General features: G+C 57.9%; 109 protein-coding genes, 7 tRNA genes and 1 pseudogene (1 of these 117 only partly in view). 53 read left to right on the top strand and 64 right to left on the bottom strand.

From position 1 onward, the window contains the following. The 10 genes from VF694_RS05710 to dacB form a co-directional block, all read right to left on the bottom strand. On the bottom strand, positions 1–471 hold the 5' portion of the coding sequence (locus VF694_RS05710) for an NAD-dependent epimerase/dehydratase family protein (protein ID WP_003803672.1). It extends 402 nt beyond the left edge of the window; 471 of the gene's 873 nt are visible here — the first part of the coding sequence; it begins with the start codon at positions 469–471; its stop codon lies off the left edge, out of view. 20 nt (positions 472–491) lie between these two features. Beyond that, positions 492–1,457, bottom strand: a complete 966-nt coding sequence (locus VF694_RS05705) for a PDR/VanB family oxidoreductase (RefSeq protein ID WP_003803675.1) — start codon at positions 1,455–1,457, stop codon at positions 492–494. Positions 1,458–1,475: 18 nt separating this feature from the next. After that, positions 1,476–2,699 (bottom strand): aromatic ring-hydroxylating oxygenase subunit alpha, encoded by a 1,224-nt coding sequence (locus VF694_RS05700; protein ID WP_003803678.1) that lies wholly within the window; start codon positions 2,697–2,699, stop codon positions 1,476–1,478. 452 nt (positions 2,700–3,151) lie between these two features. Beyond that, positions 3,152–4,030, bottom strand: coding sequence for a LysR substrate-binding domain-containing protein (locus tag VF694_RS05695; RefSeq protein WP_003803680.1), 879 nt, complete (start codon positions 4,028–4,030; stop codon positions 3,152–3,154). A 159-nt stretch (positions 4,031–4,189) separates the two neighbouring features. After that, positions 4,190–4,579, bottom strand: coding sequence for a hypothetical protein (locus tag VF694_RS05690; RefSeq protein WP_003803681.1), 390 nt, complete (start codon positions 4,577–4,579; stop codon positions 4,190–4,192). Continuing rightward, the gene (locus VF694_RS05685) at positions 4,576–4,965 is read right to left on the bottom strand and encodes a phage holin family protein (protein WP_039943748.1); all 390 of its coding nucleotides are present in this window, start codon (positions 4,963–4,965) and stop codon (positions 4,576–4,578) included. The genes VF694_RS05690 and VF694_RS05685 overlap by 4 nt, the downstream gene beginning before the upstream one ends. A gap of 150 nt (positions 4,966–5,115) precedes the next feature. After that, the gene (locus VF694_RS05680; RefSeq protein ID WP_003803683.1) at positions 5,116–5,433 is read right to left on the bottom strand and encodes a DUF883 family protein; all 318 of its coding nucleotides are present in this window, start codon (positions 5,431–5,433) and stop codon (positions 5,116–5,118) included. Positions 5,434–5,578: 145 nt separating this feature from the next. Continuing rightward, a complete protein-coding gene (locus VF694_RS05675; RefSeq protein ID WP_336579814.1) occupies positions 5,579–6,295 on the bottom strand; it encodes a hypothetical protein in 717 nt (238 codons plus the stop codon). A gap of 102 nt (positions 6,296–6,397) precedes the next feature. Beyond that, complete coding sequence (upp, locus tag VF694_RS05670; protein WP_003803685.1) at positions 6,398–7,048, bottom strand: uracil phosphoribosyltransferase; 651 nt, start codon at positions 7,046–7,048, stop codon at positions 6,398–6,400. Positions 7,049–7,118: 70 nt separating this feature from the next. Further along, positions 7,119–8,567, bottom strand: a complete 1,449-nt coding sequence (dacB, locus tag VF694_RS05665) for a D-alanyl-D-alanine carboxypeptidase/D-alanyl-D-alanine endopeptidase (RefSeq protein WP_003803686.1) — start codon at positions 8,565–8,567, stop codon at positions 7,119–7,121. A 158-nt stretch (positions 8,568–8,725) separates the two neighbouring features. On the opposite strand from dacB, the gene queA reads away from it, so the two are divergent. From queA to secF, 5 genes are all read left to right on the top strand, one after another. Beyond that, the gene (queA, locus tag VF694_RS05660) at positions 8,726–9,790 is read left to right on the top strand and encodes a tRNA preQ1(34) S-adenosylmethionine ribosyltransferase-isomerase QueA (protein WP_440163898.1); all 1,065 of its coding nucleotides are present in this window, start codon (positions 8,726–8,728) and stop codon (positions 9,788–9,790) included. Then, complete coding sequence (gene tgt / locus VF694_RS05655) at positions 9,787–10,923, top strand: tRNA guanosine(34) transglycosylase Tgt (protein ID WP_003803688.1); 1,137 nt, start codon at positions 9,787–9,789, stop codon at positions 10,921–10,923. Before queA ends, tgt begins: the two co-directional genes overlap by 4 nt. Positions 10,924–11,012: 89 nt before the next feature. Then, a complete protein-coding gene (gene yajC / locus VF694_RS05650; protein WP_003803689.1) occupies positions 11,013–11,357 on the top strand; it encodes a preprotein translocase subunit YajC in 345 nt (114 codons plus the stop codon). A 60-nt stretch (positions 11,358–11,417) separates the two neighbouring features. Beyond that, positions 11,418–13,289, top strand: coding sequence for a protein translocase subunit SecD (secD, locus tag VF694_RS05645; RefSeq protein ID WP_003803690.1), 1,872 nt, complete (start codon positions 11,418–11,420; stop codon positions 13,287–13,289). A gap of 52 nt (positions 13,290–13,341) precedes the next feature. Continuing rightward, a complete protein-coding gene (gene secF, locus VF694_RS05640; RefSeq protein ID WP_003803691.1) occupies positions 13,342–14,280 on the top strand; it encodes a protein translocase subunit SecF in 939 nt (312 codons plus the stop codon). 599 nt (positions 14,281–14,879) lie between these two features. Here the strand turns inward: secF and map are convergent. Together map and VF694_RS05630 are read right to left on the bottom strand one after the other, a co-directional pair. Next, on the bottom strand, positions 14,880–15,647 hold the full coding sequence (gene map, locus VF694_RS05635) for a type I methionyl aminopeptidase (protein ID WP_003803693.1): 768 nt from the start codon (positions 15,645–15,647) through the stop codon (positions 14,880–14,882). Further along, complete coding sequence (locus tag VF694_RS05630; protein ID WP_003803695.1) at positions 15,644–15,865, bottom strand: ParD-like family protein; 222 nt, start codon at positions 15,863–15,865, stop codon at positions 15,644–15,646. The genes map and VF694_RS05630 overlap by 4 nt, the downstream gene beginning before the upstream one ends. Before the next feature lie 260 nt (positions 15,866–16,125). On the opposite strand from VF694_RS05630, the gene miaB reads away from it, so the two are divergent. From miaB to lnt, 5 genes are all read left to right on the top strand, one after another. Next, positions 16,126–17,526 (top strand): tRNA (N6-isopentenyl adenosine(37)-C2)-methylthiotransferase MiaB, encoded by a 1,401-nt coding sequence (miaB, locus tag VF694_RS05625; protein ID WP_003803697.1) that lies wholly within the window; start codon positions 16,126–16,128, stop codon positions 17,524–17,526. A gap of 3 nt (positions 17,527–17,529) precedes the next feature. Then, positions 17,530–18,525 (top strand): PhoH family protein, encoded by a 996-nt coding sequence (locus tag VF694_RS05620; RefSeq protein WP_301606753.1) that lies wholly within the window; start codon positions 17,530–17,532, stop codon positions 18,523–18,525. After that, positions 18,518–18,994 (top strand): rRNA maturation RNase YbeY, encoded by a 477-nt coding sequence (gene ybeY / locus VF694_RS05615; RefSeq protein ID WP_440163894.1) that lies wholly within the window; start codon positions 18,518–18,520, stop codon positions 18,992–18,994. The genes VF694_RS05620 and ybeY overlap by 8 nt, the downstream gene beginning before the upstream one ends. A gap of 147 nt (positions 18,995–19,141) precedes the next feature. Beyond that, a complete protein-coding gene (locus VF694_RS05610) occupies positions 19,142–20,023 on the top strand; it encodes an HlyC/CorC family transporter (RefSeq protein ID WP_039943754.1) in 882 nt (293 codons plus the stop codon). Positions 20,024–20,060: 37 nt separating this feature from the next. Beyond that, complete coding sequence (lnt, locus tag VF694_RS05605) at positions 20,061–21,629, top strand: apolipoprotein N-acyltransferase (RefSeq protein WP_440164035.1); 1,569 nt, start codon at positions 20,061–20,063, stop codon at positions 21,627–21,629. Between the two features lie 58 nt (positions 21,630–21,687). On the opposite strand, the gene VF694_RS05600 is transcribed toward lnt, so the two are convergent. Continuing rightward, complete coding sequence (locus tag VF694_RS05600) at positions 21,688–24,510, bottom strand: bifunctional diguanylate cyclase/phosphodiesterase (protein WP_301606748.1); 2,823 nt, start codon at positions 24,508–24,510, stop codon at positions 21,688–21,690. 556 nt (positions 24,511–25,066) lie between these two features. On the opposite strand from VF694_RS05600, the gene VF694_RS05595 reads away from it, so the two are divergent. The 10 genes from VF694_RS05595 (at position 25,067) to VF694_RS05550 (ending at position 31,626) form a co-directional block, all read left to right on the top strand. Further along, positions 25,067–25,142, top strand: a tRNA-Ala gene (locus VF694_RS05595). 26 nt (positions 25,143–25,168) lie between these two features. Next, positions 25,169–25,244: transfer RNA gene (locus VF694_RS05590), tRNA-Glu, on the top strand. A gap of 23 nt (positions 25,245–25,267) precedes the next feature. Continuing rightward, positions 25,268–25,344 (top strand) — tRNA-Asp (locus VF694_RS05585). A 125-nt stretch (positions 25,345–25,469) separates the two neighbouring features. Further along, positions 25,470–25,545 (top strand) — tRNA-Ala (locus VF694_RS05580). Between the two features lie 25 nt (positions 25,546–25,570). Next, positions 25,571–25,646, top strand: a tRNA-Glu gene (locus tag VF694_RS05575). A 23-nt stretch (positions 25,647–25,669) separates the two neighbouring features. Continuing rightward, positions 25,670–25,746: transfer RNA gene (locus tag VF694_RS05570), tRNA-Asp, on the top strand. 390 nt (positions 25,747–26,136) lie between these two features. After that, positions 26,137–26,748 carry a TetR/AcrR family transcriptional regulator gene (locus VF694_RS05565; RefSeq protein ID WP_059318664.1) on the top strand — a complete coding sequence of 204 codons (612 nt, stop codon included), beginning with the start codon at positions 26,137–26,139 and terminating at the stop codon, positions 26,746–26,748. A 52-nt stretch (positions 26,749–26,800) separates the two neighbouring features. Then, a complete protein-coding gene (locus VF694_RS05560) occupies positions 26,801–27,886 on the top strand; it encodes an efflux RND transporter periplasmic adaptor subunit (RefSeq protein ID WP_440163891.1) in 1,086 nt (361 codons plus the stop codon). Continuing rightward, a complete protein-coding gene (locus tag VF694_RS05555) occupies positions 27,883–30,954 on the top strand; it encodes an efflux RND transporter permease subunit (protein ID WP_426345532.1) in 3,072 nt (1,023 codons plus the stop codon). The genes VF694_RS05560 and VF694_RS05555 overlap by 4 nt, the downstream gene beginning before the upstream one ends. A gap of 189 nt (positions 30,955–31,143) precedes the next feature. Continuing rightward, positions 31,144–31,626, top strand: coding sequence for a DUF3293 domain-containing protein (locus VF694_RS05550; RefSeq protein WP_003803714.1), 483 nt, complete (start codon positions 31,144–31,146; stop codon positions 31,624–31,626). Here VF694_RS05550 and VF694_RS05545 read toward each other — a convergent pair. Then, on the bottom strand, positions 31,603–32,025 hold the full coding sequence (locus VF694_RS05545) for an acyl-CoA thioesterase (RefSeq protein WP_003803716.1): 423 nt from the start codon (positions 32,023–32,025) through the stop codon (positions 31,603–31,605). The two genes, VF694_RS05550 and VF694_RS05545, sit on opposite strands and share 24 nt — an antisense overlap. Positions 32,026–32,313: 288 nt before the next feature. Here VF694_RS05545 and bioB point away from each other — a divergent pair, with 288 nt between their 5' ends. From bioB to VF694_RS05530, 3 genes are all read left to right on the top strand, one after another. Beyond that, positions 32,314–33,330 carry a biotin synthase BioB gene (bioB, locus tag VF694_RS05540; RefSeq protein WP_003803719.1) on the top strand — a complete coding sequence of 339 codons (1,017 nt, stop codon included), beginning with the start codon at positions 32,314–32,316 and terminating at the stop codon, positions 33,328–33,330. Position 33,331: 1 nt separating this feature from the next. Next, positions 33,332–34,183: an EamA family transporter gene (locus VF694_RS05535; protein ID WP_003803720.1), complete on the top strand. Its 852-nt coding sequence runs from the start codon at positions 33,332–33,334 to the stop codon at positions 34,181–34,183. Between the two features lie 169 nt (positions 34,184–34,352). Then, positions 34,353–35,369 carry a BMP family protein gene (locus VF694_RS05530; protein WP_131071300.1) on the top strand — a complete coding sequence of 339 codons (1,017 nt, stop codon included), beginning with the start codon at positions 34,353–34,355 and terminating at the stop codon, positions 35,367–35,369. 101 nt (positions 35,370–35,470) lie between these two features. Here VF694_RS05530 and VF694_RS05525 read toward each other — a convergent pair whose 3' ends face one another. From VF694_RS05525 to VF694_RS05505, 5 genes are all read right to left on the bottom strand, one after another. Continuing rightward, the gene (locus tag VF694_RS05525) at positions 35,471–36,970 is read right to left on the bottom strand and encodes an MFS transporter (protein ID WP_003803723.1); all 1,500 of its coding nucleotides are present in this window, start codon (positions 36,968–36,970) and stop codon (positions 35,471–35,473) included. A gap of 165 nt (positions 36,971–37,135) precedes the next feature. Continuing rightward, entirely contained in the window at positions 37,136–37,645 is a 510-nt protein-coding gene (locus VF694_RS05520; protein ID WP_003803725.1) for a peroxiredoxin, read from the bottom strand. A 377-nt stretch (positions 37,646–38,022) separates the two neighbouring features. Further along, on the bottom strand, positions 38,023–39,348 hold the full coding sequence (locus tag VF694_RS05515) for a TRAP transporter large permease (protein ID WP_003803726.1): 1,326 nt from the start codon (positions 39,346–39,348) through the stop codon (positions 38,023–38,025). Then, positions 39,345–39,980 carry a TRAP transporter small permease gene (locus VF694_RS05510; protein ID WP_003803728.1) on the bottom strand — a complete coding sequence of 212 codons (636 nt, stop codon included), beginning with the start codon at positions 39,978–39,980 and terminating at the stop codon, positions 39,345–39,347. The genes VF694_RS05515 and VF694_RS05510 overlap by 4 nt, the downstream gene beginning before the upstream one ends. 118 nt (positions 39,981–40,098) lie before the next feature. Further along, positions 40,099–41,082, bottom strand: a complete 984-nt coding sequence (locus VF694_RS05505) for a TRAP transporter substrate-binding protein (RefSeq protein ID WP_440163888.1) — start codon at positions 41,080–41,082, stop codon at positions 40,099–40,101. Between the two features lie 115 nt (positions 41,083–41,197). On the opposite strand from VF694_RS05505, the gene VF694_RS05500 reads away from it, so the two are divergent. From VF694_RS05500 to VF694_RS05470, 7 genes are all read left to right on the top strand, one after another. Continuing rightward, positions 41,198–43,165, top strand: coding sequence for a PAS domain S-box protein (locus tag VF694_RS05500; protein ID WP_131071299.1), 1,968 nt, complete (start codon positions 41,198–41,200; stop codon positions 43,163–43,165). Further along, the gene (locus VF694_RS05495; RefSeq protein WP_059318658.1) at positions 43,162–43,800 is read left to right on the top strand and encodes a response regulator transcription factor; all 639 of its coding nucleotides are present in this window, start codon (positions 43,162–43,164) and stop codon (positions 43,798–43,800) included. The genes VF694_RS05500 and VF694_RS05495 overlap by 4 nt, the downstream gene beginning before the upstream one ends. 80 nt (positions 43,801–43,880) lie before the next feature. Next, the gene (gene moaC, locus VF694_RS05490; RefSeq protein WP_003803737.1) at positions 43,881–44,384 is read left to right on the top strand and encodes a cyclic pyranopterin monophosphate synthase MoaC; all 504 of its coding nucleotides are present in this window, start codon (positions 43,881–43,883) and stop codon (positions 44,382–44,384) included. Between the two features lie 35 nt (positions 44,385–44,419). Then, positions 44,420–44,704 (top strand): molybdopterin converting factor subunit 1, encoded by a 285-nt coding sequence (gene moaD / locus VF694_RS05485; RefSeq protein ID WP_003803738.1) that lies wholly within the window; start codon positions 44,420–44,422, stop codon positions 44,702–44,704. A gap of 1 nt (position 44,705) precedes the next feature. Further along, positions 44,706–45,185, top strand: coding sequence for a molybdenum cofactor biosynthesis protein MoaE (locus VF694_RS05480; RefSeq protein ID WP_440163886.1), 480 nt, complete (start codon positions 44,706–44,708; stop codon positions 45,183–45,185). Next, the gene (moaB, locus tag VF694_RS05475) at positions 45,178–45,708 is read left to right on the top strand and encodes a molybdenum cofactor biosynthesis protein B (protein ID WP_059318656.1); all 531 of its coding nucleotides are present in this window, start codon (positions 45,178–45,180) and stop codon (positions 45,706–45,708) included. Before VF694_RS05480 ends, moaB begins: the two co-directional genes overlap by 8 nt. A gap of 103 nt (positions 45,709–45,811) precedes the next feature. Beyond that, complete coding sequence (locus tag VF694_RS05470; RefSeq protein ID WP_003803741.1) at positions 45,812–47,017, top strand: molybdopterin molybdotransferase MoeA; 1,206 nt, start codon at positions 45,812–45,814, stop codon at positions 47,015–47,017. Positions 47,018–47,235: 218 nt separating this feature from the next. On the opposite strand, the gene mobA is transcribed toward VF694_RS05470, so the two are convergent. The 3 genes from mobA to VF694_RS05455 all read right to left on the bottom strand — a co-directional run bounded on the left by mobA (position 47,236) and on the right by VF694_RS05455 (position 50,260). After that, on the bottom strand, positions 47,236–47,817 hold the full coding sequence (mobA, locus tag VF694_RS05465) for a molybdenum cofactor guanylyltransferase MobA (RefSeq protein WP_081050097.1): 582 nt from the start codon (positions 47,815–47,817) through the stop codon (positions 47,236–47,238). Between the two features lie 14 nt (positions 47,818–47,831). Next, the gene (gene moaA, locus VF694_RS05460; RefSeq protein WP_440163883.1) at positions 47,832–49,085 is read right to left on the bottom strand and encodes a GTP 3',8-cyclase MoaA; all 1,254 of its coding nucleotides are present in this window, start codon (positions 49,083–49,085) and stop codon (positions 47,832–47,834) included. 68 nt (positions 49,086–49,153) lie between these two features. Then, a complete protein-coding gene (locus VF694_RS05455; protein ID WP_440163881.1) occupies positions 49,154–50,260 on the bottom strand; it encodes a substrate-binding domain-containing protein in 1,107 nt (368 codons plus the stop codon). Between the two features lie 201 nt (positions 50,261–50,461). Here VF694_RS05455 and VF694_RS05450 point away from each other — a divergent pair, with 201 nt between their 5' ends. Genes VF694_RS05450 through VF694_RS05430 form a run of 5 tightly spaced genes read left to right on the top strand, consistent with a single transcriptional unit; the run spans position 50,462 to position 56,617 of the window. Then, a complete protein-coding gene (locus VF694_RS05450; RefSeq protein ID WP_426345530.1) occupies positions 50,462–50,968 on the top strand; it encodes a formate dehydrogenase subunit gamma in 507 nt (168 codons plus the stop codon). Further along, a complete protein-coding gene (locus VF694_RS05445) occupies positions 50,965–52,533 on the top strand; it encodes a formate dehydrogenase beta subunit (RefSeq protein WP_440163879.1) in 1,569 nt (522 codons plus the stop codon). Before VF694_RS05450 ends, VF694_RS05445 begins: the two co-directional genes overlap by 4 nt. 13 nt (positions 52,534–52,546) lie before the next feature. Then, positions 52,547–55,471 (top strand): formate dehydrogenase subunit alpha, encoded by a 2,925-nt coding sequence (gene fdhF, locus VF694_RS05440; RefSeq protein WP_219235659.1) that lies wholly within the window; start codon positions 52,547–52,549, stop codon positions 55,469–55,471. 31 nt (positions 55,472–55,502) lie between these two features. After that, positions 55,503–56,369, top strand: coding sequence for a formate dehydrogenase accessory sulfurtransferase FdhD (gene fdhD / locus VF694_RS05435; protein ID WP_003803754.1), 867 nt, complete (start codon positions 55,503–55,505; stop codon positions 56,367–56,369). Next, positions 56,366–56,617: a formate dehydrogenase subunit delta gene (locus VF694_RS05430; RefSeq protein ID WP_003803755.1), complete on the top strand. Its 252-nt coding sequence runs from the start codon at positions 56,366–56,368 to the stop codon at positions 56,615–56,617. The genes fdhD and VF694_RS05430 overlap by 4 nt, the downstream gene beginning before the upstream one ends. Before the next feature lie 165 nt (positions 56,618–56,782). Here VF694_RS05430 and VF694_RS05425 read toward each other — a convergent pair whose 3' ends face one another. Then, positions 56,783–57,244, bottom strand: coding sequence for a universal stress protein (locus tag VF694_RS05425; protein WP_003803758.1), 462 nt, complete (start codon positions 57,242–57,244; stop codon positions 56,783–56,785). An 87-nt stretch (positions 57,245–57,331) separates the two neighbouring features. Further along, positions 57,332–57,673, bottom strand: a complete 342-nt coding sequence (locus tag VF694_RS05420) for a TIGR01244 family sulfur transferase (RefSeq protein WP_003803759.1) — start codon at positions 57,671–57,673, stop codon at positions 57,332–57,334. A gap of 50 nt (positions 57,674–57,723) precedes the next feature. Between VF694_RS05420 and VF694_RS05415 the strand changes: the two genes are divergently transcribed. Next, positions 57,724–58,320, top strand: a complete 597-nt coding sequence (locus VF694_RS05415) for a GNAT family N-acetyltransferase (RefSeq protein WP_426345529.1) — start codon at positions 57,724–57,726, stop codon at positions 58,318–58,320. Between the two features lie 9 nt (positions 58,321–58,329). Here VF694_RS05415 and VF694_RS05410 read toward each other — a convergent pair whose 3' ends face one another. Continuing rightward, entirely contained in the window at positions 58,330–59,088 is a 759-nt protein-coding gene (locus VF694_RS05410) for a ChbG/HpnK family deacetylase (protein WP_100214885.1), read from the bottom strand. A 66-nt stretch (positions 59,089–59,154) separates the two neighbouring features. Between VF694_RS05410 and VF694_RS05405 the strand changes: the two genes are divergently transcribed. Beyond that, positions 59,155–59,532: a GtrA family protein gene (locus VF694_RS05405; RefSeq protein WP_039943765.1), complete on the top strand. Its 378-nt coding sequence runs from the start codon at positions 59,155–59,157 to the stop codon at positions 59,530–59,532. Here VF694_RS05405 and VF694_RS05400 read toward each other — a convergent pair. Together VF694_RS05400 and VF694_RS05395 are read right to left on the bottom strand one after the other, a co-directional pair. Then, positions 59,471–61,141: an ArnT family glycosyltransferase gene (locus tag VF694_RS05400; RefSeq protein WP_237714450.1), complete on the bottom strand. Its 1,671-nt coding sequence runs from the start codon at positions 61,139–61,141 to the stop codon at positions 59,471–59,473. The two genes, VF694_RS05405 and VF694_RS05400, sit on opposite strands and share 62 nt — an antisense overlap. A 124-nt stretch (positions 61,142–61,265) precedes the next feature. Then, positions 61,266–62,285 (bottom strand): glycosyltransferase family 2 protein, encoded by a 1,020-nt coding sequence (locus VF694_RS05395; RefSeq protein WP_003803766.1) that lies wholly within the window; start codon positions 62,283–62,285, stop codon positions 61,266–61,268. Between the two features lie 344 nt (positions 62,286–62,629). Here VF694_RS05395 and VF694_RS05390 point away from each other — a divergent pair, with 344 nt between their 5' ends. Together VF694_RS05390 and VF694_RS05385 are read left to right on the top strand one after the other, a co-directional pair. Then, positions 62,630–63,034 carry a group III truncated hemoglobin gene (locus tag VF694_RS05390; RefSeq protein WP_003803768.1) on the top strand — a complete coding sequence of 135 codons (405 nt, stop codon included), beginning with the start codon at positions 62,630–62,632 and terminating at the stop codon, positions 63,032–63,034. Positions 63,035–63,036: 2 nt separating this feature from the next. After that, positions 63,037–63,489, top strand: a complete 453-nt coding sequence (locus tag VF694_RS05385; protein WP_219235654.1) for an RrF2 family transcriptional regulator — start codon at positions 63,037–63,039, stop codon at positions 63,487–63,489. A gap of 196 nt (positions 63,490–63,685) precedes the next feature. Here the strand turns inward: VF694_RS05385 and serA are convergent, their stop codons facing one another. The 7 genes from serA to VF694_RS05350 all read right to left on the bottom strand — a co-directional run bounded on the left by serA (position 63,686) and on the right by VF694_RS05350 (position 70,983). Then, a complete protein-coding gene (gene serA, locus VF694_RS05380) occupies positions 63,686–64,894 on the bottom strand; it encodes a phosphoglycerate dehydrogenase (protein ID WP_003803772.1) in 1,209 nt (402 codons plus the stop codon). A 223-nt stretch (positions 64,895–65,117) separates the two neighbouring features. Next, on the bottom strand, positions 65,118–66,119 hold the full coding sequence (locus VF694_RS05375; protein ID WP_003803773.1) for a cytochrome-c peroxidase: 1,002 nt from the start codon (positions 66,117–66,119) through the stop codon (positions 65,118–65,120). 275 nt (positions 66,120–66,394) lie between these two features. After that, positions 66,395–67,099 carry an ABC transporter ATP-binding protein gene (locus VF694_RS05370; RefSeq protein WP_003803774.1) on the bottom strand — a complete coding sequence of 235 codons (705 nt, stop codon included), beginning with the start codon at positions 67,097–67,099 and terminating at the stop codon, positions 66,395–66,397. Then, on the bottom strand, positions 67,092–67,910 hold the full coding sequence (locus VF694_RS05365) for an ABC transporter ATP-binding protein (RefSeq protein WP_003803775.1): 819 nt from the start codon (positions 67,908–67,910) through the stop codon (positions 67,092–67,094). Before VF694_RS05365 ends, VF694_RS05370 begins: the two co-directional genes overlap by 8 nt. Next, positions 67,907–68,869, bottom strand: a complete 963-nt coding sequence (locus VF694_RS05360; RefSeq protein ID WP_003803776.1) for a branched-chain amino acid ABC transporter permease — start codon at positions 68,867–68,869, stop codon at positions 67,907–67,909. The genes VF694_RS05365 and VF694_RS05360 overlap by 4 nt, the downstream gene beginning before the upstream one ends. A gap of 3 nt (positions 68,870–68,872) precedes the next feature. Then, positions 68,873–69,793, bottom strand: coding sequence for a branched-chain amino acid ABC transporter permease (locus VF694_RS05355; protein WP_003803777.1), 921 nt, complete (start codon positions 69,791–69,793; stop codon positions 68,873–68,875). A 20-nt stretch (positions 69,794–69,813) separates the two neighbouring features. Beyond that, complete coding sequence (locus tag VF694_RS05350; RefSeq protein ID WP_440163877.1) at positions 69,814–70,983, bottom strand: ABC transporter substrate-binding protein; 1,170 nt, start codon at positions 70,981–70,983, stop codon at positions 69,814–69,816. Between the two features lie 325 nt (positions 70,984–71,308). On the opposite strand from VF694_RS05350, the gene VF694_RS05345 reads away from it, so the two are divergent. The 4 genes from VF694_RS05345 to VF694_RS05330 all read left to right on the top strand — a co-directional run bounded on the left by VF694_RS05345 (position 71,309) and on the right by VF694_RS05330 (position 74,271). Then, positions 71,309–71,746, top strand: a complete 438-nt coding sequence (locus VF694_RS05345; RefSeq protein ID WP_003803779.1) for an Ivy family c-type lysozyme inhibitor — start codon at positions 71,309–71,311, stop codon at positions 71,744–71,746. A gap of 72 nt (positions 71,747–71,818) precedes the next feature. Then, positions 71,819–72,013: a heavy-metal-associated domain-containing protein gene (locus VF694_RS05340; protein WP_003803780.1), complete on the top strand. Its 195-nt coding sequence runs from the start codon at positions 71,819–71,821 to the stop codon at positions 72,011–72,013. A 219-nt stretch (positions 72,014–72,232) separates the two neighbouring features. Next, positions 72,233–73,297 (top strand): bifunctional DNA-binding transcriptional regulator/O6-methylguanine-DNA methyltransferase Ada, encoded by a 1,065-nt coding sequence (ada, locus tag VF694_RS05335; protein WP_131071290.1) that lies wholly within the window; start codon positions 72,233–72,235, stop codon positions 73,295–73,297. Between the two features lie 224 nt (positions 73,298–73,521). Beyond that, entirely contained in the window at positions 73,522–74,271 is a 750-nt protein-coding gene (locus VF694_RS05330; protein WP_440163876.1) for an SDR family oxidoreductase, read from the top strand. Positions 74,272–74,330: 59 nt separating this feature from the next. Here VF694_RS05330 and VF694_RS05325 read toward each other — a convergent pair whose 3' ends face one another. Genes VF694_RS05325 through ccmA form a run of 10 tightly spaced genes read right to left on the bottom strand, consistent with a single transcriptional unit; the run spans position 74,331 to position 81,549 of the window. Then, positions 74,331–75,068 (bottom strand): cytochrome c biogenesis CcdA family protein, encoded by a 738-nt coding sequence (locus VF694_RS05325; RefSeq protein ID WP_003803783.1) that lies wholly within the window; start codon positions 75,066–75,068, stop codon positions 74,331–74,333. A gap of 1 nt (position 75,069) precedes the next feature. After that, on the bottom strand, positions 75,070–75,945 hold the full coding sequence (gene ccmI / locus VF694_RS05320) for a c-type cytochrome biogenesis protein CcmI (RefSeq protein ID WP_003803784.1): 876 nt from the start codon (positions 75,943–75,945) through the stop codon (positions 75,070–75,072). Then, on the bottom strand, positions 75,942–76,415 hold the full coding sequence (locus VF694_RS05315; RefSeq protein WP_059318647.1) for a cytochrome c-type biogenesis protein: 474 nt from the start codon (positions 76,413–76,415) through the stop codon (positions 75,942–75,944). Before VF694_RS05315 ends, ccmI begins: the two co-directional genes overlap by 4 nt. Beyond that, on the bottom strand, positions 76,412–76,942 hold the full coding sequence (locus tag VF694_RS05310) for a DsbE family thiol:disulfide interchange protein (RefSeq protein WP_003803786.1): 531 nt from the start codon (positions 76,940–76,942) through the stop codon (positions 76,412–76,414). Before VF694_RS05310 ends, VF694_RS05315 begins: the two co-directional genes overlap by 4 nt. Continuing rightward, positions 76,939–78,906 (bottom strand): heme lyase CcmF/NrfE family subunit, encoded by a 1,968-nt coding sequence (locus tag VF694_RS05305; RefSeq protein WP_003803787.1) that lies wholly within the window; start codon positions 78,904–78,906, stop codon positions 76,939–76,941. Before VF694_RS05305 ends, VF694_RS05310 begins: the two co-directional genes overlap by 4 nt. Beyond that, positions 78,903–79,352, bottom strand: coding sequence for a cytochrome c maturation protein CcmE (gene ccmE, locus VF694_RS05300; protein ID WP_003803788.1), 450 nt, complete (start codon positions 79,350–79,352; stop codon positions 78,903–78,905). The genes VF694_RS05305 and ccmE overlap by 4 nt, the downstream gene beginning before the upstream one ends. Further along, on the bottom strand, positions 79,345–79,512 hold the full coding sequence (gene ccmD, locus VF694_RS05295; protein ID WP_230406251.1) for a heme exporter protein CcmD: 168 nt from the start codon (positions 79,510–79,512) through the stop codon (positions 79,345–79,347). Before ccmD ends, ccmE begins: the two co-directional genes overlap by 8 nt. A 17-nt stretch (positions 79,513–79,529) precedes the next feature. After that, on the bottom strand, positions 79,530–80,261 hold the full coding sequence (gene ccmC, locus VF694_RS05290; protein WP_003803793.1) for a heme ABC transporter permease CcmC: 732 nt from the start codon (positions 80,259–80,261) through the stop codon (positions 79,530–79,532). A 5-nt stretch (positions 80,262–80,266) separates the two neighbouring features. Then, a complete protein-coding gene (ccmB, locus tag VF694_RS05285) occupies positions 80,267–80,935 on the bottom strand; it encodes a heme exporter protein CcmB (RefSeq protein ID WP_003803794.1) in 669 nt (222 codons plus the stop codon). Continuing rightward, a complete protein-coding gene (ccmA, locus tag VF694_RS05280; RefSeq protein ID WP_039943770.1) occupies positions 80,929–81,549 on the bottom strand; it encodes a cytochrome c biogenesis heme-transporting ATPase CcmA in 621 nt (206 codons plus the stop codon). The genes ccmB and ccmA overlap by 7 nt, the downstream gene beginning before the upstream one ends. A 214-nt stretch (positions 81,550–81,763) precedes the next feature. Here ccmA and VF694_RS05275 point away from each other — a divergent pair, with 214 nt between their 5' ends. Beyond that, a complete protein-coding gene (locus VF694_RS05275) occupies positions 81,764–82,306 on the top strand; it encodes an ureidoglycolate lyase (protein ID WP_230406250.1) in 543 nt (180 codons plus the stop codon). Between the two features lie 42 nt (positions 82,307–82,348). Here the strand turns inward: VF694_RS05275 and cynR are convergent, their stop codons facing one another. After that, a complete protein-coding gene (gene cynR, locus VF694_RS05270) occupies positions 82,349–83,236 on the bottom strand; it encodes a transcriptional regulator CynR (protein ID WP_003803800.1) in 888 nt (295 codons plus the stop codon). Between the two features lie 108 nt (positions 83,237–83,344). On the opposite strand from cynR, the gene VF694_RS05265 reads away from it, so the two are divergent. Together VF694_RS05265 and VF694_RS05260 are read left to right on the top strand one after the other, a co-directional pair. Further along, a complete protein-coding gene (locus tag VF694_RS05265) occupies positions 83,345–83,995 on the top strand; it encodes a carbonic anhydrase (protein WP_003803801.1) in 651 nt (216 codons plus the stop codon). Positions 83,996–84,265: 270 nt separating this feature from the next. Further along, positions 84,266–85,501: an autotransporter outer membrane beta-barrel domain-containing protein gene (locus tag VF694_RS05260; protein ID WP_440163872.1), complete on the top strand. Its 1,236-nt coding sequence runs from the start codon at positions 84,266–84,268 to the stop codon at positions 85,499–85,501. Between the two features lie 248 nt (positions 85,502–85,749). On the opposite strand, the gene ychF is transcribed toward VF694_RS05260, so the two are convergent. The 9 genes from ychF to VF694_RS05215 all read right to left on the bottom strand — a co-directional run bounded on the left by ychF (position 85,750) and on the right by VF694_RS05215 (position 93,649). Further along, complete coding sequence (ychF, locus tag VF694_RS05255) at positions 85,750–86,841, bottom strand: redox-regulated ATPase YchF (protein ID WP_003803805.1); 1,092 nt, start codon at positions 86,839–86,841, stop codon at positions 85,750–85,752. A gap of 131 nt (positions 86,842–86,972) precedes the next feature. Then, complete coding sequence (locus VF694_RS05250) at positions 86,973–87,794, bottom strand: CPBP family glutamic-type intramembrane protease (protein ID WP_003803808.1); 822 nt, start codon at positions 87,792–87,794, stop codon at positions 86,973–86,975. Between the two features lie 3 nt (positions 87,795–87,797). Next, the gene (gene pth, locus VF694_RS05245; RefSeq protein ID WP_003803810.1) at positions 87,798–88,394 is read right to left on the bottom strand and encodes an aminoacyl-tRNA hydrolase; all 597 of its coding nucleotides are present in this window, start codon (positions 88,392–88,394) and stop codon (positions 87,798–87,800) included. 126 nt (positions 88,395–88,520) lie between these two features. Then, the gene (locus VF694_RS05240; protein ID WP_003803811.1) at positions 88,521–89,117 is read right to left on the bottom strand and encodes a 50S ribosomal protein L25/general stress protein Ctc; all 597 of its coding nucleotides are present in this window, start codon (positions 89,115–89,117) and stop codon (positions 88,521–88,523) included. Between the two features lie 97 nt (positions 89,118–89,214). Then, positions 89,215–90,165 carry a ribose-phosphate pyrophosphokinase gene (locus tag VF694_RS05235; RefSeq protein WP_003803813.1) on the bottom strand — a complete coding sequence of 317 codons (951 nt, stop codon included), beginning with the start codon at positions 90,163–90,165 and terminating at the stop codon, positions 89,215–89,217. Positions 90,166–90,269: 104 nt separating this feature from the next. Continuing rightward, positions 90,270–90,346, bottom strand: a tRNA-Gln gene (locus VF694_RS05230). A 5-nt stretch (positions 90,347–90,351) separates the two neighbouring features. Continuing rightward, positions 90,352–91,290, bottom strand: coding sequence for a 4-(cytidine 5'-diphospho)-2-C-methyl-D-erythritol kinase (gene ispE, locus VF694_RS05225; RefSeq protein ID WP_059318642.1), 939 nt, complete (start codon positions 91,288–91,290; stop codon positions 90,352–90,354). Between the two features lie 20 nt (positions 91,291–91,310). After that, complete coding sequence (locus VF694_RS05220; RefSeq protein ID WP_059318641.1) at positions 91,311–91,901, bottom strand: outer membrane lipoprotein LolB; 591 nt, start codon at positions 91,899–91,901, stop codon at positions 91,311–91,313. A 2-nt stretch (positions 91,902–91,903) separates the two neighbouring features. Beyond that, entirely contained in the window at positions 91,904–93,649 is a 1,746-nt protein-coding gene (locus tag VF694_RS05215) for a tetratricopeptide repeat protein (protein WP_230406242.1), read from the bottom strand. A 122-nt stretch (positions 93,650–93,771) separates the two neighbouring features. Here VF694_RS05215 and mutM point away from each other — a divergent pair, with 122 nt between their 5' ends. The 6 genes from mutM to fahA all read left to right on the top strand — a co-directional run bounded on the left by mutM (position 93,772) and on the right by fahA (position 100,255). Next, positions 93,772–94,599 (top strand): bifunctional DNA-formamidopyrimidine glycosylase/DNA-(apurinic or apyrimidinic site) lyase, encoded by an 828-nt coding sequence (mutM, locus tag VF694_RS05210; RefSeq protein WP_131071284.1) that lies wholly within the window; start codon positions 93,772–93,774, stop codon positions 94,597–94,599. Between the two features lie 163 nt (positions 94,600–94,762). Then, the gene (locus VF694_RS05205) at positions 94,763–95,719 is read left to right on the top strand and encodes an MBL fold metallo-hydrolase (RefSeq protein WP_003803820.1); all 957 of its coding nucleotides are present in this window, start codon (positions 94,763–94,765) and stop codon (positions 95,717–95,719) included. Positions 95,720–95,743: 24 nt separating this feature from the next. After that, positions 95,744–97,417 (top strand): FAD-dependent oxidoreductase, encoded by a 1,674-nt coding sequence (locus VF694_RS05200; protein WP_003803821.1) that lies wholly within the window; start codon positions 95,744–95,746, stop codon positions 97,415–97,417. Then, positions 97,405–97,614, top strand: a complete 210-nt coding sequence (locus VF694_RS05195; RefSeq protein WP_003803823.1) for a DUF2783 domain-containing protein — start codon at positions 97,405–97,407, stop codon at positions 97,612–97,614. Before VF694_RS05200 ends, VF694_RS05195 begins: the two co-directional genes overlap by 13 nt. Before the next feature lie 14 nt (positions 97,615–97,628). Further along, positions 97,629–98,933, top strand: coding sequence for a homogentisate 1,2-dioxygenase (hmgA, locus tag VF694_RS05190; RefSeq protein ID WP_219235600.1), 1,305 nt, complete (start codon positions 97,629–97,631; stop codon positions 98,931–98,933). Continuing rightward, a complete protein-coding gene (fahA, locus tag VF694_RS05185; protein WP_219235598.1) occupies positions 98,930–100,255 on the top strand; it encodes a fumarylacetoacetase in 1,326 nt (441 codons plus the stop codon). The genes hmgA and fahA overlap by 4 nt, the downstream gene beginning before the upstream one ends. A 193-nt stretch (positions 100,256–100,448) precedes the next feature. Here the strand turns inward: fahA and VF694_RS05180 are convergent, their stop codons facing one another. Both VF694_RS05180 and VF694_RS05175 read right to left on the bottom strand, forming a co-directional pair. Further along, complete coding sequence (locus VF694_RS05180; RefSeq protein ID WP_003803841.1) at positions 100,449–101,135, bottom strand: phosphatase PAP2 family protein; 687 nt, start codon at positions 101,133–101,135, stop codon at positions 100,449–100,451. Positions 101,136–101,151: 16 nt separating this feature from the next. Next, positions 101,152–102,567: an FAD-binding oxidoreductase gene (locus VF694_RS05175; RefSeq protein ID WP_003803843.1), complete on the bottom strand. Its 1,416-nt coding sequence runs from the start codon at positions 102,565–102,567 to the stop codon at positions 101,152–101,154. A 128-nt stretch (positions 102,568–102,695) separates the two neighbouring features. On the opposite strand from VF694_RS05175, the gene VF694_RS05170 reads away from it, so the two are divergent. Continuing rightward, complete coding sequence (locus tag VF694_RS05170; RefSeq protein WP_003803844.1) at positions 102,696–104,084, top strand: phosphomannomutase/phosphoglucomutase; 1,389 nt, start codon at positions 102,696–102,698, stop codon at positions 104,082–104,084. A 160-nt stretch (positions 104,085–104,244) separates the two neighbouring features. Here VF694_RS05170 and VF694_RS05165 read toward each other — a convergent pair whose 3' ends face one another. The 8 genes and pseudogenes from VF694_RS05165 to VF694_RS05130 form a co-directional block, all read right to left on the bottom strand. Next, positions 104,245–105,360 carry a glycosyltransferase family 4 protein gene (locus VF694_RS05165; protein ID WP_059318800.1) on the bottom strand — a complete coding sequence of 372 codons (1,116 nt, stop codon included), beginning with the start codon at positions 105,358–105,360 and terminating at the stop codon, positions 104,245–104,247. Positions 105,361–105,567: 207 nt separating this feature from the next. Further along, positions 105,568–106,632: pseudogene (locus VF694_RS05160) on the bottom strand (glycosyltransferase); the annotation flags it as partial. Next, positions 106,629–107,756: a glycosyltransferase family 4 protein gene (locus VF694_RS05155; protein ID WP_059318632.1), complete on the bottom strand. Its 1,128-nt coding sequence runs from the start codon at positions 107,754–107,756 to the stop codon at positions 106,629–106,631. The gene VF694_RS05155 and the pseudogene VF694_RS05160, both read right to left, overlap by 4 nt. A gap of 63 nt (positions 107,757–107,819) precedes the next feature. Further along, positions 107,820–108,929: a glycosyltransferase family 4 protein gene (locus VF694_RS05150; RefSeq protein ID WP_039943882.1), complete on the bottom strand. Its 1,110-nt coding sequence runs from the start codon at positions 108,927–108,929 to the stop codon at positions 107,820–107,822. A gap of 39 nt (positions 108,930–108,968) precedes the next feature. Then, entirely contained in the window at positions 108,969–110,330 is a 1,362-nt protein-coding gene (gene murJ / locus VF694_RS05145; protein ID WP_003803848.1) for a murein biosynthesis integral membrane protein MurJ, read from the bottom strand. Then, positions 110,327–111,352, bottom strand: coding sequence for an SDR family oxidoreductase (locus VF694_RS05140; RefSeq protein ID WP_003803849.1), 1,026 nt, complete (start codon positions 111,350–111,352; stop codon positions 110,327–110,329). Before VF694_RS05140 ends, murJ begins: the two co-directional genes overlap by 4 nt. Before the next feature lie 14 nt (positions 111,353–111,366). Further along, a complete protein-coding gene (gene tviB / locus VF694_RS05135) occupies positions 111,367–112,641 on the bottom strand; it encodes a Vi polysaccharide biosynthesis UDP-N-acetylglucosamine C-6 dehydrogenase TviB (RefSeq protein ID WP_003803850.1) in 1,275 nt (424 codons plus the stop codon). A gap of 55 nt (positions 112,642–112,696) precedes the next feature. After that, entirely contained in the window at positions 112,697–113,821 is a 1,125-nt protein-coding gene (locus tag VF694_RS05130) for an MraY family glycosyltransferase (RefSeq protein ID WP_003803851.1), read from the bottom strand. Positions 113,822–114,008 lie beyond the last annotated feature (187 nt).

Below are 114,008 nucleotides of genomic sequence, written 5' to 3'. Positions count from 1 at the left end.
CGTGGCCTCGCTGAAACTCTTGGCCATCTGCTCCATCATGATTTTGCTGACGCTGTAAGCCTGATAAGGTTTGTTGTCGTGAGCTTCATCCACGGGCAGATACTGGGGCTTCCAGTCCGCCCGCATTTCCGACAGGCCGCAGGCGGAGATGCTGGAACACAGCACCACTTTTTTTACGCCATTTTCCCGACAAGCTTGTAGTACATGCCAAGTGCCTCGTACATTCACATTGATGTACTGCTCCTCGGGCGCTTTCCAGTCAAAATCGATAGCGGCCAAGTGAATAACCGCGTCCGCATCCTTGGTCGCGGCACGAACCGCGTCCAGATCCATCACATCGGTTTGCACAAAGGAAACCTGATGCTGGCTGGGCTTTAAGTCCGCCACGACCACATCCATGGTCTGCATCAATTGCTGTACGACGTACGAGCCCACACGGCCCGAACCGCCTGTAACCACCACTTTCTTCATGGTGTTTCTCCTGTTTATTGTTATAGATCCAATACCAATTCAGCCGACACGGCACGCGAAACACAAATCATCATGGTTTCATTGAGCTGGCGTTCCTGCTCAGACAGCACAAAATCACGATGCTCCGGCAGACCGGCAATCACCCCAGTTTCACAAGTCCCGCAAGTTCCGTTCTGGCATGAGCACTTGACCCGTATGCCTTCCCGTTTCAAGGCCGCCAGAATCGTTTCATCCCCGGCTACCGCAATGCGTTTGCCCGATTTTTGCAACGTCACGGTAAAGCTCTTGCCCTGCAGCATGGCTGGATCGGTCTCCACCGAGAAACGCTCCAGCACCAGTTGCCAGCCACTGTCGGCCTGTTCCTGTTGATAGTTTTCCAAGGCCGTCAGCAACGGCTGCGGACCGCAGGAATAGACGACGGTTTGTGCATCCAGCGCTTTCAATGCTCCTTGCAGATCAAACAGGCCGTCCTGATTGGAGGCATGCGTGGTGATGCGCTGGCCGTCCACCTGCTGCAGTTCTTGCAGAAAAATAAAATCTGCTGCGTTTCTGGCCAGATACAACAGATGCCAGTCCAGGCCAGCGGCTGCAGCCGCCTGAACCATGGGCACAATAGGCGTGATGCCTATGCCACCGGCAATAAAAAAGCACTTCTTGTTGGCAGCAAAGGGGAAGTGGTTTTTCGGCAGACTGACAGCCAGCGCATCCCCTTCTTGCAACACTTCATGGATGTAGGCCGAGCCCCCTCGCCCCGCGTCCTCTTTCAGAACGGCAATCTGCCATTCACGGGTGTTGGCCTGCTGGCCACACAGGGAATACTGACGGTATAGCGGCTCGCTCTGCGAGACCGCCAGCTCCAACTCAATATGGGCCCCCGGCTCCCAGGCGGGAAACTCGGCCCCGTTTTGCAAACCCAGGGTCAGACCGACGACACGGTCCGAGAGCCTGGTTTTCTTCAGCACGCGTGTTTGCAAAGTTTGCTGCATGATGCGGCTCCTGCTCCCTTAGGCGATCGCTCTGATCGGCAACACCCGGCTTTGTTCGTCCGCACGACGCTCTTCGGCGCGGTACAGATCGATCAGCCAGTTCTGCAAACGCTTGATGACCAGCTCTTCGTTGGTCAAACGGCCACGGGACGCAAAGTTGGACTGCATGCCTTGATGCGAACGACGCCAGGCAAACAGATCCTCGATCATGACGGGGTACAGATCGTCGTGTTCCTGATCGAACTTCTCTTTGTGGTCCTCACGCTCCAGCGTGGCTTGCGGGTACATCCAGGACACACCATAGGTGGACTGCTGGGCACTTTTGGGCAACCACATGAAATACTTGACCTTGTCGGGCATGGCCACCAGCAACAGGTTGGGGGCCACCGTCACGTAGGAAAGCTGGGTACGTTCCTGGTCGGTCAAGCCATCCATGGGCGGCTGCAAAATGGAGCCGGTATGGGTGGGTGCAGCATCTCTATGTGTGGAGATGAGGTTGTAGGACACAATGCCATTGGGCACATCATTAAAGACAGCGGTTTCATCCACCCGGTCCGGATTGGTTTCATACATGCCTCCCCAGGACGAGGCGTGCAAAAAGCTGCAGTGATAGCACTCGTCATTGAAGATCTTCCAGTTCCAGTCGAAGCTCTCCATCTTCAAGGGTTCCGAGGACTTCAGTTCGGCCATGCGGTAGTTGGCCAACTGCTTGCCCAGATTACCCAGACGGGTATGCAAAGCGGGCGCGGTGGCGTCATAGTTGATGAAGATGAAGCCTTCCCAGACCTCGGTGCGGATCTTGGGCAGACAGACACTCTTGGGGTCGAAACTGGCGTCAGTATCCGTCAGGCCGGGAGCCGAAACCAGTTCACCTTCCATGTTGTACACCCAGGCATGCAGGGGGCAACTGATGCGACGTACATTCCCCGCCCCTTCCAGCAACAGCATATTGCGGTGGCGACAGACGTTGGACAGGACATTGATCCCGCCTTCACGCGTGCGAATGGCGAACAAGGCATCATTGCCTACATCAAAGGTGAAGAAGTCTCCGGCATTGGGGATGTCGGTTGCACGGCCCACACAGAACCACTGCTTCTTCCACACAGCATTCAGTTCAAACTGAAAAAACGCTTCCGAGGTAAAACACTCGGGAGGCAAGGCAAAAACCTCGTCGGTTTCCTGCTGAAAATAGCTGCGGTCAAATTCTTCAATCGCAATCGGCGAGCGCACAGCATGATTCATCTCGATATCTCCTCTGGTTTGCATGAGCACCATGAATGGCTTTTATTTGGTCAGGCCCATGATGCGACAGGGAGTGGCGCTTGAAAATTGAGTAAATTTGACGGAACGATGAGTTTTTTTTGTTGTTGAAACGAAGGAAGGAGAAACGGAAGGCTGCAATCGTTGCGGATTGAGAACGACCAGTCCGGCCTCAACCCCGATTCAAGGTCTGCGGAACGGCCGCTGGCAAGTCCGCTCCATGCCTGAGGTGAGCAAAATAGCGCGCAATAAAGGGCTCACAAGCCCGATGCGTTGCAAGAACGGCCTCCCAAGCCTCAAGCATTACCTTAGAGACTAGGGACAAAGGGATAGTGACAGTGGCAGTGGCAGTGGCAGTGGCAGTGGCAACCCCAGTAAAACTGAGAAAGTCCCATCACTGAACGCCAGCCGGGGAAACGCTCCGACCCTACCGCCTAGCGGATTGCAATGGACGCCACCCAATCCACAAACTCCTGCTCCTGCCGACTATGATTCGCCTCTTTGGGATAAGCCAGGAAATACGCGTATTCATCCAGACAAACATCGAACAGCTGAACCAGTTCCTTTTTCTCGATCAGTGGCTGCAACAGAGCCGGACAACCCAGCATCACCCCTTGACCGTTCAGAACCGCATTCAGGCGTACATTCGTGTCATCGATATGAAAGCTCTTTTTAGCCGTCAGTTCCTGACCAGCCGCCTTGCGTAACCACTGCTCCCAACAGAGTTGATTCTCTTCGTGAATCAGCACATGCTGGTTGAGATCTGCCGAAGACCTAATCTGGCCATGCGCCTGCAAATACGATGGCGCACACACGGGCGTCAAATTACCGGGGATGATGCGCAAAGTCTGTAAGTGCGGCCAGTCCCCCTGCTTGCCCCAGACAATCGCAAAATTGATGTTGTCTCTGAAGAAATCCGGCGCCTGCAAGCTATGCAGTAAATTAATTTCAATATCCGGGTGCTTCAACCAGAAGTCACACAGCTGCCTGGTAAACCACATGCTGGACACAAAGGGGCGCAAGGACAGATTGATGCGGCTTTTGCCGTGTGGCATACGCAATTCGCGCAAGGCCTGATTGATCTCGTAAAAAGGCCGCTGCAAACGATCAAACAGAAACTGCCCTTGATCCGTCAGCTCCAGGGAACGGTTTTTGCGCAAAAACAGTTTGCAGCCCAGATACTCCTCCAGCACTTTGATCTGATGGCTGACCGCTGAGGGGGAGACCAGCAAATCCTCGGCTGCCTTGGTAAAGTTCAGCCTTTGCGCCGATACCGTAAAAGTTCTTAACGCATTCAGTAATGGCACCTGCATGACGGGCGATGTCTCCTGGGGTGGGTCTAGTTCAATTGGAATTATTGATTATCGGGAGCATAAGCCCTGCTGCCCTCAAAAACCAGTCGGGCAGAATGCAAAGCCAGGATCAGACGCAAAAAAAACCGGCCGGAGCCGGTTTTTCAAAATACGCGCCACTTACTCGTCCACGCGGGGACTGCGTCGCACGGGAACCAGAACATTGCGGGCTTTTTCACGCGCTGATTTGGACGAGTCGTACAACTTCCACGCTCCCAGGGCCAGAGCGCCAATCCGCATCCAGCGCCCACCCAAACTGCTCAGCAATGCCGATGCACCGGAGAGCAAAAACGGATAACGACGCGACAAAGACAACGCATTACTAACCACGCCGCCCATGCTCAGACCAGAAGGTTTGACACTGTTCCACAAATTGCCAGGGCTTAAGTCCTGCCCCAGCGAATGGACCTGGGACGATAAAGTCTGGCGCTCCAGGGAGGCGCGCACTCGCAACAATTCAATACGCACAGCCCGCTCCTGGGCAGACATGCTCTCTTGTTTGATGCTCATTTACCGTCTCCTTCGGTATCCCGCAAGCGCTCAATAAATGCAACATCGCGACGCAACTCGGACAAAGTGGCCGAAAAAGGAATCGGACCGGAGGTCAAACGACGGCGTACCGCCATGAACAGACCCACTCCCAAACCCGCATACAGCACGACCAACACGCCCAGAGCCCAGTAGCGATATTCTGTCGGCCAGAAATACAAAGCCAGCAGCAAGCTGAACACCAGCACTGCCAGCGTTGAGAAGAGCAGCGCGCCGAACACCATGCTAAACAGCGTGATCAGGCTCGCCTTTTGCTGGCCAGCTTCCAGAGCGAACAGCTCCAATCGAGTACTGACGGCCCCTATCAAGGTAGAACCAAGCTGACTGATAGTTTGCCTTAGCGCCATGTTTTATTCCTGCTCTGCGACATCCTGCCATTGCACGCAATGTCAGGAGCCTGATTGCGAAGAGGCTGCCGATCCGAACCGGAAGGTTCGGATCGGCAGGGCTACTTTTTCTGCTGCTGAAACCAGTCAGCAGCGCAGAGCACAGACAGATTAACGACGGCTGATCAGCATGCCGAACATCAGGCCCACAATACCGGCCACGCCGATGGCTTGCCAGGGTTTGTCATGCACATAGTTATCGGTGGCCTTGGCCGCACGAACACTATGCTCAACCACCGCTTCCTGGGCATCATGCAGCGAATCGCGGGTCACACGCAATGAACGCAAAGCTCGCTCACGGAGCTCTCCAGCTTTATCGCCCGTCGCTTCGGCTGCTTCACGCATCAGTTGCTCAGCTTCATCCAAGCTCGCTTTCACTTCCTCGATGAATTTGTCTCCGCTGTTTTCCAGACTTTTCTTGGTAGCCATAAATAACTCCTTGCAGTTGAAAGGGACACGCGACAAATACGTATCGCCAAGTGAATGACGCCATCACAGCGCCGCACAAAATTCTTTAACCCGCTCTATTCAGGATAAAGATACTCCGTAAACCTGCAACGGACGCGTCGCAAGCTTACTTCAAGTGGGTCACGTCTACCGTAGACGGTACACCATTCTGAATGCTTTCCTGCTTCATCACCATTTGCACTTCCGGGCAGTACCAATCGGTAACCTGAGAATTAATACCCGGAATAGGCAGGCTGATGCCGCTGAAACTGGCTTGGGTAGGCTCGATCTCTCGCTGGTAGCGAATCGGCCAGCATTCGTAATTGCCCAAGGCCGTCTGCACCGTCTGCAGGGCGCCCACCGTTTTGGCACCAGTATGGACACGCAGCACATTGGACTGGGCTCGTTTGTCCAGATTGATCTGGAAGTCCTGGCGGGGGAAGGTCTGGCCTTCCTGCAAGCCGCCGTGCTCGTAGGAAAACAGCCCCAGCAAACGCAAGTCAAATGAACCGTGGACCGCTTCCAAGCCACCTCGGCCATCGTCACGCTGAAAGCGGGTACGACCATCACGCACTGTCATGACATAGTCAATATTGGGCTTGCTGGCCGGTAAGCCAGCCAGGGCCACACTAGCCTTGCCCTGTACGCGCGCCTGACACTGGTCGCCCCCCTGCTTTTTCACGTCGGAAAAAGCAAGGTCTGCGCCCATGGCCAGAAAACCCGAACCCGTCAATTGAACCTGGCCGCCATCACGCATGAAAGGGACGTCGCACAGACCGGCCTGAGCCGAACCCAGGCCCGATATCACCAACAGCGGAGCAGCCATCCAAGCTTTCAGTTTCATGCACATCCTGAATTCAGTGAAACGTAGGTTTGACTCTTTATTATGCCTATCCCCTCTAGGGGACGAGCAAGGGATTGTAAAAAAGCGCGACAAGTTCCCGGCCTACACCTCGCCGTCCTGCACTTTTTGACGGGTGCCGAAAATACGGTCCCCCGCATCCCCCAGGCCCGGCACAATATAACCATGCTCGTCCAGGTGCTTGTCAATGGACGCGGTATAGATATGTACGTCAGGGTGGTGTTTTTCAAGAGTGGCAATGCCTTCAGGCGCTGCCACCAGCACCAGGGCGCGAATGTTCTTGCAGCCTGCTTTCTTCAGCAGATCGATGGTGGCAACCATGGAACCTCCGGTTGCCAGCATGGGGTCGATAATCAGGGCCAGGCGCTGATCCAGCTCCCCGACCAGACGTTCCAGATAGGCCTGGGCCTCCAGGGTCTCTTCATTTCGGGCGATGCCGATCACGCTGACCTTGGCACCCGGAATCAGGTTCAACACCCCGTCCAGCATGCCAATACCGGCACGCAAGATGGGAACCACCGTCACTTTCTTGCCTGCCAGCTTTTCCACTTCCACATCCCCACACCAGCCTTCAATCGTGGTGGGCTCCAGGGGCAAATCCTTACAAGCCTCGTAGGTCAGCAAGGAGGCGATTTCCTGGGACATTTCGCGGAAATTTTTCGTGCTCAGATCTGCCTTGCGCATCAGGCCCAGTTTATGGCGGATCAAAGGGTGACGTATTTCGTGTATGGGCATGATTGCTTCATCAAATTAGGAACAAACTACAAACAGGGCCGCTGCACAGCAGCCCGCACTATCGTGATCATTAACGCACTGCCAACCACTTCACCACTGCGTCAAAAAAGGGCCGGGCAGAGGCAGAACGTTCGTCATTGACCATCATGACAACAATATACCGCTTTCCGCTCGCTCCCAGCACGTAACCGGCCAGCGCACGGCTGTCGCGCAAGGTGCCTGTTTTCAGGTGGGCGCGCCCCTGCACCTCGTCGTCCCGCAAGCGTGAACGTACCGTGCCATCCACACCGGAGATGGCGAAAGAGGAAATATATTCAGGCATCCAGTTCGAGCGCCAGGCAACTTTCAACATATCAGCCATGCCGCCGGCGGTCACCCGTCCGTTGCGCGACAGGCCCGAGCCATTGTCCACAACCCAGCCGCTAGTGTTGACGCCCTGGCGTCCCAATATGTTCATGACTGCCCGCTCGCCGCTGGCCACGGTGGCCCCGGGACCGCTCATCTCCGCGCCCACGGTCAGCAAGATGGTGCGGGCCATCACATTATTGCTTTGCTTGTTCACCAGACGGATCAGGTCAGACAGGGACTGCGAATCATGCCAGGTAATGGCCTGGGCACGACCCGGCACCCGGCCAGGCTTGATATCACGCGCCAGGGTGCCGCCCAGATCGCGCCACAGACTGCGAAACAGTTTGTCGAAAAACTCAGTTTGAGAGTGCACCAGACGATACACGCTGAATTCGCCACAAGAGGCGGCCGCCTTACCGCTGACGCGTACCACCATGCCCCCGGCTTCGGGTTGAATCTGGGTGCCGATCACCGGTGAGCCCGGGCACGTTGCGGTCGACCACTCCACTTCACCCTGCACGCGCACACCCGGCAGCGGCGGATCAATAATCGCCACCCATTTGCGCGCCTGCGCATCAGGTTGAAATACCAGCCGGGAGGCTCCCAGCCCGACCATCATGGCATCCGGGCTGGCGTTATAGGGTCGATCACCCGCGTTATCAAAATCCCCCGGATTGATCGTCACATTGCCAAAAATGGAACGATCCACAATCACTTCGGTCAGATTCTTCACCCCACGCAAACGGAGTTCACGCAACATGTCCCATAACTGCGGCACGGTCAGAAACGGATCGCCTCCCGCCTTGATATACAAGGGTCCTTTCAAGGTGCCCTGCTCATCAACCTGCAGGCCGTCCTGGGCCATCAAGGTGGTGCGCCAGGTATATTCCGGCCCCAAGGCGGACAAGCCAGCCCAGGTGCTGACCAGCTTCATGACCGAAGCGGGGTTGCGGGGCTCCTGGGGATTGACGCCAATCAGACGCGGGCCATCTGCCTCGTCCACCACAATCGACAAAGACGATTGGGGAAGGCGGCTGGCACTCCAGACCGACGCCAACTCGGGAGGCAGGGCCTGGGCCAGAGCCAGTGAGGCGCCTTGCACCATCAGCAAGGCTACCAGAGCCATATGCTTGCAACGACTCAAAACAGGCTTTGTCTTCAAAACACCCATGCCCTCGTCTCCAACAGATCAATTCAGGAAAAACCCAAGCATACCGAAAGAAAAACACTGCGGATATGGCCGATTCAGCAATCTGACGGCAAAGCGTTAAAATAGTCGGTTACCCCATCAGGCCCGACCTTGCAGTCCGTGGCCCTTTACGACAAACCATGAGCATCGATCCCTCTTTAACCATCGCCCAGTTCGACTACGAGCTCCCCCCCGAGCTGATCGCTCAAAGCCCTCCGGCCCAGCGCCAAGGCAGCCGTCTGCTGCATCTGGACGGGGCCGGCCAATTGCATGACCGCCAGTTCACCGACCTGCCTGGCCTGCTGCGCAAAGGCGATCTGCTGGTCTTTAATGACACGCGAGTCATCAAGGCGCGCCTGCATGGTCAGAAAAGCAGCGGCGGCAAAGTCGAAGTGCTGATCGAGCGCGTGACCGGCCCTGACACCGCCCTGGCGCATATCCGCGCCAGCAAGTCGCCCAAGCCAGGCACCTTGCTGGAACTGGCCGATGGCAAGGTGCTGGCCGACTGCACAGGCCGCGAGGATGCCCTGTTTGCCCTGCGCTTTCATGAACCCGTGCTGGACATGCTGGAGCAGTACGGGGCCACGCCCCTGCCCCCCTACATCACCCATGCGGCCGATGAGCAGGACGAATCACGCTATCAGACCGTTTATGCCCGACACCCCGGTGCCGTGGCCGCTCCTACGGCAGGCCTGCACTTTACCGACGACATGCTGGCCACCTTGCGTACGCAAGGCGTGGACCAGGCCTTTGTCACCTTGCATGTAGGGGCCGGCACCTTCCAGCCGGTGCGTGTCGACAATATCAGCGAACACGTCATGCACGCCGAGCGCTACCACGTACCCGCCGCCACCCTGGCCAAGATTGAGGCAACCCGGGCTGCGGGTGGCCGCATCATCGCCGTGGGCACCACCAGCGTGCGCTCACTGGAATCGGCCGCCAGCAAAGAGCCCGGCATGAACCAGCGCTGCGCCGATGGCAGTATTGAAGGCGATACACGCCTGTTCATCACTCCCGGCTTCCAATATCAATGGGTTGATGCACTGATCACCAATTTTCATTTGCCCCAGTCCACCTTGCTGATGCTGGTGTCAGCCCTGGCGGGGATCGAACCCATACAACGTGCCTACCAGCACGCCGTCCAATCCCGGTATCGCTTTTTCAGTTATGGCGATGCTATGTTCATTGAGCCCCCTACCCCATGAGTGGACTGAAGTTTGACCTTTTAAGCACCGACGGCGCCGCTCGCCGTGGCCAGATCACCCTGAACCACGGTGTGGTGCAAACCCCCATTTTCATGCCGGTAGGCACTTATGGCAGCGTCAAGGCCATGATGCCGCACGAATTAAAGGACATCGGCTCCCAGATCATCTTGGGCAATACCTTTCATTTGTGGTTGCGTCCCGGTACGGAAGTGATGGACAAATACAAGGGCCTGCATAACTTCATGCAGTGGGACAAGCCCATCCTGACCGACTCGGGCGGTTTTCAGGTATTCAGTCTGAAAGGCATGCGCAAAATTACCGAGGAAGGGGTGAAATTTGCCTCCCCCATCACCGGCGAACGCCTTTTTTTAACGCCTGAAGTGTCCATGCAGATCCAGTATTCCTTGAACTCCGACATTTCCATGGTGTTTGACGAATGCACGCCCTATCTGATTGACGATCGCCCGGCCACTCACACCGAGGCGGCCAAATCCATGCGCATGTCCCTGCGCTGGGCCCGTCGCTCACGCGAGGAATTCAAGCGTCTGAGCAATCCCAATGCCTTATTTGGGATTGTGCAGGGCGGCATGTATGAAGACCTGCGCGACGAATCACTGGCGGGCCTGACGGAAATCGGCTTTGAGGGCTACGCCATTGGTGGTCTGTCGGTCGGCGAACCCAAAGAAGACATGATGCGCATTCTGGCGCACACCACCCCCAAACTGCCCGCCCATGCCCCGCGCTATCTGATGGGTGTGGGCACGCCTGAGGATCTGGTCGAAGGCGTCAGCCAGGGCGTGGACATGTTCGACTGCGTGATGCCTACCCGCAATGCGCGCAATGGCTGGCTGTTCACGCGTTACGGCGATATCAAGATCCGCAACGCCCGCTATCGGGACGATACCCGCCCGCTGGACCCCAGTTGCAGCTGCCATACCTGCCAGCATTTTTCGCGTGGCTACCTGCATCACCTGCAGCGTTCCAATGAGATTACCGGCTCACGCTTGAATACCTTGCACAACCTGCATTTCTATTTGCAGATCATGCAAGAGATGCGCGATGCCATCGAGCAAAAGCGTTTTGCAGCCTGGCGGGAGCAATTTCACCAGGACCGGGCACGCGGCATCGAATAACAGGCTGTTTGTGATCCGGCAATAAAGTGCCGCTACAATACACCGTTAGTTTTTGACAACCCACACAAAAAAATCCTCAGGAGCCCCACATGTCCGCTGTTGACATTCTGACTCTCATCCCCGCCCAGGCAGCTGCCGGCGGCGAAAACGCCCTGATGGGCATGCTGCCCATCATCTTGATGTTTGTTGTGCTGTACTTCCTGATGATTCGTCCTCAGATGAAACGCCAGAAAGAGCACCGCAACCTGGTGTCCAACCTGGCCAAAGGCGACGAAGTCATCACCTCCGGCGGTCTGCTGGGCAAAGTCAGCAAAGTTCACGACAACTACCTGACCGTTGAAGTGGCCAACCTGACCGACAAACCCGTCGAAGTTCTGGTCCAACGCGTGGCCGTTACGACTGTTCTGCCCAAAGGCACCATCAAGTCGCTGTAATGCCTCCGACCCCGGACCTCGGTCCGGGGTTGCCATTTCTGCACCCGTCGTAGATATCCCATGAATCGTTATCCCCTCTGGAAATATGCCATCGTATTGGTCGCGCTGGCGATCGGCCTGATCTATACCTTGCCCAATCTGTTTGGTGAGTCTCCTGCTGTGCAGGTTTCCAGCGCCAAATCCACGGTCCGGCTTGAAACCAGCCTGATCACGCATGTTGAAGCGCTGCTCAAGCAGAACAATATCCCTACGACGGGCTCGTATTTTGAACAGAACGGACCCAGCGCCACAGCGCGTTTCCGTTTTGCGTCTACTGACGTCCAGCTCAAGGCCAAGGACCTGATCGAGCGCGAGCTGAACAAGGACTCTGCCGCGTCTGCTCCCGACTACACCGTCGCCCTGAACCTGGTGTCTGCCTCGCCCGCCTGGCTGACCGCGCTGGGCGCGCACCCCATGCATCTGGGGCTGGACCTGCGTGGCGGCGTACACTTTCTGCTGCAGGTCGATATGCAAGGCGCCCTGACAGCCCGCTACGACTCCATGGTCGCGGACGCCCGCAGTGTGCTGCGTGAAGCCAAGGTACCGGTTGGCACTATTGAGCGTGAAGGCCAGTCCCTGCGCCTGAGCTTTGCTTCGGCTGACGAACGCGACCGCGCCCAGTCTGAGCTTCGTCGTGCCATCCCCGACCTGGCCTTTACCCCTGCGGGCGACAGCGGGCTGACGGCGCGGCTGACCGAGACCGCCACCATTCAAGTCCAGACAAACGCGCTCACACAAAACATCACCACCTTGCACAACCGGATCAACGAGCTGGGCGTGGCTGAACCAGTTATCCAGCAACAAGGTTCCGACCGCATCGTCGTCCAGTTGCCCGGCGTGCAGGATGTGGCCAAGGCCAAGGAAATCCTGGGTCGTACTGCCACGCTGGAATTGCGCATGGTGGAAGACTCCCCCGCTGCCGTTGCTGCCTTGAACTCGGGCACCGTGCCTTTTGGGCTGGAGCGTTATACCGAGCGCGGTGGCGCCCCCTTGCTGCTGCGTCGCCAGGTAATCCTGACAGGCGAAAACCTGCAGGATGCCCAGCCCGGCCGCGACTCGCAGACCCAACAGCCCACTGTCAACCTGACGCTGGACAACAAGGGTTCACGGATCTTTCGCGATATTACCCGCAACAACATCAACAAACGCATGGCCATTGTGCTGTTTGAGAATGGCGTGGGTGAAGTGGTCACTGCCCCGGTTATCCGCAGCGAAATCCCCAACGGTCAGGTTCAGATCAGCGGCAGCATGAATGCCCAGGAAGCCGCTGACATTTCCCTGCTGCTGCGTGCCGGTTCACTGGCCGCGCCCATGAGCATCATCGAAGAGCGCACCATTGGCCCCAGCCTGGGTGCCGACAATATTCGCCAGGGCTTTAACGCCACGCTGTACGGCTTTATTGCGATTGCCATCTTCATCATGCTGTATTACCACCTGATCGGCCTGTTCTCGACCATTGGCCTGACCTTCAACGTGCTCTTGCTGCTGGCCGTGCTGTCCATGCTGCAGGCGACCCTGACCTTGCCGGGTATTGCCGCCATTGCCTTGACGCTGGGCATGGCCATTGACGCCAACGTCCTGATCAACGAGCGTATCCGCGAAGAGCTGCGCAATGGTGCTTCCCCGCAACAGGCCATTCACCTGGGTTTTGATCGTGCCTGGGCCACGATCTTCGACTCCAACCTGACCAGCCTGATTGTGGGTGTCGCTTTGCTGGCCTTCGGTTCCGGCCCCATCCGCGGTTTTGCGGTTGTACACGTGATCGGTATTCTGACCTCCATGTTCTCTTCGGTGGTTGGGGTTCGTGCCCTGGTCAATCTCTGGTATGGCAACCGTCGTCGCCTGCAAGGGATTTCGATCGGCCAGGTCTGGAAGCCACAGGACAAGAAGTAAAGCGCCAGGGCCGGCGCAAGCCGGCCAGGCCCAACTACAGGCATAAAGCATCATGGAATTTTTTCGTATTCACCGCACTATCCCGTTCATGCGCCATGCACTGGTGCTGAACCTGATCAGTTTTCTGACGTTTATCGCAGCGGTTGTTTTTATTATCGTGCGCGGCTTTCACCTGTCCATCGAATTTACCGGTGGGACAGTCATGGAAGTGCATTATCAACAAACCGTACAGGTCGAAGATGTGCGCCGCTCGGTCCAGTCTCTGGGCTACACCGATTTCCAGGTACAGAACTTCGGCACCTCCCAGGACATCATGATCCGCCTGCCCATCCTGGACGGGCAGGATTCCACCCAGCAAAGCGAACAGGTCATCCAGGCACTGAAGCAGCAACACCCGGACGTAGAACTGCGTCGCGTGGAGTTCGTCGGGCCACAGGTGGGACAGGAGTTGCTGCATAACGGCTTGATGGCCCTGGCCTTTGTGGTCGCCGGTATTTTGCTCTATCTGGGTTTCCGCTTTGAATGGAAGCTGGCACTGGCATGTGCCATTGCCAACTTGCACGACGTGGTCATCATCCTCGGCTTTTTCGCTTTCTTTCAATGGGAATTCTCGCTGTCGGTACTGGCCGGTGTGCTGGCGGTGCTGGGTTACTCCGTGAACGAGTCCGTTGTGGTGATGGACCGTATCCGTGAAAACTTCCGCAAGCAGCGCAAGATGTCGGTAGCCGAGATTATCGACCTGTCCATTACCCAGAACATCTCGCGTACCATCATCACCCACGGTTCTACCCAGATGATGGTGCTGTCGATTTTCTTCTTCGGTGGCCCCACACTGCACAACTTCTCGCTGGCGCTAACCATCGGCATCTGGTTTGGTATCTACTCCTCCGTGTTCGTGGCTGCCGCTATTTCCATGTGGCTGGGCGTGAAACGTGAGGATCTGGTCAAGCCGATCAAGAAAGACGAAGGCGGCGAGGTTGTAGAAGGCTAAGTTGCTTCTTTAGTCGCTGTTAAAGAAAAGCCCGACATTAAAACAATGTCGGGCTTTTTTGTTTCTAAGGCTGCTAGATTGCAAGCAATAGGGTGGCAGCAACAAGCCTCTTTTTGTTTTCTTGGGGGACCCGAGCCGGTCGGCGGGGCGAGTCAGGCCGTTCGCCACAGGCAGTGCTCTGATGCGGGATGCAAGGGTCGTGCTGTTTGAGGAGCACGTTTGCGGTTTGTCCGGCGGACAAACTGCGCTCCGAGTTCACGACCCGCCCGCAGCAGAGCACTGACAAGGGGACCCGTGCACCGCACGGGCGAATGGCCCGCCAAGCTGACCGGCTCGGGTCCCCCAAGAAAACAAAGGCCTGCCACCCTATATTGATCTAAAGAGAGACCTCGGCACGACAGCTATACAGCGAGCAATACTGCGATGGCAATATGGCAGAACCTTACTGCTGTAGCGGCTCCAGCGCTGTCTAGAGCGAATCTCATTTCCATAAGGCTGATAGAGCTTATCGCCGCCACTCTCAGCCCACACGCTGCAAGGACCGGATAAGACACAACAATCCGACAGTCGAGGGAACAAAATAAGCGCAGTCTACTTAATTAATGCGGGATGGTTTCATCCGGCCGCAGCGTCAATACACGCACACCACTTTCTGTCACAGCCACCGTGTGCTCAAACTGTGCCGACAGCAAGCCATCACAGGTACGTACGGTCCAGCCATCTTTCCCGGTTTGCACCGCATGACCGCCTTGATTGAGCATAGGTTCAATGGTGAACACCATGCCCTCCTTCAATCGCAAGCCTGTGCGCGGCGTACCCCAGTGCAGGACCTCGGGGGCTTCATGCATTTCTCGCCCGATGCCGTGCCCACAGTAATCGCGCACAACGGAGTAGCCGTTCGTGCGTGCGTATTGCGAGATGGCAAATCCCACGTCACCCAAAGTCGCGCCCGGACGCACGGCTTGTATGCCTTTCCACATCGCCATATAGCAGGCATCGACCAGTTTTTGCGCAGCAGACGTAACCTGCCCCACCGTGTAGGTTTTGCTGGAATCCGCGATAAAGCCATTCTTCTCCAGGGTGATATCGAAGTTCACGATATCTCCCTCTTTCAACACATCCGCCGTGGACGGCATACCGTGACACACGACTTGATTGGGCGATGAGTTCAGAACATAGGCATAACCGTACTGCCCTTTGCTGGCGGGCCGGGCTTGCAGGTCCTGGACGATGTAGCTCTCGACCAGATCATTGACCTGCATGGTGTTCATGCCAATCAGATCCAACTGATCCAGACGCGTGAACACTTGCGCCAGCAAACGACCCGACTCGGCCATCAAGGCAATTTCGCCTGCCGTCTTGATCATGCGGGCTCCGTTTGTTCCAGGGGCACCGCCGGCTCACCCAAACCGACCGCCCTCATCTCTCGGGCAACGATGTCGTTAAAGCTCAAAGTGGGATTCAATTCGCACAGCAAGCCCATGCGTATCCAGAAGGCAGCCTGCGCGTTAATGGAGCGACACGAAACGGTGCTCGCCTTGCGCAACTGATCGTGTAACTCATCATCAATATTGACAATACCCATCACTCAACCTCTATATGAAACACATATGAATCATATATTCATAGAAAACCCTTCGCAAGAGGGCCGAGTTGAACGCGTCAGATACGGCCAGTTCACCCCTGTGGCGGCTTCCCATAAACGCACCTCTGAGGGGCGGCCTGCCCGCAACAAGTTGAACAAGAACAGTCTCTTGTTCGTGCCCCCTGTAAGACGGGGCGTTATAATGCTCGATTCTTCATTCTCAATGGCCCGCGGGATATACACCCGTCACGGCTTCTCTTATGACTGACACCACACACCCTAGCCCCGACACGGCGGACGCTGCCGCCAAACCTGCCCGCAAACTCTTCATTCGCACCTTTGGCTGCCAGATGAACGAGTACGACTCCGAAAAAATGGCTGATATCCTGAATCAGGATCGCCCCGTTGAGTTGACCACCAATCCCGAAGAAGCCGACATCATCCTGTTCAATACCTGTTCGGTACGCGAGAAGGCGCAGGAAAAGGTGTTCTCGGACCTGGGCCGGGTCCAGCACTTGAAGGCGCTGAATCCCGATCTGGTCATTGGCGTGGGTGGCTGTGTGGCCAGCCAGGAAGGTGACACGATTATTCGTCGCGCGCCTTACGTGGATGTGGTGTTTGGCCCCCAGACGCTCCACCGCCTGCCCGAGCTGATCGTCAAGCGGCGCAACAGCGGCCGCTCGCAGGTGGATATCAGCTTTCCGGAAATCGAAAAATTCGACGCCCTGCCCCCCGCACGCGTGGAAGGCTATTCGGCCTTTGTGTCCATCATGGAAGGCTGCAGCAAGTACTGCAGCTTCTGTGTGGTGCCCTACACCCGCGGCCCCGAAGTCTCCCGTCCCTTTGACGACGTGCTGATGGAAGTGGCTGACCTGGCCGACCAGGGTGTGCGTGAAGTGACGCTGCTGGGCCAGAACGTGAACGCCTACCGTGGCCCTACCGACGTGGCGGGCGAAATTGCCGACTTCGCCATGCTGCTGGAATACGTACACGAGATTCCCGGTATCGAGCGCATTCGCTACACCACCTCGCACCCCAAGGAAATGACCTCGCGCCTGATCGCAGCCCATGGCAATCTGCCCAAGCTCGTGCCCTTCCTGCACCTGCCGGTGCAAGCAGGTAGCGACCGTATTCTGGCTGCCATGAAACGCGGCTACACTGCGCTGGAGTTCAAATCCATCGTGCGCCGCCTGCGCGAAGCCCGGCCGGATATCGTCCTTTCCTCGGACTTCATCGTCGGCTTTCCCGGCGAGACAGAAGAGGATTTCCAGAAAACCCTGAAACTGATTCGCGATGTGAATTTCGACCAGTCCTTCTCGTTTGTCTACTCCCGTCGCCCTGGCACGCCTGCCGCCGACCTGGAAGACAACACCAGCAAAGAAGAAAAACTGGACCGTTTGCACCGCCTGCAAGCACTGGTGAACGAACAGGCCCAGGCCATCAGCCAGGCCATGGTCGGCAGCGTGCAGCGCATTCTGGTCGAAGGCACCTCACGCAAAGACGATTCGGAACTGAAAGGCCGTACCGAAAACAACCGCATCATCAACTTCCCGGGTGATCCTCGCCTGATCGGACAAATCGTGGATGTGCATGTCACCCAGGTACTGACCAACACATTGCGCGGAGAAATCGTGACCCATGACCGGGTTGCAGGAGCCTGATCTATGACTAATCAACGCCGCCGCCTGCCCACTGCTGTGCGTCTGGATGGGGACAACACCCATCTGGCCAATCTGTGTGGCCCCTTGGACGAGAACATCAAGCAGATTGCCATTGCCTACGACGTCACGCTGCGTCGGCGTGGCAGCCATGTTTCGATTGAAGGCGCGCGTGCGGAACAGGCCGCCAAGGCCATTGATTGGTTTCATTCGCGCGCAGTGCATCGGGCGCTCAATATCGACGATATCCAACTGGGTCTGGTCGAGCTGGGCGCCAGCCGCAGCCACGAAAAGGAACCTGCGCCAGAGGCTTTGCCCGAGCTGCCTCCTGTGGGTCAGGACGACATTTCCCTGCGCACGGCCAAACGCGACCTGCGGCCACGTACCCCTGGTCAGCGCGAGTACCTGCGCAACATTCTGAACCACGACATCAACTTTGGCATCGGCCCGGCCGGTACCGGCAAAACCTGGCTGGCCGTGGCCTGCGCCATTGATGCACTGGAGCGCGAATCCGTCCATCGTCTGATTCTGACCCGGCCGGCAGTGGAAGCCGGTGAGCGGCTGGGGTTTTTGCCCGGCGATCTGGCCCAAAAGGTGGACCCGTATCTGCGCCCCCTGTACGACGCCCTGTACGACTTGATGGGCGTGGAAAAAGTGCAGCGCCTGTTTGAGAAGCAGACCATCGAGATCGCACCGCTGGCCTACATGCGCGGCCGCACGCTGAACCATGCTTTTGTGATTCTGGACGAAGCCCAGAACACCACGCCGGAACAGATGAAAATGTTCCTGACCCGTATCGGTTTTGGCAGCAAGGCCGTTATTACTGGTGACCCCACCCAGGTGGACTTGCCCAAAGGCCAGCGCAGTGGTTTGACCCATGCCGTCACGGTGCTGGAAAACGTGCAAGGTATTTCCTGCTCGCGCTTTAGCAGCCGTGATGTGGTGCGCCACCCCCTGGTTGCGCGAATTGTGGACGCATACGAACGAGCCGGTGATGCCTGATCTGTGCTTGAGCGTCCAGTACGCTGTTGAATGCCCCGAACTGAGCCGCTCCCGTATCCGCCGCTGGATGCAGCGCACCCTTGAGATGGCGGTCGAACGCATCCACCCCGAGGATCGCTTTACGGGTCTGTCTGCCACCTTGCGCATTGTGGGAGCCCAGGAAGGCCAAAGCCTGAACCTGAGCTACCGAGAGCGCGACTACGCGACCAATGTGCTGACCTTTGAATATGGTCAGGACGAAGACGGCGTGGTCCATGGCGACATTGTGTTGTGTCTGCCCGTTCTGGAACGTGAAGCCCAGGAACAAGACAAACCCTTTTTGCATCATGCCGCTCATCTAGTTGTGCACGGCTGCCTGCATTCGCTGGGTTATGACCACCTCGAAGAAGACGAGGCCCAGGACATGGAAGCACTGGAAACAGCCGTGCTGGCCAGCTTTCGTATACCTGATCCCTATCAGGAACGCTAGCGCGCGCTGTGCCGGCTTCGTGTGGCCGCCGATGACAAAACCGCATCAATACGCGCCGTGCTTCACGCCTTGCGAATGATGACAGGTCCATACCTTGTCATCGTTTTTCGGTTATGCTTAATTTTTCCTTAACTCGTCCTTCGGACAATGTCAGACTCTGCTACCGACCCTGAGCCCCGCCCTTCCAAGGCCAGCTCAAACAATCCTATCTCTCGCTTAAGTGCTTTTTTCAATCGGCGTCACGAGCCCGAAGACCGAGAAGACCTTAAGTCTGTCCTGGTTGCGGCCCACGCTCGCAAAGTCATCGACGACGAATCGCTCTCCATGATCGCTGGAACGCTGGATATGGCCAACAAGACGGTGGCCGATATCATGGTGCCGCGCTCCAAGATCGATATGCTGGACATCGCCAAGCCCTTGACCGAGATGCTGCCCATCATTATTGAAACGGGCCACAGCCGCTTCCCCATCTATGAGACGGAACGCGACAACATCATCGGTATATTGCTGGCTAAAGACTTGCTGCTGTCCATTGCCAACCCCACACTGGATCTGCGGCCGCTGATCCGCCCTGCCGTGTTCATTCCTGAAACCAAACGCCTGAATGTGCTGCTGCATGAGTTCCGTGGCAGCCGCAATCACCTGGCCGTCGTCATTGACGAACATGGCGGCACCGCCGGGCTGGTCACGATGGAAGACGTGCTGGAACAAATTGTCGGCGACATCGAGGACGAATACGATGAAGACGCCGAACAGACCATTTTCCAGGCAGGCCCTGACAGTTGGCGGGTCATGGCCCTGACTGAAATCCCCGATTTCAACGAAGCGTTCCATACCAATCTGCCCAACGACGACTTTGATACCGTGGGTGGCTGGCTGGCATCCGAACTGGGGCACATCCCTCGCCGGGGCGATGTCGCCCAGCTTGACGGCATCAGCATCACCGTCGTGCGTGCCGATGCCAAACGAGCCCTTTGGCTGCACGTTCAGCGAGCCACACCCGCCGAGCCCCATCTTGAACAATCCTGATTCCAAACCTGTCCCCCAGGCGCTGCGCGTCGCGTTAATGCTGGCTCTGGGGGGCTTGCATGCCCTGTCCTTTTCGATAGGCCCGCTGCCCTCCTGGATTCTGCCGTTTTATCAGATCACCCTGCTAGCTATAGCCTGTTCGCAGATCATGGCAGCGCAGTCGTTACGACAAGCTTTCGGACGCAGCTATTGGTTTGGTCTGGGCAACTTTGCCGTCGGCGTGTATTGGCTCTACATCAGCATGCACCAGTATGGCGGGATGCCATCCTGGCTGGCGGCCCTGGGGGTCTTGCTGCTGGCAGCTGCACTGGCCCTTTTCCCCGCCCTGGCTGCGGCCGTGTGGCAAAAGCTGCGTCCCAAACACAATAGTGATGCCTGGCTACCACGACTGCTATTGTCCGCGGGGTTTGCAAGCTGCTGGGCGCTGAGCGAATGGCTGCGGGGCACGCTACTGACCGGCTTCCCCTGGCTGAACATCGGCTACGCCCATGCGGAAGGCATGTTTACCGGCTGGGCTCCACTTGTCGGCGTCTATGGTCTGGCCTGGCTGTCCGCCTTCAGTGCCGCGGTCATCGCCCAGTTTGCCGCCTCCAAAGACAAAAACCAGAGCCCTTCTAGTGCCATTGGTATTGGCATCGCCATGGTTTTCGGCCTGATCGGCATCAGTTTGCCGCATATCGCCTGGGTTAACCCTCAGGGTGATCCGTTCATCGCCCGGCTGGTGCAAGGCAATGTCGACCAGAGCGCCAAGTTTGGCCCCGCGATGGGCGAGGGCATAGAACGCTATTACGACTTGGCCAATCTGGACGCCAAATCCCCCGAGGACGCGCCGCGTCTGATTGTCCTGCCCGAGACCGTCATCCCGGTTTTGCAGAACCGTCTGGAAACCAGCTTCTGGTTGCGCTGGACAGAACTGGCCCAACGTCATCAAGCCAATCTGGTGCTGGGCGTACCCATGGATCGCGGTACGGTCGATGGCAAACTCAGCTATACCAACAGTGCCTTGCTGATCACCCCCCAAACTCAGCCTCAGGACATCATCAACAGCACTGCTGCCTACTACGACAAACACCATCTCGTGCCCTTTGGCGAATTCATCCCCGCCGGCTTTCGGTGGTTCGTGGACATGATGAATATCCCCTTGGGTGACTTTCACCGGGGCGCCCTGCCACAAGCTCCTTTCCAGCTGCCAGAAGGTCGTGTCGCGGCCAATATCTGCTATGAAGACGTTTTTGGTGAAGAGATCATCCAGGCCGTCCAGGGCCGCCCTGGTCAGCAGGGGGCGAGCGTGCTGCTAAATATCAGCAATCTGGGCTGGTTCGGGGACTCCTGGGCCTTGAGCCAGCATTTGCAGATCTCGCGCATGCGAGCCTTGGAAACAGGACGTCCCATGCTGCGCGCGACCAACACCGGCATGACGGCTGCCATTGATCCGTATGGACGGATTCGCGCCGTGCTGCCGCCCTTGACACCGGGCGTACTGGATGTGGAAGTACAGGGCACCACTGGCCTGACACCCTACGTAAAATACGGCAACCTGCCCTTTCTGATCTGGGCCAGCCTCTTGCTGATTATGTTTGCCTGGCGCGCTCGCCGCTCATCCTGAGCATCGGGGGTGCGGCACGCCGACATGTCCAGCGACCGCGTCGCCTGAACAGACCTTCTTACTGCAGCGCCTGGGGACCCACGGGATACAGACCCGCGGCAAATCCCCCTGCATGGTCCCGATTCCAGGTCTTGCACCAATCCACAAACTCGTCTGCCGGGATCGGCGTCGAGCACAAATAGCCCTGCATGTAATCGCAGCCGGCATGGTTGAGCAAGTCCAGCTGCTCGTGGCTGGTCACTCCTTCTGCCACGACGCGCAAACCCAGTTTTTGCGCCATGACGATCATGGCCTGGGTCAGGACCAGATCCTCGCTGCTCAGCGCCAAATTACGGATATAGCACTGATCAATCTTGAGCACATTGATGGAAAAGCGCTTCAAATGGGACAGAGAGGAATAGCCTGTGCCGAAATCATCCAGCGCCACACTCATGCCATATTCACGCAAGGAGCGCAGCTGCTGCAAGGCCTGCCCCTGATCATCGAGCAACAGACGCTCCGTAATTTCCACCACCAGCGCATCGCCCGGAATGCCCTGGGTTTGCAGATACTCCACCCATTCCCGCGCACAAGAACCATTGAGCTTGAACTGCGCGGGTGACACGTTCAGGCTGACCCGGAAACTGGGGTCCAACTCGTGGCGCAGCCTGACCGCCGCCTGGGCAGCCGTCTCGAATACCCATTCTCCGATCAAGACAATCAGCCCGGAGTCCTCGGAAAAAGGAATGAACTCCGAAGGCGGCACCAGACCGAGCTGAGGATGCTCCCAACGAATCAAGGCTTCAGCGCGGGTGACCTGTCCCGTACGCATATCCACAATAGGCTGGTAATAGAGCTGAAACTGCTTTTCGCTCAAGGCCTTTTGCAGATCCTGGGAGAAACGAAGGCGAGCCTCCACCGCTTCGCTCATGGCAGGTAAAAAACGGCAGTATTGGTTGCGACCACACGCTTTGGCCGCATACATGGCCATGTCCGCATTTTTCAAAAGCTGACCGGCATCGTCCCCATCCTCGGGGAACAAGGTGATACCCACGCTGGCAGAGACAGACACTGAGTTCTTGCCCAGCTGGAAAGGCTCCTCAATCGTGTCCAGCAAACAGCGACAGGTACGTTCCACAATCGATGTATCACTGATATCGGACAAAATGACAGTGAACTCGTCGCCACCAATTCGCGCTACCGTATCTGTCACCCGCACACAGCGTTGCAGGCGTTGGGCCACTTCCTGCAAGAGCACGTCTCCTTTCTCATGCCCCAGGGAATCGTTCACATCCTTGAAGAAGTCCAGGTCCATAAAGATCAGGGCGAAGGGCAAACCAGTACGGCGGGATTGCTCGCGAGCCTGTTGCAAACGATCCTGGAACATCTGCCGGTTGGGCAAGCCTGTCAAATGATCGTAATGCGCCTGCCGCCACATCTGGGCCTCACGCTTTTTATGGCTGGTGATGTCCGTAAACAGGCCGATGTGACGATACACCGTGCCGTCGGGGTTCCACGCAGTGCTGATCGTCAGGCGCTCGGCAAAATCCTCCCCGTTCTTGCGACGGTTCCAGATGTCCCCCTGCCAACGCCCCGTTTCTGAAATCTCGCGCCACATCTTGCGATAGAACTCGCGATCTTGACGACCGGAATTCAGAAGCGACAAGCTGCGTCCGCGAACTTCATCGAGCTCATAGCCCGTGATGCGGCTAAAGGCCGGATTGGCATCGACCACGTGGCCAAAGCGGTCGGTAACCACAATGGCTTCGCAGGTGTTCTCATAGACTACCGCCGCCAAGCGACCCGTCACCTCATTACGCACCCGCGTGGTGATGTCCTGCACCACTGCCACCATGGCGGTACGGCCATCCAGCCGAATGGGAATGGCACAGATCTCTACATCAATGGATTTGCCATCATGACGCAATGCCCGTGTTTCATAACGCAAACTGCTGCCGCCTGAACGCGAATCGGGCACCGTATGAGTCAGGGACGGAAATCGTGGAGACAGGAAAATCTGATCCACCGTGAACTCCTGACGCAATTGCGCGCGACTATATCCCAATGTTTCCGCCAACTTTTTATTAACAAAATCAAAGCGGCCGTCGCGGCTCACGTAAATACCCAATAAAGGGTTGTGACTTACGCTGCGGCATATGGCGTTGAGCTGCGATAAATTGCGCTGCTGAATGGAGAGCTGGGCATCCCGCTGTTGAATCTGCAACCCGCAGTCATTCAGAATCTGCGACAAATAGCGCGTTTCATCCGTACCGGAACTGATGCTTTTTGTGCGGTAATGCCCCTGGGTAAAGGCCTTTCCCTGGGCGAGCAGTTGCCTCAAGGGCGTGGCCACCCAGGCGCGCAACATAAAGTAAGAGAGAGACAGCGCCAACGCATCGAGCGCCAGCATGAAAAACACCGTCCAGCGGTGCTGGGAGCGGGTACGTTCACGCAGAACGTCAAAAGCGTCCAGCAATTGCTGCGTGTTATGCCGGAACAGGGAATCTTCGGCATTCAGACTGGCAGCGGGTAAAAGCACCTGCTCCGAGCTGACCGGAAAATCCAGGCGCATCAGCCGCCGCTGCCACTCATTGCTCAACTGCGAGACCAGTCCCAGCAAGGGTTTGTCCAGCGGCACGAGAACCACACCATCGACCATGCCTCCCTCGCGAAGCAACTGCACGACAGACTGAAACTGCTGGTCGAGCTGACGCAAACGGGCCGGGGTGGAGCTGGATGGCGCGGCCAGCGCCACGGAATAACTGATATCCGACAGTTGTCGCAAAAGGCCACTGCTGGCCTGCAAGCGGATATCTGCCTGATTCTGCTTGTAAATGACCGTAACCGTCGCGGAAATCAACAACAGCCAAACCAGCAGCACCCAAATCAGCAAAGCACGCAAACTGATTCGTCTTTGTGCATCCACTGGAACAGGCAGAGGTGATGATATGCACTGCTTTGCTGACATAGCGCCATTAAATAGAAAATGCAGGCTCAGAGATCGGCCTACAAAACGTAATGATTGCAGGTGAAATGTTACTCATCGAAGCATAACATCATTAGATTACCGAGCAGCGCAAATTTCTTATAGAGCCTTCATTTATGCGCCTAAGAGGGGATTTACCCCCCCGCAAAAGGGACAAAAAAACGACGTGAAGTCGAGAAACGATTTACGTCTATTGACTCATATATGAAATGTTATGACACAAAGAAGATACAAAACACCGCTTGAAATAAAAAGATACGGATGGGAGCAAGTCGCACTCGGCCCGGTTTCCCCTGCCTGCCTCTTGTGTCCATCTCACCCCTTCCTACCCGCGTTCGTCTTGCCTCAGCCCCCTGTCTTGAAGTTTTTTTGCTTTATTTTTCTTTTTTCTCTCAAAAGACTTGCACAAAGACAAAAACATCTTCATAATCTCAATTCTTCGTTGGTGGTCAACAAAAAAGAACACCGAAATGGGGGTATAGCTCAGCTGGGAGAGCGCTTGCATGGCATGCAAGAGGTCAGCGGTTCGATCCCGCTTACCTCCACCAAAAAACGAAGATTAGCTGTAAGTCCTGTCCCCTTCGTCTAGAGGCCTAGGACACCACCCTTTCACGGTGGGTACAGGGGTTCGAATCCCCTAGGGGACGCCAAAGCTTTTGCTTGGCACCGCTGCGGAGCGGTAGTTCAGTTGGTTAGAATACCGGCCTGTCACGCCGGGGGTCGCGGGTTCGAGCCCCGTCCGCTCCGCCAAAAGATTTTATGAATCAGTCCCGGACTGGTTCTAGCAGTTTGAAGTGGCAAGCCTCGTCAAGCCTGACACTTATTTCGATACTTTGGTTTTTTGGCACAGTCAAAAAATGAAGTAAAGAAAAATTGGGGGTATAGCTCAGCTGGGAGAGCGCTTGCATGGCATGCAAGAGGTCAGCGGTTCGATCCCGCTTACCTCCACCAAAACGACGGTTTAGTTGTAAGTCCTGTCCCCTTCGTCTAGAGGCCTAGGACACCACCCTTTCACGGTGGGTACAGGGGTTCGAATCCCCTAGGGGACGCCAAAGCTTTTGCTTGGCACCGCTGCGGAGCGGTAGTTCAGTTGGTTAGAATACCGGCCTGTCACGCCGGGGGTCGCGGGTTCGAGCCCCGTCCGCTCCGCCAAAAATTCCAAAAAGCCTGATAGATTTCGATCTGTCAGGCTTTTTTCATTACTGCTGCAAAACCCATGGCAGGCTTTTATAAAGGCCTGCCTTTCCAGGCACGCCGCAACCCAGCGCCCCGAGTCAAACCATGGTCGCGCTCCGCTCCTCCAAGGCCACCCCGTCCATCGGGCTCTCCTACCGGTACCATGCCCCCCCCTGATAGTCCCAGCCCCCTTTCCAGGAAATGAGGCGTAGCCCAGGGCTCGCCAGTTGCAAGCGAGCTGCCTGCGCAGGCCTGTGGCTTGCTAGTGCTCTTGCATTGCTCCCTATTCAAATCAGCAATTGCCTTGCTCCTGCTCTCCAGGGAAGTTAATGTATTGCATTATCGTTACTTCAATATTCAAGAGTCATGCCTGTCAGCACCCTGGGCCAGCGTGGTCCGACCGAACACCATCGCCGCGAACAGATCATCGAGCAGGCCAACAGGCATTTCCGGCTCTATGGTTATCGCAAAACCTCGGTCGCGAGTCTGGCCAAATCAATCGGTGTCTCCAGCGCTTACCTGTATCGCTTCTTCGACTCCAAGCAGGCTATCGGCCAGGCCATTTGCCACTCGGTGCTGCATGGCATGCATCAGCAGCTGCAGCAGATTGTCGACAGTGACCTCCCTCCCATCGAGCGGCTGCGCCACTTTATCGAAACCGCCTGCCAGCTAAGCCTGGAGCTGTTCCTGCAAGAAGGACGCATGCAGGAAGTCGTGATCGAGGCCCTGCAAAACAACTGGCCCACTGTCGATCAGCACAGGCAGGATCTGCTGGCACAAATCACGGCACTGGTACGCGCAGGCCGGGAAAGCGGAGACTTCGAGCGGCGTACCCCGCTGGACGAAGTGGTTCAGGGCATTTTGTTTGCGCTCACAGCCTGTCTGCATCCCGTGCTGCTGGAGATACATCCGGCCGAAAAAACGCGTCAGGGTTTGCTGGTGGTAACCCCCCTGATTTTGCGCAGCCTGATGCCCTGACCTACCTCCCGAGTTACAGTTCAACCAACTATTTACTTACCCGGAGTCCTGCATGGCTCTCTTTCGCTCTCTTAGTCCTGTATTGAGTTTGTCCACCGCCCTGGTTCTCATGGGGTGCAGCCAGCAGACCCAGGAGGCTGACCCGCGCACCCAGGCGCCCTTGGTGATTCAAAGCATGGTTCAAGCCAAGACGGATCAGCAACGGCGCTTTCTGGGACTGGTCAGCGCACGAATCGAAAGCCCACTGGCCTTCCGGGTGGGCGGCAAAATTGACACACGCCATGTCCAAAACGGTGAACATGTGAAAAAGGGGCAGCTCCTCATGACGCTGGACCCCAAGGACCTGCAGTTGGATCACCGCGCCCGTCTGGCCGCCGTACAAGCTGCCCAGGCTCAGGCCGAACAGGCCGAATCGGATTACAAGCGCCTGTCTTTGCTGGTCGACCAGGGGGGCGTCTCTCGTCAGGCCCACGAACAAAGCAGACAGGCGTTGCGCAGCGCTCAGGCCAATCTCAAGTCCGCCCAGGCACAGGCCGAAATCGCACGGAATGCCGATCAGTACAGCGCCCTAAAGGCAGATGCGGATGGCATTATCACTGCGCAGATGGGTGACGTTGGCCAGGTTGTCAGTCCCGGTCAGGCCGTGCTGCGTCTGGCTCTGGACGGCCCGCGAGAGGTGATCGTCAGCCTGCCTGAACAATGGGATATTCCGCTGGGCACCCGCGCCACGATCGAGCTGACCGACTCCCAGCAAAGCCTGCCCGCCCGATTGCGCGAACTGGCCCAGTCCTCGGACCCGGCCACGCGCAGCTATCAGGCCCGCTTCTCCTTTGACGATGAAAACATCAGCGCCCGCCTGGGTTCCAGCGCCATCGTGCACCTGACACCCCCGGAGGCGGATGCCTTGAACCAGGTTCCCCTCACCGCGCTTTACGATCCAGGCAAAGGCCCGGGCGTGTGGGTCATCGACGCTCAGAACACCGTGCATTGGCAGGCAGTGACTATCGCCAAGCTGGCCCAGGAACACGCCTACCTTTCCGATGGGCCCGATGCGGGCACCCCTATCGTGGCGCTGGGCGCCAATCTCTTGCACGAAGGCCAGGAAGTGCGCCCTGAAACACGCGAGGCCAAGCCATGACAGGCCGCTTCAATCTTTCCGCGCTGGCCGTGCGCGAACGGGCCATCACTCTATTTCTGATCATCGCCCTGGCGGCGTCCGGCATCTACTCCTTCGTCAAGCTGGGTCGGGCAGAAGACCCGGCGTTTACCGTCAAAGTTCTTACCGTTACCACCCTGTGGCCCGGTGCCACGGCCCAGGAAATGCAGGATCTGGTGGCCGAGCCCCTGGAAAAACGCATGCAGGAGCTGCGCTGGTTTGACAAAGTGGAGACTGTCACCCGTCCCGGCACTGCCCTGATGGTGGTGACCTTGAAGGACACCATGCCCCCGGCCGATGTCCAGAGCGAGTTCTACCAGTTACGTAAAAAGCTCCAGGATCAGGCGCCCAGTCTGCCCCAGGGCGTACAGGGCCCTTTCGTCAATGACGAGTATTCGGATGTGTCGTTCAGCCTGTTCGCGCTGCAGGCCCCTGGTTTGCCGCCCCGCCTGCTGACCCGGGAGGCGGAGAAGGTACGCAGCCAGTTGCTGCAAGTGCCCGGCGTCAAGAAGGTCAACATCCTGGGGGAGCAAAGCGAACGTATTTTCATCGATCTGGACGAGACCAAGCTGCACAATTTGCAACTCAATCCCCAACAGATCCTGCAGGCCCTGTCGCAGCGCAGCGCCATGACCCCCAGTGGCGCCATCAGTACCGACGGGCCACGGATTCATCTGCGCCTCAGTGCGGGACTGGATAATGTTCAGGCGATCAGCGACACCTATATTTATGTTCAGGGTCACGCGCTGCGTCTGGGCGATATTGCCACCATCAGCCGGGGCTACGAGGACCCGCCCAGCTTCGAGATTCATCATAATGCGCAGTTTGCCATGCTGCTGGATGTGGTCATGCAAGAAGGCTATAACGGCCTGTACCTGGGCAAAGATCTGGAGAAAGCGCGCGAAGAGATTGCTGCCGCCCTGCCTTTGGGATTCTCGCTGGAGACCGTGACCAACCAATCGGTGAATATTGCCTCGGCGGTGGGCGAGTTCATGTTCAAGTTCTTCGCCGCGCTCAGTGTGGTGCTGCTGGTGTGTCTGATCAGCATGGGCTGGCGGGTGGGGATCGTCGTGGCCGCTGCCGTCCCCCTGACACTGGCCATGGTGTTTGTCATCATGATGATGACGGGCAAGGTCTTTGACCGAGTCACACTGGGCGCGCTGATTATCTCGCTGGGCCTGCTGGTGGACGATGCCATTATTGCCATCGAGATCATGATCGTGAAGATGGAAGAAGGCATGGACCGCCTGAAGGCCGCCGCCTACGCCTGGAATCATACGGCAGCCCCGATGCTCTCTGGCACGCTGGTGACCATTATTGGCTTTCTGCCCGTCGGGTTTGCCCGCTCCTCTGCCGGAGAGTATGCAGGCAACATCTTCTGGATTCTGGCAGCCGCCCTGTTGACTTCCTGGGTGGTCGCCGTGGCGTTCACGCCTTATATGGGCGTGAAGCTCTTGCCCGCCATTGCGGCCCGCCCAGGGGGCCATCAAGCCATTTACGACACGCCCAACTATATGCGCCTGCGGCGCATGATCGCCTGGTCCGTACACCATAAGTTTCTGGTGGCCGGTATTGTGGTGGGGGCCTTCATACTGGCGGTGGTGGGCATGGGTTTCGTCAAACAGCAGTTTTTCCCCACGTCCGATCGGCCTGAACTGCTGGTGGAGGTGCAGTTGCCCGAAGGCAGCAGCATCCAGTCCACTCAGGCCGTCACCCGCAAAGTGGAAAGCTGGCTGCGCGAGCAGCCTGAAACACGACTGGCCACCAGCTATGCCGGACAGGGTGCGCCACGCTTTTTTCTGTCCTACAACCCGGAACTGCCGGACCCTTCGTTTGCCCGTCTGGTCGTCCTGACGGCGGATCATCACGACCGCGATGCCTTGCTGCAGCGCTTTCGTCAGGTGGTGGCCGATGGTCTGACTCCCGAGGCACGGGTTCGCGCCACCCAACTGGTATTTGGCCCCTCCACCAAGTATCCGGTCGAGTTTCTGGTTCGGGGCCCCGAACTGGACAGGTTGCGCGACATTTCGGAACAGGCCATGGCCATCATGCGAGCCGACCCGGACATGCGTCAGGTCAACGTGGACTGGGGCGCACGCGTGCCCGTGTTGAAGCTGGATATAGACCCGCAACGCCTGCAAGCCCTGGGCTTGAACCGCCAGCGTCTGGCCGAGCAAATTCAGCTGCAACTCGATGGTACGACAGTGGCGGAATACCGTGAGGACCTGCGCAATGTCCTGGTCATCGCCCGCAGCTCGGCGATCAACCGGCATGACCCCACCCGACTGTCTGGCCTGACCGTCACCAACGACCAAGGCAAGAACCTGCCACTGGAACAGATTGGGAAACTGGAGATCATCCAGGAGGAGCCCAAGTTGGCTCGCCGCAATCGTTTACCCACCATGACCGTGCGCGGTGACATTGCTCCACACGTTCAGCCGGCAGAAGTGGCCAACCGGGTCATGGAGGCATTTGCTCCCCTGCAAGCCTCTCTGCCACCGGGCTATCTGATCGAGATGAGCGGGATTACCGCCGAGGCCAAGAAATCCAACGACGCTCTGTTGCCGGTCTTTCCGGTCATGATTGCGCTGATGCTCCTGGTCATCGTGATCCAGGTGCGTTCGCTCTCGAACATGATCATGGTATTTCTGACTGCCCCCTTGGGACTGATTGGCAGCGTGCCGGCCCTGCTGATCTTTCAGCAGCCCTTTGGCTTCACCGCCATTTTGGGGCTGATTGGTCTGGCCGGCATCCTGATGCGTAACACGCTCATCCTGATCGAGCAGATCAAGACCAATCGCGCCGAAGGGGCCTCCCCCTATGATGCGGTGATTGAAGCTACCGTCCAGCGCGCCCGCCCGGTTATCTTGACGGCGCTGGCCGCCGTGCTGGCGTTTATCCCGCTATCGTTTTCCGTGTTCTGGGGATCCATGGCATTGACGCTGATCGGCGGCACAGCCATCGGCACCATCCTGACCCTTTTATTCTTGCCCAGCCTGTATGCCATCTGGAATCGCATCCAGGACCCACGGGTCGCATCCCTTGCTTGAAGGCTGAAACTGTGTAAATAATGGATGCATGGTCTGAAACAAGCTCCCCGCGCCCGGCAGATTTTTTCTCTGCCGGCTGCCTCCCATTAAAAATGGGCGCCTTTTGCCGGGGGTGGGCTTTAGCACAGAAACCATGCATCCCACTGCCTGTTTTGTGGGTCCAGAGAACAGAACGACGCAAGATAGCTTATGTCTACACAGAAAGACCTGCCCGCCGCCCTGTCTCACGCATTCGAGAAGGCGATCTACCGTGTACATAGCCCGCAGGGCGATATAGATGTGCGTATCGGCCAGTTCAACAGAACCTTAAATCAGTTACTGCAACAGGAAACCAGCCGTGGGGCGGCGATTTTGACCGCCTGCAATCCAGGCGCACAAATTTGCAGCCGTGCTTTTAACGACGCAGTCCAGGAAAGTTTGCTGCGTAGTTTGCAGAAACTGGACTTGCGCTGGTGGCCTGCAGTCAACCTGGACCCCAATGGTAAATGGCCAGATGAACCCAGCCTGCTGGTACTCGATATCAGCCTGCAACAAGCACGCTGGCAAGCGCGCCTGTTCAAGCAATTGGCTTTTGTCTACATCCCGCTCGATGGCAAGCCGGCCTTGCATGATGTGCAACAACGCCTGCCTGCGTCGAATCAGGCCCAGTTAAACAGCACCACCTCCCTCTAGACGCTGACGAAAACCGGGGGCAATGGCCGCCGCTTTGAGTTTTCCCCCGGGCAGAACCTTCGCCCACGCGCGCCACTCATGACCGCTGGCAACCTGTACCCCGTCCATATTGAAGACCTGGTATTCCATCTTGAAACGTCCCTCCTGCCATTGGACGACCCGCACCCCAATACGAATTTCCTGGTCATAAGTCACCGGCGCACGGAAATTGGCGCCCACATCCACCAGTGGTGTCACCGCGTCGTACTCACTTTGCAAAATACGCTGACTCAACCCCACTTGCCGCAGCCAGGCCTGATACGTGCTGTCAAACCAATAAAAATAATTGGGATAAAAAACAATCCCGGCCTCATCGCAGTCACCCCACTCCACGGTGATGCGGCGCTCGAACACATGCATGTTGATCCTTTGACAAATTTTCCCCTTAGTTTAGCGCGGATAAAAACCTCGAACCCTGGGCAATCAGCCTGTCAATCAGCCATTGAAACATTTTGCAAATATTTGGATGGAAACAATTTGCATCAACATAAATAATGAAAATTAGAAGAAATTAAGCGCATTTTCATTCAATTAACATGAAAGCAAGCCAGTCAGCCCGACAATGGCGCGCTATCGACAGGGCGGCAAAGTCGTCTTTCAGTGAGGGAGAACCTAGCATAGCCGCGTCACTGAATAAGGTAGCCTGCCATGTCTGTAAATACCCCCGCCCCCTGGACGATCCGTCGCATCATGGAGCTGTACGAGTTGCCTTTTATGGACCTTGTATTCCAGGCACAGACTGTCCATAGACAACACCACCCTGCCAATCAGATCCAGCTCTCCAGCCTTCTGTCCATCAAGACAGGCGCCTGTCCCGAGGACTGTTCCTATTGTCCACAGTCGTCCAAGTACCAGACCGAGCTGGAACCCGAACCCCTGATGCCTCTGGAGAAGGTGCTGGAAGCCGCGCGTGCGGCCCAGGCACAAGGAGCGCAACGCTTTTGCATGGGCGCTGCCTGGCGCTCCCCCACCGAAAAACAGCTGGATCAAGTCATTGATATGGTCAGCGCTGTCAAAGCCATGGGACTGGAAACCTGTGTCACCCTGGGCATGCTCAAAGAAGGCCAGGCCGAACGCCTTAAAGAGGCCGGACTGGACTACTACAACCACAATCTGGACACCTCGCCGGAATTCTACGGACAGATCATCAGCACACGCACCTACCAAGACCGGCTGGACACCTTGGAACGTGTCCGCGCAGCCGGATTGAACAGTTGTTGCGGCGGAATCATTGGCATGGGCGAGAGCCGGCGCGAGCGTGCCGGTCTGCTTGCTCAACTGGCCAATATGCGCCCCTACCCCGAGTCCGTGCCGATCAATCAACTGGTTAAAGTGCCCGGAACGCCTCTGGATCAGGTCGAGGACCTGGACCCTTTCGAGTTTGTGCGCACCATCGCCATTGCCCGCATCCTGATGCCCACCAGCGCCGTACGCCTGTCTGCCGGCCGCGAAACCATGGACGACAGCACCCAGGCACTGTGCTTTATGGCCGGAGCCAACTCGATTTTCTACGGCGAGCAATTGTTGACTACTGGCAATCCGCAGTTTGTGGCCGATCAGGACCTGTTTGCCCGACTGCAACTGGAAGCTGCCAAAACCACCTTGTCCGAACCACCTCTGTCCCTGGAACAGACCCGACCACGCGCCATGCTCGAGGCTCTCTGACATGCTGACCCTGTTCGCCAGTATTCTGTGCAGTGTTGCCGTTTCCATTTTGCTGAAGATCGCTCGCCAGCGGCAGATCGATGTGGCTCAGGCCATCATGGTCAACTACGGCGTAGCAGTCACCTTAAGCCTGGTACTGTTGCAACCCCATCCGAGCAGCCTGCTCAATCCTGCTACCCCGTGGTGGATTCTGATTGCGCTGGGCGTCCTGCTGCCCAGTGTCTTTCTGTTCATGGCGGCCGCCGTCCGACAGGCTGGCATCGTACTCAGTGACGCCGCCCAGCGACTGTCGCTGTTTCTACCCTTGTTGGCTGCTTTTCTTCTGTTTGGCGAACACATGGGCGGCCAGAAACTGCTGGGTATTGCCCTGGCCCTGACTGCCCTGCTGTGTTTGCTGATACGCCCCCGCTCGTCCAGCAGTCAGGAACCGGGATCCGGGCACCCTGCCCTGATGCTGCTGGCGGTATGGTTAGGGTATGGCGTGATCGACATTCTGTTCAAGCAGCTCTCCAAAGCGGGCGCTGCCTTCTCCAGCAGCCTGGTTGTATCCTTTTCCCTGGCGGGTGTGCTGATGTTGTGCTGGCTGTTGATCAAGCGCTGCCAATGGCACAAAGGTAGCCTGCTGGCCGGACTGGTACTGGGTTCACTGAATTTTGGGAATATTTTCTTTTATATTCGGGCCCATCAGCTCTTTCCCGAGAACCCGACTCTGGTGTTTTCTGCCATGAACATCGGCGTGATTGCGCTGGGAGCCCTCATTGGAGCCGGTTTCTTCAAAGAAAAGCTCAGTGCGCTCAATATCGTGGGTGTTGCCCTGGCCATAGGAGCCATCGTCGCGCTGATTCCCCGTTAAACAGCCCCCTGCCGGGCCAAGCCCATCGGGGCCCGGCAAACCGCACTATAAGAAAAGCCATATGATTGACATTTAAAGCGACGGGGCACGACTGCTTTTCATCTCCTGTAGATTAGAAAAAACAAATTCTACCGACGCTCACGTCGGAGACTACCCAGGAGACATCATCATGACCGGATTAACACGCCGCCAATTACTACTGGCCACCTGCGCTGCAGCGGGCACATTGGCCACGCCTTGGCTCAGCCACCGCGTTCTGGCTGCCAGCAAACCGGTGGTCGCTGCCCTGTTCTGCGGCCACATCGATGACAACGGCTTCATGCAGGCGGGCTACCAAGGCTTTAAAAAAGCCATGGATCAGCTCGCTCTTAGCGGCCATTACAAAGACCAGGTTGCCAATGAAACCCAGGCGCAGATAGCCGCCTTGCGTGAACTGGCCACTCACTACAAACCTGACTTGCTGATCGCTCACGGAGGTCAGAATACCGACGCCGCACTGGCTGTCGCCAAGGAGTTTCCTGATATCCGCCTGGTGATCACCCAAGGAGCGGTTACCGCCAGCAACCTGAGCAGTTACGACGTTCGTCAGGAAGAGTCCGCCTGGCTGGCCGGTGCCTATGCAGCCCTGATGACGAAAACCGGCGTGGTGGCACACCAGTCCGGGATACGGGTGCCACCCGGCTTACGCGCCCGTGCGTCCTATGCGGCTGGCGTCAAGCACGCCAATCCGGAGGTGAAGCTGCTGACAAATTTCTCCGGCAATCAGGATGATATTGAGCTGGCCGCCCGCGTCACCCAGGCTCAGGCCAAAGCCGGAGCAGACATCATCTACACCATGCTGAACAAAGGACGTAGCGGCACAACGCAGGCCTGCCGTGAACTGGGCATCAAGCAAATCGGCAATGTGATTGACTGGGTGGCTCGCGAACCCGATGTGTTTATAGGTTCGGCCTGGGCGGATGTAGGCATTGGCGTTTTTCAAGCATGCAAGGACCTGAGCGAAAACAAGTTCGAGTCCGGCAAAATCTTTAAGGTGGGCTTGCAACAGCCTGATGCGGTACGGCTGATCATGGCTCCCGATACCCCGGATGTCGTGCGCCAGCGTATTGCAGCGCTGCAGCAGGACATTCTGAGCGGCAAGATTGAGGTTGAGGCCGAATTTAACGGGCCTGAATTCCAGATTTAAGATTCAGGCAGGCCTACAAAAACCCAGGCGTGGCCTGGGTTTTTTCATGAATGAATCATGCTTGAAAAGGCTACAACACCATGTCCGATTCTGGCGAGGGCTCAGGAAGCCGGATCTGACGATGTACGCTTGCTCTCTGCGTCTTCGGCGTGTCCCGGGCTTCCCGTATCGATCTGCTTCCCAGAGCCATCCAAGTCTGCGGCACTGCCCACGACGGGATCAACCCCCTTGTCTTTCTCTGTATGTGTCGCCCCTGCAGATTCATCCCCCTCCTTGCGCTCCATGGCCGTGCTTTCCATCGTTGCGGGCACCCGCTCTTGAACGGGCGGCAGATCCTCGAACACCGGGTCGTGCGACACGTCAGAGCTGATATCCACGCGTGGGTCCAGCGCCACGGCGGCTGCCGAGCTTTGCAAACTGTCGGGCATGGGCACAAAAGTGGTGGGAGCATCCTGGCTCAAGTGATCACCCAGTACCTTTTGCGGACGAACCAGCAAGACCAGCGACAAGCCACAGACCGCCACAAAGATGTAATACAGATTGCTGCCGATATAGGTCATCAGGCCACCGGCCAGAAGCGGCCCCACACAGGCCCCCAGCCCATACACCATATAAAGAATGGCACTAAGACCTACGCGCCGCTCCGGATCGACGTTGTCATTGGCAAACGCCGCCCCCAAGGGATACAGGGTAAATTGCAGCACCCCGAACATGGCCGAGAAGATCAGCAAAAACCAAAACGGCACCTCGAACCAGCCCCATAATGGAATGGCCAGGGCCAGCAAACAAATGGCATTGATGCGAATCAGCTTGACGCGGCTCATGCGATCCGCCAGCCAACCTACCGGCCATTGCGCCAGAACGCCCGCGGCCACCGACACCGCCACAAACAAGGCAGCCTGCTCACTACTTAAATGCACGCGCACAGCGTACACCGGTGCCAGACCATAAAAAGCACCCGTCAGCATACCGGCAACCAGCAACACCATCATGGACAGGGGCACTCGATCAACGTAATAGCGTGCATTGATCGGCGCTGGTACCTGCAAAGGCGGGTGACTGCGGCGGGTAATGGCCACGGGCACCAGACTGAAGGCCGAACAAATGGCCACAAATACCAAGGGCTCGTAATTCAAATGGGGAAACAGCGTGAGGGACAACTGTCCCAGCACCGTACCCAGGCTGGAAAACACCATGTAGATGGCAAAAATCGTACCGCGCTGGCTGTTGTCACTTTGCTCATTCAGCCAGCTTTCAATCCCCATAAACTGCACCACCATGGCCGCGCCCGCCAAAAAGCGCAGCAACAACCAGACGTACATGGAGTCGATCAGAATCTGAAGCAGCACACAAATGGTGACAATAGCCGCGCTGGCCGCATAGGCCCGAATATGGCCTACCCCCATGATGAGGCGATGTCCCATACGGGCGCCAAAAACCAGACCCAGGTAATACACGGCAATCAGGCCGCCGATCCACACCTCTGACACCGAGATGGCCGTCAGGCGCACCCCCATGAAGGTATTGAACAGGCCCGAGCTGAGCAAGAGCATCAGGGTCGCAAAATACAGGGACGAGAACGCACCCACCGATGTCAGCATCCACACATCCTAAAAAAACTGCAGAACCGCCCAGGCCATCGCGATCGTTCAGGTGTCGGCACCGATATCGCGACAGAAGCACGGTAAAAAAAAGCGCCAGCTTGCAGCCAGCGCTTTGTAAGCCTTCTCTCCCACGCCACGCCGGACTGGCGCGGGATCAGATACTTAAGACTGTACCTGTTTGAGCAGGGTGTCTGCATCCGTTGTGTGCAAGCCACCGTCGTTGTCAATGTTCAGCTGCGTGACAACGCCGTCGTCCAGCAAAGCAGAAAAACGCTTGGAACGAACGCCCAGACCTTTGGCGGTCAGGTCAAATTCCAGACCCAGTTTCTTGGTCCAGACCGCGCTGCCATCGGCCAGCAAACGAACTTTGCCATTGACGTTCAGGGACTTGCCCCAGGCGCCCATCACGAAAGGATCGTTTACCGCCACGCACCAGATCTCATCAACGCCAGCCGCCTTGAACGCCTCTGCCTTGGCGATAAAGCCGGGCAGGTGCTGCTCGGAGCAGGTGGGAGTGAACGCGCCTGGAACGGCAAACACGGCAATTTTCTTGCCTTTAACCAGATCAGCCACCTGAAAGTTATTGGGGCCCATAGGGCAGCTTTCCGTGGCGGTTTCAATGTACTCGCTAAGGGTCGCGTCTGGAACGCGCTCACCGACTGAAATGGACATAAGGTCTCCGTATGAATAAATACCGCCAGCATGGCGGCCCGAACAACCTATGATACTAATAGACTGGCCGCGCCAATAGGCAAATAATACTTATCAGTACGTTTCACTTGCCTACATGCCGGGGGAAACCCATTCAACAGAGCCCGGTCATGCAATAAGCGCAAGACGCCAGCAGCAGCCGACGATCGATTCTGACATCAGGCTGTTTCAACACACACCAAAGCAGCCGCTGCACAAAAACAATCTGCCCGCCCACAAAAAAGGCCGGGCTTGTCGCCCGGCCTTCAGGGTGATTCACGTTTTACACAGACGACATAACGCCGTGCTGCCCCATTATGGGCTCACCCCGCCCTGACCGCGGATAGCAATCAGGACTCCTACAGCCATCCCATCATGCGGGGCAGCCAAAGCGTAATTTCCGGAATGAAGGTAATCATCAGCAGGAAGGCCAAACCGGTCAGCAACCAGGGCACCGTGGACTTGGTCACTTCGGTCAGCCCCAGCTTCGATATGCTGGAGGCCACATACAGATTCAAACCGACCGGCGGTGTCGCCAGCCCGATCTCCATATTCACCACCAGCATGATGCCAAAGTGAACCGGGTCCATGCCCAGCTTCATGGCAACCGGGAACAGGATGGGAGCCATGATCAAGATCAGACCCGAGGGCTCCATCACCATGCCGATCACCAGCAGCAAGACGTTCACAAACAGCAGGAACGCGATCAGGCCCATGCCCTGCGACACAATCCATTCGGCAATCGCCTGTGGAATCTGCTCGGAGGTCAGGATGAAGGCAAACATGACCGCATTGGTGATGATGTACAGCAGCATGGCACTCATGGCTGCCGATTCCAGCACAATGCGTTTTACCTCACGCAGCTTCACATCCTTATAGACCCAGACGGCAATCACAAAGGCGTACACGGCACTGATGGCGGCCGCTTCGGTGGGGGTAAAGACACCGGAATAGATACCGCCCATCACAATGACGATCAGCATCAGGCCCCAGATGGAGTCCAGGAAGGCACGCCAGCGCTCTTTGTAGGAGGCACGCGGCATACGGGGGTAGTCCAGTTTCCAGGCACGGAACATGGTCGTTGCCCCCAGAAGGAATGCCAGGATCAAACCTGGAACCACGCCGGCAATAAACAGCTGACCGATCGAAGCTGTGCCCACTTTGGCGCCGTCCGGACCTTCCACCATCATGCCACTGGTGGCCACGGCGTACATCACCATCACAATCGACGGTGGCAGCAAAATGCCCAGACCGCCCGACGTTGCCACAATCCCGGTACCAAACTGCGCCGGATAGCCTTGTTTGACCATGGCCGGAATCATGATGGAACCAATGGCCGCCACCGTCGCCGGCGACGAACCGCTGATGGATGCAAACAAGGCGCAGGCCAGCACGGCCGCCAGACCCATGCCACCGGGCATGTGCCCCACCAGGGAGGCGGCAAAACGAATCATGCGCTGGGCGACCCCGCCATGAGTCAGGAAACTGCCCGCCAGAATAAAGAACGGGATCGCCATGATCTCGAACTTTTCAATCCCGGTGAACAGCTTGAGCGCAATACTGTCCATCGGAACTTCGGTCATGGTGAACAGAAATCCCATCACCGTCAGGCCCAGGGCAATCGATACGGGCATGCCTGTCAGCAGCAGGACAGCCAGCATGGCAAAAATAATCAGGGCGGTCATGCGCGCGCTCCTTCAGATTCAGACAGACCGCGCTCTGTTTCAGCCACCAGATCCGCCACCGGCTCGTGATTGGGCAAATGCCCCGTCTGAATAAAGTTCATCAAGGCCTGCAGAAAGCGAAAGCACATCAGCAACGAGCCTGCCGGCACAGCCAGATACACAATCCACACGGGCACTTCCAGATCAGCCGACACCTGGGCCGTCTGGGCAATGCCATAGACAAAGCTGCCACCGATCCAGGCCACAATCGCGGTGAACAAAGCGCCCGACAACAGAGAAATCACCACCAGCAGATGACGCCAGCGCGGTCCCACCGCGTTCACCAACACGTCCACCCCCACGTGGATGCCAATGCGCACGCCATAAGCAGCGCCGAACTTGGCCATCCAGACGAACAGGTAAATGCACAGCTCCTGTGCCCAGAGCAGGTTGATGCCGGCCACGCTTCGATAGGTAGAACGAGCCATGGCCATGACGGACTCATAGCCCTGAGCCCGCGACCAGGCCACCAGGTCCGCCAACAGACTGACCGAGTAGCGCTGGCAGACCGCTACAAAAATAATCACTACGGCGGCCACCATCAGAAATGAAATGAACATTTCCTCAAAGCGGTCCAGAAATCGTAAAAACATGGGTAGCTCCAGACTACAGTTGGCCCGCCCGGAACCGGGCTGGCGCAAACAGAGAGCGGGAAGAAAGGAAGAACAGGTCTGAATCAGACCTGTATAAGACAATCAGATGACGCTGCTCTTATTCGGTGGCTTTATAGAAAGCGTCAATCACGTCCTGACCGATACGCGAAGCCATTTCCTTATGAACAGGGCGCAGTTGCTTGACCCATTGTTCGCGCTCCGCATCACTGAGCTGGTAGAACTGAGTCTTGCCGGACTCTTCCATGGCTTTCATGGAGTCGTTGTTCTCTTGCTCGGCAATGTCGTTGGCATACACCGTGGCCTCGCTCATGGCTTTTTCCATGCCTCGACGAATATCGTCAGGCAGGCCTTCCCAGAACTTCTTGTTCACGATCACGGCGTAACCCAGGTAGCCGTGGTTAGACACGGTGGCATGCTTTTGCACTTCGTGCATTTTCTGGGTGTACATGTTCGAAGGCGGATTCTCGGTGCCATCCACAACACCCGTTTGCAAGGCCTGGTAGACCTCGGAGAACGCCATCACCTGGGGGACGGCATCCAGTGCCTTGAACTGGGCTTCCAGCACCTTGGAGGACTGGATGCGCATTTTCAGGCCCAGAAAGTCATCCACGCTTTTCAGCGGGCTGTTGGCGCTCATGACCTTAAACCCGTTGTCCCAGTAAGCCAGGCCCTTGATGCCCTTGGGCTCCAGTTTGTCCAGCAGCATGCGGCCCACGGGCCCTTCGGTGACTTTGCGCAGATCGTTGCGGTCATTGAAGATGAATGGCAGGTCAAACACCTCAAATTCGCGCACACCCAAAGGACCAAACTTGGCCAGCGACGGTGCCAGCATGTGTACCGCGCCCAATTGCAGGGCTTCGAGCTCTTCCTTGTCTTTGTACAGTTGCGAGTTTGGGTAAACCTCGACAACCACCTTGCCCTCGGTGTACTTTTCGGCCAGTTCTTTAAAGCGCACGGCCCCCTTGCCCTTGGGCGTATCGGGCGATACGACGTGGCTGAACTTGATGATCAGGGGGTTGGCCATGGCGGGCGCGGACAGAAACACGGACGCCAGCACGCTGGCCACAAGGGTCTTTTTCATGGTTGCCTCCGGTCGGTGGGGAGCCGACACGTGTTATTGATTGATTTGCGTGAAAGCGTGTAGCTTAAAAAAGCGGTCCCGAATTATCTATTGTGGAAATCCGAAACCTTTTGCCATGATGCGTCTTGCTCGCCCGTCCGGATTCATACGCCAGGCTGCCTCGCGTACCCTGACCCCTCACCCGCTCAGCAGCTATGTGCCGATTCTGGCCATCCTGATTATTGTGCTGCTGATGGGCGTATTTGCCTGGGCGGTCAACAAGGAGCGCACGGATGAGCAATCCAATGAACTGATCCGCAATGCCTTGTGGGTGGAACAATCCCTGTCCTTTCAACTGCGCTCGCACGAAAACAATTTAAGCCGCATTGCCAGCGAAATTGAAATGCACTCCCCACCCATCACCACCCAGACGGCTTTAACGCAATTGCAGCATTTCAAGACGATTCATCCTGACCTGCTGAAAGTGGCCATCCAGGACCGCTTTGGCACGACCTTGCTGGTACGTCCACCCGGCGCCGACACCCGTATTGCGGCCCACGTCAGCACACCCAGAACCTCGACCTGGCTGCCAGCCTATTACTCCAGCGAGCACCAGGAAAGCGTGCTGGATCTGGTGGTTCCCATTTACGAGGACAATGCGATTGTCGGCACCTTGCGGGCCACTTTCTCCCTGGCGACCATCCTGATGGAAAACGTGCCCTGGTGGATTGCCGAGCAGTACCATGTTTCCCTGATTGACCAGGGCGACCAGACGCTGGCCACGCGCTCCAAAGGCGAGCCCGGCCCAAGCGAGCTGCGCTATGCCATGTCGGTGGACCCTCCCTTGCATGGGGTGCGTTTGCTGATGATCCCATACCCGCAGCAAAACATTCCCACGTTCACACTGCTGATGACCGTCATCGCCGGCCTGGCCTTGCTGGCTGTGGTGAACCTGGCCATGCAGCACCACTACGCCCGCAAGCGCCGTGATGCGGAACTGGCATTGATGCAAGAGCAGGCCTTTCGCAGCGCCATTGAAAACTCCATGGTCACTGGCATGCGCGCCCGCGATCTGGACGGCAAGGTGCTGTACGTGAACCCCGCGTTTTGCGAGCTGGTCGGCCGCCGCAGTGAGGACATTATTGGCCTGGCCCCGCCCATGCCCTGGTGGGTGCCGGAGATGATGGATGAAACCCTGGAGCGCCGGGACCGCCTCAAGTCCACCCGCGCCGTGCAGGTTTTTGACACCCAGTTTCAACGACCCGACGGCTCTCGCGTCGATGTGCAGGTTTTTGAGTCCCCCCTGATTGATGCCCAGGAACAGCATGTAGGCTGGATCAGCTCCATCATTGACATCAGTTCGCGCAAGCAGGCCGAAGCCCTGGCCAGTTCACAGTCTGAACAACTGCACCACACAGCCAAGCTCATCACCATGGGCGAGATGGCCTCTACGCTGGCCCATGAACTGAATCAGCCCCTATCGGCCATTGCCAGCTATGCGGCTGGCTCCCTGAACCTGCTGGGTGCAGAGCCGCTGGACCCCAGGCAGCTGCGACGCGGGCTGGAGAGTCTGGCTGACCAGACGCGTCGCGCCGGGCAGATCATTCACCGTATCCATGATTTCGTGCGCAAGCGAGATCCGCAGCTCAGTCCCCTGAATCTGCCCGATGCCCTGCAGGGTGCCCTGGCCATGGCCAAAGCGGGCCTGCGCCATCACCAGATCCAGTTGATTGTGCCCTCCCACCCCGAGCGGCTACCCGTCATGGGCGACAAGGTTCTGCTGGAGCAGTTGATCTTCAACCTGCTGCGCAATGCGGCCGAAGCCATGTCAGGCCTGGAGCCGGAACGGCGCATTCTGGAAGTGACCATGCAAGCCAGCAATGGCGTGGTGCTGGTGATGGTGGCCGACCAAGGACCCGGCGTGGCAGCGACGATCATGGCCGAGGTCTTCCAGGCTTTCACCACGACCAAAGCCCAGGGCCTGGGCATAGGTTTGAATATTTGCCGCTCCATTGTGGAGCTGCACCATGGCAAACTCTGGTTTGAAAACGGGGTTCCCCACGGTGCCACCTTCCTGTTTTCCTTACCCCTGATCGAACTATGACTAAGCGCGCTCCCCTGGTCCATATCGTGGACGACGACCCAGCCATCCGCGATGCCTTGTCCTGGCTGTTTTCCACTCGGCAGGTCCATACCGAACAGTGGGAGAGCGGCGAGGCTTTTTTAGCTGCCCTGAGTCCTGACACACACGGCTGCATTTTGCTTGATATCCGCATGGAGGGCCTGTCCGGGCTGGAGGTATTCGAGCAGTTGCGCGACCGCCAGTCCTGCCTGCCTGTCATCTTTCTGACAGGTCATGGCGACCTGCCGCTGGCCGTATCAGCCTTGAAACAAGGCGCGGCCGACTTCATTGAAAAGCCCTTTAATGACAACGATCTGGTGGATCGGGTTCTGGATGTGTTGCGCAGTTACGAAGCCAGTCAGCAAGAGCGGGACGATGAGCAGGCGCTGGAAGAGCGGCTCGATACCCTTTCCCAGCGCGAGCGCGAAGTGCTGGCGCTGGCCCTGGAAGGACGTCTGAACAAACAGATTGCCCAGGAGTTGAGCATCACCATGCGCACCGTGGAGGTCCACCGCGCACGAGCTCTGGAAAAAATGCAGTCGCGCACCCTGATCGAACTGGCGCGTCTGCTCGATCCAGCACGCTTGCGCGAAGACCGCCCCCCTCCAGGGCCTTAGGCGGGGCCCGCGCTGCGGATGTATATAATGCAACCATAAACAATTAGAACCGCGCACTAGGCCCGGTCTCCGGAGCGATCATGAGCACCACTACCGAAAATACTGATTTGCACCTTTCCCATCTGGATGAGGATGGAAAGGTTCAGATGGTCGATGTCAGCCATAAATCGGCCACCGCCCGCTCGGCCACTGCCCGCGCCGTGGTTCGCCTGAGCCCGGCCGCCTACCAGTTGCTGTCGGCCCAGCACAATGCCAAAGGCGAGGTGCTGAACACCGCACGCGTGGCGGGGGTTCTGGCCGCCAAGCGCTGCGCTGAACTGATCCCCATGTGTCACAGTCTGCCCCTGGATTTTGTCGGCATTGAGTTTGAAAGCGATGCCGCAGCGGGCACCATTGCCGTACTGGCCACCTGCCGGACCCGCTACACCACGGGCGTCGAAATGGAAGCCATGACCGCCTGCTCGATTGCGGCGCTGACGATTTACGATATGTGCAAAGCGGCTGACAAAGGCATTGTGATTGAGCAGACCCGTTTGCTGGAAAAAACCGGCGGCAAAAGCGGGACCTGGACGGCCTCGGTATAGGGCCTGTTGACCCTAAGCCCTTTCACGGAGATAGCATGACAAGCCCTTTGACCCCGACCAACAGACCGGAGAGCTCCACATTACGTGTCCTGTACTTTGCCCAGGTAGCCGAACGCACCGGCCAGCGTCAGGAAACCTGGGACTGGCCGCAGGAAGGCACCGTCCAGCAATGGACCGATGCCCTGCTGGAGCGCCACCCAAATTTGAGCGACATGGCCGGCCGACTGCATGTAGCGGTTAACCAGTTTCACGCCAAACCCACCGACCCTGTGCGCCCCGGCGATGAAGTGGCCGTCTTTGAGCCCGTCACCGGAGGTTAAAATGGTACGTATCCAGACCGAAGACTTTGATGTGGCGGCCCTGAATGCCGAGCTGCGTGCCACGGCAGGCGGCAAGGCCGGTGCCATGGTGACATTTACGGGTTATGTACGCGATCAGGCCGATGGCACCGCCACCGAATCCCTGTTCCTGGAACACTACCCCGGCATGTGCGAACGCGAGATCGAAGCGGTTTGCGATCAGGCCCGTCAACGCTGGCCCATTCTGGATACGCTGGTCGTACACCGCGTGGGCGAGTTGCACCTGACCGAGCAGATTGTGTATGTTGGCGTCACCAGTGCCCATCGTGGCGACGCGTTTCGCGCCTGCGAGTTCATCATGGACGTGCTGAAAACCCGTGCGCCATTCTGGAAGCGCGAAACTCTGGCGGACGGCAAGCGTTTCTGGGTACAGCAGCGCGACAGTGACGCCCGAAAAACCGATTCCTGGAACACTACTGCGGACACCAGCAAGCATGTCTAAAGCCCAGACCGACCGACCTGCCGCACGTTTGAACGTGGCGGTTCTGACCATCTCAGAGCGCCGTGGCCCCGACGAGGACACGTCGGGCGATTACCTGGCAAGCAGCCTGAGCGAAAGCGGTCACCATTGTGTGCAGCGCGCCATCAGCAAAGACAATATTTATGCCATTCGCGCCATCTTGAGCCAATGGATTGCAGACCCCGACATCCATGTCATCCTTTGCAATGGCGGTACCGGCTTCAGCCATAAAAAATCCACCATTGCGGCGGTAACACCGTTACTGGATCAAGTCATTACCGGCTTTGGCGAGCAGTTCCGGTATTTGTCGTATCAGGATATTGGCTCCTCGGCCTTGCAGTCCGATGCCTTGGCGGGAACGGCCAACCGCACGCTGATATTTTGCCTTCCCGGTTCGGGCGGCGCCTGCGCACTGGCCTGGGAGAATATCCTGAAAGAACAGTTGGACAGCCGTCATCGTCCCTGCAATTTTGCCTCCCAGTATCTGGAACCGCATTCCCCTTAAAGCCTGAAAGCACCGGGGCCATCCGCACCCCCAAACGGTTCTTTGGGGCCTGCCCCTCCCCTGCTTCAGCCACGACCTTGTTTTATCGACTGTATCCAATCCTATGATCGAATTTGACGTAGCTCAGCAGCGCCTGGCCCAAGCGGGACAAGCCCCCACCCAAACCGAGCACTGCGAACTGGCCCACGCCCTGGGACGTATTCTGGCTCAGGACATCACCGCCCAACTGGACATGCCGCCCGCCGACAACAGTGCCATGGACGGCTATGCGCTGCGCCTGAGCGACATTGTCGAGGGCAAGGAACTGCCCATTCAGCAACGCTGCTATGCCGGGGATATTCCCGAACCCTTGCAAGCAGGTATGGCGATCCGCATCTTTACCGGCAGCATGTTGCCAGCCGGCGCCGATACCGTCGTCATTCAGGAAAACTGCCAGGAAGATGAGCACGGGGTGCGCATTCTGGAAATGCCCGTGGCTGGCGTGAACATCCGTCGCCGGGGCGAGGACATGCGCATGGGTGACGTGTTGATCACCACAGGTACCAAACTGACTGCGGCCCATATTGCGCAATTGGCGGCGCAAGGCCACGCTCAGCTACCGGTCTATCCACAACTGACTGTCGGCATTTTGACCACAGGCGACGAGCTGACTCCTGCCGGACAGCCCTTGCAAACCGGCCAGATCTACAACTCCAACGCCCCCATGCTGCGTGCGCAACTGCAGGCGCTGGGCGTGGAGTCAGTGCACGCCGTCCATGCCAAAGACACGCTGGACGCTATTCAGGACGCCTTGAAAGACTTGCTGCAACGCTGCGACCTGGTTCTGACAGTCGGCGGTGTATCCGTCGGCGAGAAAGACTTTGTCAAACCTGCCATCGAAGGCATGGGCGGACAGCTGGATCTGTGGAAAGTGCGCATGAAGCCTGGCAAACCCCTGGCGCTGGCCTACATCGACAACAAGCCGCTGGTCTGCCTGCCCGGCAACCCGGTCTCTTCCTACGCTGTGTTTTCCTTGATGGTCTCTCCGCTGATTCGCCGCCTGCAAGGCCGCAAAGACGCACTGCCCGCCACACGCTTCGGCATTTTGCAAGGCGAGCGCCAATTCAAGGGTGACCGCGAAGAGTTTATCCGGGTACAGGTGGACAACGACGAGCTGGGCCGCCTGCTGGTGCGTCCATTCGGCAACCAGGGCTCTGGCGTGATCAGCTCTCTGCCCTGGGCCCAGGCACTGGCCCGCATCCCCGCAGACACCACCGTAGTGCCGGGTGATGCCGTTCGGCTCTATGAATACAGCCAGTGGCAGGCCTAGCTTCAGGGGCTCATTCCGCTTTTGGCTTGGCCCTACAAAACCGCCCTGCTCGGGGCGGTTTTTTTTTGCCGTGTGTTGACGCAATTCTCGGATGTCGCCGCGACAGACACTCTGCCCTTAACGCGTTCACGTCAGGACACGCGGATACGTGAACGACCCTATCGCCCCCTCTTTTCTGCATGTATGCGTTCAGGGGAAACAGAGGAGCCCCAACAGGCCTACCAGCTTTGCGCCTGATCCAGATCCTGTGGCGTATTGATATTGAAAAAGGCATGTTCGGGGGCATCGCGCAAATCCACCGCTATCGCGCCTATGCTCTGCAGAAAATTCATGACACGACGCTCACCACTGAGCAAATACGCTTTCAGCACCGCAGCCTGATCGGCACGCAGCAACAGGCAAAGGGGGTGGCTGCGTTCGGCCTGCACATAAGCGGCAACGGCACCCTGTTCTTCTACGGCCCTGCTCAGGCGTTTACCCAGATCGCTGGGAACAAAAGGCAAATCGACCGGACAGGACAAGACCCAGGGTGTGGTGACCTGATCGAGCACACTGGCCAGACCGGCCAGGGGGCCCAGATAGCCCTCCAGCTCAAGCGCATCGGGGACCACGCGGCCCCAATGCACATACTGCTCAGGATTGCGATTGGCACTGATCAATACAGGGCCGACCTGCGGGCGCAGGCGACGAACCACATGCTGAACCAGCGGCTGGCCCTGCAAGAGCAACAAGCCTTTATCAATCTGGCCCGACAAATCAAATCGCCGGGCCCGCCCGCCTGCCAGCACGATACCGCTCATGTCCTGTGTGCTTATCATCCGCCGATGTAACTCATTTCTATACGGTCACGACTCGTGGTTTGCTCGCCACGAATCTCGGAATATCGGTCCTGCCGTCCGGTCCAGACGCCGTGCATATAGGCGGCTAACTGCTCGTCGGACGCGCCCGAGCGCAATTGCGCCCGCACATCATACCCCTGAGACGCAAACAGGCACAGAAACAGACGCCCTTCCGGGGAAAGACGCATGCGCGAACAGTCGCCACAGAAAGGTTGGGTCACGCTGGTAATCACCCCCACCTCTCCAGAGCCATCCTTAAAACGCCAGCGACTGGCGACTTCCCCACGATACTGTGCCGCAACGGGCTCCAGCGCAAAGCGGGACTGGATACGTGCCACTATCTCCGCTCCGCTGACCACCTCCTGAAGGTTCCAACCGTTGCTGGTGCCCACATCCATGTACTCAATAAAACGCAGGATCTGGCCCGAACCCTTGAAGTGTTCCACCATGGGCAGAATCTGATCGTCATTCAGACCTTTGCGCACCACCATATTGACCTTGACCGGGCTCAAGCCTACCGCCTGCGCCTTGGCAATGCCTTCCAACACCGTGGAGACGGAAACGCCACTGTCACTTAACTGCGTGAAACGGGCGTCATCGAGCGCATCCAGGCTGACAGTGACACGATTCAAGCCCGCCTCTTTCAAGGACTGGGCTTTGCGACCCAATAAAGTGCCATTGGTTGTCAACGTCAGTTCCACCGGCTCACCCTGCGGGGTGCGCAGCTTGGCCAGCATCGCGATCAGCACTTCGATGTTTCGTCGCAACAGCGGTTCGCCTCCTGTCAGCCGCAGCTTGCGCACGCCCAGCGACACAGCCTGTCGTGCCACCCGCTCGATCTCTTCAAAACTGAGAAGGGAAGAATGGGGCAGGAACTCGTAGTCCGTACCAAATACCTCCCGCGGCATACAGTAGGTACAGCGGAAGTTGCATTTGTCCGTCAGGGAAATGCGCAAATCACGCAAGGGACGCTGACGTTTGTCCCGGGGCTGCCCCTCGACCGGTGCAAACCGCACGGTAGGGCGACGGGACGCGTCGACACGGCTCGTTTGCGGCGTCTGCTCAGGGCGGGCTAGCACCGCCTGTGCAAGCTCCGATCCAGAGGGCGGCGTATCCCCTCGCCCAGGGAAAGCGATCTCCGAATCCGAAGAACTCGCCTCTTGATATGGCCTGGCCTGAGCGCTGTCTACAGACAGAGGCTCACGTTTTGGCCCATGCTCATCGCTCATGGTGTTCTCTTTTTCAAGGACAGGGTTCGTCCCATCTCATGGTGTGTGTTTTCGTCATGCAAAGGGGCTTAACGCCAAAGCAAATCGGCAGCCCGCCCAAATGCCTGTTCCAGCGTCATGATCTGACCTAGCCCCCGTGGGTCGTAACCCACCAGATCTTCCATAAATTGACTATACGCGCAACCGCCAATCACGTTCATCAATTGCTGCATAGGAGCCTTATCCAGCAACTCCTGCTCGAGCGCAATGAAGTAACGTTCCTGCGCCAGGGGTATGAACTCCAGCCCACAACGGCTGGCCGCCGTTTCCACGCCCAGGCCGGTATCGGCCATGCCACTGGCCACATGCGCTGCCACCGCCATATGCGTCAATTCTGTTGTTTCAAAGCCCAGCACCGCATTCGTGTTTACCCCTAACTGACCCAGCAGCAAGGTAGCCAGAAAGCGGGTGCTGGAACCCATCTGCCGGTTTACAAAGCGCACATCGGGCCGCAGCAAATCCGCCATGCCCGTGATGTTCTTGGGATTGCCCTTTTCCACAAACAGGCCTGTGCGTCGGGTAGACAGAAAAATCAGTCGGTGACGCGCCGGTGACAGCCACTGTCCGTACCGGCGCAAAGCCGCCACCTCAAACTCACCCACTGGCACCTGAAAGCCGGCCAGATCGCAATCCCCGCGCTCCAATGAGGCCAAGGCCTCGATCGCGGTGCGGTAACGCAGCTCCAGAGGCAAACCCTCGCGTTCGTTGGCAAAGCGCATCAAGCCTTCAATCGCAAATCCATGGCTGGCCTGAAACCGCAGACGGTCCAAGGGTTGAGCGTACAAACGACCCAGTTCCTCTTCCAGCTCGGAAGCCATGCTCTCCAGGGTTGGCGTCAGGCGCGCATCCAGACGCCGGTTCGCCCACAGCAAACGCTGGGCGAACTCGGTCAACTTGGTGCCTTTGCGGCGGGACGTCTCCAGCAGGGCCGCATCAAACTGTTTTTCAGCATTGCGCAACAAGCCCCAGGCATGTCTATAGGAAAACCGGCATTCCTTGCTGGCTCCGGCCAGATGCCCCAATCGTTCGATGGCACCTAACAGACGCAGCACGTCTCCCATGGGAAGCTCAACGCCGTCTGCATTTTCCAGAATCCATTCAGAGCGCAGCCGGGCTTTGAATTTTTGTTTGGTCATGTGTTTTTTAAGACCGGTCGTGTTTTCGTATTTATGTTCTGTGCTGCATGTACCAAACATTATATATGCGAATAATTGCTTATTGAAGTTACGTACTTAAGTGGTTAGATTACGGGGGAAAACACAATCAAATAATATGCACGGCTGTGCATAAAAATATGGAGGCGCAGGCTCCCGTTCCGGGCACCGCGCACACAGGACATGCAAACTACCCCCCATGCGCAGGAACAGGCCCGGTCCGGCCTGACACCTGAAGAGCTTGCCTTGCAGGCCGTGCAGGAGCACGCCGGTCAAAAAGGTAACTTGTTGCCTATATTGCACACGATTCAGGACCGGCTAGCCTGTATTCCCGATTCCGTGGTGCCGGTGCTGGCCGAGCAGCTCGCCCTGTCACGGGCAGAAATTCATGGCGTGATCTCCTTTTACGCCCATTTCCGCAGCCAGCCCCACGCAACTCACACCCTGGAAATCTGCAGGGCCGAAGCTTGCCAGGCGCGGGGTGGACTGGAACTGAGCGCTCATGCCCGCCGCCGTCTGAACTGTGACTTTCATGAAAACAGCGAGGACGGTCAGTACACGCTGGAGCCTGTTTACTGTCTGGGCCTGTGCGCCCAGTCTCCTGCCGTCATGCTGGACGGTGTTCCCCACGCACGCGTTACGCCCGCAAAGCTGGACGCGCTGCTAAGCCGCCCGGAGTCCCAATCATGAGCACCATTACCGTTTATATTCCGCGCGATACCGCGGCGGTTGCCATGGGTGCGCATCAGCTCGCCCGGCAACTGGCGGCCCAGGCCAAGGAACGCGGTCTGGATGTGCAAATTGTGCGCAATGGTTCGCGCGGTTTGCTGTGGCTGGAGCCCATGGTGGAAGTGCAAACGGCAGAAGGCCGTGTGGCTTACGGCCCTGTCCAGACCGAGGATCTGCCTGGCCTGTTTGACGCTGGTTTCCTGCAAGGCGGTGCACATACCTTGTGTCACGGTCTGACGGACGCCATCCCCTACCTGAAGAATCAGGAACGCCTGACGTTTGCCCGCGTGGGCATTATTGATCCGGTCAGCGTGGCCGATTATCAGGCCTGTGGTGGCTTTGAAGGTTTGAGCAAAGCGCTGGCCATGGAGCCGGCCGCCATTGTGAAAGAAGTCACTGACTCCGGCCTGCGTGGTCGGGGCGGTGCGGCTTTCCCGACCGGCATCAAATGGAACACGGTACTGAACACCCCGGCACAGCAGAAATACATTGTCTGTAATGCCGACGAAGGCGACTCGGGCACGTTCTCCGATCGCATGCTGATGGAAGGCGATCCGCTTTGCCTGGTAGAAGGCATGACGATTGCTGGTCTGGCCGTCGGTGCGACCTATGGCTACATCTATGTGCGTTCCGAATACCCGCTGGCGGTGCAAGCATTGAACGAAGCCATTGAGGCAGCGCGTGCAGCAGGCTGGCTGGGCAAGAACATACAGGGCAGCGGGCGCGAGTTCGATCTGGAAGTGCGCAAAGCGGCAGGAGCCTATATTTGTGGCGAAGAAACCGCCCTGCTCGACAGCCTGGAAGGCAAGCGCGGCATGGTGCGAGTCAAACCACCCTTGCCGGCAATCAAAGGCCTGTTTGGTCAACCCACCGTCATCAACAACGTGGTGTCCCTGGGCTCTGTGCCCATCATTTTGGCCAAGGGCGGTGCCTATTACCAGAACTACGGCATGGGCCGCTCGCGCGGCACCCTGGCGTTCCAGTTGACGGGTAATCTGAAAAACGGCGGCCTCGTGGAAAAAGCCTTCGGCGTCACGCTACGTGAACTCTTGTACGACTACGGTGGCGGCAGCGCCAGCGGTCGTCCCTTGCGTGCGGTCCAGGTCGGCGGCCCATTGGGTGCTTATCTGCCTGAGCATCAGTGGGATGTCCCTCTGGACTACGAAGCCTACATGAAGATCAATGCCATGGTCGGTCACGGTGGTCTGGTGGCCTTTGACGATACGGTGGATATGGCCCACATGGCGCAATACGCCATGGAGTTCTGCGCCATCGAATCCTGTGGCAAATGCACTCCCTGTCGGATCGGCTCCACGCGTGGCGTGGAAACCATCCAGAAGATCCGTCGCCGCGAAGACATGGACAACCATGTCGAGCTGCTACGCGATCTGTGCGACACCATGTTCTCCGGGTCCTTGTGCGCCTTGGGCGGCATGACCCCTTACCCCGTCCTGTCCGCGCTGGAACACTTCCCCCAGGATTTTGGACTGGCCCCGCAAACCGAGCAGGACCTGGCCAAGGTCTAAGACGGAGATCACCATGAAAGAAACAGTCGCCGTACGCGAACGTGACCTGGGCACCCCAGCCTCGACCCAGACCGAGATGGTCAAGCTGACCATTGATGGCCAATTGATTGAAGTGCCCGTGGGCACTTCCGTGATGCATGCCGCCGCCTTGGCTGGCATCAACATTCCCAAACTGTGCGCCACCGATTCACTAGAAGCCTTTGGCTCCTGTCGCCTGTGTCTGGTGGATATCGAAGGCCGCCGCGGCCACCCTGCCTCCTGCACGACGCTAGTGGAAGAAGGCATGGTCGTGCAGACCGAAAACGACACCTTGCACAAGCTGCGCCGCAACGTGATGGAGCTGTACATCTCCGATCACCCGCTGGACTGCCTGACCTGTCCTGCCAACGGCAATTGCGAGCTGCAGGACATGGCCGGCGTCGTGGGCCTGCGCAGCGTGCGCTACGGCTTTGACGGCGCCAACCATCTGGACGACACCACCGACAACTCCAACCCTTACTTTGCCTATGACTCCAGCAAATGCATTGTCTGCAATCGCTGCGTACGTGCCTGTGAGGAAGTACAGGGCACTTTCGCGCTGACCGTAGACAAGCGCGGCTTTGAGTCGCGCATCACTGCCGGCCAGAATGATGATTTTCTGGGCAGTGACTGCGTCTCCTGCGGTGCCTGCGTCCAGGCCTGCCCCACGTCTTCGCTGATGGAGAAATCTGTCATCGACCTGGGTCAGCCCGAACACGCCGTCATCACCACCTGCGCCTACTGTGGCGTAGGTTGTGGCTTCAAGGCCGAAATGAAGGGCGACAAGGTCATTCGCATGACGCCCTGGAAAGACGGCAAGGCCAATCGTGGCCACGCCTGCGTGAAAGGTCGTTTCGCCTGGGGTTACGCCACGCACCAGGATCGAATCCTGAACCCCATGATTCGCAAGAAGATCACCGACCCCTGGCAGGAAGTGTCCTGGGAGGAGGCTCTCAACTACGCCGCCTCCGAGTTCCGTCGCATTCAGGATCAGCACGGTCGTGACGCCGTGGGCGGTATCACCTCCTCGCGCTGCACCAACGAAGAGACCTATCTGGTGCAAAAGCTGGTTCGCGCCGCCTTTGGTACCAACAACGTGGACACCTGCGCCCGCGTCTGTCACTCTCCGACCGGTTATGGTCTGAAAATGACACTGGGTGAATCGGCGGGTACCCAAACCTTTGACTCGGTCATGCACACCGATGTGGTGATTGTGATCGGCGCCAACCCCAGCGCGGCACACCCCGTCTTTGCGTCGCGCCTGAAACGACGCTTGCGCCAGGGCGCACGCCTGATCGTGATTGACCCGCGCCAGACCGAGCTGGTCAGCTCGCCGCACATCCAGGCCGATTACCACCTGCCGCTGCGCCCCGGCACCAACACCGCCATTCTGACCGCCATGGCTCACGTCATCGTTACCGAGAATCTGGTCAACGAATCCTACGTGGCCGAACGCTGTGATACGGCCGCTTTTGAGGAGTGGCGCCAATTTGTCAGCCAGCCCCAGAACTCGCCAGAAGCCATGGCCGAGATCTGCGGCGTGTCCGCGGACGACATCCGTGGTGCAGCCCGTCTGTACGCCACCGGCGGCAACGGCTCGATTTACTACGGTCTGGGCGTGACCGAGCACAGCCAGGGCTCCACCACGGTGATGGCCATTGCCAACCTGGCCATGGCCACCGGCAACGTGGGGCGCGAAGGCGTGGGCGTCAATCCGCTGCGTGGTCAGAACAACGTGCAAGGCTCCTGCGATATGGGCTCGTTCCCGCATGAGTTCCCCGGCTACCGTCATGTCTCCGACACAAGCGTACGCCAGCAATTTGAACAGGCCTGGGGCGTGCCCCTGCAGTCCGAACCTGGGCTGCGCATTCCCAATATGTTTGAGGCCGCCTTAAGTGGCAGTTTCAAGGGGCTGTACTGCCAGGGCGAGGACATTGTTCAATCAGACCCCAATACCCAGCACGTGGCCGCCGCCATGGCCGCCATGGAGTGTGTGGTGGTGCAGGATCTGTTCCTGAACGAAACCGCCAAATACGCGCACGTTTTCCTGCCTGGCTCGTCTTTCCTGGAAAAAGACGGCACCTTCACCAACGCTGAGCGCCGCATCTCGCGCGTGCGCAAGGTCATGGAGCCCAAAGCCGGCATGGCCGACTGGGAAGTCACCTGCGCCTTGGCCCGAGCTCTGGGCTACCCCATGAGCTACGATCACCCCAGCCAGATCATGGACGAGATCGCCCGCCTGACCCCCACCTTTACCGGCGTGTCCTACCAGCGCATTCAGGAACTGGGCGGCAGCGTGCAGTGGCCTTGCAACGAACAGGCCCCGGATGGCACCCCCACCATGCACATTGACCAATTCGTGCGAGGCAAGGGGCGCTTCATGTTGACCCAGTACGTCCCGACTGAAGAACGCAGCAGCCGCAAGTTCCCCTTGCTGCTGACCACCGGTCGCATCTTGTCGCAGTACAACGTGGGCGCTCAGACCCGCCGTACCGAGAACGTCGCCTGGCATGCCGAAGATTTGCTGGAAATTCACCCGGCAGATGCCGAGGACCGAGGCATTCGCAGTGGTGACAAAGTCTCGGTCAAGAGCCGGGCTGGCGAGACGGTCTTGCGTGCAACGGTCACCGAACGGGTGCAGCCAGGGGTGGTCTATACTACGTTCCACTTTCCCGAGTCGGGCGCCAATGTGGTCACCACCAACAATTCGGACTGGGCCACCAACTGCCCCGAGTACAAAGTGACGGCTGTGCAGATTCAACGCGTCACGTCCGACTCGGCGTGGCAAAACCGCTGGAACCGCTTCAACGAGATTCAGCAGCGCCTCCTGCAAGGCGAGACTGTCCCCGCCGCGGACCTGCCAGACCCGGAGGATCACCCCTGCTCGCCGGAGCATGCCCCGGCGGTCGCGAAAGTATGATGCGTACTAACCGACCTTAAGGAGTTGCCACGTGAGCCAGGCAGATTTTCGTGATGCCAGTGCCCCTGCCACCGTATGGCGGCAGGCGCGTACCCCGGCGCAAGCCAACACCGGAAACCTGCCCCAGGAGGACCAGGACATGCTGGCCCGCGAACAAGCCGTTGCCCTGGAATTCAATGGCATCAGCCATAGCGCCTTGCTATGCAGTCCCAGCGATCTGGAAGATCTGGCCTACGGATTTTCCATGACTGAGGGCATCATCCGCGATGCAGACGATATACGCAGCGTGGATGTGCTGGAAGGCGAACGTGGCAGCTTGTTGCAGATCGAGATTGCCAGTGCGTGTCAGCATCAGTTAAAGGCACGCCGCCGTCAGCTGGCAGGCCGTACAGGCTGTGGTCTGTGCGGCCTGGAAAGCCTGGACGAGGTACGCCGGGCGCTGCCCCGTCTGCAAGCTCCCCATCACCGGCCCGATGCCAACGCCATCTTCCGGGCTCTGGATGCCTTGCGCTCCAGCCAGCCCTTGCATGGCCTGACCGGGGCCACTCACGCCGCTGCCTGGTGCAATCTGCAAGGCGATATCCTGGCCGTTCGCGAAGATGTTGGCCGTCACAACGCGCTGGACAAGCTGCTGGGACACCTGCTGCGCAACGATATTGATCCCCGCTCTGGCATGGTGCTGATTTCCAGCCGTGCCAGCTTCGAGATGGTCCAGAAAGCCGCTGCCATGGACATCAGTTTCGTGGTGGCCGTCTCCGCCCCCACCACCTATGCTGTACAGATTGCCGATGAACTGGGCGTCATGCTGGCCGCCTTTGCCCGTGACCGCAGCTTCACGCTGTACAGCCATCCCCACTACCTGAATTCTGCCGAGTCTGCCTCGGCCACCTCACCATGAATATTGTCCCTTTGATTCCCATGGCCAACCAGATCGGCCAGTTCTTTGAAACCCTGAGCAATCGGGAGCAGGGTCTACGCGAAATTGCCGACCATATCCAGAAATTCTGGGACCCGCGCATGCGTCGCTCCCTGCTGGATTTTGTAGAGCAGCACCCGAATGGCAAAAGTGAAGATGGCGAGCTGACCGCCATCGTGCTGCAAGCTGTCCTCACGCACAGGCAGCAGCTAGAGCCGCGCCAGCCATAAACCGGCTCTGCGCAAGCCTGCGGCCACTGTGCCTACAGCCAGCCCCCAGGCTGGCTTTTTTGATGCCATACCTCTTCAGTAAACGCGTGGATCAGGCCTGGCCACGGCAGGCTGTGAAGATAAAAAAACCCGCCTGGGCGGGTTTTTTTAGGGACCTGAAAACGATCAGTCGTGTTCTTTGACGCGATACACCAGTACAGTGTTTTTGGCCATGTTCAACACCTTGATGGTGACACTGCCCAGCAACAGGCGGGACAGACCGCTGCGGCCGTGGCTGCCGATAAAAATCAGATCACACCCTTCCTGCTCGGCGACCTGCACAATACCGTCGGCCACGTTAAAGTTGGACACGGATTTACCGGTCGCCTTTACACCCGCGGTTTCGGCACGATCCAAAATCTGCTGCAGGTATTTTTGTGACTGTTCTTTGGCGGTTTTGTCGTAGTCTTCGTCGGTGATGGCGTAAGCCGCGGCCATACCATCAAAACCCACCGTGGCGGCAAACGGCTGCGTCACGTGCAAAGCCAGAATTTCGGCTCCCATTTGGCGGGCAAAGGTCACGCCTTTGTTGGCTGCCTGAGAGGAGAGCTCGGAACCGTCAGTTGGAATCAGAATTTTCTTGAACATGGCATAACCCCTTTGAATGGAGACAGATAGCTTAGCGCTGCTTACAGACGCAGGACAAGCGGATAAACACCTGAACCTTGAGCCAGGTCAGGTTTCGTTCAATGCGCGAAACAATACGGCACAACGTGTGCCGGTGCGGCAATAGGCCAGGGTCGGGGCTGGCAAGGCTTCCAATAATTGGCCAAAACGGGCAACATCAGCAGGGGTAATGGCACTACCGACCACCGGCTGATACTCTACCTGCAAGCCTGCTGCCTGAGCGGCCTTCATCACATCAGCTGACAAAGGCTGATCGGGGCCGCCCTCCAGGTCAGGCCGGTTGATAATAACGCTTTTGAAGCCCGCATCGGCTACCGCTTGCATGTCCTCTCCCGACAACTGAGGGGCGACGGCCAATTGCTCGGTCAAAAACTGGTGTGGAAAGGACATAGACACTCCTGAAGTCGGGATAAACTAAATCAGTTCAAAGGAAAAATAGTATGTTCCCCCCCGAGAGTACGCAAGCCCCTTTCGCCTCGTCCCTGCCTAAAGGCAGCCAGGCCAGCACCTTGCTGATCCGCCCCGCCAGTCTGGAAGACATGGCGGCGGTGCAAGCCATCTATGCCTATCATGTGCTGCACAGTACGGCGACCTTCGAACAAAGCCCGCCTGACGAACAGGAAATGCGTCGCCGTTTTACCCAGGTGCAGGAGCTGGGCCTGCCCTGGCTGGTCGCACAACTGGATGGGCAAATCGTCGGTTATGCCTATGCCACCAGCTACCGATCCCGCCCTGCGTACCGCTTCACGGTAGAGAACGCCATCTATCTGGCTCAGGGGCAGATTGGCAAAGGCCTGGGCAAGGCGCTATTGGAACAAGTGGTGATGGAGTGCGAAAAAGGTCCCTGGCGACAAATGGTGGCTATTATCGCCGGCCATGACAGTCGGGGCTCCATCGCATTGCACCGTTCACTGGGCTTTGCCCATGTCGGCACCCAACCGGCGGTGGGCTATAAATTCCAGCAATGGATTGATGTGGTCATCATGCAGCGCAGCCTGGGAGAAGGCAGCCACAGCCTGCCTGCCACCCAAGTCTAGCAACCCGGTTCAGGCGATTCTCAGACTGTACTGATCCAGCCATTGTTGCAGCTGCGGGCTGGCGAGCACCTCATACTCCGCCAGCCGCTGTGCGCCCACCGGGTCATCAGGCACGCTGCGTAGCGCGGGGTGGCACATCATGCTGTCTCCATGCTGCATGACAGCCAGCCAGGCCCTGACCAGTTCACCGTAGCGCTGCCTGCCTCCCTGGAAATCGTACACACCGGTAAAGCCGGTATTCAAGGTGATCCCCCGGGCCCGGGCCAAGCGTGACAACTGGCTGGAACCGAGGGCCGCAATAATCCGTGCCTTGAATCGGTCCTTGAACGCAAAGCCGCTTGCCAGTCGATCAGCGCCGGTATAGCGCAGCCAGGGCAAGCGGGCGGCATAGCGACGCTCCACTTCGGCCAACAAGGCCTCACGAATCATGGGTAGCTGATGCACATGTTGGTGCCCATCAATGTAGTCAGGCCCCTGTCCCATGACCTGCTCAAACTTATCCAGCTGGCGGGCCACGCTGTCCTTGATCTTCTGGCTGTCCAGACGATTCAGCAGGCTGCGAATAATGACCTGCTTGAGCGGCATCGCATAAACACCCGCTTGTCCGGCAAACTCGGTAAAATTCAGATGCAAGCCTTTTTGCAAGGTACTCTGACGCAGCGCTGGAGCATTTTGTATAAAGCTGTTCCCATCGACCAGGCAGGAGGTTCCTGTCAGGCGCCGGGCCTGGGCCAAGCTCAAGATGGCCTCGTCTACTGCCTGGGCCATGCCGAAATCATCCGCGCATATACTGATCTGCCTGTCTTTGGCCACCGCTCGCTCCGCTTTCGCTTTATGTCTCGTCAAATCATTCTGTTCATTCTGGTCGGCACCCTGGCCGCCTTCACGCACTGGGGGATTGTAATCGCCCTGGTGCAAACGCTGAGCCTGTCGCCCTTGCTGGCCAATCTTTTTGGCTGGCTGACTGCCTTTCTGGTGTCATTTGGTGGCCATTACTGGCTGACCTTCCGGTCCCAGAATGCCCGTTTCCTGCCCGCGCTATCCCGTTTTTTTCTGGTGTCGGCTGCTGGCTTCGCCGTGAACGAAGCCAGCTACGCTTTCTTGCTGAATCACTCCGGCCTGCGTTACGACCTGCTGCTGGGCTTGATTCTTATTGGCCTGGCGGTGCTGACATTTCTGGCTGGGCGACTGTGGGCGTTTCGCCGCACATAAGCTCGTACTCATCGCTATCAAAGCGCCACAAGGCGATGCGCTGGTCATCATACAGGCGCTGGGCATGGTTGAGCACCTGGCTTTGGCGCACCGCGTCAGGCGCACCGATCAGCCACACTACGGCTGCCCGGTCCCGGCACAACTGCTGGCGCAGGGTTGGCCGGTCTATCAAGATCTGCGCCCCGCGATGAGGCTCGAAACGGGCCGCTTCCACTAGCTCCTTACGCCAGCTATCCGTATGCATGATCTCCGGATCATCCCAACGGCCCATCACACTGACGTTCGACATGCCCGGTACATAAAACCCCAGATCGTAGCGGTAGTCATTGAGATAAACGATACGATCTCCCTTGTGGTACTGGGCGGCAAGAACGCGGCCCAAGGCCTGACTATTGACCTGTGGACGTAGCACCATGGTCAATACCGCGACCAGACAGACCGTGAGGCAAACCGCCACACTCCCGACAGCAAAACGCGCTACTTTCGCTTCCCCCTCCCGCTGGCTTTGGCGGATCAGACCATCGGTCAGAAAAAAAGCCCAGGGCCCCATGGCGGGCAGCACATAGCCCAGCAGCTTGGACGTGGGTATGGAGAAAAAAATCAGGACCGTCAGCAAAGCCGACAACATCAGCCCCCGTACCGCCCCCAAGCCATCCGGCGTGTGGTCGGCGCCTCGGCCCCGCCGGAACAAAAAGGGCGTCCACCCTAAGGTGGCCACCGGCATCAAGGCGAAGTAGAACCAGAAGGGTTGCGGGTTGTTAAAACCCGTTTCCAGAAAGCGCTGGAAATGCTGGTAGACGATGTAATAGTCGAAAAATCCCGGATAGCGGGCTTGCATGACCCACATCCAGGGCGTGGCCACCAATGCCAGCAGGCCCAGGCCGGTCCAGGAAAACAGCCGCAGCAAGACGCGCCACTGACCACGCCCCAGCAACCAGAACACCAGCACGCCACCGGGAATCAGAATCCCGATCAGGCCTTTGGCCAGAAAGGCCAGACCCGCCATGACATACAGTCCCATCAATGCCAGCCGATAGGCGCGTCCCTGCTCCATTTGCAAGGCGGCATGTGCACCAAGCAGCACACAGCTGCTGATCAAGGCCGCCACTGTCATATCCAGATTGGCGTAGTGGGAAGCGCCGAACAGCAAAGGACTGCTGGTCAGGATCAAAGCCGTCCAGGCGGCATGTTGCCGACTGGCATGACGCTTCAAAAAGGCATGCATTCCGGCAATCAGCAGCGCGGCCATCAGGGCCGGGACCAGACGGGCGCCGACAAAATTGACGCCCAGCACTTTCAGACTCAAGGCGGTGAGCCAGTAATGCAGCGGTGGCTTATGAAAAAAAGGCAAACCATCCAGACGCGGCACCAGATAGTCACCGGACTCCAGCATGGACAGGGCAACACCCACATAGCGTCCTTCGTCCGGAATCAGCAAGGGGTAGACTCCCAGCGTCAGAGCGAACCACAGCAGTGCGAGCAGTCCCACCCAGGCGCTGGGCAGCGTACCCAGGCGCTCTACGCCACGGCGCAGCCAGCAGGCCATCCCATCAGACTGCCCATGTGGGACCGTTGCGCCAGAAGGGGAAAATGAATTATCGATACTCATCGTTCACGGTCAAACCAAGAGAGTGAGGCAGCCACTGTCGTGGCTGTCGACATGAATCAGAATATCGTTGTAGCGTTCAATTACATTTGACGGCATTTTGCCCATTAAACGGCAAAAATCACCTTCAATCCCCTGATGGAGCCTGACGCTGGGAGGCGTTCGGCTCCTGGCTTTGCGACGGCACGGGAACGGAGGACAAGCCCTGCCCCCGACGGCGATGAACCAGATATAAGGGCCGGTTTTTGACCTCGGCAAAGATGCTGGCGACATATTCGCCCACCACACCCAGCGACAGCATGTTCACGCCGGCAAAAAACAGCACCACCGTAATCAAACTGGCCCAGCCCCGCACCGCATCGCCATAGAGCAAATGCTTAAAGATAATGAACAAGCCATAACTGAATGACAGCATGGCCAGTATCGCACCTAGCAAACTTAGCAAGCGCAGCGGCCAGGTGGTGAAGGCCGTCAGACCGTCCACGGCAAAGCGCAACAACTTTGCAGGACGAAAGCGGCTAACACCATGCAGACGCTCCGCAGGCGAGTAATAAATAGGTTCGGAAGGAAAGCCCACCCAGGCAAACAAGCCTTTCATGAAACGGCTGCGCTCGGGCAAGGCCAACAAGGCATCGACCACACAACGATCCATGAGGCGAAAATCCCCCGCGTCGCGTGGCACCCGCAAGCCATTGGACGTACGCATGAGCTTGTAGAACAAGCTGGTGCCAGCCCGCTTCATCCAGGTCTCATCATCGCGGGTTTCGCGCACGGCATAGACCATTTCCAGACCCGTGGACCAACGCTCCAACATGGCTTCAATCAAGGCGGGGGGATGCTGCAAATCCGCATCCATACACACCACGACCTGCCCGCGACTGGCCTCCAGACCTGCCGTCAACGCCGCTTCTTTGCCAAAGTTGCGGGATAACTGCAGATACACCAGTTGAGGATAGGTTTGCCGCAACTGCTCAACCACCAACGGGGTTGCGTCCGTGCTGCCATCATCGACGAAAATGATTTCAAAATCCGGGACCAGTTCGCGCAACTTCGCCACCAGAACCGGCAGCAAAGCGGGCAGGTTTTCTGCTTCATTCAAACCAGGGATGACGCAAGAAAGCGTTTGGGCCTGTCTTTTTGTAATCATTATTCCTAGCGCACCATGTTGTAACAAAATAGGATTCAGCCAACAAAAAGTAATCGTAGCTTGCCAGCCCGCCTAGTGCAATTTACCTTCCGTGATACTTGTGTTTTATAAAGAACGCTGTTCAAAACCTGATCCACCTTTGCCCTGCCGGCTTAACCGGCCAAGCGTTCAGAACGCTACATCTACACTTCTGAAACTGCAGTCGAGTGTAGGGACACAGGCGTTGAATCTGCGTGAAATCAAGCACAGCAATGTGTGTAAACCAGATGTTTCCTTTCCGGCTTGACCCCGGCGAGCGCTGCCAATAAGATAGATAAAATATATATCTTTAAATTCAAAATATTATGGCTCTCAATCCTTTATGTACCCGCCAGGAAATTCATGATCTGGTCTGGGATTTCTATGACCGTATCCGGATGGACGATGTTCTTGGCCCGATTTTTTCAGAACGCATCAAGGATTGGGATACGCATCTGGGCGTCATGGAGGAGTTCTGGTCCTCCTTGCTGCTCAAGACAGACGGCTTCAATGGCAACCCGATGGCCAAGCACTTGTCGCTCCAACACATTCAAGCCAGTCACTTTGAACAATGGTTGCGTCTGTTCAAAGAAACCTGCCAGGAGCGTGAAAACCGGGCCATGGCCGAGCTGGCACTGGAATATGCCCAGCGCATCGCCCGCAGCTTCTGGTTTGGCTACCAGTTCCAGCACAACCCCACCCAAGTAGCCACAGAGTTGCAACTGCCCTGATCATGCGTCTGACCAATCTTACCGATTATGCCCTGCGTCAATTGATGTATCTGGGCCAGAATGAAGACAGGCTCTGCACCATCGCGGAAATTGCCCAGTACCACCAGATTTCCCAGGCCCACCTGATGAAAGTAACCCATCTGCTTGCCAAGGGCGGCTGGATTCAGACGCAGCGAGGAAAAAATGGTGGGATGCGCTTGGCACGCCCTGCCGATGACATCAATCTGGGCGAGCTGGTCCGTTACACCGAAACAGATCTTGCCGTGGTGGAATGCCTGGGCAGCGGCACCCATTGCATTCTGAGTGGGCGCTGCAATCTCAGCAGCATTCTCAAGCAGGCCCTGGTCCAGTTCCTGAGCTATCTGGACAATTACACCCTGCGTGACATTATTGTTCCGGGCAGCAGCCCCGAACAGACCATCGCCTGGCCAACCCGGTCCCTACACTCCGCCTGAGCGGGCACACAGGAGAGCGCTAGTCAGCAGGTGGCAGCGCAGCAGGTGGCAGCGCAGCAGGTGGCAGCGCAGCAGGTGGCAGCGCAGCAGGTGGCAGCGCAGCAGGTGGCAGCGCAGCAGGTGGCAGCGCAGCAGGTGGCAAATGGCCCCGGATTCCTTGGAATCCGGGGCCATTTTCACGATCTAAGGGCTCGTCTTACGCCGGGAAAATCAAATCGCTACGAACCGTGCCGGGATGCGCGCGGATTGCATCGAGCACCTCCTGATCAGGCACACGATCCAGGTCTGTCATGGCATAGCCCAACTCGCCCTGCGTTTGCAGTTGCTGACGAGTGATGTTAATGCCGTGCTGAGCCAGAATATTGTTCAGGCTGCCCATCGCCCCTGGCACGTTGCGATGGACATGCAGCAAACGAACCGCCCCCTGGATGTCGTAGTACGACACCTCCGGAAAATTCACGGCCCCCTTGGTCGCACCACTGCGCAGATAACTGACCAGCTTTTCCGCCACTTCACGGCCGATATTCTCTTGCGACTCCTGCGTGCTACCGCCGATATGCGGTGTCAAAATAACATTGGGCATACCGATCAACGGGCTCTTCAAGGGCTCGTCCACGCTTTTCGGCTCGACTGGAAAAACGTCCAGCGCCGCCCCTGCCAGATGGCCACTGACCAGCGCCTGATGCAAGGCATCAATGTCCACGACCGTACCGCGCGATGCGTTGATCAGAATGGAACCCGGCTTCATGGCCGCGATGGTCTCGGCATTCATGATGTTCTGCGTTCCCTGGCCACCGGGAACGTGCAAGGTCACTACATCAGATTCAGCCAGCATCTGTTTCAAGCTGCCGTAAACACGCGCATTGCTCAGAGGAAGCTTGGATTCGACATCATGATAGAGCACACGCATACCCAAGGCCTCTGCCAAGGTGCCGACTTGAGAGCCGATATTGCCGTAACCAATCACACCCAGCGTCTTGCCGCGAATCTCGAAGGCACCATCGGCGCTTTTGTCCCAAAAGCCCTGATGCACACGCAGGTTTTTCTCGGGGATACGACGCAGCAACAAGATGGCCTCACCCAGCACCAGCTCGGCAACCGAGCGCGTATTGGAGAACGGCGCATTAAAGACCGGGACACCGCGGTTTTGAGCCTGCTCCAGGTCCACCTGGTTGGTCCCGATACAAAAGCAGCCCAGCACTTTGAGCTGGTCTGCCTGTTCCAGCACCCGGCGGTCAAACTGAGTGCGGGAACGGATGCCCACAACTTCTGCGCCTTTGACAGCCTCCAGCAGCTCTTGACCCGACAAGGCTCCCTTGTAGGTCTGAATGTCGGTCAAGCCCGCCGCCTCAAAAACTTCACGGGCGCTAGGATGAATGTTCTCAAACAGGACAATGCGACTCATGATGGTTCCAGTCATTTAAATAGTATCTAAATGGTACTATTTTTTTGACCTGACTGAGTGAGCATCAACAATAGCAACAGGGGATTGCTGGACGGAGGGCAGAACCGGACCCTCAATCCGCGCCCAACAGCAAAAACCCAGGCTTGGAAAACTGCTTCCAAGTCCTGGGTTAGTCGTACAGGCGGCGCCGGATCACTAGCGGCCGCCGCGGAACAGCTCCCTATCAGGAACCAAATGGCACCGGACGGGGTGTGTTGTCACGCGATGGGGGCAAAATAGGCAACGTGATTTCAGGCTGCTTGCCCGTCAGCGTTTTCAGGAACGCCACGATCTGGGCATTTTCTTCCGCAGTGAAACTGCGTCCCAGCTGCAGCCGGCCCATGGTGTCGACCGCTTCGGTCAGAGTATTGACCGCGCCGTCATGGAAGTAGGGGTAGGTCAACTCCACATTACGCAACGTGGGCACCTTGAAATTGAAACGGTCGGCATCCTTGCCCGTTACAGCTGCACGACCTTCTGCAGGGTTCGTGGTCTGGTAGGGTTCGACCAGGCCCATTTTCTGGAAAGAGGTGCCGCCCAGGTTGGGACCATTGTGACAAGCCACGCAGCCACTGCCTTTGAACAGTTGATAACCGGCCAGTTCCTGATCTGTAATGGCTTTTTTGTCACCCTTTAACCACAAGTCAAAGCGGGAGTCCGGGGTCACCAGGGTTTCTTCAAACGCCGCAATCGCCGAGGTGACTTCATCAATACCGAAATCGTCCTTGCCAAATACCTGCTTGAACTCGGCCTTGTACTCGGGGATCGAGCTCAGAAACTCCATGGCCAGTTCATGTGTAAATGCCATTTCCTTCGGGTTGGCAATGGGGCCGCCGGCCTGCTCTTTCAGATCGCTGGCTCGACCATCCCAGAACTGGGCCAGGTTCAGGCTGGAGTTAAGGACGGTCGGTGAGTTGATCGGGCCTTCCTGCCAGCGATCCCCAATAGAGGTGCGGATATTGTCCGTGCCCCCCATGCTCAGGTTGTGGCAGGAATTACAGGAGATAAAACCCGAGCGTGACAAACGGGGCTCAAACCACAGCTTTTTACCCAGCTCCACCCGTGCAGGGTCCGTGACAACGGCGGCAGGGATGGGCTGTACAGGTTCATTTTCCTGGCCCTGCGCGGCAGTGCCCAGCAACAAACCGGCAGCCAGAGCAGAGAGAGTGAACAGGCGTAATTTCATAACAACTTCCTTATGGGATGACAGAGCTTCCTGCCAGTAAGGAGTCCGGGTAGGACGCATAACCCTGCTGGCCTTATGGACATCGTAAGGAATGCCATTTCATTACACATTGATACATCGCAAGGAAAGAATCTTTCTTCAGATCGTTAGGGAACTTTCGGTGAAAAGTCCCCCTGCCTGACAAGCCGCTCCTATGAAACTCCAAAGTCTGAGACAAAAAAAACCGCCTGTGCATGAACAGGCGGTTTGAGGACAATTATTGCAAATTGTGTTTTTTACACGCCCAGATAGCGTGTCCACAACGTGCGGTCCGCTCCCAGTGCCTCAGAATTTCCCTGCCAGACCAATTTGCCCCGTTCCAGAATAATGTGGTGATCCGACAAGGCCATCAGGCGCTCGACATATTTGTCGATCAGCAAGATGGTCTGCCCTTCTTCACGCAACACGGCCAGACAGTTCCAGATTTCCTCACGTACCTTGGGCGCCAGACCTTCGGATGCTTCATCCAGAATCAGCAGCTTGGGGTTGGTGACCAAGGCACGGCCAATGGCCAGCATTTGTTGCTCACCACCCGAGAGCTGATTGCCCATATTGGACGCACGCTCCCGCAGACGCGGGAAAAAATCATAGACACGTTCAGGCGTCCAGGTTTTGTGCGCCTTGGGGTTGCGATTGCAGGCAAAGGCCGTCAGGTGCTCGGCCACCGTCAGATTGGGAAAGCATTGACGCCCTTCAGGCACAATGGCGATACCGGCCCGGGCGATACGGTCCGGATTCCAGCCTGCAATGGACTGGCCGTCGAACTTCACATCGCCGCCGCGCACGGGCAACTGGCCCAGAATGGTTTTCAGCAAGGTGGTCTTGCCCATGCCATTGCGACCCAGCACTGTCACTACCTGACCGCTGCGAATGAACAGATCTACCCCAAACAGCACCTGACTGGCGCCATAGCCACTTTGTAATTGAGTCGTTTCAAGCATGGCTTTCCACCTTGGTTGGAGCTGGCGTGTCATCGTCGCCCAGATAAGCTTGGCGCACCGCCTCGTTGTCGCGGATCTCGGCCGCAGTACCAGTCGCAATAATGTGGCCAGCCACCAGCACGGAGATCCGGTCAGCCAGGCGGAACACCGCCTCCATATCGTGCTCGACCAGCAACATGGTGGCCTTGCCGCGCATGGTCTCGATCAGCTCGGTCAAACGCAGCGTTTCGTCCGGCCCCATGCCTGCCATAGGCTCATCGAGCAACAGGACTTGCGGCCGACTGGCCAAGGCCAGGGCGAACTCCACCTTGCGCTGCTCGCCATGCGGCAAAACACCGGCCTGGGTATGCAGCAGCGAGGCATCAATGGCGCATTCGGCAGCCAGGGCACGGGCTTGTTCATACAGCTCGGTTTCCGTCTGCCGCGCACGCCAGAAGCGGAAACTGCTGCCACTACAGGCCTGCAGGGCCAGTACCAAGTTATCCAGTACCGTGTAGTTCTTGAAGATATTCGTGATCTGGAAGGACCGTGCCAGCCCAGCGGCAACGCGCTGGTGACCGGACAGGGCCGTCACATCGCGCCCTCCCAGCAAGAGTTGCCCCGAGTCCGGGCTCAGGGTACCCGACAACAAGTGAATCAGGGTCGATTTACCGGCCCCATTCGGGCCGATCAGACCATGGATTTCACCGGGAACCAGATCCAGGGAAACATCATTGGTAGCCTGCAAAGCACCAAAGCGCTTCATCAGACCACGGGCTTGCAAAGCGGCTGTGCCGCTGCCCGCCTTGGCGGCGGCTATCGTGTTCGTCATGCTTGCTCCTTGGCGGCCGTTGCCGGATCAGCAGCCGAACGGACACGTACCAGTCCGGCCAGTCCTTTGGGTGCGAAAAACACCACCAGCAGCAACAAAATACCCAGCGGCATATGCCAGTACTCCGTCCAGTTGCGCAGGATTTCTTCCAGCACCAACATCACGAATGCCCCCAGCGCACCGCCATACAACAGTCCAATCCCTCCGACCAGCACCATGATGATCAGGTCGGCCGACTGGGTCCAGTTCATCAGGCTGGGCGAGACAAACAGGTTGTGGTTCGCCAGCAAGGCGCCGGCCAGGCCCATGATGGCGCCACTCAGGGTATACGCCGTCAAACGGATGCGATAGACCGGGTAACCCAGGGTCGTCATGCGACTTTCGTTTTCACGGGTGCCCATCAAGGCCTGTCCGAAACGGGCATTGACCAGACGGTTGAACAGGAACAGAACCACAAGCAGGATAGCCAGAACCAGGTAGTAAAAGCTCAGGTCATTGCTCAGATCGATTCCGGGCAGCGACGAGGGGCTATACATATTCAGGCCGTCCTCACCCCCGTACTGGCGCAAGGAGATGAACATATAAAAGATCATCTGGGCAAAGGCCAGGGTAATCATGATGAAGTACACACCACGGGTACGCAGCGACACCGCCCCCGTCAGGAACGCAAGCAGACCGGAGATCAGCATGGCAGCAGGCCAGGCGACCAGACCGCTTTGCACACCTTCTGTGGCCAGAATACCGACGGTGTAGGCCCCTGCCCCAAAAAAGGCGGCATGACCCAGCGCCACCATCCCGCCATAGCCCAGCACCAAATTCAAGGCACTGGCCGCCAGGGCATAGATAAAAATGCGGCGAACAAACGAAATGTAGAACTCAAGCCCATACATCGGTGCAATCAAGGGAAAGGCCAGCAAAGCCAGCAGCACCAGGGCCGACAAAATACGCGAAGTAGACATACATTAACCTCGCGCCGGGAACAGGCCCGAAGGACGGAAAACAAGAACCACCGCCATCAGAACGTAAATCGAAATGGCAGCAATCGTAGGCCCGACGCTGGAAGCGACGTCAGCCGGGAAGATATTACGCAGCAACATGGGCAGGAACGCACGGCCAGCAGTATCGACCATCCCCACCAGCAGAGCGCCCACAAAAGCGCCGCGAATCGAGCCGATCCCACCGATCACGATACAGACCAGAACCAGGATCAGAATATCCTCGCCCATACCGATCTGAACCGCGGTAATCGGGCCGAGCAGCGCACCGGCCAGCGCAGCCAAGGCGGCGCCCAGCGTGAACACGCCCAGGAACAAAATAGGCACCCGCACACCCATCAGGGTGGCCATCTGCCGGTTGGAGGCGCCTGCCCGCACCAGCACACCGGCTCGTGTTTTGGTCACGAAGGCATACAAGGCCAGCGCCATCACCAGACCAACCGCAATAATCATCAGACGGAAGGCGGGATAGAGGAAATCAGGCAAGAGTTCTACCGGTCCGGACAACAAGGCGGGCATATTCAACATTACGGGGGTTGGCCCCCAAATCATTTTGACCACATCGTTGGCGATCAAAATAACGGCGTAGGTTCCCAGTACCTGAGCTAAGTGGTCACGAGTGACCAGCTTGCGCAGAATGAGAATTTCCAGGGCAATACCGACCAGGGCTGTCACTGCCACCGCCACCACAATGGCGGCGGTAAAAGACCCTGTACGCTGCATGGTTTCCGCGGCCACATAGGCTCCCGCCATATAGAGGGAGCCGTGGGCCAGGTTCATGATATCCATAATGCCAAAGACCAATGTCAGGCCCGCGGCAATCAGAAACAACATCAAACCAAACTGCAAACCATTCAGCAATTGCTCGCTAATCAGAATGAGCGACATGCTTTTACCACCTGTGAATCTTAATTAAGTTTGCAATCTTTGGCGTAGACGTCCTGGTAGGAGTCAAACACCTTGCTGACCATACGGTTGACCAGACGTCCATCCTGGTCCTTGACCACTTCACGCAGGTAATAAGCCTGGATAGGGAAGTTGTTGTTGCCGTAGGTAAAGGGGCCACGCACCGAGTTGTAGTCGGCCGCTTTCAATGCCTTGAGCACCGCCTCACGGTCCGAGACTTTGCCGTCCACTTGCTTGACTGCGGCATCGATCGCCAGAATCACGTCATAGGCCTGCGCGGCATACACCGAGGGGTAACGACCGTCGTAGGCTTTGCGAAACTCCTCAACAAAGGTCTTGTTGGCCGGAACGTCCAGATCAGGCGACCACTGCGCAGTATTGAGCATGCCCAAAATCGGCTCGCCCACGGCTGGGATAATGTCCTCGTCACCCGAGAAAGCCGGGCCCAGCAAGACCACATCTTTGTTCAGGCCAGCCGCCACAAACTGTTTGATGAAGTTGATGCCCATGGCGCCGGGCAGAAAGAAAAACACAGCCTGAGGCTTGGCGGCACGAATCTGGGCCAGCTCTGCCGAGTAGTCGATCTGACCGAGCTTGGTGTAGAGTTCATCGCTGACCGGTTTGCCATACCCACGTTTGAAACCGTTCAGATGATCCTTGCCGGCTGGATAGTCAGGAGCAATGATGAACATCTTCTCGTAGTTGCGGTCTGCCGCCACTTTGCCGGCCGCCTCGTCAAACGCATCGTTCTGATAGGACACCCCAAAGAAATAAGGATTGCAGCCTGCGCCGGCCAGTTGGCTGGGGCCTGGATTGCTGGTCAGGTAAGGCACCTTGGCCGAGAACAGAGCAGGAGCGACAGCCAGCGCCACGTTGGAGCCGACAGGCCCGGTAAAGAAGTCGATCTTGTCACGCTGCACGAAACGATTGACCAACTGGCGGGCCTGGTCGGGATTACCGGCCATATCCTGCTGGATGAACTCGGCCTGAAAGCCGCCCAGCTTGCCGTCCAGTTGCTTGATGGCCAGATTGAAACCGTCACGAACCTCGCCCCCCACGGCAGCAAACGGACCCGAGGTGTCCATTGCCATCCCCACCTTGATGGTTTCGGCCTGAGCCAAAGAACCGCCAAAAGCCGCAGCCAAGGCCACGGTCAATGCAATACCTTTCATGTTATCTCCTTGCGCCACCGCGCTTATAGGCTGTCTTTATCTAAGATGCACAGCAGATCGAACCACAAATGCAACCATGCCAACCGTTCATTTATAAATAGTTTAGTTATGAAACAATTTTGCTGGCAAGCTGTGGTTTTTACCTACACCTCCTCGAAATCCTGCTCATGCGACAGGAAACACGAACCTGTGCCAATCGCAGGGACGGATAAGCACTATAACGACTGCGGACACCGTCGTTTATGCACGTTTTCCTTGATTTTGTTAACAGTATCGCCGCTGGTCGGCTGCTAAACTGGGCGCTCGCCTCATTCTTGGAGATCCCATGCGTATTTCCCATTCCCTGTGCCGCCTGGTCCTGGGCAGCGCCCTGCTCCTTCCCTTTCTGAGCCATGCACAGTCCCCGGAATCCGTTTATCTGGCAGATCTGGCCAAGTCCAATCCGCACGTAGCCCAGCAATACCAAAAGCTGATGCAGGACGTGGCCAACAATGCCAGTTGGGTCAAGGACTTCGGCACCGCCTCACCAGGCCAAACCGTTTCTCTGGATGGACGCGACTATCAAGTCTTTTCCGGCTGCAAACCACATGACTGCCCCCGTGCCAGCTATGTCGTTCTGATGGATACGGAAAAGCAGACCCTGACCCAGGGTGCGTTCGTGGAGAACAAGGAAGCAGGCTTAGGTTTGGACAGCAGCCAAATTCAATGGCTGGGCAATCCGGAACTTGACCAGATCCGTCTGATGGCACCGGCCCTGTTTTAGGAAACAGGGCTTGACCTTGCCCCTGTGGCAAGCCTTAAGCTCGCTTCATTGTTTTTATCCAAGGAGTCAGCCATGTCCACCTTTTCTGTTCCCGACATGACCTGCGGCCACTGTGTACGCAGCATCACTGAGGCCATTCAGGCCGTTGCGCCTCAAGCCACGGTCAGCACGGACCTGGAAAAACATCAGGTCACCGTGCAGGGTCTGGATAGCGCACAAGCCCTGAAAGTGATTGAAGAAGCGGGTTACACGCCCAGCCCGGTGTAAACACACAGCGCCGGGCGCACAGCCCACGCATTCACACCACAAAGGCCGGTATCAACCGGCCTTTGTGCTCTGCCTGGAGCAAGAACACCTGTTGGCAAGGTTGGCATCACAACAGCCACCTTGGCCGAGGTACCTGCCGTTGACCGCAAGAATCGGAGTGCTGGCGATGAAAGACCCGCGTATTCTGGCGTCGTCATCAACATTGACAGGGCTTTTGCCATGAAGACGGACCTTGCTTACGAAACCGACGAGCAGCGCTGGGCGGCCGTACAAGCGCGGGATGCCGCCGCCGACGGCCATTTTGTCTATGCCGTGCGCACAACGGGCGTGTACTGTCCCCCAAGTGCCGGCAGTCGGCTGCCCAAACGTGAAAACGTTGAATTCTTCGATTCTGCCCACGCGGCTGAGGCGGCCGGCTACCGTTGCAGCCGTCATCCCAGTAAAGACCAGAGCAGCGCTGCCGCCGAGCGGGCGGCCCTTGTCGCACGCGCCTGCCGTCTTATCGAGGCCTCGGACACCCCACCGTCACTGGAAGAGCTGGCCGCGCAAGTTGGCAAAAGCCCCTTTCACTTTCATCGACTCTTCAAGGCAGAAACCGGTCTGACGCCCAAAGCCTACAGCTCGGCCGCCCGGGCACGCCGACTGCGCGAAGAACTGAGCAGCCCAAACACCTCCATTACCGATGCGATCTACGACAGTGGATTCAATTCCAACAGCCGGTTTTACGAGGCCTCCGGTCAATTGCTGGGCATGCGCGCGCGCGACTACCGGGCCGGTGGCGCCGGGGCCGTCATCCGCTTTGCTGTGGGCCAATGCTCGCTGGGTGCCATCCTGGTCGCTCAGAGCCAGCGCGGCATCTGCGCTATCTTGCTGGGTGAGGACCCCGAGCAATTGCTGCGCGACCTGCAAGACCAGTTTCCCAAAGCCGAACTGATTGGCTGCGACGCTAAGTTCGAGCAATTGATCGCCCGGGTGGTCGGTTTTGTCGAGAACCCGTCGATCGGTTTGCACTTGCCCCTGGATGTGCAAGGCACCGCCTTTCAGCAACGTGTCTGGCGTGCGCTGTGCGAGATCCCACCCGGCGCTACGGCCAGTTATACCGAGATTGCTGATCGCATCGGCTCACCCAAGGCAGTACGCGCCGTGGCCCAGGCCTGCGCCTCCAACCACCTTGCGGTCGCGATTCCCTGCCACCGCGTCGTACGACGCGACGGCGATCTGGCAGGCTATCGCTGGGGCGTGGAACGCAAACGCGAGCTGCTGCGCCGCGAGGCACAAGACTGAGGACGGGCCAACTGCCCGGCAACTGCGGCTCCCTCGCTCAGGACAGATACCCGCGCTTGCAATACCTGCCAAACAACACGACGCCACGGCCACCAGGCCTGTCATGCGAACCGTCTCCTTCACGCCTTGAGCCTGCCGAATTCGAGAACAAGAAACGGAGTTCCGCGCGAGCTCAGGATCATTACGATGTGAGCTCTCAATGAACCCAGTGGGAGGTTTCACAAATGGCTTTACTGGATGGCAAAGTGGCAATTGTCACGGGGACATCGTCGGGTATCGGACGCGCCACGGCACTGATGTTTGCGGCCCACGGGGCGGCACTGGTTCTGACGGCAAGACGTGGTGCCTTGCTTGAGGAACTTGCCAGCACCATCCGGCACGATGGCGGAGAGGTCGAGCTGGTGGTCGGCGACATTACTCAGGCCCAAACCCATGAGCGGCTGGTTGCAGTCGCCCTGAACCGATTCGGCGGTTTGGACATCGCCGTCAATAACGCCGGCATCATCGGCCCCCTCAAACCTCTGGTGGCGATAAGCCCTGAGGAATGGCAACACACACTCCAGACCAATCTGACCGCAGCCTTTCTAGGGGCCCGCAGCCAGATTCCGGCCATGCTCACGCGTGGCAGCGGTTCACTGATTTTCACCTCCAGCTTTGTCGGCACCAGCGCGGGCCTTCCTGGCATGGCGGCCTACGGGGCTTCAAAAGCCGCACTCATGGGATTGGTAAAAGGCATTACGGCTGACTATGCGGCTCAAGGCATACGGGCGAATGCCCTCTTGCCTGGCGGCACCGATACAGACATAGCCGGAGACCCCAGCACCAAGGAATGGGCAGCGGGGCTGCATGCCCTGAAGCGCATCGCCCAAGCAGACGAAATTGCGTCCGCTGCGCTCTTTCTGGCCAGCCCCTTGTCCAGTTTTGTTGCCGGATCAGCCCTGTTCGCGGATGGCGGCAATGCCGCCGTAAAGTGACGCCGCACTGCGTCCTGAGCACAGAGGAGTCCCTGCACGGACTCCCGGCGGACGAAGGCTTAGCCCAGTTGTCCTAACACCGGGAATGTTTTGAGCACCCAGATCGCAAAACGGGCCAGTTCACCGCTTGCCATGGCCCAGCCCATCACAATCAACACCAGACCCGCACCCCAACGCACATAGCGTCCAATCGTGCGAATTTGCGTCATGCGCTGCAAAAAGGGCGTCAAAAAGCACGCGGCCAGAATGAAGGGAACACCCAGGCCCAACGCATATACAGACAGCAGGATACTGGCTTTGCCTGCGCTGGCGGTACTGGCCCCCATCATCAGAATGCCAGCCAGAATCGGGCCGATGCAGGGAGTCCAGCCAAATCCAAATGCCAGCCCCATCAGCGTTGCGCCACCGGGGCCCGCCGCTTTACCGGACTCAAAACGGTAGTACCGTTGCAGACTCATGGGCATGCGCAGCACACCCATCACACTCAAACCGGCTAAGGCCACCATCACGCCTGCCGCCACATTCAACTCATAGCGGTAGGCCATCAAGAGCTGGCCCAGGTAAGACAGGCTGGCCCCCAAGGCAATGAACACCAGCGAAAAGCCGGCAACAAAGCACACGCTGCGGCCCAGTAACTGGCTGCGCTTGACCTGGGTATATACCTGGCCGTCCCCGGCCAGATAGGACAGGTAGCCGGGAACCAAAGGCAAGACACAGGGGGACAAAAACGAAGCCATGCCCGCCAGAAACGCCGTTATCAGGGCAATCAGGCCCAAATCCAGAGACGCTATTTCCATATCAGGGAGCCGCGGCAGGTTCCGGTTCCGAGTTCGCTGGCATACGCATACGCTCACGCGCCAGTTGCAAGCCCTGATTCACGACCTTGGCGGTTTCCGAATCGGGCGGGAACTGCGCCAGCAAACGCTGCCAGTAATCGATGGCGGCCGGATACTGCTCCTTGTGCAAAGCCGCAGCCCCCGCCAGCATCAGGCCCAAGGGCTCTTCCGGATACAGATCCAGGGAACGTTTGACCAAACGGCCGGGCAACCCATCCAGGGTGTCGATTCCAGCCAGCAACATGGACTCGGCATATTCAGCAAGTGCCGTCGGGTCTCCGTCCACCACCGGCATGGCTTTGGCATAGGCCTCTGCCGCTTGCTGATGACGACCGTAGTAACGGTGCGAGCGGGCCATCATCAACCAGGCCCCCGGGTCATCCGGGTTTTCTTTCAGACGCTGTTCCAGACGGGCCACCATGGCCTCAATATCCACGGGCTGTGCGTTAGCCTGTTGCTGCACGGCGGCAGGGTCCAGCATCACCGGGTTACCCAGATAAAAGTACAGGGCGATGGCAGCAATCGGGATGCTGATCATCAGGGTCCAGGCCAGCCTGGGGGCGCCAGTGTGCTGAACAGTCTCCGTTTTAAGCCCTTCGCTCTCTTCCAGTACGCGCTGACGCAAATCCATCTGCGCCTGCTCGAAATCTTGAGCGGACAAGACACCGGCCTGCTTGTCCCGCTCAATTTCTTTCAACTGCTCGCGCAAAATCGCCAGGTTCGCCTGCTTGTGTTCAACCACACGCTGCAAGGCTGGCTTGCGTTTGACGCTCAGCATCAGATAGGCCGCACACAGCAGTACCAGCAGCGCGGCTACGCTATAAAAAACAATAGTCACGATTGTTCATCCCGAGAAGAACCCTGCAAAAGGGCATCGGCTTGACGGCGTTGCTCATCCGTCAGGGCCGTTTCATCACCCGCACGGCGTCGACGGCGCAGGGTAAAGGCATAAACCAGAAAGCCAGTCAGTAACAACAGGGCTGGTCCCAGCCAGAGCAGTGCCGTGGTGGACTTGAAGGGCGGGCGATACAAGATGAAGTCGCCGTAGCGGTCCACCATATACGAGCGGATTTGATCCGGGCTGCGGCCCTGCCCCAACTGCTCCATGATCTGATGGCGCAAGTCCACAGCCAGCTCGGCACGCGAAGCGGCAATGGATTCGTTCTGGCACACCAGACAGCGCAGCTCGGCGGCAATTTCCAACATCACTGACTCCTGAACTCCCTGCGCGTCAGACTGCGCCTGAGCGGTCGGTACCAGCAGCCACATACTGGCAAGGAAAGCGGCCATCCATACACGCATCATCATGGCTCTTGCTCCAAACGACGGATTAAGGGCAACAAGGTCTCCTCCATGGATTCACGCGAGACAGGGCCGATATGCTTGAAGCGCACAATGCCCTGCTTGTCGATGACAAAGGTCTCCGGTACGCCATACACGCCAAAATCAATGCCTACGCGGCCATCCCTGTCCATAACGGACACTTCGTAAGAATTGCCGTTGCGCAGCAGCCACTCGCGGCTTTCCTCAGGCACGTCCTTGTAGTTCAACCCCACCACCGGCACCTTGTGCTCAGTGGACAGCTCTTTGATAAAGGGGTGTTCGGTCAGACAGGGATAGCACCAGGACGCCCACACATTCAGCAGCCAGACACGCCCCTTCATCTGCTCGCCCGAAAAGCTGACTTCGGGATTGTGCAACTGAGGCAAACTGAAAGAGGGTGCAGGTTTGTCCAGTAACGGTGAAGGCACTTCGCTCGGCTTTAACGTCAGACCGATGCCCAGAAAAACCAGCAACAGGACAAAGCCAATCAGAGGAACAGTAAAACGATTCATGCCTGTACCTGCGTATTCATGGCTTTGCTCTGCACAGCGGCACGGGTTTGCCTGGCGCGATAGCGTCGATCACTTATTGCCAGTCCACCGCCCAGGGCCATCAGCAAACAGCCTAGCCAGATAAAGTCCACCAGGGGCTTGTAGTACAGACGCACACTCCAGCCACCCTGCTCAAAGTTATCGCCCAGCGCCACGTAAATATGGCGCAAGCCATTGGCGTTGATCGCCGATTCCGTCATGGGCAAAGCCGAGGACAGATAGGTACGCTTTTCCGGGTACAAGGTCGACACTACTTTGCCGTCCTGCAGCAGCTCCACCGTGCCACGCTCGGCCGAGTAGTTCGGGCCGGGCACAATACGCACGCCCTGAAAGCGCGCGTCATACGCGCCCACCTGCGCCGTCTGGCCAGGCTGCAACAAGACATCGGTTTCTGTCTCGTAGTGGCTGACCATGGTCACCCCCAGCACAAAGACGGCCACGCCGATATGAGCCAGATGCTGGCCCAGCCAGCTGCGCGGCTGAGAGAACACGCCTGAACGCGTGGCGCGCACACGCTTGACCACATCAAACAAGCTGCCCAGCACAATCCACATGGCCAGGCCGGCGCCCAAAGCGGCGGTACCCTGCCACTGGCCGTACAGCAAAGGAATGGCTGCGCCCAGCACCACGCTGAACACAATCACCAAGGCCAACTGGCGCACGATGTCCATCAAGTTGGCCCGCTTCCAGTTAGCCAGCACACCAAACACAATCAGGACCAGCGCCGGGATCATCAAAGGCACAAACACCTTGTTGAAATAAGGTGGCCCCACGGAAATTTTGCCCAGACCCAGCGTATCCATAATCAGGGGGTACAAAGTCCCCAACAGAACCGTGCCCGTCACGACGACCAGCAGGACGTTGTTGACCAGCAGCAAGGATTCACGCGATACCACGGCAAACTGCCCACCTGCGCCAACACGCGGCGCCCGCCAGGCAAACAGGATCAGGGAGCTGCCAACGATGACGGCGAACAGGCTCAAAATGAACACACCGCGAGCCGGGTCAGTTGCAAACGCATGTACGGATGTCAACACACCGGAGCGCACCAGAAAGGCGCCCAGAATCGACAGCGAGAAGGTGCTGATTGCCAGCAGAACCGTCCAGTTCTTGAAGCTGCCGCGTTTTTCCGTGACCGCCAAAGAGTGAATCAAGGCGGTACCCGCCAACCACGGCACAAAGGAGGAGTTCTCCACCGGGTCCCAGAACCACCAGCCGCCCCAACCCAGCTCGTAATAGGCCCACCAGCTGCCTACAGCGATACCCAGGGTCAGAAACAGCCAGGCAGCTGTCGTCCAGGGACGCGACCAGCGCGCCCAGCTGGCATCCAGACGCCCGGCCAGCAAAGCGGCAATTGCAAAGGCAAAGGCCACCGAAAAACCCACATACCCCATGTACAGCAAGGGCGGGTGAACAATCAGGCCAATATCCTGCAAGAGCGTGTTCAGATCCAGACCTTCTGCCGGAACCGGGAACATGCGCTCGAAGGGGTTGGAGCTGATCAGCACAAACAGCAAGAAACCGGCCGTGATCAGACCCAGCACACCCAGTACACGAGCCAGCATGGCCTCAGGCAAGGAGCGCGAATAAATGCTGACGGCAAAGGCCCAGCCCGTTTGCATGAACATCCACAGCAGCAGCGAGCCTTCATGCCCGCCCCACACCGCAGCAATGCGATAGAACAAAGGCAGCTTGGTGCTGGAATTCTGCGCCACATAAGCCACGGAGAAATCAAAACTGGCAAAGGACCAGGCCAGACACAGCAAGCTGAAGGCCACCAGACCAAACTGCCAGCGGGCCGCTGGACGGGCAAAGGCCATCCAGGCCAGATTGCCGCGCCAGGCCCCATACAAGGACACAATGCCTTGGGCCAGTGCCAGCACAAACGCAAGAATCAGGGCAAAGTGCCCAAGTTCCGGGATCATGGCTGAGCTCCTTGTTTCGCACGCTCGGCCTGCTCCATGGCGTGCATGGCCTCCGGCGGCATGTAGTTCTCATCGTGCTTGGCCAGCACTTCTTCCGCCACAAAATGTCCCTGTTCGTTCAAGCGACCTTGGGCCACGACGCCTTTCCCTTCTTGAAACAGGTCGGGCAAAATCCCGGTGTAGCTGACGGGCACCTGGGCCGCACCATCGGTGACCACAAAGTTCACGGCCATGCCTTGATCTCCACCGCGACGGATACTGTCCATCTGCACAATGCCACCGACTCGGAAGGTGCGGTTCTCGGGGCTTTGTCCCTGGCTGACTTCGGTAGGGGTAAAGAAGAACACCAGACTACTTTGAAAGGCATTCAGGATCAGGGCCGTCGCAGCGCCCAGTACCACCAGAGCCCCCAAAATCAGTACCAGACGATTCTGTCGCTTAGTCATGACCTTGCTCTCCCAGAGCACGCTCGTCACGCACGCGCTGCCAGGCGCGTGCCCGCCCTGCCCGTGCAACCAGCACCTCGCCCAGGATCAGCACGGCACAGGCCAGCACCGAACCCCAGACATACACGGCATAGCCGCCCATAGCGAAAAAATCGCTCACACTCGACCAATGCATCCTCAGCCCTCCGGCAAGTTGCGAACCCAGGCGGTATGCGCCTCACGTTCAAGAATCAAGTTGCGCACCCGGTACAGTGCAATGGCAATGCAGTAACACCACATGGCCAGACTCATCAGCAGCATGCCCGTCAACATGACGGTCGCCATGGACGGCGAACTGGTCAGCGATACCGATGCTCCCTGGTGCAAGGTGTTCCACCACTGCACCGAGAAATAGATAACGGGCACATTCACCACCCCGACCAAGGCCAGGATGGAGGCGGCCTTGTCCGCGCGGCGCGGATCGTCAATCGCTCCGCGCAAGCCCATAAACCCCATGTACAGAAACAGCAGCAACAATTCGGACGTCAGACGGGCATCCCAGACCCACCAGGCGCCCCACATGGGCTTGCCCCACAAGGCGCCCGTAACCAGCGACAGCACCGTACAGATCGCACCGGTCGGAGCCAGCGCGGCAGCCATCATGGCGGCCGTACGACTATTGAAAACCAGGCAGATCAGGGACCAGAAGCCCATGGCCAGATAAATCAGCATGGACATCCATGACACGGGCACATGCAGAAAAATAATGCGATAGCCCTCGCCTTGCTGAAAATCGGTGGGAGCCAGGAAAAAGCCCACATACGCCCCCGCCACAAACAGCAGCAGCGCCAGAAACGCAGCCCAAGGCACCATGCGTCCGGCCAGGGCATAAAAGTTTTGAGGGGCGGCGTAGCGATACAAAAAATTCATGACATTTACTCAAGAGCAAGGCGCAACGCCGCTGCCGTAGCAAGGGGCGCAAAGAACAAAGCCAACAGTAAAAAAGCGACCAGAACGGACAGGTGCGCTTGCGCTCCCAACCCGGCCTGAACCGCTTGCACGGCCCCCGCGCCAAAGACCAGCACGGGAACATAAAAAGGCAAAATCAACAAAGCCAACAACACCCCTGCTGAACGCAGGCCCAGCACCAAGGCCGCGCCAATCGCTCCCAGCAAAGTCAGGACAGGCAGGCCCAGCGCCAGCGACAGCATCAACACCCCCAGACTGGCTGGGGGCAAGCTAAATTGCAGGCCTAAAATGGGGGCCAGCAGCAGCAAGGGCACGCCCGTCAGCAAGGTATGCGCCAGAACCTTGCCCAACACCCACCAGCCCAGAGGCAAATGAGAAAACAGAACCTGCTCCAGGGCGCCATCCTGCTCGTCCTGCTCAAACAGCCGACTGAGCGACAACAAGGTAGCCAGCAAGGCTGAAACCCACAGCACGCCCGGAGCCATCTTGGAGAGCAAGGCGGCGTCGGCACCGACTCCCAATGGAAAAAGGCTGCACACCACCAGAAAGAACACCAGGGGGATCAGGACGTCACCGGGGCGACGCACCGCCAGACGCCATTCACGTTTCAGAAGGGCCAGGAAAAGACTCAACATGCCGACCCCAGATCCAGGTGCTGCACGTCCAGCTTCCAGGGCAAGGCCTGATGACTGGTCAGAATGACGGCCCCCTGCCTTTGCAGATGCTGCGCAATCAGCTCGCCCAGGAAATGCTGGCCGGCGCTATCCAGTGCGGTGAGCTGTTCATCCAGAATCCACAAAGGGCGATTGCTCAGGGACAAACGCACCAGAAATACGCGCCGCCGCTGCCCGGCAGACAACTGCCGCAGCGGCACGCGGCGGTATGCCAGCAAACCGCCTGCCCGCAAAGCCTGATCGTAGTCCTGGCGCTCCCATGCAACCCGATCCTGCAGCAAGAGGCTGTCCAGGTTTTCCTGCACGGACAAATTGGCATTCAGCCCGGGGGCATGCCCGCCATACATCAAGTTGCGGCGATAATCACTGTCATTACGCTGTACAGGGCGCTCATGCCAAAGCAGTTGCCCCGCATCAGCCTGGGCGATGTTGGCCAGAATACGCAGCAAGCTGGTTTTGCCGCTGCCATTGGGGCCACTGACCAGACAACATTGGCCGGCTTCAAGCTTGACACTCAGGTCAGAGAACACACGACGCTGCCCTCGTCGGCAGGACAGCGAAACCGCTTCAAGCACAGCACCCCCTTATCATGAAAGCCAACAGCGCGAAGCCGCCCGAGCAAAAAGGCGGCTTTACTGGCCCGCCAAGTCATCGCGAGCCTCCTTCAAGACAGGGGATGCCAGACTTAGTTCCGCAATAACCCCTCGAAATGCAGGCTTTTTGATCTAGGCCAAATCCGACACTAGGCCTCGGTCTTGTTACTATGGTGCCTTAGCACTTCTTTGAGTGATGCCCATGACAAGCCCTATCACCCTCACCCCTCAGTCTCTCAGCCCAGAGGTTTTCGCCCCCTACGGCTGGATGTTAGGTAAAGGTTTGACCACTGCCCCAGCCACAGCCGCATTTAGCAATGCCGCCACTGACTTCTGGCACGAACACGCCTTTGACACAGGTCCAAGTGGTCAGACCGAAGTGCTATGGGTGAATTACCGCATTCAGGACCCCTCGATTACGACACTGGAAAATCACCTGCTGACCCAGCAGGCTCTGATTCCGCTGACCGGGGAGGTGATTCATATCGTGGCCCAAAGTACACCCGAGGGCGGCCCGGACCTGAAGACCCTCAAAGCGTTCCGGATCATTCCAGGGCAAGGCGTGTGCATGCGGCCCGGCTGCTGGCACAGCAGCCGAGTCGCCGGCAAGGAAGTGACCTGTCTGATGCTGACACGCCTGTCTACCACCGTCGATCTGGTGGCGCATTTAAGCCAGGGTCAACCCGCGCGCGAAAGCGAGCTTCGCCCCTTGGAGCAGAGCGTGCGTGTGATTCTGTAAAGGGTCTGCCTGGTCGCCTGGCGACCAGCGCACAATGCCCGATCAGAATGTCGAGGCCGCACCGTATTTCAGCGCCAACTCAATAAAGGCACGCATTGCTGCCGACTGATAAGCGCCCTTGCGCTGCATCAGGATCGCGCGTCGTTGCGGCGGTGCCGGGTCCAGGCTGACGGCCACCAGATACTCGCTATTGCCAGCAATGGCAGCCGGCAGCAAGGTCGCCAAACCCGTACGCCTTACTACTTCAATCACCGCATTGAGCGAGTTGGACTCCATTGATACATTCAAGTCCAGATCGTACTCACGGCAATAGCGTTCAATCTGCCCGCGTGTAGCAAACTCAGGAGTCAGTAAAACGAGGGATTCCCGCATCAAGGTTTCTCGATCAATGCTGCGCCGCTCGGCCAGGGGGTGAGTGCGGCTCATCACCAAGGCCAGTGTCTCAACCAGCAGGGCCTGAAACTCAACCGCCGCCGAAGTGGGCTTCTCAAAAGCAATACCGATATCGAGCTCGTCCTCAACCAACTGCGTTTCCACACGCTCCTGCAGCATTTCCTGTACCACCAACCGCACATTAGGATAACGACGGTGAAAGGCCTCTACCAAGGGGCCAATCAGATACGAGGTAAATGTGGGCGCGACCGCCACCCGCAAGGAGCCGCGGCTCAGATCACTGACATCGTGCAAGGCACGACGCCCCTCTTCCAGATCCTGCAAAGCCTGCCGGGCATAACGCAGATAGACTTCGCCAGCATCCGTCAAACGAACCAGACGCCCCGTACGGTCAAAGAGTTGCGCCCCCAGATGCTCTTCAAGCTGACGCACCTGCTGAGACAAAGCCGGTTGCGAGACATGCAGGGCGCGCGCAGCGCGGGTGAAGCTCTGATACTGGGCAACCGCGAGAAAGTAATTAAGATGGCGCAAAAGCATAGGGGGCCTTTCTATAAGTAAACCCAATAAAAAGCATCAGAATTCGGTATTTTACCTTATGACCCGGACGCGTTAACCTTCTATCCACGCCGAACTACAAGGACAAGGATGAAAGACATTATCGACGGTTTCCTGAAATTCCAGCGGGAAGCCTATCCCAAGCGCGCCAAGCTTTTCAAAAATCTGGCTACACAACAAAACCCCCGCGCCTTGTTTATTTCTTGCTCCGATAGCCGCCTGGTCCCCGAGCTGGTCACACAGCGTGAGCCGGGCGATCTGTTCGTGATTCGCAACGCGGGCAATATCGTTCCCTCTTACGGACCGGAACCGGGAGGGGTCACCGCCTCGGTGGAATACGCGGTATCCGCTCTGCGCGTGTCGGATGTGGTGATCTGCGGACATTCGGACTGCGGCGCCATGACTGCCATCGCGTCCTGCCAATGTCTGGATCATATGCCTGCCGTCGAGCACTGGTTACGCTACGCAGACTCGGCTCGCCTGGTCAACGAGGCGCGTACTCACGCCAACGAACAAGAGCGCATCGCCTCCATGGTGCGCGAGAATGTGGTGGCTCAGCTGGCCAATATCCAGACCCACCCTTCCGTGCGGCTGGCCATGTCAGAAGGTCGCCTGACCCTGCACGGCTGGGTTTACGACATTGAGTCCGGCACGATTGATGCCTATGACGGTGGCAGCATGAAATTCGTGTCGCTGGCAGACAACCCAGACGTTGCTGCCGCCCCGGTAAGACGCGTGTAAACGTATCCGGGACTGATTCACGCCTGGCCGTTGCCAGGCGTTTTTTTTCGTCTTTGAACCTGCTTGTAACGGTCCTTTAGCCCACCAGCACGCGCCGCGCCAGCGTCCCACAGAAATAAACGCTCCCTCGCTAAGATGGACGGTAATCCGATAATGCGTCATCCTTCTGTTCCATCCGAGCTGCCACGGCAGGGTGAACACCGCAACACACACAATTCAAAGCGGTACCGCCCAGGCCGATGAAAGGCTCTTTACAGAATGAGCAGGCCCATGAAGAAAACTTGTCTTGCTCTGGCTCTGATGGCCCTGCACGCCGCCACCCAAGCCCAAGCCGGTTCCGACAAAGAGACCGCCGCTCACGCCCGCGCAACTGCCGCCCTCTTGCCAGGAAACGTCTACAACCACGCGCTGGCTGGGCCAATAAGCGATCCGGCGACCGAGACTATTTCCCTGAATGTGTCAGCACTTTTGCAGGAGATCGCTGCCGACCCGCAGGCTTATGGCGTGACTCCGGTAGCCACAGGCGAAGAGCATCACAAGCTCCTTGCCGAATATGCACAGTCTGTCGTCAGCGCCCCTAGCCAGGTTGCCATGCTGGCCTCCTCGGCCAACACGGCCGGCCAAATGCAAATGCAGCATATTGACCGTCGTCTGCAAACGCTTAGCGCCTCCCAGGATTCAGAACTGGCCGTCTGGTTTCAGGGAGAAGCCATGACCGGCAGTCGCAACAGCGCGAATGCGCGCCCGGAGGGTATTCAGACCGCCTGGAAACTGGGCGTGGACCAACCGCTGGATGCGTGGACACTGGGTGCCTATCTGTCTTACGAGAACCTGGATGGCGACACGGACGAGGAAGGAACATATAGTCAAAAGCGCCAATCGGCAGGTCTGTACGGACGCTGGCAATCCGAGAAATTTTGGGTGAATGCTCAGTTGTTCTACAGCGATCTGGATAACAAGACCCGCCGCCATCTGTATTTGGGCACGGCGGCGCGAGAGCATCAGGCCAAAGCGGGGGGCGAGCAGTATGGCGGCAAGATCAGCACGGGCTACGACTGGCAGACAGGAAGTGTGACTCACGGGCCGCTCTTGAGCCTGAGCATGCAACAATCCCGGATCAAGCCTTTATCCGAAGATGATCCGAATCTGTCCACCACCATGAGTTTTGATGCCCAGTCCCAACGTTCTGTGCAAAGCAGTGTGGGCTACCAAATCAATGTCGCCATCAGCCATCAGTGGTCCTTGTACACCTCCGCAGAGTGGCTGCACGAATTCAGAAAACCGGCGGAACTGCTAGGCGCACGTTTGCAGGACGGACCCTACAGTAAACGCCACCTTTACCTGCCCACGGATCAGGAAGAGGCGCGTGATGCAGGACTGCTGGAATGGGGGGTAACGGGTCAGCTCAGCCATCACTGGACACTGGGTGCAGGCATCAGCGTTCAGCTGGCTCCAGGCACCCGTCCACAAACAGCCATGTACTTGAATACGGCGTATCTTTTCTAGGCTGGTCTGTCTTGCCGCTCCTTGCCGCGTTCTGCCTCGCGCCTGAGCCAGAGCCCAATTGCTCAGGGCACCGTCACTCTATTCAGAAACGGCTCCAGACGACTCGCGCGGCAAGCTCACTAAAACCACACCTCGCACAACAGTGGCAGCCCGACACCTGAGGCAAGAGTCGTGTCCGGGCACAACGGAAGCATAAAAAAGCAGGCCCCCGAGAGGGGCCTGCCATTTCTACCACCGGCACAACTCGCTTAAACGTTGAACAGGAAATTCAGCACATCACCGTCTTTCACGACATATTCCTTGCCTTCCGCACGCATTTTGCCAGCTTCTTTGGCACCTTGTTCGCCCTTGCAAGCCACGAAGTCGTCAAAGGCGATGGTCTGGGCACGGATGAAGCCGCGCTCGAAATCGGTGTGAATCACGCCAGCGGCTTGAGGGGCGGTGTCGCCCACACGGATGGTCCAGGCACGCACTTCTTTGACACCTGCGGTGAAGTAGGTTTGCAGGCCCAGCAAGCTGTAGGCGGCGCGAATCACACGGTTCAGACCAGGTTCTTCCATGCCCAGATCGGACAGGAATTCGATCTTGTCGGCGTCGTCCAGCTCAGCGATTTCGGCTTCCACGGCAGCGCATACGGCAACCACAGGAGCGCCATCAGCGGCAGCGTAGTTCTGCACGGCTTCCAGGTGTGGGTTGTTGGTAAAGCCGTCTTCTTTCACGTTGGCCACGTACATGGTGGGCTTGGCGGTGATGAAGCCGTAGGATTTGATCTGGTGCAGTTCGTCTTCGTCCAGCTTCAGCGAGCGCACGGACTTGCCTTCGCCCAGCGCTTTTTCGATACGCTCCAGCAAGGCAACCAGCTTGGCAGCGTCTTTATCGCCCGAACGAGCCAGTTTCTGATTGCGGTGAAGGGCTTTCTCGACCACGCCCAGATCAGCCAGCGCCAATTCAGTATTGATGATTTCAATGTCTGCCAAGGGGTCCACCTTGCCGGCAACGTGAATCACGTTCTCATCGGCAAAACAGCGCACCACATGCACGGTTGCGTCGGTTTCACGGATATTGGCCAGGAACTGGTTACCCAGACCTTCACCCTTGGAGGCGCCCGCCACCAGACCGGCAATGTCTACGAATTCCACCACGGCAGGCAAAATGCGCTCGGGATTCACGATCTTAGCCAGATCTTGCAAACGCTGGTCAGGAACTTCGACCACACCGACGTTCGGTTCGATAGTGCAGAAGGGGTAGTTTTCAGCCGCAATGCCGGCTTTGGTCAGAGCGTTGAACAGAGTGGATTTACCAACGTTGGGCAAGCCAACGATGCCGCATTGCAGTGCCATGAGTATCCTGAAAATCAAAGAGTTATATAAACGATGCGCTATTGTAGCGCCCTTGGGCGCTACAGCGCCTGCAGACGGATCAGAACAGTCGTGCCGGGGACACAGGAGAGCGCCTTGAACGGCAGGTATTCTTAAACCGGAATACCGTCAAACAGCTTGAGCAGTCCGATAATCAGCAAGACCGGGCCACCGTTAAAGATGGCATGCAGCACAATCGAGGCGCCCATGCCTCGACGCACACGCAGCCAGGCCAACACCAGACCGGTCATACATTGGGGCAGGACCAGCAAGGGCAGCAAATACCAGCTCATGCTGTTGAGCTGGAAGTTATACAAATGCAATGCGCCAAAGGCCAGCGTTGCACCATAAAACACCCAGGGAAAGCAACGCCAATAGCGTCGCATGGATGAAAAACGCCATGCCCTCCCCTGCACTGCTCCCACCAACCTGCGCCACCATCCGCTATCTGCGGGCAAGGCTTCACGGGGCATGCCGGTATAACGACTGATCCAGACGGCCAGACACAAAACCAGCAGTGCTTGTATCAACCACCCACTTGGTCCCTGAAACATCAGAAACACGGCCAAGGGGACCACTGTCAGCCATTGGGACGGACGTCTGAGCACAAAGCGGAAAACCAGCTCTTCCACAATGGGCGCCCAGATGATGGCTTGCGCCCAAGGAATGCGGGTCGGGTCCAGACGATGCTGTGCACCACCTAGACCCGCCACCGAGACCGCGATTGGGCCCAGTACCAATGCATTAATCAGCCACAGCATGCCCGCCCATTGCAGCAGACGCTTCCAGGGCAAGGGAGCAAACCAGTCCAGATACCAGCCATCACCCGGTACCCTGCCAGGCAAACGTCGGGCGCTGCGGGGATGGCGCAAAAAGTAAAAGAAGTCTTTGAGCTCATCCCTAAAACGCAGCGGGCTACTAGGCACTGACTTCATGCATCAGGCCTTCTGCGGAGCATAAAGCTGGCGGGTGGCCTGCTCAAAGTCGCCACGCAGCAAGGCAGGCATCATAAGCCGGCACCGGTTCATGCCATCTTCAATCTCGCGCAACTCTTCTTGACGGGGCGCATGCAGTACGAAATTCACCACTTGCTGGGCCAGGCCCAGGGTGCGAGGGTGACCAATCCCCAGGCGCAAGCGCCAGAAATCCGGCGTGCCAAAGGCGGACTGAATATCGCGCAGGCCATTATGCCCCGCGTGCCCGCCTCCTTTTTTCATCTTCACCTGTCCGGGCAGCAAATCGAGCTCGTCATGCAGGACCAGCACCTGCTCGGGCTTGAGCTTGTAAAAACGCATCAAGGCCCCGGCGGCTTGCCCAGACTTGTTCATGAAGGTGATGGGTTTGGCGATGATGACGTTCTCACCTTCAAAGCGCGCTTTGGCGACCCAGGAAAAAAATGACTTTTCCAGATTGAAGCTCGCATGCAGATCATCGGCCAACTGGTCTGCCAACCAAAAGCCCGCATTATGACGGGTGGCTTCATACTCGGGGCCGGGATTACCCAGGCCAACAATCAAACGGATAGGCTCAGACATGAATGTTTTCGCAGGAGGCATACACCAGCAATGGCGCAGGCAGAAATAACAAACCCCCGCCAGCATACGCTGACAGGGGTTGATTCGCCAAGCTGCAAGCCGGCCAAAGCCGACAGGCAATCTTGATTACTCGGCGCCTTCTTCGGTTTCTTCCGAAGCAGCAGCACCACCCACTGGCAAGGCAGCAGCCAGCAGAGGGTTGGTGTCGTTGCCAGCGTAAGTCACGCCCAGTGGCAGCTTGATGCTGTCCAGGTGCAGGTTGGCGTTAGCCGTCATACCGCTCAGATCCACCGTGATGGACGCAGGCAGGTTACCGGGCAAGCAGGTGATTTCCAGCTCGGTCAGGATGTGGCTGATGACCTGGCCGCTCAGCTTGACAGCTGGGGACACTTCACCACCTTCAAAGTTCAGAGGAACTTTGGTGGTGATGGCTTGCGAAGCCAGAACGCGTTGGAAGTCAACGTGCAGAACCTGCTGCTTGTAGGGGTGCCACTGAACCGAGCGCAACAGCACTTTTTCAGCTTTACCGTCCAGTTCCATCGTCAGGATGGATGCGTGGAACGCTTCTTTGCGCAGGTTGTGGTAGATCTCGTTATGGTCCAGCGAGATTACGACGGGCTGTTCTTCGCCACCGTAAACAATTGCAGGAACTCGACCAGCGTGACGCAGGCGGCGGCTCGCACTCGTACCCTGTACATCACGCGACGTAGCGGTGAATTTCATTTAAAACTCCAATGGCAGAACGCTTGAGGCGTACTGCTGAAAAGTGGTAGCGGACTACCTAGTTGACGTGTGCCGCGACCAGCACACGTTAAAAAACTTAATCGCTGAACAAGGAGCTGACCGACTCGGCGTTCGAGATACGCAAGATGGTCTCGCCCAGCAGTGCTGCACAGGACAGCTGACGAATCTTGCTGCACTCGCGGGCCTTGGCGGACAACGGAATGGTGTCCGTCACAACCAGCTCGTTCAATTGGGACTGCGTAATGCGTTCGATGGCTTCGCCCGAGAGCACAGGGTGCGTACAGTAAGCGTAAACCGCCTTGGCACCGCGCTCTTTCAGGGCTTCGGCCGCTTTGCACAGCGTACCGGCCGTATCCACCATGTCATCCATCAGGATGCAGGTGCGTCCGTTGACATCACCAATGATGTTCATGACTTCGGATACGTTGGCACGCGGGCGACGTTTGTCGATAATGGCCAGATCCACTTCCAGTTGCTTGGCCAGTGCACGTGCGCGCACCACGCCGCCGATGTCAGGCGAGACAACCACCATGTCCTGGTAATTACAGCGCCAGATATCGCCCAGCAAAATGGGGGAAGCGTAGATATTGTCGACCGGGATGTCGAAGAAACCCTGGATTTGGTCTGCGTGCAGATCCATCATCATGACGCGATCAACACCGACCACTTGCAACATATTGGCCACGACTTTGGCCGAGATCGACACACGCGCCGAACGGGGGCGTCGATCCTGGCGGGCGTAACCAAAGTAAGGGATGGCAGCGGTGATGCGACCGGCCGACGCGCGGCGCAAGGCATCGACCATCACCATGATTTCCATCAGATTGTCGTTAGTGGGAGCGCAGGTGGGCTGCAGAACAAAAACATCGCGACCGCGCACGTTCTCGTTGATTTCAACCATGGCTTCCCCGTCAGAGAAGCGACCCACCGTCATTTTCCCCAGCGACATATCAAGGTGGTTGACGACATCGACAGCAAGGCGAGGATTAGCCGTGCCGGTGAAGATCATGAATCGGTCTTGTGCCATGATGGGAGATAGATTTTGATGCAGGAAAAGCAAAGCTGTTGATCGAAACCCCTACAAGGAAACGACTCAACAGCTTTACATTATCGCAGGCCAGGCCTGAAAGGTGGCTGGGGAAGAAGGATTCGAACCTTCGCATGCCGGAATCAAAATCCGGTGCCTTAACCAGCTTGGCGATTCCCCAAATACTTACTTAATCCAGTAGCGTAGCGGATGATCTTGCAAACCAGAACAAACCCATGTTTGATCGACCAGCAATTTACCACTATTTGATTCTTCGCTACCAGAAAAATCTATTTTACTGCTATTTCGGTCAATTTCAAACTGACCTTTCATGGCGCTTTGTTTGTCTCTGCACTCAACAAACAAACAAGAACCTGAGCCCGTCATTCTAGCATTTAATTTTAAACTTTGCAAACCCTGCTTTAACAGCAACAAATCAGGATAAAGATTAAATGCAACCGACTCTAGATTGTTTCTGCCAAAATAAGGATTATTATCCTTGGCTTGCCAGAATTTTTCTTGCCAATCAGTAAAGAACGTTATTGTGATCGGTTTCTCATCGCGTGTCAAGCATTCGGCGCTAAATATTTTTCCTGTGGATATAAATTGCGGTGGCCGAATGATGATGTAGTCCCGGGGCGGCATCTGAATGGCCTGCAGTTGTTCCCCTACCCCTTCCGCAAACGCAGCCTGTCCGAATACAAAAACCGGCACATCGGCGCCCAGAGGCAAGCCAATATCCATCAAGGCCTGACGGCTCAGGCCCAGGTTCCACAAACGGTTCAAGGCAATCAGGGTCGTGGCCGCATCGCTGGAGCCACCGCCCATCCCCGCTCCCGACGGAATGTTCTTGATACAAGAGATATCCACGCCTTGCCGGGTGCCCGTCGCTTGTTGCAGGGCACGAGCGGCTTTGATCACCAGATCCTGTTCAGGCTCCACATCGCTCAAGGTACTGTGTACCCGGCAGATCTGTCCGTCGCTACGAGGAACGAAGCTCAGGTAGTCATTCAGATCCACAAAGCGGAAGGCGGTTTGCAGAAAATGGTAGCCGTCTTCACGACGACCCGTGACGTGTAAAAACAGATTGATCTTGGCCGGAGCCGGGACGTTGTAGAGCGCCATGACACAAACCTGCTCGCGCTTTACTGGTCCACAACCAAACGCACGCTGATGGAGCGATTGGCTTCATGACGGTTCAACTGGAGCAAGCGCGGGCCTTGTTCGTCGTAACGCGACAGCGTCACACGCCAGCCGGACTGCTCGAAACTGCTCAGTTTTTGCTGATCGTCCCTGCGTTCACTTTGAACGGGGGCACTGCCCGTGCGGCCATGCAGCCAGTCCCGCAAGCCGGCCACGGGCACGGGGCTGCCCAGAACCTGTTCCACCAACGCATCCGGATGAGTGGCGAGCTCCTGGCTTCCGTCGGTACGCTCCAAAATGGCCTGCCCCGGCAGTACCCAGACACGCGCCAAGGTATTACCCAATGGATTGCTCAAATCCAGCATCAGCTTGCGCCCATCATCACGCCAGGAAAAACCACCCTGCACGGCTTCGACCTGCGAGCTGGAGTGCGTCACGCTTACGGCAAAGCGACCTGAACGTGACAACGCGCTGGAGGCCTGATCAGCCTCGGCGCCACTGCCGTCCTTGGGCTGGGGGGGGGTGGCACAGGCACTGAGCACGGCAAGCAGCGTCAGGGCCGCAGCCCGATACCATAAGCGCTGTTTCAACATCTTCACGGCAGCGGCACTCCCAGTCGCTTGATGGTTTCAGTCAAAGTGCGATTGTCTGGATCTTTACTCAAGCCCGCCCGAAAGACCAGCATGGCATCTTCGCGACGGCCTTTGACCCAAAGCACTTCTCCCAGATGGGCAGCCACATCCGCCTCGGGCAAACGTTCGTAGGAACGTTGCAAATACTCCAGCGCGGCCTGCAAATCACCGATGCGAAACAGATACCAGCCAACGCTATCCAGAATATAGGGGTTGTCCGGCTCCAGTTCCATGGCGCGCTCAAGCAAATCCTGGGCCTCGTCCATACGGCGATTTTGATCCGCATAGGTATAGCCCAAGGCGTTATACGCATTCGCGTGGTCAGGGCGCAACTCGATAACGCGGCGCATCAGAGCCTCGAACTGATCATGCTTGGCCCGCTGCTCGTACAGCATGGCCAGGTTGTATTTGATTTCAGGGCTGTCGGGCAGCTCACGGTCAGCGCGCTCCAACACTTCCAGAGCCTGATCCGTACGACCGCTGTCCTGATAAATGGAGGAATAGGTCAGGGCCACCACCACCTGCTCACTCATATCTCGCGGGCGGGAGCTTTCCAAAGTACGGCGTGCCAGGGGCAAGTTGCCCTGACGGGCCTGCAGAACCGCCTTGTGAATCTGCGCCTGAAAACGCAGCGCAGGCTCCTCGATCAAATCCAGCTGACGAATAGCCTCGTTCAGATCACCCTGCGCCTCGGCAATCTGCACCAGGGACAAGCGAGCTTCGGAGATGCTGGCCAAAGCCGTATTGACGGCGTCATTCAAGGACTGGCGGCGCTGCTGCTGAACCGTAATATATTGTTCCAGCAACTGGCGGGCCTGCGCATACTCCTTGGCGCGGATGTGAATTTCGGCCTGGGTATAGAGCAGGTCAAAGTCTTCCGGGTTAGCGCGCTGCAAGGCGCTGACAATGGCCTGGGCCTCGTCAAACTGTTGACGCTCGACCAAACGATTGGCCAACAATAACTGCAGCTTGCGGCTGTCCGGATTGTCGCGTACGAAGGCACGTGCGCTTTGCAAGGCAGCCGAAGGATCAATCTTGATACCATATTCCAGCACTCGCTGCGCGGCTGCTTCAGAATGCGGGTCCAGTTTCAGGGCTTCCCGTGCCTCGCGCTCCGCGCGTGCTGCGTCACCGGCACTCCAGGCGGTATCGGCCAGAGCAAGACGGGCGATAGGCAAAGAACGCACCGGCTGCTGCAAGGCCTTGTCCAGCACCTCCAGCGCCAGTCGGCGATCCACCATTTTGCTGACCATGCTCATGGCCTGTACCACGGCCTGCTCTTTATCTTCAGCCCGTGAAATGCGCAGCCACAAGGCATCTGCCAGGCCTTCGGTCTGACCGCTGGACGCTTCCAGCGCCAGGGCAGTGGCCTTGGCTTCCGCATCGTTGGGGGCTAACAGGGCCCACTCTTTGGCAGCCCGCAATGCGCGACCCAGATCACGGTCGGCCATTGCATATTGAAACGCGCTCTGAGCCAGCCGAGGATCACTGGTGTCACGAGCCAAGGATAGAAAAGTCTGGCTGGCAACATCGTACTCGCCTCGGGAAGCCGCAACCTCGGCCACCAAAATGCGATAGAGGATGTCCGAGGTCAAGCCTACCAACGGCAGTTGTCCGCTGCGCAAGCGGATGGTGTCGACAGGCGGCTCCGCCTTGAGTATGGGAAGTGAGGTTTGTGCTTGCGCCGAAACCGCTGCAAGCAACGACATCAGGCCCAGCTTTAGTGCTAAGGTCAGAGCATTCATCCAGAAAAACCCGTGCCCTGATACGCGCGATAAAACGCCCGATGGCACAATAAAGGAATCAGATTTGTTGATGGTATCACCCCCCCATGCCTGAACTGCCAGAAGTTGAAACAACTCGTCGCGGAATTGCGACGGTTATCCAAGGAAAAAACGTCCGACAATTCCTGGTTCACGAACCACGTCTGCGCTGGCCCGTGCCCGCCTCCTTGCCCCAATGCCTGGTAGACCAGACCGTTCTTGACTGCACGCGTCGAGGCAAGTACTTGTTGTTGCATTTTGAAAAAGGCGTGCAGATCATCCATCTGGGCATGTCGGGCTCCCTGCGGCGCGTGGCGCTGGAGGAAGAACGCCGCAAACATGATCATGCGGAATGGATTTTTGACGAGGCCCGCTTCCTGCTGCATGACCCACGACGATTTGGTGCGATATTATGGCATGCCCACCAGGACGGCCCGCTGGAAAACCATCCTTTGCTACGTACTTTAGGCATTGAGCCTTTTGACCCCTTGTTTACGCCGGCCTATCTGTTCCGGCATTTGCAGGGACGACGAATGGCCATCAAACAGGCTCTGCTCGGCGGCAAGATTGTCGTGGGCGTGGGCAATATCTATGCCTCCGAATCTCTTTTTCTGGCGGGCATTCATCCCGAACTGCCTGCCGGTGAAGTTTCTCTGCATCGCTGCGAGAAACTGCACGCGGCTATCCTGAGCACCCTGCAGGCCGCCCTGGACTCAGGGGGCAGCACCTTGCGCGACTACGTGAACGCCAGTGGCGAGCCAGGTGCCTACTTTGCCATTCACGCCAATGTGTACGAACGGGTGGACAAAGCCTGCCCGCGTTGCCAACAGCCCATCAAACGTATCGTTCAGGGTCAGCGCGCCACCTACTACTGCTCGCGCTGCCAACGCCGCTAAGCCCGCTCTCTTCCCTTCTGTCTGCCTGTCATGCCGGTTCCGGCAGGCAGGCGCACGCGCGTTTTAACAGCAGGCCTATACCCTATTCAGGTATTCACCTATATCTAACTGATTCGCCATAAACTAATCTGACATCATCCCTATCGACTGTGGAGTCATTTTCATGAGCAAGTCCTTCGCCTCGCACAACGACCTGGAAGACAAAGTCGTTGCCTTTGAAAAACTGTCCGACCATGCCTACGCCTACACGGCTGAAGGTGATCCCAACACAGGCATCATCATTGGTGATGAGGCCATTATGGTGATCGACACTCAAGCCACGCCGGTAATGGCACAGGATGTCATTCGCCGCATCCGCGAAGTCAGCGACAAACCCATCAAGTATGTGCTGCTGTCGCACTACCACGCCGTGCGCGTACTGGGCGCATCGGCTTACCAGGCTCAGGAGATCCTGGCCAGCCGTGACACTTACGACCTGATCGTGGAACGTGGCGAGCAGGACAAGGCCAGCGAAATTGGCCGTTTTCCTCGCTTGTTTCGCAACGCCGAATCCATCCCTCCCGGCCTGACCTGGCCCACCATGACGTTTGAAGGACACATGACGGTGGACCTGGGCAATCTGGAGGTCCATCTGATGCAAGTAGGCCGCGGCCATACCAAAGGCGACACCATCGCCTGGCTGCCCAAGGAAAAAATCCTGTTTGCCGGTGATCTGGTCGAGTATCAGTCCACTCCCTACGCAGGCGATTGCTACTTTCGCGAATGGCCACGCACATTAGATCGTCTGGACGAATTCAAGGCAGAGAAAATGGTTCCTGGCCGTGGCCCTGCGCTGAAGAACGCTACGGAGGTGCGTCAGGCCCTGGCAGGCACCCGTGCCTTTCTGACCGACTTGTATTCCAGCGTGCAGCAAGGCGCTGCTGCGGGCAAAGATCTGAAAACCATCTACCGCGAAACCTACGATTTCATGAAGCCGCGCTATGCGGACTGGGTCATTTTCGATCACTGCATGCCCTTTGATGTGTCCCGTGCCTACGACGAGGTCAACGGTCACGAAGACCCACGTATCTGGACCGCCGAGCGCGATCTGGAAATGTGGAAGCAGCTCGAAGGTCAATAAGACGCCAGGCCAGGGAGAGAGAAGATGGGAGACATTAATTACCAGACCCTGGAGCTGACACAAGCCCCCCCGCCGGCCGCCCATCACCGCCACCCTGTCGTGGTGGTGGGGGCCGGCCCGGTGGGGCTGACCATGGCTCTGGACCTGGCGGCCAAAGGCCACCAGGTCGTGATTCTGGACGACGACACGACGCTGTCCAAAGGATCACGGGCCATCTGCTTTGCCAAGCGCACCCTGGACATCTGGGACCGCCTGGGCGTGGGCGCTCGCATGATGGACAAAGGCGTGTCCTGGAATGTGGGCAAAGTTTTTTTCCGCAACCAGGAGGTCTGGAGTTTCAATTTGCTGCCGGAAGAAGGCCACCAGCGTCCCGCCTTCATCAACTTGCAGCAGTACTACTGCGAAGGCTATCTCTACGAAGCGGTCTGCGCCCAGCCCCTGATCGAGCTGCGCTCCGGCCATAAAGTGCTGAACGTGGTGAATCAGGCAAACGGCGTGCATCTGGATATAGAAACCCGGCAAGGCCATTACACCCTGGAAGCAGAATGGCTGCTGGCCTGCGATGGTTCACGCTCGGCCATTCGCCGCGCCTTGGGTGAAAGCAGCAGCGGACGCGTGTTCAAGGACCGTTTTTTGATTGCGGACGTGCGCATGCAGGCGGACTTTCCCGCTGAACGATGGTTCTGGTTTGACCCGCCTTTTCATCCCAACCAGTCTGTTTTGCTGCACAGCCAACCGGACAATGTCTGGCGCATCGACTTCCAGCTAGGCTGGGATGCGGACCCCGTGGAAGCCGTCAAGCCCGAGAACGTGCTGCCCCGCATTCGCGCCCTGCTCGGTGCCGACGCCCCCTTTGAACTGGAGTGGGTCAGCATTTACACCTTTGCCTGCGAGCGCATGGAGCGCTTTCGTCATGGCCGCATCCTGTTTGCCGGAGACTCGGCCCACCGTGTCTCGCCCTTTGGCGCACGCGGCGCCAATAGCGGTATCCAGGACGCCGACAACCTGGCCTGGAAGCTGAATCTGGTTCTGAATGCCCAGGCCCCCGACAGCCTGCTGGACAGCTACCGTCATGAACGTGAGCTGGCCGCGGACGAGAACATTCGTCACTCCAGCCGTTCAACAGATTTCATTACCCCTAAAAGCGAAGTCAGCCGCCTGTTCCGTGATGCAGCCTTGATTCTGGCGCGTCGCCACGCCTTTGCCCGTGTGCTGGTCAATAGCGGTCGCCTGTCCTTGCCCAGCGCTTATCCGGACAGCCCGTTGAATACGGCTGACACACACGAATTTGCCGCCTGCGCCACGCCATTGGGCGCCTGCGTCCCCGATGCGCCTATCGAGCAAAACGGTCAGGCAGGCTGGTGGCTGGGTCAATTGGGTAGTGGCTTTACCTTGCTGGAATTTGGCGAAGGCCAGACCAGCCAGCCTGAAGCGCTAGAAGAATTGGTCGCCCAAGGTCTCATGACCCGCCTGCGCGTCTGGCCGGCAGGCACGCCAGCTGTCCAGGCCCAAGGTGACATCATCGACAGCCAGGATATGCTGCGTCAGCGTTATGACGCTCAGCCCGGCTCCTGCTATCTGATCCGTCCCGATCAACACCTGTGCGCCCGCTGGCGTCATCTGGATGGGCAGGCTGTGCGTATTGCCCTGCAAAAAGCCTGTGGCCATTTCCTGGAGAGTGCTTCATGTCTACACTGAATACCCATACCCCCTTGGAACGGGCTGACGACTTCTACCAGATGTTGATCGATGCCCACCAGGGCCTGAGCACGGCCCAAAGCCATGCCATGAATGCCGCCCTGGTACTGTTGCTGTGCAATCATATCGGCTCGCTGGACGTGATCAAGCAAGCCCTGGATGCCGCCCGCCAGACCTGCCTGGAGCAGGCCGCCTGAATCTGGAGATCCCAATGAGCGCTTTGAAGTATCAGATTGGTTTTGGTAATGCCTTTGCCACCGAGGCCCTGCCCGGTGCGCTTCCCCTTGGGCGCAACTCGCCCCAACGCTGCCCCTATGGCTTGTACGCTGAGCAACTGTCCGGTACCGCCTTTACGGCGCCGCGCGCCGATAACCGCCGCTCCTGGCTGTATCGCATTCGCCCCAGCGCCAAACAGGGAGCCTTTGCCGCTTTTGAGGGAGCCCCCTACTGGAATGAGGACTTCGGACACGGGCCGGCCAACCCCAACCGCTTGCGCTGGAATCCGCTGAACCTGCCCGATACACCCACTGATTTTCTGGCCGGCGTTCACACCTGGGCAGGCAATGGCAGCAGCGACTCGCAAAGCGGCATTGCCATCCATTTGTATGCCATCAACCAGTCCATGGGACGCCGGGTGTTTTACAACGCCGATGCCGAGATGCTGTTCGTGCCCGAGCAAGGGCGTCTGCGTCTGCTCAGCGAACTGGGCATCCTGGAAATCGAACCCTGCGAAATTGCCGTCATGCCTCGTGGCGTGCGCTTCAAGGTAGAGCTGCTGGACGATACCGCCCGGGGCTATCTGCTGGAGAATTTCGGCGCGCCGCTGCGCTTGCCCGAACTGGGTCCGATCGGCTCCAACGGTCTGGCCAATGCACGCGATTTCAAGACACCGGTCGCCTGGTACGAGGATGTCAGCGAGCCACATGAACTGATCGCCAAATTTACCGGCGGCTTTTGGGTCGCCGCATTAAGCCATTCGCCACTGGATGTGGTGGCCTGGCATGGCACGCATGCGCCTTACAAATACGATTTGCGGGATTTCAATGTCATCGGCTCGATCAGCTACGATCATCCCGACCCGTGTATTTTCACTGTGCTGACCTCCCCTTCGGACACGCCGGGTACGGCAAACCTGGACTTCGCCATTTTCCCGCCCCGCATTCTTGCCATGGAAAATACCTTCCGCCCACCCTGGTTCCACCGTAATTTCGCCAGCGAGTTCATGGGTCTGATCCAGGGTGTGTACGATGCCAAGGCCGATGGCTTTGCGCCGGGCGGTGCCAGCCTGCACAATTGCATGAGCCCGCACGGCCCCGATGCCAGCACCTTTGACAAGGCCAGCCGCGCAGATCTGAGCAAGGCGGACTATCTGCGCGGTACCATGGCCTTTATGTTTGAAACCCGCAAAGTGATTCGTCCCTCGCCTCGGGCCTTGCAAAGCAACAGCCTGCAGGCTAACTACGATGCCGTCTGGGACGGTCTGGAAAAACATTTCTCTACGGAACAAAAGGCATGACCCACGCTTATCTGAATGACACTCACGATCCCACGCTGCAAAGCTGGGTGCCCGGCGCCAACGAGGCCGACAACGGCTTTCCTATCCAGAACCTGCCCTTTGCCGTAGCGCGCCGCCGTGACAGTCAGGAAGACTTCCGTGTCATGGTGGCGATCGGCCCCTACGCCCTGGATCTGGGCCTGCTGGCCTGCGATACCCCCTGGCACGGCAAAGCCGCCGACGCCCTGGCAGCCTGCGTCAAACCGGCTCTCAATGATCTGATGGCCTTGGGTCAGGAATATTGGAGCGCACTGCGTGCCGCCTTGTCGCAGGACTTGCGCCAGGGCTCCTCGGCCGAATCGCGCCTGCGCCCCATGCTGATCGAACGCAGCAAGCTGGAATACGCCCTGCCCGCCCAGATTGGCGACTACACCGACTTCTACATTTCCGTGCACCACGCAACAGCAGTGGGCAAACAGTTCCGCCCCGATGCACCCTTGCTGCCCAACTACAAGTGGGTGCCTATTGGCTACCACGGCCGGGCGTCCAGCATCGGTGTGTCTGGCCAGCAGTTCCCGCGCCCCATCGGCCAGACCCGCCCACCCGAGGGGCAGGAGCAGCCCAACTTTGGTCCTTGCCAGCGCCTGGACTTTGAACTGGAAATGGGCATTCTGATTGGCAAAGGCAACAAAGCGGGTCACCGTATTCCTATCGGTCAGGCAGACGAGCACGTTTTTGGTCTGTGCCTGTTCAATGACTGGTCGGCACGCGACCTGCAAGCCTGGGAATACCAGCCTTTGGGTCCCTTCCTGGCCAAGAACTTTGCCTCGACCATCTCCCCCTGGGTAGTAACACTGGAAGCTCTGGCTCCTTTCCGTCGCCCATTCAGTCGTCCTGAATCCGATCCTCAGCCCCTGCCCTATTTGCAGGACCAGGCCAATCTGGAAAGCGGCGTGCTGGATGTGGAGCTGGAGGTGTACCTGAGCACCGAGCAGTCACGCCAGCAACACAAAGATCCGGCCCTGCTCTCGCGCAGCAACTTCAAGCAAGCCTATTGGACCGTGGCCCAACTCGTTGCCCACCACAGCGTCAACGGTTGCAATCTGCAAACCGGTGATCTGCTGGGCACTGGCACCTTGTCCGGTCCGGGCAAAGGTCAGGAAGGCTCTTTGCTGGAAATGAACCAGGGGGGCAAGAACCCGATTGATCTGCCTTGGGGAGAGCAGCGCAATTTCTTGGAAGATCAGGACGAGGTCATTCTTAAGGGTTTCTGCCGCCAGGATGGCTACCCGACCCTCTCTTTTGGCGAATGTGCCGGACGCGTCTTGCCCGCTATTGTGTAGGCAAGGAGGCTGTCAGGCCCTTTTTGAGCGCCTTTGAGCCAAACACCCCGGTTTCCGTATCAGAAACCGGGGTGTTTTTTATACGCCATTCGAGCCGGCTGGTCGGGCTAACATCAGGCCGTAACAAGCCAACTCTTCGGGCCACTCCAGACAGACAAATGCCTCGGCGGGCAGGCTAGCATGGATCAAACCATCAAGATTCCAACGGTTTGTGTCTGGCCCAGGTCCATAAAAGATAAAACAGAACGCAACCATACAGGCCCAGTACTGCGCCGGAGGCCAGTACCTGACTGAGAAAATGATAACCCTGCATGATGCGTAAAAAGCCAAACAACAGGCCCGCGCCCAGTCCCAGAACAAATCCTCCGGCAGTCAGTTTGCGGCAGCCTACCATGACACCCACAAAAAACAGGGAGAGCAGCACAAAGCCGGATGCAGCATGAGCGCTGGGCAAGGCGTTACCTGCCTGGGCCCAGGAATGGGCCCAGAAATAATCAGGCATTGATTCCGTGCCACCGAACAGGGCCAGATTAAAAGGCCTTGGCATGGCGGTCAGATGCTTCAATACGCCTATTAGCAAGGGGCCGCTGCCCATGTAGAAAGCGGCCCCTGCCCAGGCCAACTGCCGGCAAGAGCCCCTGGGTAAGCGCCAGGCCACAACCGCAGCGATGACTGCCCCGCCAAAGGGCACGAACCACACCAGCTTGCGACCGAACAAATCCACAAACGGCTGCAATCGCCAGGGGAAGTCCCGCATCTGAGGATCGAAGAAAAAGGCGCTTAAGGACAAGTCCGTTGCCGAGCCCATGGTGACCGAGGCCAGAACTCCCAAAACAAGGAAAAAGACCGCACTACCGAGGATATAAGGGCGAAAAAGCATCCGGCCACCACGTCAATCAGTCAGGCAAGACCTTGCCGGGGTTCATAATCCCCAAGGGGTCCAGCGCCAGCTTGATTTGTTTCATCAGACTCAACGCCACCGGGTCTTTATAGCGGGGCAAAAGCTGACGCTTGAGTTGACCTACGCCGTGCTCGGCACTGATGGAGCCCTGAAAACGATGGACGCTATCGTGGACCAGGGTATAGATTTCGTCCTGGCGCTTTAACAGCTCTTCTTCCGTAAAAGCCGTTCCACGTGCCACGTTGTAATGTAAATTGCCATCGCCCAGGTGTCCGAAAGTCACGTTTTCCAAGCCTGGAAAAGCGTCCTGCAAGGCCTGGTCCGTCTCATGCACAAATTGAGCCATCAGGGAGACGGGAATGGAAACATCATGCTTGATGCTTTTCCCATAGGCTTTCTCGGCCAGCGGAATGCTCTCACGCAAATGCCACAGCGCCTTGCTCTGCGCAATGGTCTCCGCAATGACCGCATCCTGTACGAGCTCCTGCTCCAGGGCCTGCCCGATCACGCTTTCAAAGCGCTCGCGCGCATGCTCCAGGCTTTCGCTATCAGACAGCTCCAGCAGGGCATACCAGGCTGCCTGGGCCGCCGGCCCCTGAAACGGCATGCGTTGATCGGGATAGCAATGCAGCACCGCTTGCAGACAATTGCCCGCAATCAACTCAAAACCGGTCAGGGAGGCTGCCAGACCCTGGCGTGCCAAGGCCAGCACGTGTACTGCATCCTCAATGGTGTCCAGCGCCAGCAAGGCGGTGCAGGCAGCAACAGGTTGGGGATAAAGCTTGATGGTGGCTGCCGTGATGATGCCCAGCGTCCCTTCACTGCCAATGAATAGATTACGCAGGTCGTAACCGGTATTGTCTTTGCGCAGGCCGTGCAGACCGTGCAAGATTTCGCCCTGGGCGGTCACCACTTCCAGGCCCAGCGTCAGATCACGCGCGTTGCCGTAACGCAGAACCTGCGTGCCGCCCGCATTGGTGGCCAGATTGCCACCAATGGTGCAACTGCCTTCGGCGGCCAGGCTCAAGGGAAACAGGCGCTGATGGTCACGGGCGGCCTGCTGCACATTCTGCAAAATGCAGCCCGCCTCCACCACCATGGTGTCGTTCTCGGTATCCACGCTGCGAATTTTGTTCAAACGCTCCAGGGACAATATCAGTGCGGTGGCCGTGTTATCCGGCGTCGCGCCGCCACACAGACCCGTATTGCCGCCCTGCGGAACAATAGGCACACGATGTTCAGCACAGAGGCGCACGACCTGGGCCACTTCCTGCGTCGTTGCAGGTCGGGCAACCGCCACCGCAGTGCCGGTATAGCGTCCTCGCCAATCCTCCAGGTACTGCTGCATGGATTGTCCTGTCAGCACATGTTGCTGACCAATACGCTGTTCAAGTTCGTTTAGAAAAGTCATGACCCAAGCCACTCAAGAAAAACAGTCGGGCGCTCTTGCTGTCGCGCTACAGCTCTTAATGGTAACTCACGAAAGCGGGGGGCATTCACGCTAAACTACATTCTTTACTTATCCACTCAGGACACGACGTGACCCAGCTTCCTGCCCTACCGACTGCTGTTTTCAAGGCCTACGATATTCGAGGCACGGTTCCCGAACAACTGAACCCAGACTTCGCCTATCAATTGGGTCTGGCACTGGCCGCCAGTGCCCGTGAACAAGACGTTCAAACCCTGGTCGTGGGCTACGATGGCCGCCATAGCAGCCCTTCTCTGTCCCAGGCCCTGCAAAAAGGCATCCAGGCAGGGGGTGTCAACACCGTGGACCTGGGGATGGTACCCACCCCGGTCGTTTACTTTGCCGCCAATGTCTTGGAAACAGGCTCGGGGGTTGCCATTACCGGCAGCCATAACCCATCCAATTACAACGGGTTCAAGATGATGATGGCCGGCAAGACCCTGCACGGGCAAGACATCCAGGGCCTGATGCAACGCATGCAGGCCGGCGCCCAGCCAGCGCCTCAACCCGGTACAGGCCAGAAGAAAGATATGCTGGACCAGTACGTGCGCACGATCGCCGAGCGCGTCACCCTGGCGCGCCCGATGAAGATCGCCCTGGACTGTGGCAATGGCGTGGGCGGCGTCGTTGCCGCCCGGCTGTTCAAGGCCCTGGGCTGCGAGGTCGACATGCTGTTTGAGGAGGTGGATGGCAGCTTCCCCAACCACCACCCTGACCCGGCCGAGCCGCACAATCTGCAAGACCTGATCGCGCATGTACAAAACACGGACTGTGAAGTGGGCCTGGCCTTTGACGGTGATGCCGACCGCCTGGGCGTGGTGACGCGCTCGGGCCAGATCATCTGGCCAGACCGTCAACTGATTCTGTATGCACGCGATATTTTGCAACGCGAACCTGGCTCCACCATCATTTTTGACGTGAAATGCAGCCGCCATGTCGCTCTGGAAATTGCCAAGGCTGGTGGCCAACCCTTGATGTGGCAGACCGGTCATTCCCTGATCAAGGCCAAGCTGGCCGAGACGGGCGCCCCCCTGGCTGGCGAGATGAGCGGCCACGTTTTCTTCAAGGAAGCCTGGTATGGCTTTGACGACGGCCTGTACACCGGTGCACGCCTGCTGGCGATTCTCTCGCGCACAGCCAACCCCACGGCCGAACTGGAAGCCTTGCCCCAGGACTTATCGACACCCGAACTGAAACTGCCACTGGCCGAGGGTGAGCCCCATGCCCTGATTGCCCGGCTTCAAAAAGAAGGGCGTTTCCCAAGCGCCAATCAGCTCAACACCATCGATGGCGTGCGTGCCGAGTATCCCGATGGCTTCGGTCTGGCTCGCGCCTCCAATACCACGCCCGTGATTGTGCTGCGTTTCGAGGCCCAGTCCCAAGAGGCGCTGGATCGGATTCAAGGGGAGTTCCGGGCGGCACTACTGGCCTTGAAGCCGGATGCGGCATTGCCTTTCTAAAGTCGCGTTGATTCACTAGCGTCCAGTATCCCTGCTCCAGGCTCTGGCAATCTAAAAAACGGGCTGAACTGTCTGCGATGACTTGGTTGTGAATCCAAGACTTCAACGACCATTCAGCCCGTTTTGTCTACCTTGGTCTTGAACCAAGGCGGTCAACACCCTATCGGCTCAAAGACTGGTACAGATCCAGATGGGCCTGACTGATCCGGTCTATATCAAATGCCTCTTGCGCCAGGCGCCGACTTTCAACGCCCATCGCCTGTCGCTTGACCGTATCCTCACCCAGTTCCATCACGGCTTCTGCCAATGCCTGTGCATTTCGCACCGGCACCAGCACGCCAGTGACCCCTGGCTCGATCGCATCGCGGCAACCGGGCACATCGGTTGTGACCACCGCCCGTCCGCAGGCAGCGGCTTCCACCAGGGATTTGGGCAAGCCCTCACGGTAAGACGGCAGCACAGCAATATGCGATTGGGCGTAAAGCTGCGCAATATCGCGCCGTTCCCCCAGACACTGCACCAGGCCTTGTTGCTGCCAGCCTTGCCACTCCTGATCACTGATGCTGGCCGGATTACCCGGGTCGGGGCTCCCGGCCAACACCCACTTAACCGGGCTGCCTTGAGCGGCGCTGATGCGGGCCGCCTCCACGAACTCTCGCACCCCTTTGTCCACCAGCAGGCGAGACACCATCAAGGCGACGGGCGGGCCCGGCGGCTCGGGCACAGCCTGAAATTCGTTCAGGTCCACTCCGGAGCCACGAATCAGGATGCATTGGTCGCGTTTGACCACGCGATCGTTCAGCAGCACATCACGATCATTGCTGTTTTGGAAAATCACACGGCTGTTGGGATGCCCCAAGGCAATACGATAGAGCAGCAAAGCAATCCAGCGCACGGGGTCAAAGGACTTCTCGCGTTGAGTAAACACATACCCCAGACCGGACACGGCGGCCAAGAAACCGGGCACGCCAGCCAGCCGCGCCGCAATGCCGCCATACAAAACAGGTTTGATGGTGACGGCATGAACCAGTTCGGGGCGCTCCCGTCGGAACAAGCGCCACAAGGCCCAGATGGTTTGCAGCTCCTGTAAGGGATTGGTCCCGCTGCGCGTCATGGGCAGCGCATGATGCTGCAAGCCGTGGCGCTCAATGTCGGCAACAGCAGGGCCGTCCATGGTAGCGACATGCACATCGTACCCTTCACGCTGCGCAGCTTGCGCCAAGGGCAAACGGTGCGACAGGAAAAAAGCCGGATTATTCACCACAAACATCAGCATGCGGGTTTTGTTACCCGACTCATCGGTCAACACACTGAGGGCCTGACGGCTGCGCTTGCGTTTGGGTGGATGCTGGGCCGTCAAGGTCTTCCAGGCCTGCGTGTAATTCTTGACCATGCCTTCCAGGGAAAACAGACGGGCCACCCGTTCACGGGCATGCTCATGCCGCGCCTGCCAGGATGGCGCACCCAGCTCATCGACGGCGCTGTTGATGGCGCCGGCCAGCGCCTCGGCATTGCTGGGCGGCACGATCCACCCCTCATTGCCCACGATCAGGGCCGCATCGCCCACATCAGTGACCACGTTGGACACACCGGCAGCCATGGCCTCGCACACCACGTTGGGGAAACCTTCTGCCGAACTGGACAAGACATGCACGTCCAAGGCATTCATCAGACGAGGCACATCGCTGCGACGCCCCATCAAAATGACACTGTCACGCAATTGATGTTGATCCAGCAAACGCATCAAGGTCTCGTTGCTGCTGTCCATGCCATCACCAATCAGCAAGCAACGCAAAGTGGGATGCCGGTGCAGGCTGCGAGCCAAGGCCGCCAGCAAATTGGGGTGATCCTTCAAGGGATTCCAGCGGGCCACACTGCCTATGACGGGCGTATCCAGCGACAGGCCCAGCTCTTGACGCACTGCTTCGCGTGCCTGCTGATCGGGATGCCAGCGGCTCAAATCGTAGCCATTCGGAATCACCTTCATGATGTCGGCGCGATACCCCCATTGCTTGTGACGTCGGGCCGCGTTCTCGGCGCAAGACACAATCAGATTGGGAATCAGGCGCGACAGGCGGGCACACAACCAGGCCACCAGGCGCGCTTTCGGGCTGCCCTGATACAAGTTGGCCCCCGAGTTGCGAATGCCCCAGGAAACCGCCGGAATGCCCACCAGACGCGCTGCCGCGCCGCCAATCAGATCAGAGTGGTACATCCAGGTTTGCACAACATCGGGCTGCACCTCGCGCAGCACCCGCGTCAATGCCCCCAGCCCTTTCAGAAAACCCAGGGGTGACTGCATGTGCAGGCAATACAGAGGAATATTGGCCGCACGTAGCTGCGGCCCAAAAACATCTTCGTCACCCAACGAGATCACAATATGTTCAGTGTCCTGCCCGGGGGCCGTCACCAGACGAAACAGAACCGTTTCCGCTCCCCCCTGCCCCAGCCCGGCAATAATATGCACGACCCGCAAGGCGGGCCTTGTTTTTCCTGCCTTGTCCTCATCCGCTTCCTGACTCAACGACGCTGGTTGCACTGCACTCATGCTTTGGCTCCCTCTTTTATACCGCCACGGGCGGCCTGAAAGACCTGGTCCCAGTTAAGCAAAACCTGCTCTAATTCATAACGCTGGCGCACCGCGGCCGCAGCGCGACGCCCCAGCACACCCCGAAAAACGCCATCCCCCATCAGCTCGGCCAAGGCAGCAGTCAAGGCGCCTTCGTCCCCAACCGGCACCAGCAAGGCATCTTTGCCATCGGAACTGATCTCGCGCGGGCCACTGGGACAGTCCACCGTGACGGCAGGCAAGCCCATCGCCATGGCTTCCAGCAGTACGTTCGGGAAACCTTCCACTTCCGAAGTCATGACAAAGGCATGGGAGCGCGCCATCTCCTGCCAGGGCTGGGCCGTTTTGCCAGCCAGCTCAATCCGGTCGCTCGCCCCGCACAGGGCGATCTGCTGTGCCAACTGTGCACGCTGCGGGCCATCGCCCCAGATCTTCAGTTTCCACTCCGGGTAATCGGCAGCCAGTCCTGCAAACACGCGAATCAGCACGTCAAAGCGTTTAGAGGGCACCAAACGGCCCATGGCCATCAAGGTGCAATGCCGGTTTTCCTCCACCCGCACCTCGCGTTGTACCGCATCCAGCGCCTGGGGCAAGGGGTTGGGTACAACCATGACCTGTTTCATGCCCGGCACCATGGCCTGAAACGCTGCGACACTGGCACGGGTCTGGACGGTAACCACCTGGGCTTGGGGATACAGACGACGACGCAGGCCTTGCAAAAGCTTGCCGGCACTGCTGCTGAAGGCCGGATTTGTGCGCTCGCCCACCACAATGGGAACGCCCATCTTGCCCAGCCCCAGCAACACATTGATATTCACATTGGTCAGAAAAGAAACGATCACGTCAGGCTGCTTTTCATGCACCAGCTTGCGCATGGCACGCAGCTTGGCCAGGGGTTTGGGCAGCCAGCTGCCGCGCATGCGATGGGCCAGCCACACCACCTCCACCCTGGAATCGATTGGGTAAAAAGCAGTGCCTCCCCCGCTGTAGGTTGGCACCAGGGTCACCTGGTCACCTCGCAAGCCCCAGGCATTCGCCAAGGTAGAGGCGACACGCTCGGCGCCGCCTGCGTTCAGGGAGCTGACGAAAAACAGAATATTCACTGGGCCTCCGTGGGCTCATCGACCGGATAGCGAGAGTCTACCGACACGACGCAAAGCGCCATTTTAAGTCCGACGCAGGCACTGTTCCAACACTTGCTGCCATAGCGCCAGAACGCGGGCCGAGGAAAAACGGTCACGCACATCGGTGGCTCGACGCGCCAGGCGCTGGCGCTTGTCCTCATTGGCCATCAGGTCGGACAAATGCGCCGCCAAAGCCTCGATATCCTCAACCGGGCGCACCAACACACCATCAATATTGGCGCGAATAATCTCACGAGGTCCGGTATCACAATCGAAAGCCACCGCGGTCAGGCCACTGGCCATCGCCTCCAGCAGGCTGTTGGACAAGCCCTCCATCCGGGAACTGAGCACATACAGATCCGACTGTTCGTACCAGTCCGCCATATTGCCAACACGCCCCGGGAGCTGAATCCGCTCCTGCAGTTCCAGCTCCTGAATCCGCGCCTCCAGCGCCCCCCGCTGCTCGCCTTCGCCCAGAATCACCAGATCCCAGTCGGGGAAATAGTTCGATAGCATGGCAAAGGACTCGATCAGGGTGTCAAAACCCTTGACCGGGTGCAAGCGGCCCACCGCCAGCAGGCGCTTGCGCCCATCTGGCAAGGCGGGAACCGGCACCAAAGGCTCGGCACTGTCCATGGGCCAGCGCACTGCATTGGGAATCACGTGTACCTGACTGCCAGGGACATGCTCACGCAGCCAGTCTGCGGTGCCGGCGGTCAAGGCAATAACGGCGTGTGCCTGCGGATAAGTACGTAAGCGGGCTTTCTGCCAGAAAGGCGACAACGATTGAGACGGTGGGTGGGTATGCTCGGTTGCAATCACTTTGCAGGGCAGGCCTTTGGCGGCCGAGATAGCCAGCACAGAGGAGGTGGTCATCATGCCCAGAACGACATCGGGCTTGGTTTTTCGCAACAAAGCACGCAAGCGGCTGACACGACGCCAGTTTTTCCACAAGGCATCCAGACGGCCCCGGCTGTTGCCTGCCGTCCCCAGAACATGACGCTCCACTCCTTGCGCCACGGTATATGCGTCTTGGTCACAACCGGCCTGCGTCACCAGGGACACTCGATAGCCACGCGCCACCCAGGCTGCGCTCAAATCGACTGCAACACGTTCCGCCCCGCCCCCACCCAAAGAGTGGATCAGCAACATGATATGAGGGCGAACTACCGAATGACTGTACACGTTTTCCTATTCCTGCGAACCAGACGCCGTTGCGCTGGCTGGCTTTAAGGCCAAAATGAAATAACACGTAAAAGAGGCCGCGTACATCAGACTGGTCGCCAGCATGATTCCCGAAGGACCCATGCGTGCCGCCAGCACCGGATTCAAGGCCGCTTTCACCAGAAAATTGATCACGGCAATGATTGCCATGGATTTATAACGGTTCTGACTGGCCAGCAACTGCACCAAAATCAGCACCCCAAAATAAAAAGGCAGTTGCACCAGCCCCCACCGAAACACCTGGGCGACCGTGGCCGTATCCTGCGCCGTGAAGGCGCCGCGCTCAAACAGCAGCGCCACGCCCCAGGGAGCCAGCAAGACACCAATGGCCGCTGCTCCCGCACCAGCCAGCAACATCATGACTGACCACTTCAAGGCCATGGAGCGGGCACGGGCCTGATCTCCCCGGCTCTGGACATCTGCCAGTACCGGCAAGGCGGCACGGCCTACCGACGCGGCCCCCACCCCCAGCACCAGCGCCAGCAAACGCGTGGCATAGCCCAACGTGGCGTTGGCATTGGCACCCAGATTGGCAGCCGTATATTGGTCGATCGGACCGACAAAACTCATGGCCACCTGCCCTACCAGCATGATGGTGGCCGCCTTGAGCAGATCGGGCCATTGCTCGGCACGCAAGCTGATACTGGGGCGCGCCCAGATCTGATCGGCCCGTGAGGCCAGGACCATCAACCATAGCGCCTGAATAGTCAGGCCCAGCAAGGTGCCCCACAGCAGCGGACCAATGCCCGCATTGGCCCCTGCCGCCAGCACCCAGATGAGTATGACAAAGGCCGGAACGCTATCGAGCAAGGTATTGATGTGGCGCTCATGAGCGCGCAGACGAGCGGCGCTCAAACCTATCATCAGGGTCAGCACAGCCGCTGGCGCAAAGGCAAACAGCAGCTCCTGACTCATTTCATGAACCGCGGGACTCAAGCCCTGCCCAGTCCATTTCAGCACCCAGGGCCAGCTGATCCAGATCAGTGCGCCCAGCACACAGCCAAGCACGATGCACCAGGCCTTGAGTTCCCCTAAAAAGCGGCTGCGCGCAGCCGGTTCCAGGCGATGCAGGCGCACCAGAACGGGAATCAACACAACCGACATGGAACCGACAATGGTGACGGGCAGCCAGTTGGCCATGACCATCGTGAATTGATAGGCATCGACGACATCGCTCACACCATAGCGATACGCCACGGCCATTTCCTTGAAAGCGCCCGCCGCCTTGCCTAGCAATAGAAAAAACGCCACCCGCATCGCCCCCAGGGCGATGCGACGATGGTCGTCATGCAGACTAGACAGACGTGCTTTCAGGCCGGTCCAAATCAACTCAGAAACGCCACATACCAGGGCATGGCAACATTCAGGCCCTGCAAAATTGTGTGAGTCGGCTCGTAGCCCAGTTCAGTGCGAGCTTTAGAGATATCCGCTTGCGAATGCAGTACATCCCCGGCACGAAAGTCCGCATAAACAGGCTGCTTGGTGTAGTTGATCCCGTTGCGGCTCAAGGTCTGCTGCAAATACCCGAACAGCTCGTTCAGGCTGGTTCGGGCATTCAGTGCCACGTTGTAGACCTCGGCCGTGCGGGGCTTTTGATGCACAGCGGCCAGGATATTCATCTGGATCACGTTATCAATGAAACAGAAATCGCGGCTGGTCTGACCATCACCATTGATTTGCACGTCCTGGTTCTGGATCATGGCCGATACCCATTTGGGAATCACGGCCGCGTATGCGCCATTGGGGTCCTGACGTTTACCAAACACGTTGAAATAACGCAGGCCCACGCTGGAAAAGCCATAAGCACGGGCAAACACGTCTGCGTACAACTCGTTCACGAACTTGGTGACCGCGTACGGAGACAAGGGGCGTCCGATGGTATCTTCCACCTTGGGCAAACCGGGATGGTCGCCATAGGTGGAACTGGAGGCCGCATAGACAAAAGCGCCGACCTGCTCGTCACGCGCTGCCACCATCATGTTCAAGGCGCCGCTCACATTGACCTCATTAGAGGTCAATGGATCGTTCAAAGAGCGAGGCACTGAGCCCAGGGCGGCCTGATGCAGCACATAATCCACGCCCTTGACGGCCTGTCGGCAGGTGTCCAGATTGCGGATATCACCTTCGATAAAGCGGAAACGGGCCCAGCGCTCGGCACCAACCTGATCGCGCACTTCGTCCAGATTGTATCGATGGCCAGTCGCGAAGTTGTCCAGCCCTACGACCTGTTGATCCAGGTTCAGCAACGCTTCCAAAAGATTGGAACCGATAAAGCCGGCACAGCCCGTCACCAACCAGGTTTTAGGCTGATTACGCAACTGCTGGCTCGCCTGTTCAAATGCAGAGCTCATAATGCTTTCCAAAATTAAAGGCGCAGATCGGACTGGTCGCGATCAAACACATACTTCAAGTCGTAGAGCACATGTTCGGGCTTGCCCCACTGGCGCACCCCTTCAATACCCAGTTCCTTGAACTGGTTGTGGGCCACAGCCACAATCACCCCGTCATACTCGCCTGCCTGGGGAGTCTCGATTGGGGTAATGCCGTATTCGTGCTCTGCCTCTTGCGGATCAACCCATGGATCATAGACATCCACATGAACATCGTATTGCTTGAGCTCATGCACGATATCGACGATACGGGTGTTGCGCAGGTCCGGGCAATTTTCCTTGAAAGCCAAGCCGAGCAGCAGCACGCGAGAGCCTTGCACCTGAATGCGGCGCTTGGTCATGGCTTTGACCAGTTGGGATGCTACATAGCCGCCCATGGAGTCGTTCAGACGGCGGCCAGCCAGAATGATCTCGGGATGGTAGCCAATAGCCTGAGCCTTATGGGTGAGGTAATACGGGTCCACACCAATGCAGTGACCGCCAACCAGACCGGGACGAAACGGCAGGAAGTTCCACTTGGTGCCGGCCGCCTCCAGCACGTCCAGGGTATCAATGCCCAGACGGTTGAAAATCAGGGCCAATTCGTTGATCAGCGCAATGTTCACGTCGCGCTGGGTGTTCTCGATCACCTTGGCAGCCTCTGCCACACGAATGGAGCTGGCCTTGAAGGTACCGACAACAATAATCTCGCGGTACAGGGCATCGACCAGATCTGCAACCTCGGGGGTCGAGCCGGAGGTCACTTTTTTGATCGTGGAGACGCGATGTTCCTTGTCACCCGGGTTGATCCGCTCAGGGCTGTAACCGGCATAAAAATCTTCATTAAAGCGCAGGCCCGATACCTGTTCGAGCACGGGCACGCACACTTCTTCGGTCGCGCCCGGATACACCGTCGATTCGTAAATGACAATATCACCACGCTTGAGCACTTTACCGATGGTTTCAGAAGCTCGAACCAAGGGGGTCAGATCAGGCTGCTTGAACTCATCAATGGGCGTGGGCACGGTCACGATGAACACATTGGCCTGGGCCAACTCATCGGCCTCGCAGGAATAACTCAGGCCGGTGGCCTGGGCCAGCTCTTCGCTCTCGACTTCCAAGGTGCGATCCACCCCTTCCTTGAGTTCGGCGACACGACGCGCGTTAATGTCAAACCCAATAACGGAACGCTTTTTGCCAAACTCCACTGCCAAAGGCAAACCGACATATCCCAAGCCGACTACGGCCAGTTTCACATTCTCAAGTTGCAACTTCATTCTCCAGTTAGCGCTATGCGCAAGGAATAATCTTGAACGCCTAACAGTATTAGTCCCGGTCTGCCCGCCGCCTTACCGAGGGCAGCAGCAACCAGGAGGGGCGACGCCACGAAACCAGACGGGAGTAGAGCCAGATATAAACGAGTGAAAAGGCCAACATGCTGGCGCACAAGGCCCAGGTATTGTCCCACCAGATCGTTGCCGGAACCAAACCGATCAAAGCCAGCACCCACAGGTAAGGCGAGGTCATGGCGTTACAAAACGCGGGCAAGGCCCCGCCACTGTCACGACTGAACGTGGAGCGCACCAGACGGCGAAACACCAGTTGATGCAAGTGCAAGGCATCGGGCTGATCCACGGGCACACCGCGTTTGAAACGCCGGCGCCAAATCGAAAACAGGGTTTCAAAAACAGGGTAAAACAATACCGCCAGGGCATAGAAGGGCGATACGCTGGGATTGCGCACAACGAGCTGGACAGCCAATTCGGCCAGCATGAAGCCCAGGAAGTACGCCCCGCCATCGCCCAGAAAAACGCGCCCGAAGGGGAAATTCCAGACCAGAAATCCCAAGGTGGCCGAGGCCAACGAGGCGGCAATCAAAAAAATCGGAATGTCTTGCACCTGCAAGGCTACCAGCGCCAAGGACAAGGCCATCAAGGTGGCAATCATGCCGGCCAGGCCATTCATCCCGTCAATAATATTGAGGGCATGTGTACAGCCACCGACAGCGATCATGGTAAAGAGCAAGGAAATGGGCCAAAAACCCAGTACCCAATCTGCCCAACTGACCCCCACACGCGAGACTCCGCCAAGCAGCCACCAGGCGATGGCAGCCGACAAAAAGGCGGCCAGCAAGCGCTTGAGGGAACCCACATCCTTGGTGATGTCCTCGACCAGACCCGCCACAAACACCGGCATGGCGGCCAGAAACAAAACCGGCCACAACCAGGTCAAGGTCATATTGCTCGGACCCAGCACCAGCAAACCGGCCAAACTGCCGGCCACCACCGCCAGCCCCCCCACGCGGGGTGTGGGGCGGGAATGGGAAGCCTGGGGCTTGCTCAGGTCGCTGTCCCCGGTCAAGCGGCCGTGCCAACGTTCGGAGGCTACAATCAGCCCGCCGACCATAAAAGCCACGACACAGATATACAACCAGGTAAAGGATTCCCCCATCTGAGGTAAAGACACCGCGTAACACCCTGCAAGGTTAGGAACTACATTATTATCAACCTGCCTTCCGGATTGTGTCCGTGACCAGTCGCATTAAGTGCAACAATTTCCGTCAAGTTCCGTATCACTTTCGCATAGGCAGGAGTAGCTCGCTAATTTGCCCGAGCGCGAGCCCGAAAGCAAGTATTTT

The sequence above is a fragment of the Alcaligenes sp. Lyrl_28 genome (assembly GCF_051948705.1).
Classification (GTDB): domain Bacteria; phylum Pseudomonadota; class Gammaproteobacteria; order Burkholderiales; family Burkholderiaceae_B; genus Alcaligenes; species Alcaligenes ammonioxydans.
The sequence above is the reverse complement of the archived record's forward strand: the minus strand, read 5'-3'. Positions and strand labels throughout refer to the sequence as shown.

Excerpts from the sequence above, each read along its gene's own strand:
- VF694_RS05235 (WP_003803813.1), bottom strand. The coding sequence starts at position 90,165 with ATGGCACAAGACCGATTCATGATCTTCACCGGCACGGCTAATCCTCGC.
- VF694_RS05415 (WP_426345529.1), top strand. The coding sequence starts at position 57,724 with ATGTTCCCCCCCGAGAGTACGCAAGCCCCTTTCGCCTCGTCCCTGCCT.
- VF694_RS05240 (WP_003803811.1), bottom strand. The coding sequence starts at position 89,117 with ATGAAATTCACCGCTACGTCGCGTGATGTACAGGGTACGAGTGCGAGC.
- VF694_RS05515 (WP_003803726.1), bottom strand. The coding sequence starts at position 39,348 with ATGACCGCCCTGATTATTTTTGCCATGCTGGCTGTCCTGCTGCTGACA.
- VF694_RS05250 (WP_003803808.1), bottom strand. The coding sequence starts at position 87,794 with ATGAAGTCAGTGCCTAGTAGCCCGCTGCGTTTTAGGGATGAGCTCAAA.
- VF694_RS05530 (WP_131071300.1), top strand. The coding sequence starts at position 34,353 with ATGACCGGATTAACACGCCGCCAATTACTACTGGCCACCTGCGCTGCA.
- VF694_RS05325 (WP_003803783.1), bottom strand. The coding sequence starts at position 75,068 with ATGGAAATAGCGTCTCTGGATTTGGGCCTGATTGCCCTGATAACGGCG.
- VF694_RS05200 (WP_003803821.1), top strand. The coding sequence starts at position 95,744 with ATGGGAGACATTAATTACCAGACCCTGGAGCTGACACAAGCCCCCCCG.
- moaC (WP_003803737.1), top strand. The coding sequence starts at position 43,881 with ATGAGCACCACTACCGAAAATACTGATTTGCACCTTTCCCATCTGGAT.
- VF694_RS05140 (WP_003803849.1), bottom strand. The coding sequence starts at position 111,352 with ATGAGCTCTGCATTTGAACAGGCGAGCCAGCAGTTGCGTAATCAGCCT.
- mutM (WP_131071284.1), top strand. The coding sequence starts at position 93,772 with ATGCCTGAACTGCCAGAAGTTGAAACAACTCGTCGCGGAATTGCGACG.
- VF694_RS05500 (WP_131071299.1), top strand. The coding sequence starts at position 41,198 with ATGATGCGTCTTGCTCGCCCGTCCGGATTCATACGCCAGGCTGCCTCG.
- VF694_RS05455 (WP_440163881.1), bottom strand. The coding sequence starts at position 50,260 with ATGACCAAACAAAAATTCAAAGCCCGGCTGCGCTCTGAATGGATTCTG.
- VF694_RS05425 (WP_003803758.1), bottom strand. The coding sequence starts at position 57,244 with ATGTTCAAGAAAATTCTGATTCCAACTGACGGTTCCGAGCTCTCCTCT.
- VF694_RS05310 (WP_003803786.1), bottom strand. The coding sequence starts at position 76,942 with ATGAATCGTTTTACTGTTCCTCTGATTGGCTTTGTCCTGTTGCTGGTT.
- VF694_RS05220 (WP_059318641.1), bottom strand. The coding sequence starts at position 91,901 with ATGTTGAAACAGCGCTTATGGTATCGGGCTGCGGCCCTGACGCTGCTT.
- VF694_RS05560 (WP_440163891.1), top strand. The coding sequence starts at position 26,801 with ATGGCTCTCTTTCGCTCTCTTAGTCCTGTATTGAGTTTGTCCACCGCC.
- VF694_RS05350 (WP_440163877.1), bottom strand. The coding sequence starts at position 70,983 with ATGAAAGGTATTGCATTGACCGTGGCCTTGGCTGCGGCTTTTGGCGGT.
- VF694_RS05385 (WP_219235654.1), top strand. The coding sequence starts at position 63,037 with ATGCGTCTGACCAATCTTACCGATTATGCCCTGCGTCAATTGATGTAT.
- ybeY (WP_440163894.1), top strand. The coding sequence starts at position 18,518 with ATGCCTGATCTGTGCTTGAGCGTCCAGTACGCTGTTGAATGCCCCGAA.
- lnt (WP_440164035.1), top strand. The coding sequence starts at position 20,061 with ATGCTGGCTCTGGGGGGCTTGCATGCCCTGTCCTTTTCGATAGGCCCG.
- VF694_RS05555 (WP_426345532.1), top strand. The coding sequence starts at position 27,883 with ATGACAGGCCGCTTCAATCTTTCCGCGCTGGCCGTGCGCGAACGGGCC.
- VF694_RS05470 (WP_003803741.1), top strand. The coding sequence starts at position 45,812 with ATGATCGAATTTGACGTAGCTCAGCAGCGCCTGGCCCAAGCGGGACAA.
- ccmB (WP_003803794.1), bottom strand. The coding sequence starts at position 80,935 with ATGTTGAGTCTTTTCCTGGCCCTTCTGAAACGTGAATGGCGTCTGGCG.
- VF694_RS05150 (WP_039943882.1), bottom strand. The coding sequence starts at position 108,929 with ATGTTGCTGATCCACTCTTTGGGTGGGGGCGGGGCGGAACGTGTTGCA.
- VF694_RS05520 (WP_003803725.1), bottom strand. The coding sequence starts at position 37,645 with ATGTCCATTTCAGTCGGTGAGCGCGTTCCAGACGCGACCCTTAGCGAG.
- VF694_RS05420 (WP_003803759.1), bottom strand. The coding sequence starts at position 57,673 with ATGTCCTTTCCACACCAGTTTTTGACCGAGCAATTGGCCGTCGCCCCT.
- VF694_RS05535 (WP_003803720.1), top strand. The coding sequence starts at position 33,332 with ATGCTGACCCTGTTCGCCAGTATTCTGTGCAGTGTTGCCGTTTCCATT.
- VF694_RS05195 (WP_003803823.1), top strand. The coding sequence starts at position 97,405 with ATGTCTACACTGAATACCCATACCCCCTTGGAACGGGCTGACGACTTC.
- VF694_RS05400 (WP_237714450.1), bottom strand. The coding sequence starts at position 61,141 with ATGAGTATCGATAATTCATTTTCCCCTTCTGGCGCAACGGTCCCACAT.
- VF694_RS05690 (WP_003803681.1), bottom strand. The coding sequence starts at position 4,579 with ATGAGCATCAAACAAGAGAGCATGTCTGCCCAGGAGCGGGCTGTGCGT.
- mobA (WP_081050097.1), bottom strand. The coding sequence starts at position 47,817 with ATGAGCGGTATCGTGCTGGCAGGCGGGCGGGCCCGGCGATTTGATTTG.
- ychF (WP_003803805.1), bottom strand. The coding sequence starts at position 86,841 with ATGGCACTGCAATGCGGCATCGTTGGCTTGCCCAACGTTGGTAAATCC.
- dacB (WP_003803686.1), bottom strand. The coding sequence starts at position 8,567 with ATGGGTGTTTTGAAGACAAAGCCTGTTTTGAGTCGTTGCAAGCATATG.
- VF694_RS05390 (WP_003803768.1), top strand. The coding sequence starts at position 62,630 with ATGGCTCTCAATCCTTTATGTACCCGCCAGGAAATTCATGATCTGGTC.
- VF694_RS05375 (WP_003803773.1), bottom strand. The coding sequence starts at position 66,119 with ATGAAATTACGCCTGTTCACTCTCTCTGCTCTGGCTGCCGGTTTGTTG.
- VF694_RS05360 (WP_003803776.1), bottom strand. The coding sequence starts at position 68,869 with ATGTCTACTTCGCGTATTTTGTCGGCCCTGGTGCTGCTGGCTTTGCTG.
- VF694_RS05130 (WP_003803851.1), bottom strand. The coding sequence starts at position 113,821 with ATGGGGGAATCCTTTACCTGGTTGTATATCTGTGTCGTGGCTTTTATG.
- bioB (WP_003803719.1), top strand. The coding sequence starts at position 32,314 with ATGTCTGTAAATACCCCCGCCCCCTGGACGATCCGTCGCATCATGGAG.
- VF694_RS05680 (WP_003803683.1), bottom strand. The coding sequence starts at position 5,433 with ATGGCTACCAAGAAAAGTCTGGAAAACAGCGGAGACAAATTCATCGAG.
- ispE (WP_059318642.1), bottom strand. The coding sequence starts at position 91,290 with ATGGCGCTCTACAACGTCCCGGCTCCGGCCAAGATCAATCTGTTTTTA.
- VF694_RS05260 (WP_440163872.1), top strand. The coding sequence starts at position 84,266 with ATGAAGAAAACTTGTCTTGCTCTGGCTCTGATGGCCCTGCACGCCGCC.
- VF694_RS05675 (WP_336579814.1), bottom strand. The coding sequence starts at position 6,295 with ATGAAACTGAAAGCTTGGATGGCTGCTCCGCTGTTGGTGATATCGGGC.
- VF694_RS05450 (WP_426345530.1), top strand. The coding sequence starts at position 50,462 with ATGCAAACTACCCCCCATGCGCAGGAACAGGCCCGGTCCGGCCTGACA.
- ccmE (WP_003803788.1), bottom strand. The coding sequence starts at position 79,352 with ATGACTAAGCGACAGAATCGTCTGGTACTGATTTTGGGGGCTCTGGTG.
- VF694_RS05545 (WP_003803716.1), bottom strand. The coding sequence starts at position 32,025 with ATGCATGTGTTCGAGCGCCGCATCACCGTGGAGTGGGGTGACTGCGAT.
- hmgA (WP_219235600.1), top strand. The coding sequence starts at position 97,629 with ATGAGCGCTTTGAAGTATCAGATTGGTTTTGGTAATGCCTTTGCCACC.
- VF694_RS05365 (WP_003803775.1), bottom strand. The coding sequence starts at position 67,910 with ATGACGAACACGATAGCCGCCGCCAAGGCGGGCAGCGGCACAGCCGCT.
- ccmC (WP_003803793.1), bottom strand. The coding sequence starts at position 80,261 with ATGAATTTTTTGTATCGCTACGCCGCCCCTCAAAACTTTTATGCCCTG.
- VF694_RS05355 (WP_003803777.1), bottom strand. The coding sequence starts at position 69,793 with ATGTCGCTCATTCTGATTAGCGAGCAATTGCTGAATGGTTTGCAGTTT.
- VF694_RS05340 (WP_003803780.1), top strand. The coding sequence starts at position 71,819 with ATGTCCACCTTTTCTGTTCCCGACATGACCTGCGGCCACTGTGTACGC.
- fahA (WP_219235598.1), top strand. The coding sequence starts at position 98,930 with ATGACCCACGCTTATCTGAATGACACTCACGATCCCACGCTGCAAAGC.
- VF694_RS05315 (WP_059318647.1), bottom strand. The coding sequence starts at position 76,415 with ATGATGATGCGTGTATGGATGGCCGCTTTCCTTGCCAGTATGTGGCTG.
- moaA (WP_440163883.1), bottom strand. The coding sequence starts at position 49,085 with ATGAGCGATGAGCATGGGCCAAAACGTGAGCCTCTGTCTGTAGACAGC.
- moaD (WP_003803738.1), top strand. The coding sequence starts at position 44,420 with ATGACAAGCCCTTTGACCCCGACCAACAGACCGGAGAGCTCCACATTA.
- VF694_RS05630 (WP_003803695.1), bottom strand. The coding sequence starts at position 15,865 with ATGGGTATTGTCAATATTGATGATGAGTTACACGATCAGTTGCGCAAG.
- VF694_RS05265 (WP_003803801.1), top strand. The coding sequence starts at position 83,345 with ATGAAAGACATTATCGACGGTTTCCTGAAATTCCAGCGGGAAGCCTAT.
- yajC (WP_003803689.1), top strand. The coding sequence starts at position 11,013 with ATGTCCGCTGTTGACATTCTGACTCTCATCCCCGCCCAGGCAGCTGCC.
- VF694_RS05565 (WP_059318664.1), top strand. The coding sequence starts at position 26,137 with ATGCCTGTCAGCACCCTGGGCCAGCGTGGTCCGACCGAACACCATCGC.
- moaB (WP_059318656.1), top strand. The coding sequence starts at position 45,178 with ATGTCTAAAGCCCAGACCGACCGACCTGCCGCACGTTTGAACGTGGCG.
- VF694_RS05180 (WP_003803841.1), bottom strand. The coding sequence starts at position 101,135 with ATGCTTTTTCGCCCTTATATCCTCGGTAGTGCGGTCTTTTTCCTTGTT.
- VF694_RS05205 (WP_003803820.1), top strand. The coding sequence starts at position 94,763 with ATGAGCAAGTCCTTCGCCTCGCACAACGACCTGGAAGACAAAGTCGTT.
- cynR (WP_003803800.1), bottom strand. The coding sequence starts at position 83,236 with ATGCTTTTGCGCCATCTTAATTACTTTCTCGCGGTTGCCCAGTATCAG.
- VF694_RS05550 (WP_003803714.1), top strand. The coding sequence starts at position 31,144 with ATGTCTACACAGAAAGACCTGCCCGCCGCCCTGTCTCACGCATTCGAG.
- VF694_RS05370 (WP_003803774.1), bottom strand. The coding sequence starts at position 67,099 with ATGCTTGAAACGACTCAATTACAAAGTGGCTATGGCGCCAGTCAGGTG.
- VF694_RS05305 (WP_003803787.1), bottom strand. The coding sequence starts at position 78,906 with ATGATCCCGGAACTTGGGCACTTTGCCCTGATTCTTGCGTTTGTGCTG.
- VF694_RS05215 (WP_230406242.1), bottom strand. The coding sequence starts at position 93,649 with ATGTCGTTGCTTGCAGCGGTTTCGGCGCAAGCACAAACCTCACTTCCC.
- VF694_RS05345 (WP_003803779.1), top strand. The coding sequence starts at position 71,309 with ATGCGTATTTCCCATTCCCTGTGCCGCCTGGTCCTGGGCAGCGCCCTG.
- ada (WP_131071290.1), top strand. The coding sequence starts at position 72,233 with ATGAAGACGGACCTTGCTTACGAAACCGACGAGCAGCGCTGGGCGGCC.
- VF694_RS05705 (WP_003803675.1), bottom strand. The coding sequence starts at position 1,457 with ATGCAGCAAACTTTGCAAACACGCGTGCTGAAGAAAACCAGGCTCTCG.
- VF694_RS05405 (WP_039943765.1), top strand. The coding sequence starts at position 59,155 with ATGTCTCGTCAAATCATTCTGTTCATTCTGGTCGGCACCCTGGCCGCC.
- tgt (WP_003803688.1), top strand. The coding sequence starts at position 9,787 with ATGAGTGGACTGAAGTTTGACCTTTTAAGCACCGACGGCGCCGCTCGC.
- secF (WP_003803691.1), top strand. The coding sequence starts at position 13,342 with ATGGAATTTTTTCGTATTCACCGCACTATCCCGTTCATGCGCCATGCA.
- fdhF (WP_219235659.1), top strand. The coding sequence starts at position 52,547 with ATGAAAGAAACAGTCGCCGTACGCGAACGTGACCTGGGCACCCCAGCC.
- VF694_RS05620 (WP_301606753.1), top strand. The coding sequence starts at position 17,530 with ATGACTAATCAACGCCGCCGCCTGCCCACTGCTGTGCGTCTGGATGGG.
- VF694_RS05410 (WP_100214885.1), bottom strand. The coding sequence starts at position 59,088 with ATGGCCCAGGCAGTAGACGAGGCCATCTTGAGCTTGGCCCAGGCCCGG.
- VF694_RS05505 (WP_440163888.1), bottom strand. The coding sequence starts at position 41,082 with ATGAAAAAGACCCTTGTGGCCAGCGTGCTGGCGTCCGTGTTTCTGTCC.
- secD (WP_003803690.1), top strand. The coding sequence starts at position 11,418 with ATGAATCGTTATCCCCTCTGGAAATATGCCATCGTATTGGTCGCGCTG.
- VF694_RS05510 (WP_003803728.1), bottom strand. The coding sequence starts at position 39,980 with ATGTTTTTACGATTTCTGGACCGCTTTGAGGAAATGTTCATTTCATTT.
- VF694_RS05610 (WP_039943754.1), top strand. The coding sequence starts at position 19,142 with ATGTCAGACTCTGCTACCGACCCTGAGCCCCGCCCTTCCAAGGCCAGC.
- VF694_RS05480 (WP_440163886.1), top strand. The coding sequence starts at position 44,706 with ATGGTACGTATCCAGACCGAAGACTTTGATGTGGCGGCCCTGAATGCC.
- VF694_RS05330 (WP_440163876.1), top strand. The coding sequence starts at position 73,522 with ATGGCTTTACTGGATGGCAAAGTGGCAATTGTCACGGGGACATCGTCG.
- VF694_RS05445 (WP_440163879.1), top strand. The coding sequence starts at position 50,965 with ATGAGCACCATTACCGTTTATATTCCGCGCGATACCGCGGCGGTTGCC.
- VF694_RS05175 (WP_003803843.1), bottom strand. The coding sequence starts at position 102,567 with ATGACTTTTCTAAACGAACTTGAACAGCGTATTGGTCAGCAACATGTG.
- serA (WP_003803772.1), bottom strand. The coding sequence starts at position 64,894 with ATGAGTCGCATTGTCCTGTTTGAGAACATTCATCCTAGCGCCCGTGAA.
- VF694_RS05430 (WP_003803755.1), top strand. The coding sequence starts at position 56,366 with ATGAATATTGTCCCTTTGATTCCCATGGCCAACCAGATCGGCCAGTTC.
- queA (WP_440163898.1), top strand. The coding sequence starts at position 8,726 with ATGAGCATCGATCCCTCTTTAACCATCGCCCAGTTCGACTACGAGCTC.
- pth (WP_003803810.1), bottom strand. The coding sequence starts at position 88,394 with ATGTCTGAGCCTATCCGTTTGATTGTTGGCCTGGGTAATCCCGGCCCC.
- VF694_RS05275 (WP_230406250.1), top strand. The coding sequence starts at position 81,764 with ATGCCCATGACAAGCCCTATCACCCTCACCCCTCAGTCTCTCAGCCCA.
- VF694_RS05685 (WP_039943748.1), bottom strand. The coding sequence starts at position 4,965 with ATGGCGCTAAGGCAAACTATCAGTCAGCTTGGTTCTACCTTGATAGGG.
- VF694_RS05695 (WP_003803680.1), bottom strand. The coding sequence starts at position 4,030 with ATGCAGGTGCCATTACTGAATGCGTTAAGAACTTTTACGGTATCGGCG.
- miaB (WP_003803697.1), top strand. The coding sequence starts at position 16,126 with ATGACTGACACCACACACCCTAGCCCCGACACGGCGGACGCTGCCGCC.
- VF694_RS05525 (WP_003803723.1), bottom strand. The coding sequence starts at position 36,970 with ATGCTGACATCGGTGGGTGCGTTCTCGTCCCTGTATTTTGCGACCCTG.
- VF694_RS05395 (WP_003803766.1), bottom strand. The coding sequence starts at position 62,285 with ATGATTACAAAAAGACAGGCCCAAACGCTTTCTTGCGTCATCCCTGGT.
- map (WP_003803693.1), bottom strand. The coding sequence starts at position 15,647 with ATGATCAAGACGGCAGGCGAAATTGCCTTGATGGCCGAGTCGGGTCGT.
- upp (WP_003803685.1), bottom strand. The coding sequence starts at position 7,048 with ATGCCCATACACGAAATACGTCACCCTTTGATCCGCCATAAACTGGGC.
- VF694_RS05700 (WP_003803678.1), bottom strand. The coding sequence starts at position 2,699 with ATGAATCATGCTGTGCGCTCGCCGATTGCGATTGAAGAATTTGACCGC.
- VF694_RS05165 (WP_059318800.1), bottom strand. The coding sequence starts at position 105,360 with ATGCTGATGTTTGTGGTGAATAATCCGGCTTTTTTCCTGTCGCACCGT.
- VF694_RS05495 (WP_059318658.1), top strand. The coding sequence starts at position 43,162 with ATGACTAAGCGCGCTCCCCTGGTCCATATCGTGGACGACGACCCAGCC.